Annotated in this window: 101 protein-coding genes, 3 tRNA genes and 4 pseudogenes (2 of these 108 running past the window's edge); 63 read left to right on the top strand and 45 right to left on the bottom strand. The window is 60.2% G+C overall.

Translation table 11 applies throughout. The annotated features are described in order from the left end of the window. From trmD to AB4N92_RS06680, 8 genes are all read left to right on the top strand, one after another. Window positions 1–27 carry the 3' portion of a tRNA (guanosine(37)-N1)-methyltransferase TrmD gene (trmD, locus tag AB4N92_RS06715; RefSeq protein ID WP_016977714.1) on the top strand. It extends 747 nt beyond the left edge of the window, so the window shows 27 of its 774 coding nt (coding positions 748–774); the start codon falls outside the window, past its left edge; the stop codon is at window positions 25–27. Window positions 28–72: 45 nt separating this feature from the next. After that, window positions 73–423: a 50S ribosomal protein L19 gene (gene rplS / locus AB4N92_RS06710; RefSeq protein WP_003175895.1), complete on the top strand. Its 351-nt coding sequence runs from the start codon at window positions 73–75 to the stop codon at window positions 421–423. An 82-nt stretch (window positions 424–505) separates the two neighbouring features. Further along, on the top strand, window positions 506–919 hold the full coding sequence (locus AB4N92_RS06705; RefSeq protein ID WP_010207985.1) for an acyl-CoA thioesterase: 414 nt from the start codon (window positions 506–508) through the stop codon (window positions 917–919). A gap of 143 nt (window positions 920–1062) precedes the next feature. Then, entirely contained in the window at window positions 1063–1959 is an 897-nt protein-coding gene (gene xerD, locus AB4N92_RS06700) for a site-specific tyrosine recombinase XerD (protein ID WP_010207986.1), read from the top strand. Between the two features lie 141 nt (window positions 1960–2100). Continuing rightward, window positions 2101–2832 carry a thioredoxin fold domain-containing protein gene (locus AB4N92_RS06695; RefSeq protein WP_010207987.1) on the top strand — a complete coding sequence of 244 codons (732 nt, stop codon included), beginning with the start codon at window positions 2101–2103 and terminating at the stop codon, window positions 2830–2832. 129 nt (window positions 2833–2961) lie between these two features. Beyond that, window positions 2962–4266 carry a homoserine dehydrogenase gene (locus AB4N92_RS06690; protein WP_010207988.1) on the top strand — a complete coding sequence of 435 codons (1305 nt, stop codon included), beginning with the start codon at window positions 2962–2964 and terminating at the stop codon, window positions 4264–4266. A 67-nt stretch (window positions 4267–4333) separates the two neighbouring features. After that, the gene (thrC, locus tag AB4N92_RS06685; RefSeq protein WP_042571215.1) at window positions 4334–5743 is read left to right on the top strand and encodes a threonine synthase; all 1410 of its coding nucleotides are present in this window, start codon (window positions 4334–4336) and stop codon (window positions 5741–5743) included. A gap of 232 nt (window positions 5744–5975) precedes the next feature. Next, window positions 5976–6260, top strand: coding sequence for a DUF3509 domain-containing protein (locus AB4N92_RS06680; RefSeq protein ID WP_010207990.1), 285 nt, complete (start codon window positions 5976–5978; stop codon window positions 6258–6260). Between the two features lie 170 nt (window positions 6261–6430). Here AB4N92_RS06680 and AB4N92_RS06675 read toward each other — a convergent pair whose 3' ends face one another. Both AB4N92_RS06675 and AB4N92_RS06670 read right to left on the bottom strand, forming a co-directional pair. After that, entirely contained in the window at window positions 6431–7294 is an 864-nt protein-coding gene (locus tag AB4N92_RS06675) for a TIGR02285 family protein (protein ID WP_044287820.1), read from the bottom strand. A 16-nt stretch (window positions 7295–7310) separates the two neighbouring features. Further along, window positions 7311–8510, bottom strand: a complete 1200-nt coding sequence (locus AB4N92_RS06670; protein ID WP_021492258.1) for a CaiB/BaiF CoA transferase family protein — start codon at window positions 8508–8510, stop codon at window positions 7311–7313. 136 nt (window positions 8511–8646) lie between these two features. Here AB4N92_RS06670 and AB4N92_RS06665 point away from each other — a divergent pair, with 136 nt between their 5' ends. Together AB4N92_RS06665 and recJ are read left to right on the top strand one after the other, a co-directional pair. Continuing rightward, window positions 8647–9189, top strand: coding sequence for a YaeQ family protein (locus AB4N92_RS06665; RefSeq protein WP_010207993.1), 543 nt, complete (start codon window positions 8647–8649; stop codon window positions 9187–9189). A 60-nt stretch (window positions 9190–9249) separates the two neighbouring features. Next, window positions 9250–10959 (top strand): single-stranded-DNA-specific exonuclease RecJ, encoded by a 1710-nt coding sequence (gene recJ, locus AB4N92_RS06660; RefSeq protein WP_010207994.1) that lies wholly within the window; start codon window positions 9250–9252, stop codon window positions 10957–10959. A 137-nt stretch (window positions 10960–11096) separates the two neighbouring features. Here recJ and AB4N92_RS06655 read toward each other — a convergent pair whose 3' ends face one another. The 4 genes from AB4N92_RS06655 to AB4N92_RS06640 form a co-directional block, all read right to left on the bottom strand. Beyond that, complete coding sequence (locus AB4N92_RS06655) at window positions 11097–12371, bottom strand: virulence factor family protein (protein WP_010207995.1); 1275 nt, start codon at window positions 12369–12371, stop codon at window positions 11097–11099. After that, entirely contained in the window at window positions 12371–15013 is a 2643-nt protein-coding gene (gene mprF, locus AB4N92_RS06650; RefSeq protein WP_021492257.1) for a bifunctional lysylphosphatidylglycerol flippase/synthetase MprF, read from the bottom strand. Before mprF ends, AB4N92_RS06655 begins: the two co-directional genes overlap by 1 nt. A gap of 278 nt (window positions 15014–15291) precedes the next feature. Continuing rightward, window positions 15292–15368: transfer RNA gene (locus AB4N92_RS06645), tRNA-Met, on the bottom strand. 206 nt (window positions 15369–15574) lie between these two features. After that, a tRNA-Met gene (locus AB4N92_RS06640) sits at window positions 15575–15651 on the bottom strand. Window positions 15652–15930: 279 nt separating this feature from the next. Between AB4N92_RS06640 and dinB the strand changes: the two genes are divergently transcribed. After that, complete coding sequence (dinB, locus tag AB4N92_RS06635) at window positions 15931–16989, top strand: DNA polymerase IV (protein WP_010207998.1); 1059 nt, start codon at window positions 15931–15933, stop codon at window positions 16987–16989. A gap of 130 nt (window positions 16990–17119) precedes the next feature. On the opposite strand, the gene AB4N92_RS06630 is transcribed toward dinB, so the two are convergent. The 4 genes from AB4N92_RS06630 to AB4N92_RS06615 form a co-directional block, all read right to left on the bottom strand. Next, window positions 17120–18073, bottom strand: coding sequence for a hypothetical protein (locus tag AB4N92_RS06630; protein ID WP_236266856.1), 954 nt, complete (start codon window positions 18071–18073; stop codon window positions 17120–17122). A gap of 20 nt (window positions 18074–18093) precedes the next feature. Further along, window positions 18094–19809 (bottom strand): proline--tRNA ligase, encoded by a 1716-nt coding sequence (locus AB4N92_RS06625; protein ID WP_010208000.1) that lies wholly within the window; start codon window positions 19807–19809, stop codon window positions 18094–18096. Between the two features lie 184 nt (window positions 19810–19993). Continuing rightward, complete coding sequence (locus tag AB4N92_RS06620; protein ID WP_010208001.1) at window positions 19994–21526, bottom strand: AmpG family muropeptide MFS transporter; 1533 nt, start codon at window positions 21524–21526, stop codon at window positions 19994–19996. 43 nt (window positions 21527–21569) lie between these two features. Beyond that, on the bottom strand, window positions 21570–21884 hold the full coding sequence (locus AB4N92_RS06615; RefSeq protein WP_042571218.1) for an MGMT family protein: 315 nt from the start codon (window positions 21882–21884) through the stop codon (window positions 21570–21572). 201 nt (window positions 21885–22085) lie between these two features. Between AB4N92_RS06615 and AB4N92_RS06610 the strand changes: the two genes are divergently transcribed. From AB4N92_RS06610 to AB4N92_RS06565, 10 genes and pseudogenes are all read left to right on the top strand, one after another. Continuing rightward, window positions 22086–23093 (top strand): DUF481 domain-containing protein, encoded by a 1008-nt coding sequence (locus tag AB4N92_RS06610; protein WP_010208003.1) that lies wholly within the window; start codon window positions 22086–22088, stop codon window positions 23091–23093. A gap of 106 nt (window positions 23094–23199) precedes the next feature. Next, complete coding sequence (locus AB4N92_RS06605; RefSeq protein WP_010208005.1) at window positions 23200–23931, top strand: HugZ family pyridoxamine 5'-phosphate oxidase; 732 nt, start codon at window positions 23200–23202, stop codon at window positions 23929–23931. 66 nt (window positions 23932–23997) lie between these two features. Then, the gene (locus tag AB4N92_RS06600) at window positions 23998–24474 is read left to right on the top strand and encodes an FxsA family protein (protein WP_016975517.1); all 477 of its coding nucleotides are present in this window, start codon (window positions 23998–24000) and stop codon (window positions 24472–24474) included. 246 nt (window positions 24475–24720) lie between these two features. Continuing rightward, window positions 24721–25017, top strand: a complete 297-nt coding sequence (locus AB4N92_RS06595; RefSeq protein WP_003175874.1) for a co-chaperone GroES — start codon at window positions 24721–24723, stop codon at window positions 25015–25017. 50 nt (window positions 25018–25067) lie between these two features. Beyond that, entirely contained in the window at window positions 25068–26714 is a 1647-nt protein-coding gene (gene groL / locus AB4N92_RS06590; protein WP_010208010.1) for a chaperonin GroEL, read from the top strand. Window positions 26715–27075: 361 nt separating this feature from the next. After that, window positions 27076–27758: pseudogene (colR, locus tag AB4N92_RS06585) on the top strand (two-component system response regulator ColR). Next, complete coding sequence (locus AB4N92_RS06580; RefSeq protein WP_010208012.1) at window positions 27748–29028, top strand: sensor histidine kinase; 1281 nt, start codon at window positions 27748–27750, stop codon at window positions 29026–29028. Before colR ends, AB4N92_RS06580 begins: the two are co-directional and overlap by 11 nt. A gap of 190 nt (window positions 29029–29218) precedes the next feature. Next, a complete protein-coding gene (locus AB4N92_RS06575; RefSeq protein WP_010208014.1) occupies window positions 29219–29899 on the top strand; it encodes a class I SAM-dependent methyltransferase in 681 nt (226 codons plus the stop codon). Between the two features lie 4 nt (window positions 29900–29903). Further along, window positions 29904–30623 (top strand): lipopolysaccharide kinase InaA family protein, encoded by a 720-nt coding sequence (locus tag AB4N92_RS06570; RefSeq protein WP_010208016.1) that lies wholly within the window; start codon window positions 29904–29906, stop codon window positions 30621–30623. Beyond that, the gene (locus AB4N92_RS06565; protein ID WP_010208018.1) at window positions 30620–30847 is read left to right on the top strand and encodes a hypothetical protein; all 228 of its coding nucleotides are present in this window, start codon (window positions 30620–30622) and stop codon (window positions 30845–30847) included. Before AB4N92_RS06570 ends, AB4N92_RS06565 begins: the two co-directional genes overlap by 4 nt. A gap of 61 nt (window positions 30848–30908) precedes the next feature. Here AB4N92_RS06565 and AB4N92_RS06560 read toward each other — a convergent pair whose 3' ends face one another. From AB4N92_RS06560 to AB4N92_RS06540, 5 genes and pseudogenes are all read right to left on the bottom strand, one after another. Then, window positions 30909–33935, bottom strand: a complete 3027-nt coding sequence (locus tag AB4N92_RS06560) for a multidrug efflux RND transporter permease subunit (protein WP_198729646.1) — start codon at window positions 33933–33935, stop codon at window positions 30909–30911. Window positions 33936–33938: 3 nt separating this feature from the next. After that, window positions 33939–35068: pseudogene (locus AB4N92_RS06555) on the bottom strand (efflux RND transporter periplasmic adaptor subunit). Window positions 35069–35284: 216 nt separating this feature from the next. After that, window positions 35285–36382, bottom strand: coding sequence for a DUF1513 domain-containing protein (locus tag AB4N92_RS06550; RefSeq protein ID WP_010208022.1), 1098 nt, complete (start codon window positions 36380–36382; stop codon window positions 35285–35287). A 2-nt stretch (window positions 36383–36384) separates the two neighbouring features. Beyond that, on the bottom strand, window positions 36385–37449 hold the full coding sequence (locus tag AB4N92_RS06545; protein ID WP_010208023.1) for an imelysin family protein: 1065 nt from the start codon (window positions 37447–37449) through the stop codon (window positions 36385–36387). 31 nt (window positions 37450–37480) lie between these two features. Then, window positions 37481–38908, bottom strand: a complete 1428-nt coding sequence (locus AB4N92_RS06540) for a di-heme oxidoreductase family protein (protein ID WP_044287808.1) — start codon at window positions 38906–38908, stop codon at window positions 37481–37483. Window positions 38909–39047: 139 nt separating this feature from the next. Here AB4N92_RS06540 and AB4N92_RS06535 point away from each other — a divergent pair, with 139 nt between their 5' ends. Then, on the top strand, window positions 39048–39611 hold the full coding sequence (locus tag AB4N92_RS06535) for an NAD(P)H nitroreductase (RefSeq protein WP_236266855.1): 564 nt from the start codon (window positions 39048–39050) through the stop codon (window positions 39609–39611). A gap of 134 nt (window positions 39612–39745) precedes the next feature. Here AB4N92_RS06535 and AB4N92_RS06530 read toward each other — a convergent pair whose 3' ends face one another. The 7 genes from AB4N92_RS06530 to gap all read right to left on the bottom strand — a co-directional run bounded on the left by AB4N92_RS06530 (window position 39746) and on the right by gap (window position 48784). Then, window positions 39746–41884, bottom strand: coding sequence for a methyl-accepting chemotaxis protein (locus tag AB4N92_RS06530; RefSeq protein WP_010208027.1), 2139 nt, complete (start codon window positions 41882–41884; stop codon window positions 39746–39748). 139 nt (window positions 41885–42023) lie between these two features. Further along, entirely contained in the window at window positions 42024–42425 is a 402-nt protein-coding gene (locus AB4N92_RS06525) for a YbaN family protein (RefSeq protein ID WP_460129573.1), read from the bottom strand. A gap of 162 nt (window positions 42426–42587) precedes the next feature. Continuing rightward, window positions 42588–43196 carry a biliverdin-producing heme oxygenase gene (locus AB4N92_RS06520; RefSeq protein ID WP_010208029.1) on the bottom strand — a complete coding sequence of 203 codons (609 nt, stop codon included), beginning with the start codon at window positions 43194–43196 and terminating at the stop codon, window positions 42588–42590. A 148-nt stretch (window positions 43197–43344) separates the two neighbouring features. Beyond that, a complete protein-coding gene (locus tag AB4N92_RS06515; protein ID WP_021491211.1) occupies window positions 43345–45909 on the bottom strand; it encodes a TonB-dependent receptor in 2565 nt (854 codons plus the stop codon). Between the two features lie 115 nt (window positions 45910–46024). Next, window positions 46025–46993: a FecR family protein gene (locus AB4N92_RS06510; protein ID WP_021491212.1), complete on the bottom strand. Its 969-nt coding sequence runs from the start codon at window positions 46991–46993 to the stop codon at window positions 46025–46027. 74 nt (window positions 46994–47067) lie between these two features. After that, on the bottom strand, window positions 47068–47586 hold the full coding sequence (locus tag AB4N92_RS06505; protein ID WP_021491213.1) for an RNA polymerase sigma factor: 519 nt from the start codon (window positions 47584–47586) through the stop codon (window positions 47068–47070). 196 nt (window positions 47587–47782) lie between these two features. Then, window positions 47783–48784 (bottom strand): type I glyceraldehyde-3-phosphate dehydrogenase, encoded by a 1002-nt coding sequence (gene gap / locus AB4N92_RS06500; RefSeq protein WP_010208035.1) that lies wholly within the window; start codon window positions 48782–48784, stop codon window positions 47783–47785. Window positions 48785–49005: 221 nt separating this feature from the next. Here gap and edd point away from each other — a divergent pair, with 221 nt between their 5' ends. The 4 genes from edd (at window position 49006) to AB4N92_RS06480 (ending at window position 54115) form a co-directional block, all read left to right on the top strand. After that, window positions 49006–50832 (top strand): phosphogluconate dehydratase, encoded by a 1827-nt coding sequence (gene edd, locus AB4N92_RS06495; protein ID WP_460129567.1) that lies wholly within the window; start codon window positions 49006–49008, stop codon window positions 50830–50832. Then, complete coding sequence (locus tag AB4N92_RS06490; RefSeq protein ID WP_236266854.1) at window positions 50829–51785, top strand: glucokinase; 957 nt, start codon at window positions 50829–50831, stop codon at window positions 51783–51785. The genes edd and AB4N92_RS06490 overlap by 4 nt, the downstream gene beginning before the upstream one ends. Before the next feature lie 136 nt (window positions 51786–51921). Continuing rightward, window positions 51922–52656, top strand: coding sequence for a response regulator (locus AB4N92_RS06485; RefSeq protein WP_010208039.1), 735 nt, complete (start codon window positions 51922–51924; stop codon window positions 52654–52656). A 31-nt stretch (window positions 52657–52687) separates the two neighbouring features. Further along, window positions 52688–54115: an ATP-binding protein gene (locus tag AB4N92_RS06480; RefSeq protein ID WP_010208040.1), complete on the top strand. Its 1428-nt coding sequence runs from the start codon at window positions 52688–52690 to the stop codon at window positions 54113–54115. A gap of 122 nt (window positions 54116–54237) precedes the next feature. Here the strand turns inward: AB4N92_RS06480 and AB4N92_RS06475 are convergent, their stop codons facing one another. Next, on the bottom strand, window positions 54238–55167 hold the full coding sequence (locus AB4N92_RS06475; RefSeq protein WP_010208041.1) for an AraC family transcriptional regulator: 930 nt from the start codon (window positions 55165–55167) through the stop codon (window positions 54238–54240). A gap of 327 nt (window positions 55168–55494) precedes the next feature. On the opposite strand from AB4N92_RS06475, the gene AB4N92_RS06470 reads away from it, so the two are divergent. Together AB4N92_RS06470 and AB4N92_RS06465 are read left to right on the top strand one after the other, a co-directional pair. Then, window positions 55495–55836, top strand: coding sequence for an antibiotic biosynthesis monooxygenase family protein (locus tag AB4N92_RS06470; RefSeq protein WP_010208042.1), 342 nt, complete (start codon window positions 55495–55497; stop codon window positions 55834–55836). A gap of 45 nt (window positions 55837–55881) precedes the next feature. After that, window positions 55882–56127, top strand: a complete 246-nt coding sequence (locus tag AB4N92_RS06465; RefSeq protein ID WP_010208043.1) for a hypothetical protein — start codon at window positions 55882–55884, stop codon at window positions 56125–56127. Between the two features lie 123 nt (window positions 56128–56250). On the opposite strand, the gene AB4N92_RS06460 is transcribed toward AB4N92_RS06465, so the two are convergent. The 5 genes from AB4N92_RS06460 to AB4N92_RS06440 all read right to left on the bottom strand — a co-directional run bounded on the left by AB4N92_RS06460 (window position 56251) and on the right by AB4N92_RS06440 (window position 63278). Then, on the bottom strand, window positions 56251–56883 hold the full coding sequence (locus AB4N92_RS06460; RefSeq protein ID WP_021491216.1) for a flavin reductase family protein: 633 nt from the start codon (window positions 56881–56883) through the stop codon (window positions 56251–56253). A 101-nt stretch (window positions 56884–56984) separates the two neighbouring features. After that, window positions 56985–58304, bottom strand: coding sequence for an MFS transporter (locus tag AB4N92_RS06455; RefSeq protein ID WP_010208048.1), 1320 nt, complete (start codon window positions 58302–58304; stop codon window positions 56985–56987). A gap of 273 nt (window positions 58305–58577) precedes the next feature. Beyond that, the gene (locus AB4N92_RS06450; RefSeq protein ID WP_183702537.1) at window positions 58578–59903 is read right to left on the bottom strand and encodes a sigma-54-dependent transcriptional regulator; all 1326 of its coding nucleotides are present in this window, start codon (window positions 59901–59903) and stop codon (window positions 58578–58580) included. Then, window positions 59897–61663 (bottom strand): ATP-binding protein, encoded by a 1767-nt coding sequence (locus tag AB4N92_RS06445; protein ID WP_010208050.1) that lies wholly within the window; start codon window positions 61661–61663, stop codon window positions 59897–59899. Before AB4N92_RS06445 ends, AB4N92_RS06450 begins: the two co-directional genes overlap by 7 nt. Window positions 61664–61754: 91 nt before the next feature. Next, window positions 61755–63278 carry a fumarate hydratase gene (locus AB4N92_RS06440; RefSeq protein WP_010208051.1) on the bottom strand — a complete coding sequence of 508 codons (1524 nt, stop codon included), beginning with the start codon at window positions 63276–63278 and terminating at the stop codon, window positions 61755–61757. Window positions 63279–63494: 216 nt separating this feature from the next. Between AB4N92_RS06440 and AB4N92_RS06435 the strand changes: the two genes are divergently transcribed. After that, on the top strand, window positions 63495–64427 hold the full coding sequence (locus AB4N92_RS06435; RefSeq protein ID WP_236266853.1) for an iron-sulfur-binding ferredoxin reductase: 933 nt from the start codon (window positions 63495–63497) through the stop codon (window positions 64425–64427). Window positions 64428–64457: 30 nt separating this feature from the next. Next, window positions 64458–65207, top strand: a complete 750-nt coding sequence (locus AB4N92_RS06430; protein WP_010208054.1) for an enoyl-CoA hydratase-related protein — start codon at window positions 64458–64460, stop codon at window positions 65205–65207. A gap of 56 nt (window positions 65208–65263) precedes the next feature. Here the strand turns inward: AB4N92_RS06430 and pyk are convergent, their stop codons facing one another. Further along, the gene (gene pyk / locus AB4N92_RS06425) at window positions 65264–66715 is read right to left on the bottom strand and encodes a pyruvate kinase (protein WP_010208055.1); all 1452 of its coding nucleotides are present in this window, start codon (window positions 66713–66715) and stop codon (window positions 65264–65266) included. Between the two features lie 173 nt (window positions 66716–66888). On the opposite strand from pyk, the gene AB4N92_RS06420 reads away from it, so the two are divergent. Next, on the top strand, window positions 66889–67263 hold the full coding sequence (locus AB4N92_RS06420) for a tol-pal system YbgF family protein (RefSeq protein ID WP_010208056.1): 375 nt from the start codon (window positions 66889–66891) through the stop codon (window positions 67261–67263). Between the two features lie 225 nt (window positions 67264–67488). Continuing rightward, on the top strand, window positions 67489–67848 hold the full coding sequence (locus tag AB4N92_RS06415; RefSeq protein ID WP_010208057.1) for a PilZ domain-containing protein: 360 nt from the start codon (window positions 67489–67491) through the stop codon (window positions 67846–67848). Between the two features lie 23 nt (window positions 67849–67871). On the opposite strand, the gene AB4N92_RS06410 is transcribed toward AB4N92_RS06415, so the two are convergent. From AB4N92_RS06410 to AB4N92_RS06385, 6 genes are read right to left on the bottom strand one after another with little or no spacing between them, the layout of a single operon-like run. Next, window positions 67872–69203 carry a DUF58 domain-containing protein gene (locus tag AB4N92_RS06410; RefSeq protein WP_010208058.1) on the bottom strand — a complete coding sequence of 444 codons (1332 nt, stop codon included), beginning with the start codon at window positions 69201–69203 and terminating at the stop codon, window positions 67872–67874. Between the two features lie 7 nt (window positions 69204–69210). Beyond that, entirely contained in the window at window positions 69211–70206 is a 996-nt protein-coding gene (locus AB4N92_RS06405; RefSeq protein ID WP_042571229.1) for an AAA family ATPase, read from the bottom strand. Continuing rightward, on the bottom strand, window positions 70203–71372 hold the full coding sequence (locus AB4N92_RS06400; protein WP_010208060.1) for a DUF4350 domain-containing protein: 1170 nt from the start codon (window positions 71370–71372) through the stop codon (window positions 70203–70205). The genes AB4N92_RS06405 and AB4N92_RS06400 overlap by 4 nt, the downstream gene beginning before the upstream one ends. Next, entirely contained in the window at window positions 71369–72898 is a 1530-nt protein-coding gene (locus AB4N92_RS06395; protein ID WP_021491221.1) for a DUF4129 domain-containing protein, read from the bottom strand. Before AB4N92_RS06395 ends, AB4N92_RS06400 begins: the two co-directional genes overlap by 4 nt. Continuing rightward, the gene (locus AB4N92_RS06390) at window positions 72885–73865 is read right to left on the bottom strand and encodes a stage II sporulation protein M (protein WP_010208061.1); all 981 of its coding nucleotides are present in this window, start codon (window positions 73863–73865) and stop codon (window positions 72885–72887) included. Before AB4N92_RS06390 ends, AB4N92_RS06395 begins: the two co-directional genes overlap by 14 nt. Then, window positions 73862–74554 (bottom strand): RDD family protein, encoded by a 693-nt coding sequence (locus tag AB4N92_RS06385; RefSeq protein ID WP_010208062.1) that lies wholly within the window; start codon window positions 74552–74554, stop codon window positions 73862–73864. The genes AB4N92_RS06390 and AB4N92_RS06385 overlap by 4 nt, the downstream gene beginning before the upstream one ends. Window positions 74555–74721: 167 nt before the next feature. Between AB4N92_RS06385 and sbcB the strand changes: the two genes are divergently transcribed. After that, complete coding sequence (sbcB, locus tag AB4N92_RS06380; protein WP_047542982.1) at window positions 74722–76149, top strand: exodeoxyribonuclease I; 1428 nt, start codon at window positions 74722–74724, stop codon at window positions 76147–76149. Between the two features lie 89 nt (window positions 76150–76238). On the opposite strand, the gene mvaT is transcribed toward sbcB, so the two are convergent. Beyond that, window positions 76239–76613, bottom strand: a complete 375-nt coding sequence (gene mvaT / locus AB4N92_RS06375; RefSeq protein WP_010208066.1) for a histone-like nucleoid-structuring protein MvaT — start codon at window positions 76611–76613, stop codon at window positions 76239–76241. Window positions 76614–76963: 350 nt separating this feature from the next. Between mvaT and purU the strand changes: the two genes are divergently transcribed. Together purU and AB4N92_RS06365 are read left to right on the top strand one after the other, a co-directional pair. Further along, complete coding sequence (gene purU / locus AB4N92_RS06370) at window positions 76964–77812, top strand: formyltetrahydrofolate deformylase (protein ID WP_010208067.1); 849 nt, start codon at window positions 76964–76966, stop codon at window positions 77810–77812. Between the two features lie 85 nt (window positions 77813–77897). Continuing rightward, a complete protein-coding gene (locus AB4N92_RS06365) occupies window positions 77898–78068 on the top strand; it encodes a hypothetical protein (RefSeq protein WP_010208068.1) in 171 nt (56 codons plus the stop codon). Here the strand turns inward: AB4N92_RS06365 and AB4N92_RS06360 are convergent, their stop codons facing one another. Together AB4N92_RS06360 and AB4N92_RS06355 are read right to left on the bottom strand one after the other, a co-directional pair. Then, a complete protein-coding gene (locus AB4N92_RS06360) occupies window positions 78069–78833 on the bottom strand; it encodes a methyl-accepting chemotaxis protein (protein ID WP_370737428.1) in 765 nt (254 codons plus the stop codon). Between the two features lie 141 nt (window positions 78834–78974). Beyond that, window positions 78975–79814, bottom strand: a pseudogene (locus tag AB4N92_RS06355) (HAMP domain-containing protein); the annotation flags it as partial. 348 nt (window positions 79815–80162) lie between these two features. On the opposite strand from AB4N92_RS06355, the gene AB4N92_RS06350 reads away from it, so the two are divergent. Then, window positions 80163–81641, top strand: a complete 1479-nt coding sequence (locus AB4N92_RS06350) for a helicase HerA-like domain-containing protein (RefSeq protein ID WP_031290541.1) — start codon at window positions 80163–80165, stop codon at window positions 81639–81641. Window positions 81642–81645: 4 nt separating this feature from the next. Here the strand turns inward: AB4N92_RS06350 and AB4N92_RS06345 are convergent, their stop codons facing one another. Continuing rightward, a complete protein-coding gene (locus tag AB4N92_RS06345; RefSeq protein ID WP_044287789.1) occupies window positions 81646–82101 on the bottom strand; it encodes a DUF721 domain-containing protein in 456 nt (151 codons plus the stop codon). Between the two features lie 305 nt (window positions 82102–82406). Here AB4N92_RS06345 and secA point away from each other — a divergent pair, with 305 nt between their 5' ends. The 3 genes from secA (at window position 82407) to AB4N92_RS06330 (ending at window position 87442) form a co-directional block, all read left to right on the top strand. Then, a complete protein-coding gene (gene secA / locus AB4N92_RS06340) occupies window positions 82407–85142 on the top strand; it encodes a preprotein translocase subunit SecA (protein WP_021491226.1) in 2736 nt (911 codons plus the stop codon). 124 nt (window positions 85143–85266) lie between these two features. Then, window positions 85267–86484, top strand: coding sequence for a bifunctional glutamate N-acetyltransferase/amino-acid acetyltransferase ArgJ (gene argJ / locus AB4N92_RS06335; protein ID WP_021491227.1), 1218 nt, complete (start codon window positions 85267–85269; stop codon window positions 86482–86484). A gap of 13 nt (window positions 86485–86497) precedes the next feature. Then, complete coding sequence (locus AB4N92_RS06330) at window positions 86498–87442, top strand: Nudix family hydrolase (protein ID WP_069672751.1); 945 nt, start codon at window positions 86498–86500, stop codon at window positions 87440–87442. Between the two features lie 125 nt (window positions 87443–87567). Here AB4N92_RS06330 and AB4N92_RS06325 read toward each other — a convergent pair whose 3' ends face one another. From AB4N92_RS06325 to AB4N92_RS06315, 3 genes are read right to left on the bottom strand one after another with little or no spacing between them, the layout of a single operon-like run. After that, window positions 87568–88146 carry a cob(I)yrinic acid a,c-diamide adenosyltransferase gene (locus AB4N92_RS06325; RefSeq protein WP_236266851.1) on the bottom strand — a complete coding sequence of 193 codons (579 nt, stop codon included), beginning with the start codon at window positions 88144–88146 and terminating at the stop codon, window positions 87568–87570. A gap of 2 nt (window positions 88147–88148) precedes the next feature. After that, window positions 88149–90185: a sensor histidine kinase gene (locus AB4N92_RS06320; RefSeq protein WP_021491230.1), complete on the bottom strand. Its 2037-nt coding sequence runs from the start codon at window positions 90183–90185 to the stop codon at window positions 88149–88151. 46 nt (window positions 90186–90231) lie between these two features. After that, window positions 90232–91149 carry a putative 2-dehydropantoate 2-reductase gene (locus AB4N92_RS06315; protein WP_021491231.1) on the bottom strand — a complete coding sequence of 306 codons (918 nt, stop codon included), beginning with the start codon at window positions 91147–91149 and terminating at the stop codon, window positions 90232–90234. Between the two features lie 123 nt (window positions 91150–91272). Here AB4N92_RS06315 and AB4N92_RS06310 point away from each other — a divergent pair, with 123 nt between their 5' ends. After that, a complete protein-coding gene (locus AB4N92_RS06310) occupies window positions 91273–91758 on the top strand; it encodes a YajQ family cyclic di-GMP-binding protein (RefSeq protein WP_010208088.1) in 486 nt (161 codons plus the stop codon). 135 nt (window positions 91759–91893) lie between these two features. Continuing rightward, complete coding sequence (locus AB4N92_RS06305; protein WP_010208089.1) at window positions 91894–92736, top strand: mechanosensitive ion channel family protein; 843 nt, start codon at window positions 91894–91896, stop codon at window positions 92734–92736. Window positions 92737–92927: 191 nt separating this feature from the next. Here the strand turns inward: AB4N92_RS06305 and AB4N92_RS06300 are convergent, their stop codons facing one another. Beyond that, a complete protein-coding gene (locus AB4N92_RS06300) occupies window positions 92928–94226 on the bottom strand; it encodes an OprD family porin (protein ID WP_010208091.1) in 1299 nt (432 codons plus the stop codon). An 885-nt stretch (window positions 94227–95111) separates the two neighbouring features. Between AB4N92_RS06300 and AB4N92_RS06295 the strand changes: the two genes are divergently transcribed. Further along, the gene (locus AB4N92_RS06295) at window positions 95112–95537 is read left to right on the top strand and encodes an HIT domain-containing protein (RefSeq protein ID WP_010208092.1); all 426 of its coding nucleotides are present in this window, start codon (window positions 95112–95114) and stop codon (window positions 95535–95537) included. Between the two features lie 3 nt (window positions 95538–95540). Then, window positions 95541–95747, top strand: a complete 207-nt coding sequence (locus tag AB4N92_RS06290) for a SlyX family protein (RefSeq protein WP_010208093.1) — start codon at window positions 95541–95543, stop codon at window positions 95745–95747. 69 nt (window positions 95748–95816) lie between these two features. On the opposite strand, the gene AB4N92_RS06285 is transcribed toward AB4N92_RS06290, so the two are convergent. Then, window positions 95817–96419: a cold-shock protein gene (locus AB4N92_RS06285; protein WP_010208095.1), complete on the bottom strand. Its 603-nt coding sequence runs from the start codon at window positions 96417–96419 to the stop codon at window positions 95817–95819. 415 nt (window positions 96420–96834) lie between these two features. On the opposite strand from AB4N92_RS06285, the gene AB4N92_RS06280 reads away from it, so the two are divergent. The 20 genes and pseudogenes from AB4N92_RS06280 to nadA all read left to right on the top strand — a co-directional run bounded on the left by AB4N92_RS06280 (window position 96835) and on the right by nadA (window position 113776). Next, window positions 96835–97308 carry a Dps family protein gene (locus AB4N92_RS06280; RefSeq protein ID WP_010208097.1) on the top strand — a complete coding sequence of 158 codons (474 nt, stop codon included), beginning with the start codon at window positions 96835–96837 and terminating at the stop codon, window positions 97306–97308. A 180-nt stretch (window positions 97309–97488) separates the two neighbouring features. Then, the gene (locus tag AB4N92_RS06275) at window positions 97489–97821 is read left to right on the top strand and encodes a ribbon-helix-helix domain-containing protein (RefSeq protein WP_010208100.1); all 333 of its coding nucleotides are present in this window, start codon (window positions 97489–97491) and stop codon (window positions 97819–97821) included. Between the two features lie 168 nt (window positions 97822–97989). Further along, the gene (locus AB4N92_RS06270; RefSeq protein ID WP_010208103.1) at window positions 97990–98211 is read left to right on the top strand and encodes an FmdB family zinc ribbon protein; all 222 of its coding nucleotides are present in this window, start codon (window positions 97990–97992) and stop codon (window positions 98209–98211) included. Between the two features lie 107 nt (window positions 98212–98318). After that, window positions 98319–100094, top strand: a complete 1776-nt coding sequence (gene aspS, locus AB4N92_RS06265) for an aspartate--tRNA ligase (RefSeq protein ID WP_021491234.1) — start codon at window positions 98319–98321, stop codon at window positions 100092–100094. A gap of 135 nt (window positions 100095–100229) precedes the next feature. Then, entirely contained in the window at window positions 100230–100976 is a 747-nt protein-coding gene (locus AB4N92_RS06260) for a YebC/PmpR family DNA-binding transcriptional regulator (protein WP_010208107.1), read from the top strand. Window positions 100977–101118: 142 nt separating this feature from the next. Then, window positions 101119–101643, top strand: a complete 525-nt coding sequence (gene ruvC, locus AB4N92_RS06255; protein WP_010208108.1) for a crossover junction endodeoxyribonuclease RuvC — start codon at window positions 101119–101121, stop codon at window positions 101641–101643. 67 nt (window positions 101644–101710) lie between these two features. Continuing rightward, complete coding sequence (gene ruvA, locus AB4N92_RS06250; RefSeq protein WP_003193868.1) at window positions 101711–102322, top strand: Holliday junction branch migration protein RuvA; 612 nt, start codon at window positions 101711–101713, stop codon at window positions 102320–102322. Then, window positions 102323–103381, top strand: coding sequence for a Holliday junction branch migration DNA helicase RuvB (gene ruvB / locus AB4N92_RS06245; protein ID WP_003193867.1), 1059 nt, complete (start codon window positions 102323–102325; stop codon window positions 103379–103381). It begins immediately after the preceding gene. Window positions 103382–103520: 139 nt separating this feature from the next. Then, the gene (ybgC, locus tag AB4N92_RS06240; RefSeq protein WP_010208110.1) at window positions 103521–103976 is read left to right on the top strand and encodes a tol-pal system-associated acyl-CoA thioesterase; all 456 of its coding nucleotides are present in this window, start codon (window positions 103521–103523) and stop codon (window positions 103974–103976) included. Between the two features lies 1 nt (window position 103977). Continuing rightward, window positions 103978–104673, top strand: coding sequence for a protein TolQ (gene tolQ / locus AB4N92_RS06235; protein ID WP_010208111.1), 696 nt, complete (start codon window positions 103978–103980; stop codon window positions 104671–104673). Between the two features lie 23 nt (window positions 104674–104696). Further along, on the top strand, window positions 104697–105149 hold the full coding sequence (gene tolR / locus AB4N92_RS06230) for a protein TolR (RefSeq protein ID WP_161634127.1): 453 nt from the start codon (window positions 104697–104699) through the stop codon (window positions 105147–105149). Then, window positions 105149–106222, top strand: a complete 1074-nt coding sequence (tolA, locus tag AB4N92_RS06225; protein ID WP_010208113.1) for a cell envelope integrity protein TolA — start codon at window positions 105149–105151, stop codon at window positions 106220–106222. Before tolR ends, tolA begins: the two co-directional genes overlap by 1 nt. A 17-nt stretch (window positions 106223–106239) precedes the next feature. Next, on the top strand, window positions 106240–107520 hold the full coding sequence (tolB, locus tag AB4N92_RS06220; protein ID WP_032864323.1) for a Tol-Pal system beta propeller repeat protein TolB: 1281 nt from the start codon (window positions 106240–106242) through the stop codon (window positions 107518–107520). Between the two features lie 55 nt (window positions 107521–107575). Next, the gene (gene pal, locus AB4N92_RS06215; protein WP_003209827.1) at window positions 107576–108076 is read left to right on the top strand and encodes a peptidoglycan-associated lipoprotein Pal; all 501 of its coding nucleotides are present in this window, start codon (window positions 107576–107578) and stop codon (window positions 108074–108076) included. A 6-nt stretch (window positions 108077–108082) separates the two neighbouring features. Continuing rightward, window positions 108083–108915, top strand: a pseudogene (gene ybgF, locus AB4N92_RS06210) (tol-pal system protein YbgF). Between the two features lie 164 nt (window positions 108916–109079). After that, window positions 109080–109727 carry a 7-carboxy-7-deazaguanine synthase QueE gene (gene queE / locus AB4N92_RS06205; RefSeq protein ID WP_010208116.1) on the top strand — a complete coding sequence of 216 codons (648 nt, stop codon included), beginning with the start codon at window positions 109080–109082 and terminating at the stop codon, window positions 109725–109727. Window positions 109728–109743: 16 nt separating this feature from the next. Continuing rightward, window positions 109744–110418, top strand: coding sequence for a 7-cyano-7-deazaguanine synthase QueC (gene queC / locus AB4N92_RS06200; RefSeq protein WP_029529046.1), 675 nt, complete (start codon window positions 109744–109746; stop codon window positions 110416–110418). Between the two features lie 63 nt (window positions 110419–110481). Then, window positions 110482–110557, top strand: a tRNA-Lys gene (locus tag AB4N92_RS06195). Window positions 110558–110907: 350 nt separating this feature from the next. After that, window positions 110908–112482 (top strand): lactate dehydrogenase, encoded by a 1575-nt coding sequence (locus AB4N92_RS06190; protein ID WP_236266849.1) that lies wholly within the window; start codon window positions 110908–110910, stop codon window positions 112480–112482. A gap of 235 nt (window positions 112483–112717) precedes the next feature. Then, window positions 112718–113776 (top strand): quinolinate synthase NadA, encoded by a 1059-nt coding sequence (gene nadA / locus AB4N92_RS06185; protein WP_021491239.1) that lies wholly within the window; start codon window positions 112718–112720, stop codon window positions 113774–113776. A 72-nt stretch (window positions 113777–113848) separates the two neighbouring features. Here nadA and AB4N92_RS06180 read toward each other — a convergent pair whose 3' ends face one another. Further along, a protein-coding gene (locus AB4N92_RS06180) for an RDD family protein (RefSeq protein WP_010208122.1) crosses the window boundary here: on the bottom strand, window positions 113849–113855 show its 3' end. 482 nt of this gene lie beyond the right edge of the window; 7 of the gene's 489 nt are visible here — the last part of the coding sequence; its start codon lies beyond the right edge, outside the window; the stop codon is at window positions 113849–113851.

Raw genomic sequence — 113855 nt, 5'->3', positions numbered from 1 at the left:
TACATCCTCGCGCGGGACGATAGTTAACAACGTATCGATGGTAGGTCCATTGACTTACCTTAGGAGCACAGCATGACTAACAAAATCATCCTTGCACTCGAAGCAGAGCAGATGACCAAAGAGATCCCTACCTTTGCCCCGGGCGACACCATTGTCGTTCAGGTGAAAGTGAAGGAAGGCGACCGTTCGCGTCTGCAAGCGTTCGAAGGCGTGGTAATCGCCAAGCGTAACCGTGGTGTGAACAGTGCTTTCACTGTTCGTAAAATCTCCAACGGTGTTGGCGTAGAGCGTACTTTCCAGACCTACAGCCCGCAAATCGACAGCATGGCCGTCAAGCGTCGCGGTGACGTACGTAAAGCCAAGCTGTACTACCTGCGTGACCTGTCCGGTAAAGCAGCTCGCATCAAGGAAAAACTGGCTTAAGTCCAGCTTCCCGATGCAGAAAAAAGCAGCCTACGGGCTGCTTTTTTGTGCCTGAAATTTGTCTATTTACCGGTATTTATGCATGACCACCCGCTTCGAAGAAATCCAGCGCCGTACCGACCTTTCCGTGACTCACGTGACCAAGGCCGTTTTTCCGCCGACCACCAACCACCACAACACCTTGTTTGGCGGCACCGCCTTGGCGTGGATGGATGAAGTGTCGTTCATTACCGCCACGCGCTTTTGCCGCTTGCCGCTGGTAACGGTGTCTACTGACCGTATCGACTTCAATCACGCGATCCCGGCAGGCTCCATCGTTGAGCTGATTGGCCGTGTGATCAAAGTCGGTAACACCAGCCTCAAGGTCGAGGTGGAAGTATTCGTCGAGAGCATGAGTGCTGATGGTCGCGAAAAGGCGATCCAGGGCGTGTTCAGCTTTGTCGCGATTGATGCCGACAAGCGGCCTGTCCCGGTATTGCCTGGGTTTGTTGACTGATCCTGAACCGCTGTCGAAGGCAAGCCAGCTCCCACATTGAATCAGTGTTGTTCAATCGATCAGGCAAGACACAAAACCCATGTGGGAGCTGGCGTGCCTGCGATAGGATCTACCCGACACTCCAGTCATCAGCTTGAGCCCATATGCCCGCCATTGACCACCCCCTGATCGACCGCTTCCTCGACGCCCTGTGGCTGGAAAAAGGCCTGTCGGACAACACGCGTCAGGCTTACCGCAGCGACCTGGCCCTGTTCAACGGCTGGCTGCAGGAAAAAAACCTTGAGTTGGTCAACGCTGGCCGCGAGCTGATTCTCGACCATCTGGCCTGGCGCCTTGAGCAAAACTACAAGCCCCGTTCCACCGCAAGATTTCTCTCTGGGGTGCGTGGCTTTTATCGCTATCTGTTGCGTGAAAAACTGATAGCAGTCGATCCGACTCTCCAAGTCGACATGCCTCAACTAGGTAGGCCTCTTCCTAAATCTCTGTCAGAAGCCGACGTGGAAGCCTTGTTGGCGGCCCCGGACCTGAGCGAAGCCATCGGCCAGCGCGACCGTGCCATGCTCGAAGTGCTGTACGCCTGCGGCCTACGGGTGACCGAGTTGATCAGCTTGACCCTGGAGCAAGTCAACCTGCGTCAGGGCGTGCTGCGGGTGATGGGCAAGGGCAGCAAGGAGCGGCTGGTGCCCATGGGCGAGGAGGCGATTGTGTGGGTCGAGCGCTACATGCGTGATGCCCGCAGTGAGCTGCTTGGCGGACGCCCCAGCGACGTGTTGTTTCCCAGCCTGCGCGGCGAGCAGATGACCCGGCAGACCTTCTGGCACCGCATCAAGCACCAGGCCAAGGTCGCCGGCATCGGCAAGGCCTTGTCGCCCCACACGTTGCGCCATGCGTTCGCCACGCATTTGCTCAACCACGGGGCGGATTTGCGCGTGGTGCAAATGCTGCTTGGGCACAGCGACTTATCCACAACCCAGATCTACACCCACGTGGCGCGTGCACGCTTGCAGGATATGCACGCCAAGCACCACCCGCGAGGCTGAAAACCGCCAATTTGTCCCGCCACGGGCTGCCCTGCGGCCCAACTGTGGTAGGCTTTGCCGGTTAGCAAAGGGGACGGCCCAGCGCTGTGTTTTTCCAAGCAGTATTCCTTCCCGTCCCTGCATCTGCCTTCAGGAGTTCCCATGCGCTTGACCCAGATTATTGCCGCCGCAGCCATTGCGTTGGTTTCCACCTTTGCGTTCGCCGATGACGCTGCCGAGCAGACCATCCGCAAGAGCCTGGCCAACCTGCAACTCGATACCCCGATCGAAAGCATCAGCGCCAGCCCGATGGCCGGCCTGTATGAAGTCAAGCTCAAGGGCAGCCGCGTGCTGTATGCCAGTGCCGACGGCCAGTACATCGTCCAAGGCTACCTGTTCCAGCTGAAGGACGGCAAGCCGGTCAACCTGACCGAGAAAGCCGAGCGCCTGGGCGTGTCCAAGCTGATCAACGGCATTCCGGTAGCGGAAACCGTGGTTTACCCGGCCATCGGCGAGACCAAGACCCATATCACCGTGTTCACCGACACCACCTGCCCGTACTGCCACAAGCTGCACGCCGAAGTGCCTGCGCTGAACAAGCTGGGCGTGGAAGTCCGCTACGTCGCGTTCCCGCGCCAGGGCCTGGGCTCGCCGGGTGACGAGCAGTTGCAAGCGGTGTGGTGCTCGGCCGACAAGAAAGCGGCCATGGACAAGATGGTCGACGGCAAGGAAATCAAGGCGGCCAAATGTGCCAACCCGGTTTCCAAGCAGTTCGCCCTGGGCCAGTCCATCGGCGTGAACGGTACGCCGGCTATCGTTTTGGCGGACGGCCAAGTGATTCCGGGCTATCAGCCAGCGCCACAAGTTGCCAAACTGGCGCTGAGTGCCAAATAAACCAGCATCGTCGAACCTTTGACGATCATGGCTCGCGGATAAGTCGGCGGGCCATTAATTGAAAGCCGCAGTCGTGCGGCTGTTTTCCACGGCCGACCTAGCGTCGGCCGTTTCATGGGGAGTTCTTCAGTGAAACCGGTCAAAGTAGGCATCTGTGGGTTAGGGACCGTCGGTGGCGGCACCTTCAACGTACTTCAGCGTAACGCTGAGGAAATTTCCCGCCGTGCAGGTCGCGGGATTGAAGTGGCGCAGATTGCCACGCGTTCGCCAAAGCCTCAGTTCGAAACGACCGGTATTGCGATTACCAACGATGTCTTCGCCGTTGCCACCAACCCTGAAATCGATATCGTCATCGAACTGGTCGGCGGTTACACCGTGGCCCGTGAGCTGGTGCTCAAGGCCATCGAGAACGGCAAGCACGTGGTCACCGCCAACAAGGCGCTGATTGCCGTGCACGGCAACGAGATCTTCGCCAAGGCGCGTGAGAAGGGCGTGATTGTTGCGTTCGAAGCCGCCGTGGCCGGTGGCATCCCGGTGATCAAGGCGATCCGTGAAGGCCTGTCCGCCAACCGCATCAACTGGGTGGCCGGCATCATCAACGGCACCGGCAACTTCATCCTCACCGAAATGCGCGAGAAGGGCCGTACCTTCGAAGACGTGCTGGCCGAAGCCCAGGCCCTGGGTTACGCCGAAGCCGACCCGACCTTCGACGTGGAAGGGATCGACGCGGCGCACAAGCTGACCATCCTGGCGTCCATTGCCTTTGGTATCCCGCTGCAGTTCGACAAGGCCTACACCGAAGGCATCACCAAGCTGACCACCGCCGACGTGAACTACGCCGAAGCCCTGGGCTACCGCATCAAGCACCTGGGCGTGGCGCGTAGCACACCGGCGGGTATCGAGCTGCGTGTGCACCCGACCCTGATCCCGGCCGACCGCCTGATCGCCAACGTCAATGGCGTGATGAACGCCGTGATGGTCAACGGTGATGCGGCAGGTTCGACGTTGTTCTACGGCGCCGGCGCCGGCATGGAGCCCACCGCTTCGTCGGTGATCGCCGACCTGGTCGACGTGGTTCGCGCCATGACCAGCGACCCGGAAAACCGCGTGCCGCATCTGGCCTTCCAGCCGGATTCGTTGTCGGCCCACCCGATCCTGCCGATCGAAGCCTGCGAAAGCGCTTACTACCTGCGCATCCAGGCCCAGGATCACCCGGGCGTGTTGGCCCAAGTGGCGAGCATCCTGTCGGAGCGCGGTATCAACATCGAGTCGATCATGCAGAAGGAAGTCGAGGAGCAAAACGGCCAGGTGCCGATGATCCTGCTGACCCACCGCGTGCTCGAGCAACACATCAACGATGCCATCGCCGCCCTGGAAGCCCTGCAAGGCGTGGTCGGCCCGGTGGTGCGGATCCGCGTCGAACACCTGAACTAATGGTTTTGCTGCAAGGGCCCCGCAGGTTCGGCGGCCCTTGTTCAAGAATGCTCTAGAGGAGCCAGTCATGCGTTATATCAGCACCCGCGGCCAGGCACCGGCCCTGAATTTCGAAGACGTTCTGCTGGCAGGCCTTGCCACTGACGGCGGCCTGTACGTGCCGGAAAACCTGCCACGCTTCACCCAGGAAGAAATCGCTTCGTGGGCCGGCCTGCCGTACCACGAACTGGCGTTCCGGGTGATGCGCCCGTTCGTCACCGGTAGCATTCCGGATGCGGACTTTAAAAAGATTCTGGAAGAAACCTATGGCGTGTTTTCCCACAACGCCATCGCACCGCTGCGCCAACTGAATGGCAATGAGTGGGTCCTGGAGCTGTTCCACGGCCCGACCCTGGCGTTCAAGGATTTTGCCCTGCAACTGCTGGGGCGCCTGCTCGACTACGTGCTGGAGAAGCGGGGCGAGCGCGTGGTGATCATCGGCGCCACCTCCGGTGACACCGGCTCGGCGGCCATCGAAGGGTGCAAGCACTGCGAAAACGTCGACATCTTCATCCTGCACCCGCACAAGCGCGTGTCGGAAGTGCAGCGTCGCCAGATGACCACCATCTTTGGTGAAAACATCCACAACATCGCGATCGAAGGCAACTTCGATGACTGCCAGGAAATGGTCAAGAACAGCTTCGCTGACCAGAGCTTCCTGAAGGGGACGCGCCTGGTGGCGGTGAACTCGATCAACTGGGCGCGGATCATGGCCCAGATCGTTTACTACTTCCACGCGTCCCTGCAGTTGGGCGGTCCGGCGCGTTCGGTATCGTTCTCGGTGCCGACCGGCAACTTCGGCGACATCTTCGCCGGTTACCTGGCGCGCAACATGGGCCTGCCGATCAACCAGTTGATCGTTGCTACCAACCGCAACGACATCCTGCACCGCTTCATGAGTGGCAACCAGTACGTCAAGGAAACCCTGCACGCGACCCTGTCGCCGTCCATGGACATCATGGTCTCGTCGAACTTCGAACGCCTGCTGTTCGACATGCACGGTCGCAACGGCGCGGCCATTGCCGGCCTGATGGATAACTTCAAGCGCGGCGGCGGTTTCAGCGTTGACGAAGAGCGCTGGACCGAAACCCGCAAGCTGTTCGACTCCCTGGCCGTGGATGACGCCCAGACCTGCGAAACCATCGCAGAAGTCTACGCCCAGACCGGCGAGCTGCTTGACCCACACACCGCCATCGGCGTGAAGGCTGCCCGTGAGTGCCGTCGCAGCCTGGACATCCCGATGGTGATCCTCGGTACTGCACACCCGGTCAAATTCCCGGAAGCGGTGGAGAAGGCCGGCGTTGGCAAGGCGCTGGAGTTGCCGGTGCACCTGGCTGACCTGTTCGAGCGTGAAGAGCGTTGCACAGTGTTGCCGAACGACTTGAAGGCGGTGCAGGCGTTTGTGAGCCAGCACGGCAACCGTGGTAAGCCTTTGTAAGGCGAATCGCGCAAACAAAAACGCCGCTTGCCCTTCCTTTGGGCCGCGGCGTTTTTTGTTTATGGGCAGCCGTTTTTTCCCTGTCATGTTGCAAGTGCATGCTGGAATCCGTCACCCCCTGACGGCCCCATAAAGACGATAAAGCGAACTTTCCTACGTCACAAACAGTCACTTAGGATAGATGCAGCTCCCGTTGAAACGATTGTTCCCGAACTATTGAGTGGTGATCGAGATGGAAAGTATCAGCCTATTGCTCGAAGAAGCACTGAGCCCCTATCAGGTTACGCTGACCACCTCTGGTGTGCAGGACGAGTGCCTGGTATCCGTGAAGAATCCTGGCGGCGCCATCGTGGTCGAGCGTGAAGTCGACCGCGCCCAATTGATGGACAAACGCATGCTGGTGGATGTCGTGGATTGCCTGCTGCGCGACATCAAAATTGCTGAAGGGCGTCTGGAACCCTCGGTCATTGCAGCCTTGCGCAACGCAGCCCAGACCCGCAGCGCCACTGCCGCATGAAGAATTGTTTAGCTGTGGAAACTTCCTACACTGTGGTCGGTCAGATTTCGTAACAGCAAGAGCAAGCATTGTGCTCCGGTGTTTGTGGCTTGTTGTACTGGTCTTTACTGATCACGTTTAACCCCGAAGTGTCTCCCCACGCTCCGGGGTTTCTTTTTGCCCGGGATTTGTCAAGGCGCGTCCTGGTAGAACAGCGGATGGTCGTGCAAATACTGCGCACGCAGTGCCGGATCCAGCCAGGCGGCGTAGGCGTGCAGTAGCTGAGCCTGCGGTAGTTCACCCACTACCTGGTTGATGCGCTGGATCGCCTGGTGACCCTGGGGCGTGTCCGAGCAACCGATATGGATACGCTGATAGGGCGTGGCACCGGCAATCGGATAGAACGCCAAGGCCTGCGGGTCGATACCCTGGTGCAGGGCGTGATAGCGGATTTCGGTCCAATAGCCCAGCACTGCCTCCAACCGCCCCAGGCGTTGCATTTGCAGCAGGCTGCCCAACGCATCGTTGCCGTAGTGCATCACGCGTTTGTGGGCGTCGGTGTGTTCCAGCACGCCATCGATGAACGCACCGTAGCTGCGCTCGGCGACAACGCCCAGCCGGGTGTGGTCATCCTGCAGGATCGCCGTCAGGTCGACCCGTTCCTGAGCGACCAGCGGCGCCAGCACCTCACGGCGATCCTGGCGCACCACCACGCCGTTGCTGACGATGGAAAACGCCGGGCGCGAATACACCACCCACTTGGCCCGCTCTGCGGTCCACAGCATGGTGGGGTCGCAGGTGAAGGCGGGCGCCTGGAGCATCTGCAAGCCGCGTGCGCGGTTGACGTGCAGCACCTTGTGCCGGTACTCGGGCAGGCGTTCCATCAGCATCGGCAGCAATTCGTCGATGGCGCCCTGGCCTTTTTGCGGGCCGTCGAAGATGGTCAGCGGCGGCAGGTCGCGGATCAGCCAGGTCAAGGTTTCGGCCGCCTGGGATGCCAGCGGCAAACACACCAGCCAAGGGCCGCACAGGCCCAGGAGCCAGCGACGCAGCATTAGCGTGGACACGCCATCAGATCGCGCCTTGTTCACGCAGGCGCGTGATCGCTGCTTCGTCGTAGCCCAACTCATTGAGCAGCACGTTGTTGTGCTCACCCAGTTGCGGCCCGACCCACTCGCAGCTGCCCGGTGTGTCCGACAGCTTGGGCACGATGCCCGGCATCTTGAAATCCTTGCCACCGGGCAGCTTGGCCTTGAGGAACATCTCCCGCGCAAGAAATTGCGGGTCTCCCAGCATGTCCTCGGCGCTGTAGATGCGGCTGGCGGGGACCTCGGCCTGGTTCAGCTGCTCGACCACCTGATCCAGCGACAGCGAGTTGACCCAGCGATCAATCACCCCGTACAGCTCATCGCGACGACCATCACGCCCGTCATTGCTGGCAAGCTCTGGATCATTGGCCAAATCCTCACGACCGATGGCAAGCATGAAGCGCTTGAAGATCGCATCGCCATTGGCGCCGATCTGCACATGCTTGCCGTCGGCGCTGGTGTGGATCGATGACGGTGTGATGCCGGGCATGATGTTGCCGGTGCGTTCGCGAATAAAGCCGAACACGTCAAACTCCGGGATCATGCTTTCCATCATGGCGAATATGGCTTCATACAGCGCCACATCCACCACCTGGCCCTGGCCTCCGTTGACTTCGCGATGACGCAGCGCCATCAGTGCGCCGATCACCGCCCACAACGCGGCAATCGAGTCGCCGATGGAAATCCCGGTACGCACTGGCGGGCGGTCTTCAAAACCAGTGATATAGCGCAGCCCGCCCATGGACTCACCCACCGCACCGAACCCCGGCTGATCTTTCATCGGTCCGGTTTGGCCAAAGCCAGAGAGACGTACCATCACCAGCTTGGGGTTAAGGGCATGCAGGGTCTCCCAGCTCAGGCCGAGCTTTTCCAGTACGCCAGGGCGGAAGTTTTCGATGAGGATGTCGGCGTCCGCCAGTAACTGCTTGAGGATCGCCAGGCCGTCCGGGTGCTTGAGGTTGAGGGTCAGCGACTTTTTGTTGCGCGCCTGCACGAACCACCACAGCGAGGTGCCTTCATACAGCTTGCGCCATTTGCGCAGCGGGTCGCCGCCGTCAGGCGATTCGACCTTGATCACCTCGGCGCCAAATTCCGCACAGATGCGTGAGGCAAACGGGCCGGCGATCAGGGTACCGAGTTCGATGACTTTGAGGCCGGCAAGCGGTTTGGCGTTGAACGACATGAGGATCCTTGTCTGCGCAGGGTGTTGGTGTGATGCCTTTTAACATAGGCGAGTAGACCAGGGCAGCGCAGGATTCGTTGAATCGCCTCGCCATCGGTTAGACTGACCGCCTTTCCCTGTCTCTAGAAGCCCGTTCATGGCCCAGCCGTCCACGACCTACAAATTCGAACTCAACCTCACCGACCTTGATCGCTCGGTGTACGAGAGTGTCAAACAGACCATCGCCCGCCACCCGTCGGAAACCGAAGAGCGCATGACCGTGCGTCTGCTGGCCTACGCCCTCTGGTACAACGAGCAATTGTCGTTTGGCCGTGGCCTGTCAGATGTAGACGAGCCAGCCCTGTGGGAAAAAAGCCTGGATGACCGGGTTCTGCACTGGATCGAAGTCGGCCAGCCTGATGCCGACCGCCTCACCTGGTGCTCGCGTCGCACCGAACGTACCAGCCTGCTGGCCTACGGCAGCTTGCGCGTGTGGGAAGGCAAGGTGGTGCCGGTGGCGAATAACCTGAAAAACGTACACATCGCCGCCGTGCCCCAGGAGGTCTTGGAGACCCTGGCCAAGGACATGCCCCGCGTCATCAAGTGGGACGTAATGATCAGCGAAGGCACCCTGTTCGTTACTGACGATCGTGGCCAGCATGAAGTGCAGTTGCAGTGGTTGGTCGGCGAACGCGGTTGATTGGATCGCCGCCGGTCACCTGTTTTATTTCCGTTTCAGAAGAGAAGTCTCCGTCACCCCATGCGTATCGATCCTCGCCCGTTGCCCGCCGTCCTGCCGTTTCTCGGTGAATTGCCGCCACTGCTGACCCGTCTCTACGCCGCACGCGGAGTGCAGTCCGAAGCCGAGCTGGACAAAAGCCTGGCGCGGTTGATCCCCTACCAGCAGCTCAAGGGCATCGACGCGGCGGTGGACCTGCTGGTGACGGCGTTAGAGCAGCGCCAGCGCATCCTTATCGTCGGCGACTTTGACGCCGATGGCGCCACCGCCAGCACCGTGGGCACCCTGGGCTTGCGTTTGCTCGGTGCGGCCCATGTCGACTACCTGGTGCCCAACCGTTTCGAATACGGCTACGGCCTCACCCCGGAAATCGTCGCCGTGGCGCTGCAGCGCGCGCCGCAGTTGCTGATCACGGTGGACAACGGCATCTCCAGCGTCGAAGGCGTGGCGGCGGCGAAGGCGGCGGGGTTGCAGGTGCTGGTGACGGACCACCACTTGCCCGGCGATGAGTTGCCAGCGGCGGATGCCATCGTCAACCCGAACCAGCCTGGCTGTGAATTCCCGAGCAAAGCCTTGGCCGGCGTGGGCGTGATTTTCTATGTGCTGATGGCGCTGCGTGCGCGCCTGCGCAGCTTGGGCTGGTACGACAACACGCCACAACCCAACATCGGTGAATTGCTCGACCTGGTTGCCCTGGGCAGCGTCGCCGACGTAGTGCCCCTGGACGCCAACAACCGCATCCTGGTGCATCAAGGCCTGGAGCGTATCCGCGCCGGTCGCGCGCGGCCGGGGATCAAGGCGATTTTGGAAGTGGCCAAGCGTGATGCTGCGCGTATCACCTCCACCGACCTGGGTTTTATCCTTGGCCCGCGCTTGAACGCCGCTGGGCGCCTGGATGACATGAGCCTGGGCATCGAATGCCTGCTCACCACCGACTTCGCCGCGGCGCGGGAAATGGCCGCGCAGCTGGACGGCATGAACCAGGACCGCAAGTCGATCGAGCAGGGTATGCAGCGCGAGGCCCTGGCCCAGCTCAAGGACTTGCCGGTGGAGTCCATGCCTTACGGCTTGTGCCTGTTCGATCCGGAATGGCATCAAGGCGTGATCGGGATTCTCGCGTCGCGTATGAAAGAGCGTTACTTCCGCCCGACCATCGCCTTCGCCGACGCCGGTGATGGCTTGCTCAAGGGCTCAGGGCGCTCTGTGCAGGGGTTTCATATCCGCGATGCCCTGGCGGTGGTCGCGAGTCAGCATCCCAACCTGATCACCAAATACGGCGGCCACGCCATGGCGGCGGGGCTGACGTTGCCTGAGGAAAACTTCCCACTCTTTGCCGAAGCTTTTGATGCTGAAGTGCGTCGCCAACTGCGTGAAGAAGACCTGACCGGACGCTTGTTGTCCGACGGCACCCTGGCGGTGGAAGAGTTTCATCTGGAGCTGGCCCGCGCGTTGCGGCATGCCGGACCGTGGGGGCAGCACTTCCCCGAGCCATTGTTTCACGGCGTGTTTCAACTGGTCGAACAGCGCGTGGTGGGGGAGCGGCACCTGAAGGTGGTGCTCAAGAGCGAATGCGGGTCCGTAAAGCTCGATGGCATTGCGTTTGGGGTGGACCGAGAGGTCTGGCCGAATCCGACCGTGCGGTGGGTGGAGTTGGCGTACAAGCTGGATGTGAACGAGTTTCGTGGGAATGAAACCGTGCAACTGATGATTGCCCACATCGAACCGCGCTAGCGTTCAGCGGCACCACCAGACAACTGTGGGAGCGGGCTTGCCCGCGAATACGGCGTGTCAGTCAATGTTCCTGTGACTGATCCACCGCTTTCGCGGGCAAGCCCGCTCCCACATTTTTATCTGCGTACGGTCTTAAACTACTTGGCTTGGTGCTTCACGATGATATCCACCAAGCGCTTGGCCAGCGCCGGATAGTTCTCATCAAAGTGATGCCCACCGGGTAACTTCAACGCTTCACCCACCGCAGTCTTGTCCGTGCAGCCGCTCTCGTCGACTTCTTCCGCCCCGTAGATGCACACCACTTTCTCGGGGGGCAGCTTGGCCATTTCCGGGCCCGTGGCGGCTTCTTTGCCGGCGTTACCCAGCCAACCTTCTACTTCAATTTCGAAGCTGCCCGTGCGCGCGAAGGCCAGCAAGATAATCGCATCGACACGCTGCTGCTCGTTTTCCGGCAGACGGTTGTAGATGGCTGGCAACACATCGGCACCGAACGAATAACCGGTCAGCACGAAGCGCTTGGTGCCCCATTTCTGACGGTAGTGCTGCATCAGTTCGGTGAGGTCCTTGGCGCTTTGTTCCGGCGTCTTGTGCTGCCAGTAGTAGCGCAGGGTATCGATACCCACCACTGGGTAGCCGATCTTGGCCATTTCGCCGGCCACGTCGCGGTCCAGGTCGCGCCAACCGCCATCGCCGGAGAGGAACAGGGTGACGGTATCTTTCGCTTGGCCGGCCGGGACTTCCACCACCGGAATCGCCAGGCCGCCGTTGTCCGAACCTACCAATTGCTTGCGCAGCTCGTTGTTCAGCACTTGCGGGTAGTGAATGTCGTAGTCGCTGATGCTGGTGGTGGCGCGCGGCGTGTCGCGTACGAAACTGGCGCTTTCATCGTCAGGGTTGTCGTTCCAGGCCACCAGCCAATTGCCGTGTGCGGCTGTCTTTGGCAGTGGGTCTTTGCAGCCTTCCTGGACCAGGGCGAAACCAACGGAGATGGCGTTGGCCTTATCGTCGTTCTGGGTGGCCAGCCAGCGCCAAGCGAGAGCGGCGCCAGGGCCGATGCCGCTGACCAGGGTGGCAGGGCCCTTGAGTTGGCTCAGGGCGCCTTGCAGCGCTTGTTCCTGCAGCTTGCAGTCGTCCTTGGGCAGGATCACCTGGACAATCTGCGCCTTGCCGCCTTGGCTCAAGGCAATCAGTTGGCTGTCGGTCAGCATTTCATCAGGCATCACGGCCACCGCGACGCGGGCTTTCGGCGTGCCGTACGGGGTGACGCGGGTCATCACCGAACCGTCGGCCTGGGGCAGTTGCTCCAGGGTCGGCTGCGGGGCAGGACGGTTCCAGTACCAATAGCCGCCACCCAGGACCAGGGCGAGCAGCACTACGAAGGCCAATACATACCGCCAGGAGCGTCGAATCATCAGCGTTTCACCAATCCAGTCAAGCCGCCCGCGATCAGGGCGGCGGTATCGGCCAGTGCCACCAGCGGATCAAGTCCTGCGGGCACAGCCATGTAACGGGGTTCCCAGTCAGGCTGGAACTTGTCTTTGAAGCGGCGCAAACCTTGGAAGTTATACAGTTGCTCGCCACGACGGAACACCATCGAACCCAGTCGCTGGGTCAGTGGGGCGCCGCGTCGTGGTTGCAGGCCCGACAACGGCACCATGCCGAGGCTGAAGCGGGCGTAGCCGTGACTCTTATAGTGTTGAATCAGGCCGACCATCATGAATTCCATGGTCAGCTTGGGCGCGTCCGGGTGAGCGCGCATCAGATCGAGACTGGCCAGGTCGTGGTTGTAGGTCTCGAGCAGGTTGGCGAAGGCCACCGGGCGCCCTTCGAAGCGAATGATCGCGATACGAAAGTGCTTGAGGTAGTCGTCGCTGAAGCGTCCCAGGGAAAAGCCCTTTTCTCGTACGTTCTTGCCGGTCAGCCAAGCGTCGGAGATCACCTTCAGCTCGTCCATTGGCGCGGTGCCCGGTTCGCAGATCTCCAGGGACAGGCCGTCCCGCGAGCCACGGTTCCAGGTGTAACGCAGGTCCTTCATCTCTTTGCCCTTGGCTTCCAGGTCAAAGCGTTTCAGGTCGACGCGGGCTTCTTCGCCCAGCTTGATCGCGGTGAGGCCGATGTCCATATAGTAGGGCAGGTTTTCCGCTCGTACCTGATAGAACACCGGGCGCGCGTGGTGGATGTCACACAGGTCGCGGAACTGCCAGATCATCTCCGCCCGTTGCTGGGTCGGGCCGATCGGGTCGTACAAGGCTACCAGGCTACGGCCGCGACGGGCGTACATGAGGAAAGCTTCATCATTGGGATGGAACAGCAGCGCTTTGTCGCCGGTGAGCGCCAGGCCGCCGTCGGGCTGGGACGAGGCCATCAGGATCTTGCTGGCGCGCTCCAGTTCGTCCGGTGTCGGCAAGTGGATCACCGGCCGCGCGGTACGCAGCAGCCAGGTCAGCGACACGATCACCAGCACCACGGCGGCGCCCAGCAGCGAACGCAGGCCGCGTGGGGCGTTGGCGTCCAGGGTGAACTGCCACCACAGCTGATGGCTGTAAGGCACGTCTTGATAAGCGAACAGCAGCAACCAGATCGATGCCCCCAGCACGCAGACACTGGCCACCAGGTACAGCGGCGAGAAGGGCAGTTCGGTGAGGCGGCTGGCACGATAGAAAGAGCGCCGGAAGATGGCCAGCAGGATCGCGGTCATGGTCATCAGGCTGGCTTCTTCCCAGTCGAAACCCTTGAGCAGCGAGAGCAGGGCGCCCACCAGCAGCAACACCATGGTCAGCATCCAGGCAGCCGACAAGCGTCGGCGCAGACCCTGGGCCAGCAACAGGCACAGCACACCGATCAGGCTGGCGCCAAAGTGCGAAGCATCAATCAGGCGGTGGGGAATCAGGAAGCCGATGTTTTCCAGGCGTGAGTCGATTTCGGGCGTGGCGCCAGAGAACAGCAGGACCACGCCGGACAAAAAAACCAGGACGGCCAGTACTGGCGCTGCCAGCCCCGAGGCGACCCGCAGGCTTTGCTGGGTCTGGAACAGGCGCTGCGCTTCGTTGACCAACAGGAACACGCAGGCGATCAGCAGCGGCAGCACCACGTAAATCATGCGATACAGCAGCAGGGCGGCGGCCAATGGCGCGGCGCCCAATTTGTCGGCGAAGGCGGCCAGCAGGATCGCTTCGAATACCCCCACACCGCCGGGCACATGGCTGAGCACGCCGGCGGCCAGGGCCAGCAGGTACACCAGCAGGAAGGGACCGAACGGCGGCGCTTCCGGCAACAACATATATAGGACGGTCGCTGCGGCGGCCACGTCCAGCGCGGTAATGATCAGTTGCAGGAACGTCAGGCGGCGACCCGGCAGGCGCAAGGTGCGCCGGCCGGCTTTGACCAGCAGGTTATCCGGGTAGGGTTGTTCCGGTAGGCGACGGCGATAAATGCCGATGCACAACGCGGCCGATAACAACAGCACCGCGCCAGCAATACCGCCCAGCACAGCCTGCGGCAAATGCAGGTAAGTCGATGCGGCGGGCAGGTTGCTCAGTGTCGCCAATGCAGCCAGTGGCGGCAGTGCGGTGCCGAGAGCCAGACTGGCGAACACCGTCATGCGGGCGACTTCCGAAGCCCCGATGCCATGGCGTGCATATAAACGGTAACGCACCGAACCGCCGGAGAGCATCGACAGGCCAATCGCATTGCCGATGGCAAACGCCGTAAAGCCGCCCAGGGCGAGGGTCTTGGCGGGCAAGTTCACGCCCGCGTAGCGCGCCCCGGAAAATTCGTAGCCCAATAGAATGACGAAACCGGCGACGGCCGCCGCAAACGCGCCGAGCAAGGCCGGTTTGGGCACTTCCAGGATCGAGTCGTGGAGGGCGTAGAGGTCCAGCTCCAACAGAAGGTGTCGACAGGCGATCAGAGCGATGGCGAACAACAATAGGGTGACCGCCAGCCCGATGGGTTGCCGGTATTTGCTCACCAGATCCAGCCAGCGCAGACGGGTGGGTGTGATCGGTTGTTCTGCTGTGACAGTGTCTTTTGGTTCAGACGAGTTGGCGCGCATCAATCACCTCGTGGATTGTGCGCGACAGGATGGAGGTATCCAGCCAAGTTACCAATCCCTATGGACAAAATAATTACAAATATTAACGCGTATCACCGGGGGCGGCGACAGCGGCCATTGGTCGTAGAGGGTAGCGCTGAACATTCAGCATAGCGTGCGATGAGATGGACTCTACAAACCGCGTGCGGTTTCATGAAAGATGCCATGCCATTGTTTCAGAAGAACTTTTTCACCGGATACAAAAAAGGCCACTCTTTCGAGTAGCCTTTTTTGATGTTTGGTTGCGGGAGCCGGATTTGAACCGACGACCTTCGGGTTATGAGCCCGACGAGCTACCAGACTGCTCCATCCCGCGTCTGTGGGCGGCATTCTACAGCCCAGCGGCGGGGTGTCAACCGTTAATGAGTCGATGGGTCAAATAAGTGTGAAATGAGCGGTGAAGGTCGACTGCGAAGGGTAAGTGCGCGATGGGTAAAGGTTTTTTGTCTTACAATTTTTGTACAGGTACAAAACAGGCGCGCACAAAAAAGGCCACTCTTTCGAGTAGCCTTTTTTGATGTTTGGTTGCGGGAGCCGGATTTGAACCGACGACCTTCGGGTTATGAGCCCGACGAGCTACCAGACTGCTCCATCCCGCGTCTGTGTGTCGGCATTCTACAGAGGAACGCCGATGTGTCAACCTGTGAATTGAAGAAAAGCGCTTGTGGTTCAATCGGTTAGCTCTCCACAGTGGCCCCTCGATACCTCTCGGGCCCAGGCTGGCCGAGGGTTTCAGCTCTATCAGCGGGCCAAACTCGATTGAGAAAATAAATTCATCTGGGAGTTTTCCTACCGCTCAAGCGGAAGATTCAAACTACTGGTGCTATATACAGGTGCGAATGCGATACTGGCTACCCGTAGGTACACACCCCGTTTATATGACACAGCGCAAAATCATCCACGTCGACTGTGATTGCTTCTACGCCGCCATCGAGATGCGCGATGACCCGAGCCTGGCGCAAAAGCCACTGGCGGTGGGCGGTTCGGCGGACCGGCGCGGGGTGATCGCGACCTGCAACTACGAGGCACGTGCCTATGGCGTGCGCTCGGCCATGTCGTCACGCCATGCCTTGAAGCTGTGCCCGGACCTGACCATCGTCAAGCCGCGCATGGAGGCTTATAAGGAAGCGTCGAAGGAAATCCAGACGATCTTTCGCGACTACACCGACCTGATCGAACCGTTGTCGCTGGATGAAGCCTATCTGGACGTGTCCGACAGTTCGCATTTCGGCGGCAGTGCCACGCGCATTGCCCAGGATATTCGCCGCCGTGTTTCCAACCAATTGCACATCACCGTGTCCGCCGGCGTGGCGCCGAACAAATTCCTGGCCAAGATTGCCAGCGATTGGAAGAAGCCCAACGGACTCTTCGTGATCACTCCGGACCAGGTCGAAGACTTCGTCTCGCAATTGCGTGTGAGTAAGTTGCACGGTGTGGGCAAGGTCACGGCTGACAAACTGGCGCGCCTGGGGATCGAAGACTGCCTGCAGTTGCGCGAGTGGAACAAGCTGGCGCTGGTGCGCGAGTTCGGCAGTTTTGGCGAGCGGTTGTGGAGTCTGGCCCGTGGGATCGATGATCGTGTGGTGCAGAACGACAGTCGCCGGCAATCGATAAGTGTGGAGAATACCTACGACGTGGACCTGCCAGATCTTTCAAGCTGTCTGGCCAAGCTACCTGAGCTGATGGAAACCCTGGCTGGACGTATGGCGCGTATCGACAGCAGTTATCGTGCGGGCAAGCCGTTCGTGAAGGTGAAGTTTCATGACTTTACCCAGACGACACTGGAACAGGCGGGGGCGGGGCGGGACTTGGAGAGTTATCAACAGTTGCTGACGCAGGCGTTCAACCGGGGTGGGAAGCCGGTGCGGTTGCTGGGTATTGGCGTGCGGTTGCTGGATTTAAGCAACGGCAACGAGCAACTCGAATTCTCCTGGTAAAAACCGAAAACCAAATGTGGGAGCGGGCTTGCTCGCGAATACGGCGTGTCAGTCAATGTTGTCGTGACTGACCCACCGCATTCGCGGGCAAGCCCGCTCCCACATGTAGATCTACAACGTTCTTGAAGCCCTAGCGAGCGCCTGGATCGGCAACGAGACGCCCCGCATCCTTGGTCAGCGCCTGCAGGAATTCCTGCTGCAACTCGGGATCATTGCGGGTCAGTTCGATCAGGCTTTGTTCCAGTTCGCTGGCTTCTTCTTCCAGGCCCAGTTCAGACAAGCGTTTGACCCGATGTACCCACTGGCTGACTTCGTCGTCTTCCAAGTCGTCGTAGATCAGGCCGTGGGCTTCCAGCAGCTTGTTGCGCAAGGTGCTGCTGACAGCCAGCGTGGAATCCGAATGCACGTCGTCCTGGCCGTCTTCCACGCTGATCTTCAGCGTGGTGATGCGGTTCAGGTCTTGCTCGGCAAACGGGCTGTCCAACAGGTTCAGGCGCAAGACGCCGTTACGGTCGGTGGTCAGCTCATGGACTTGCTTGCCGGCAGTGACTTGCACCGGTCGTTCGCTCCAGGGCAGGCTCGAATACTCCACACGCTTGTCGCGCTGGACTTCATCGATACCCGCCAGGTTCTGTTGCGCACGGCCGTGGGACTGCACGTTCATGAACGGATTGAGGCCGTCCACGCCATAGGTCAGCCAGTCGCGCGTCACGCTGGTCGGCAGGTTGCCAAGGGCGAATACGTTCACCACATTGGCGCCCGCGCCGGCCACCAGGGCTACGGCACCCAAAGGCATCTCATAGAGTTTGCGCCAGGGTTGGTAGGGGGTGTAGCGATCGTAACGACGGGTGACTTCGAACTCGGTGACCTCGAAGGTCTTCTGTTCGTGAATCTGTACCCGGCGTTGCGGCAGCTCCAGCACTTTGGGCTCGCCTACATCGATCTGCAGGCTGTGGTCGAGCAACTTACGCTCGACCCGCTCCTCGTGCTCACTGCGTTGCGACATTTGGTTGGCGCAGCCGCTGACCAGCAGGGCGCCGCACAAGGCGGCGCCCCCCAGGGCTCTGGTGTTTCGCTTGAACATGACTTCTCTTGATCTGGTTTTCAGCGACGAATACGCGCCTGAAGGAAAGACAGCACGTCAGCCACCGGCAACGGTTGGGCTTCGGCTTCGGTCCGGCTCTTGTATTCCAGATTGCCATCGGCCAGGCCGCGGTCACTGACCACGATCCGGTGCGGGATGCCAATCAGTTCCATGTCGGCGAACTTGATGCCCGGGCTGGTTTTCTTGTCCCGGTCATCCAGCAGCACTTCAAAACCAGCAGCCGTCAGTTCGGCGTACAGCTTGTCGGTGGCTTCGCGTACTTGCTCGGTTTCATAGCGCAGCGGTACCAGGGCGACCTGGAACGGCGCCAGGGCGTCACTCCAGATGATGCCTTTGTCGTCGTTGTTCTGCTCGATGGCAGCCGCAACCACGCGCGATACGCCAATGCCGTAGCACCCCATTTCCAGGGTGATCGGCTTGCCGTTCTCGCCCAGCACTTCGCACTTCATCGCCTTGCTGTACTTGTTGCCCAGCTGGAAGATGTGCCCGACTTCGATGCCGCGCTTGATTTCCAGGGTGCCCTTGCCATCCGGGCTTGGGTCACCGGCGACCACGTTACGCAGGTCGGCCACGGTCGGAACGGGCAGGTCACGCTCCCAGTTCACGCCGAAGTAGTGCTTGTCGTCGATGTTGGCACCGATACCGAAGTCGCTCATCAACTCGACCGAACGGTCGATGATGATCGGCAGCGGCAGGTTCAGTGGGCCGAGCGAACCGGCACCGGCGCCAATGGCGTCGCGCAGTTCGGCGTCGGTGGCCATGACCAGCGGGCTGGCCACGCCAGGTTGCTGGGCAGCCTTGATTTCGTTGAGTTCGTGGTCGCCACGGATCACCAGGGCGATCAGCTTGCCTTCTTCCTCGGCGCGCACGATCAGGGTCTTGATGGTCTTTTCAATCGGCAGATTGAATTTTTCCACCAGGGCCGCGATGGTCTTGGTCTCTGGCGTGTCCACCAGGCGCAGTTCTTCAGTCGGCGCAGGGCGGGAGGTTTCCCGCGGCACCGCTTCGGCTTTCTCGATGTTCGCCGCGTAGTCGGAACCGTTGCTGAAGACGATATCGTCTTCGCCGGACTCGGCCAGCACATGGAACTCATGGGAGCCGGCACCGCCGATGGAACCGTTGTCCGCTTCAACCGGGCGGAACTTCAGGCCCAGGCGCGTGAACACGTTGCAGTAGGCAGTGTGCATGCGGTCATAGGTGGCCTGCAGCGACGCCTGGTCGGCGTGGAACGAATACGCATCCTTCATGATGAATTCGCGGCCGCGCATCAAACCGAAGCGTGGGCGGATTTCGTCACGGAATTTGGTCTGGATCTGATACAGGTTCAGCGGCAGCTGCTTGTAGCTGCTCAGCTCGTTGCGCATCAGGTCGGTGATCACTTCTTCGTGGGTCGGGCCGGCGCAGAAATCGCGGCCATGACGGTCCTTGAAGCGCAGCAACTCAGGGCCGTACTCTTCCCAGCGCCCGGATTCCTGCCACAGTTCAGCCGGTTGGGTGCTCGGCATCAACACTTCCAGAGAGCCGGCAGCGTTCATTTCTTCACGAACGATGGCTTCGACTTTGCGCATCACCTTCAAGCCCATGGGCAGCCAGGTGTACAGGCCGGAGGCCAGTTTGCGGATCATGCCGGCACGCAGCATCAGCTGGTGGCTGATCACGACCGCGTCGGAAGGCGTTTCTTTCTGTGTGGCGAGCAAATATTGACTGGTACGCATGGTAGGCCGTTGTCGGTTGCTTGGACTTGAAATGACTCTGGATTGTACGGGCGCCGGCTGCTGGAGTACAGGCATCAGAATGCAGAGGGGTCTGTGGGAGCGGGCTTGCTCGCGAATGCGCAGGATCAGTCCACCTATCCTGCGACTGACACACTGCATTCGCGGGCAAGCCCGCTCCCACAGGTCAGTCTTCTGTCTTGGGGGCCAACTTCGCCCGCCGATTTTCCTGAAACCAATGCAGCGCAATCAGCACCAGCGTCGGCACACCCAGCATGCAGGTGATCAGGAAGAAATTGTGATAGCCGAACTTCTCCACCATCACCCCCGAATAGCCACCGATCAGGCGCGGCAGCAACAGCATGATTGAGCTGAGCAGGGCATATTGGGTCGCGGAGAACTTCAGGTTGGTCAGGCTCGACAGGTAGGCCACGAATGCCGAGGTCGCCAGCCCTGAGCTGAAGTTGTCCAGGGAAATGGTGAAAATCAGCATCTGCAGGTCCGGGCCCATGTCGGCGAGCATCACGAACAGCAGGTTGGTACCGGCCGAGGCCACACCGCCGATGAACAGGATCGGCAGGATGCCGAAGCGCACGATCAGTAAGCCGCCCATGCCGGCGCCGAGCAAGGTCATGATCAGGCCGAAGATCTTGCTGACCCCGGCGATCTGGTCCTTGGTGAAGCCCTGGTCGATGTAAAACACGTTGGCCATCACGCCCATCACCGTGTCCGACATGCGATACGTGGCGATCAGCCCAAGCAGCAGTAGCGCCTGCCAGCGGTAGCGCAGGATGAAGTCGTTGACCGGCGTCAGCACCGGCGCCAGGCCACGGCGCCCCATGGCCGAGAGGCACAAGGAGGTGAGGGTGATATAGAGGATGGCGCGCAGGAACGCGCGGTCTTCCATCAACAAGTCCCACAGGCTCACGCCCTGGAACAGCACACTTTCGAAATCGGTGTTGAACAGTTGGGTGAACATGGCCGGTACCGACACCAGCAACACGATCAGCACAAAGACGGACACCAGTTGGTGCGCGAAGCTGTAGCGCCCGGCTTGCAGTTGAGTGCGCAGTGGCACATTGGGTTCGCGCATGAACAGGGTGGTCAGCAGCGCCGGGACCATTAACACGCCGAACAGCACATAGGTGCCGGTCCAGGCCGAGTGTTTATAGTTGAAACCGGTGGAACCGAAACCCTCGGCAAAAAACAGTGCGCCCGCCGTGGCCAGCAGGGCGGCGATGCGATAACCGGACATGTAGCTGGCGGCCAACGCAGCCTGGCGGCTGTCGTCGGCGATTTCCAGGCGATAGGCGTCGACCGCGATGTCCTGGGTAGCGGACGCAAAGGCGACGATGACAGCGATAGCGATCAGCCAAGACAAATGTTTCTGCGGGTCGCAAAAACCCATGCCGATCAAGCCGAGAATCACCAGCGACTGGGCCAGCACCAGCCAGGAACGGCGGCGCCCGAGCTTGCCGAGCAACGGCAGGCGCCATTGGTCGAGCAGCGGTGACCATACCCACTTAAAGGCATACGCCAAACCGATCAGACTCGCATAGCCGATGGTCTCGCGCGCCACACCGGCTTCACGCAACCACACTGAAAGCGTCGAGAACACCAACATGTAAGGCAGGCCGGCGGCAAAGCCGAGCAACAACAGGACCAACGTCGAGGGGCTGGCATAGGCAGCGAGCGCGGCGCGCCAGGTTTTACGGGGCATGGGCTGGAGTCTGCCTCAGATTTGCGGAAACAAAGCGCGCACTCTAACCGCTGTGCTCTACCGGGCGCCAGCCATGGCGCTGAATATCCACGCGATTGTTGCGGACCGTAACGCCTTCATCGCGTAAACGCGCGCGTTGCTCGTCACCCGAGACACTGCCCACCGGCAGACTTATCCGACCACCGGCACCCAACACGCGGTGCCAGGGCAGCTTGGTGTCTTCCGGAAGCTGGCTCAGGGTGCGGCCGACCCAGCGTGCCGCACGACCGAGACCGGCCAGGTGGGCCAGCTCGCCGTAACTGACCACGCAGCCTGCGGGCACTTGGGCCAGGGTCAGGTACAGCGCGGTACGGCGCATTTCGGCGGGGCTTTGGGGGGATTCGGCAGATTGATTCACTGTGAGGCTGTCCGTTGAAATCGTCGGCATTTTTGTAAGAAACGTCTGTAAGCATGACGATGAGCATTGAACTGAACCCAGATACTTGAGTCAGTCCTTGCTAAGAACTTATCTAACACGATAATGCCCTTTTTTCGCCAAGCCCGAGCCTCGAATCTGCTTATGTTGTCCAGAACCCTGCTGTGCCTCGCTGTTTTCAGCGCCTCCACGCCCTTGCTGGCCGATACTGTCTGGTTGAAGAACGGTGACCGCCTGACCGGCAAGATCAAGGTCTTCGACGGTGGCAAGCTGCTGATCCAAACCGACTACGCAGGCGCCATCCCTGTGGACTGGAAACAGGTCAAGACCCTGGAAAGCGACCAGGAGTTGCTGGTCAAACAGGACGCCTACACCGGCGAGAAAGCCAAGTCCCTGAAAGCGGCGGATGACGGCAAGGTGGTGCTGGCCAACGGCGAAGCGCCCAAGACCGTCGAACTGGCCAGCATCCAGCAAATCATCAAGCCCAAGCCGGTGGTCGAGGATCTGGTGTGGAAGGGTAATGTGGACATGGCGCTGGACTACAAGCGCGCCGACAAAGACACCAACGACTACGACATCGACTTCAAGACCACCGCCCGCCACGGCCAATGGCGCCATACCGGAGAGGGCGAGTACAACCGCGAATTCCAGGACGATGTCACCACCACCGACAATTGGGCTTTGGAATACGACCTCGACCGCTTCCTGACCGAGCATTGGTTCTGGCAGGGTCGCCTGACCTACAAGCGCGACAAGGTTGAAGACCTGTCCCGCCAGCGCACCGTCGGCACGGGCCCGGGCTATCAGTTCTGGGACGATGAGCTGGGTGCCTTCTCCCTGGGCTCGCTGGTCAACCGCACCGACTATGAATACGCCGACGGCGGCAAGGACAACTTCTATTCCCTGGCCATGAAGTGGAACTACAACCGCTACCTGGTGGGCAAGACCGTCGAATTCTTCACCAACGGCGAAGTGGGCAAGCCCATCGGCGGTCCGGCGGAATACTCGCTGGATGCAGAAATGGGCCTGCGCTACAAAGTCACCGAGTGGGCGTCGCTCAACCTCAAGGCCGAGCGCGACATCATCAGTGGCGATTCCGACAGCAGCCTGAGCAAAACCCGCTACACCGCAGGCTTCGGCGTGGCCTGGTAACACGGGCGAACAAAACCTGCTTGGCAACCTTTGCCGATAATGATTACCTTGCGTTGAGATCCATTCCCATATGCCATGGGCGGCTGATTATCCGAGGAGTCATACGTTGAGCGCACAGGTTGCCAAGAACGCCCGAGAGCTGTTGCTCAAGGAATACCGTGGGGCTCTCTCCACACTGTCCAAGGCCATGCCCGGCTTTCCTTTCGGCTCGGTCGTGCCCTATTGCCTGGATGAGCTGGGCCGCCCGCTGATCCTGATCAGCCGCATTGCCCAGCACACCCACAACCTGCAGAAAGATCCCAAGTGCTCGCTGCTGGTGGGTGAGCGCGAAGCGGATGACGTGCAAGCCGTCGGGCGCCTTACCTACCTGGCTGAAGCCGAAAAACTAGAGGAGGGCGCTGCCATTGAGGCGGCGGCCGAGCGTTATTACCGCTACTTCCCCGAGTCAGCCAACTATCACAAGGCCCACGACTTCGATTTCTGGGTGCTCAAGCCCGTACGTCACCGTTACATCGGCGGTTTTGGCGCGATTCACTGGGTCGACCAGTTGACCCTGGCCAACCCGTTTGCGGGCAAAGCCGAACGCAGCATGATCGAACACATGAACAGCGATCACACCAAGGCCATTGCCCATTACGTCGACCTGGCCGGTTTGCCGACCTCCGAGCCTGCACAGTTGGCCGGTATCGACAGCGAAGGCATGCACTTGCGTATAGGCCAATCCTTATATTGGTTGCCGTTTGCGGAGTCTTGCAATACGCCGACACAAGTACGCGAAGCCCTGGTTTCATTGGCTCACGCCGAGGTCTGGCCGAAAAAAGCCACTGCCGACGCTTGAATTCACGAAATGGCGACGTCATCTAAGGTGGACTGGCAAGGCATTCTTGCGTTGAGGAACCATTTGATGCGCCCTTTTTTATTGCTCTTTCTGCTGTTCCCGGTGTTGGAGCTGTTCGTATTCGTTCAAGTCAGCAGTGCGATCGGGTTTTTTCCGGCCCTGTTGCTGATCATTCTAGGCTCCATGCTCGGCGTTCTGGTGCTGCGCGTCGCTGGCCTGGCCACCGCGCTGCGTGCCCGTGAAAGCCTGAACCGTGGCGAACTGCCCGCCCAGACCATGCTGGAAGGCCTGATGATGGCCCTGGCTGGCGGCTTGTTGATCCTGCCGGGTTTCATCAGCGACGTAGTCGGCCTGGTGATGTTGCTGCCGTTCACCCGCAAGTTGCTGGCCGGCAAAATGCGCCAGCGCGCCGAAGAAGCCGCGATTCGCCAGCGTGCGTTCGCCGACGACCTGCAACCCCGTGGCGGCCCGGCCCCGCGCCAGCCGTTGGGGCGTGAAGGTGATGTGATCGAAGGCGAGTTCGAACACCGCGACAGCAAATAACCGTTTCACGGCACGGCACCTTCGGGTGCCGTGTTGCATTTACGGGCCGGCACGCGCAAAAAATTTCATCCCCGGCCCCTTGTAATCAGCTTATGCGCCCTTATGTAACGGTCACCGCAAGGTTTCTGGTGGCGACACCAGACAGACTTCCGCGTCTTGCTTGGCGAGGCGCGACCGGCACTGCCGGAATACAACCCGCCGGTACAGACACCGGCCGATGAAAAACACAATTAGGAGAGATCGACAATGAGCAAGCTTCGTCCTCTGCACGACCGCGTCGTAATCCGTCGCAGCGAAGAAGAAAAGAAAACCGCTGGCGGTATCGTTCTGCCAGGTTCGGCTGCTGAAAAAGCCAACCACGGTGTGATCGTCGCTGCGGGCCCAGGCAAGACCCTGGAAAACGGTGATGTGCGTGCGCTGGCCGTTAAAGTCGGTGACAAGGTTGTATTCGGCCCTTACTCCGGCAGCAACACGGTGAAAGTCGACGGCGAAGACCTGCTGGTTATGGCTGAGAACGAGATTCTCGCTGTTCTGGAAGACTGATTTTCCCGCTCATTTTCCCGTTACTACACAGTATTTAAGGAATATCGATCATGGCTGCTAAAGAAGTTAAATTCGGCGATTCCGCCCGCAAGAAAATGCTCACTGGTGTCAACATCCTGGCTGACGCAGTAAAAGCGACCCTGGGCCCGAAAGGCCGTAACGTGATCATCGAGAAAAGCTTCGGCGCTCCGACCATCACCAAGGACGGCGTTTCCGTAGCAAAAGAAATCGAACTGGAAGACCGTTTCGAAAACATGGGCGCGCAGCTGGTCAAAGACGTTGCCTCCCGTGCCAACGATGACGCAGGCGACGGCACCACCACCGCTACCGTCCTGGCCCAGGCGATCGTCAACGAAGGCTACAAAGCCGTCGCTGCCGGCATGAACCCGATGGATCTGAAGCGCGGCATCGACAAGGCGACCATCGCCATCGTCGCCGAGCTGAAAAACCTGTCCAAGCCATGCGCTGACACCAAGGCTATCGCTCAGGTAGGCACCATCTCCGCCAACTCCGACAGCTCCATCGGCGACATCATCGCTGAAGCCATGGAAAAAGTCGGTAAAGAAGGCGTGATCACCGTTGAAGAAGGCACTGGCCTGGAAAACGAACTGTCGGTTGTAGAAGGCATGCAGTTCGACCGTGGCTACCTGTCCCCGTACTTCGTCAACAAGCCAGAAACCATGGTTGCCGAGCTGGACAACCCGCTGATCCTGCTGGTCGACAAAAAGATCTCCAACATCCGCGAAATGCTGCCAGTGCTGGAAGCCGTTGCCAAAGCCGGCCGCCCACTGCTGATCGTTTCCGAAGACGTTGAAGGCGAAGCCCTGGCCACTCTGGTTGTGAACAACATGCGTGGCATCGTCAAAGTCGCAGCCGTCAAGGCTCCAGGCTTCGGCGACCGTCGCAAGGCCATGCTGCAGGACATCGCCGTCCTGACCGGCGGTACCGTTATCTCCGAAGAGATCGGCCTGAGCCTGGAAAGCGCTACCCTGGAAAACCTGGGCAGTGCCAAGCGCGTGACCATCTCCAAAGAAAACACCATCATCGTTGACGGTGCTGGCGTTGAGCAGGACATCCAGGCTCGCATCACTCAGATCCGTGCCCAGGTTGCCGAAACTTCGTCCGACTACGACCGTGAAAAACTGCAAGAGCGTCTGGCCAAGCTGTCCGGCGGCGTAGCAGTGATCAAGGTTGGCGCTGGTTCCGAAGTAGAAATGAAAGAGAAGAAAGCCCGCGTTGAAGACGCCCTGCACGCTACCCGCGCAGCCGTTGAAGAAGGCGTGGTACCTGGCGGTGGCGTTGCGCTGATCCGTGCACTGGAAGCCCTGACCAACCTGGCCGGCGATAACGCTGACCAGAACGTCGGTATCGCTGTGCTGCGTCGTGCTGTTGAAGCGCCGCTGCGCCAGATCGCTGCCAACTCCGGCGACGAGCCAAGCGTTGTGGTCAACGAAGTCAAGAACGGCAAAGGTAACTACGGTTACAACGCTGCGACTGGCGTGTATGGCGACATGATCGAAATGGGCATCCTGGACCCTACCAAGGTGACTCGTTCCGCGCTGCAAGCCGCAGCCTCCATCGGTGGCCTGATCCTGACCACCGAAGCGGCTATCGCTGACAAGCCTAAGGCTGAAGGCTCGGCTGGCGGCGGTATGCCAGACATGGGCGGCATGGGTGGCATGGGCGGCATGATGTAAGCCAGCCTTACCCCTGTACTGAAAAAGCCCCGCTTGCAGTGATGCAAGCGGGGCTTTTTTATGTGTGCGTGGAAAGCGCCGGTGGCTGAGCACGTTTGCCTGCCTAGGTGGTTATCGCCTGCGCCTCAACCTTTTTGAGGGACGATAGAGCAGCAGACGATACAGGCCCAGGCAGACCTGTTCGCGGCGATTTTCGCCCCGACACTGTAGTCAGCTTGTGAAGCTATAGTGAAAATCTCGTTCAACACTACAATCAGTTGAAAACCTATATCTGCGTGCCTTTCAGCTCTATCCCTGAGCCACACTTGGCCTTAAGCTGCGCGAGCCAACACGGCCGTTACCGCGTACGGAGACACTGCCCATGCGAATTCTATTGGTTGAAGACAACCGCGATATTCTGGCCAACCTGGCTGATTACCTGGGGCTAAAAGGTTATACCGTGGACTGTGCGCAGGACGGTTTGTCGGGGCTGCACCTGGCCGCGACCGAGCATTACGACCTGATTGTGCTCGACATCATGCTGCCCGGCATCGATGGCTACACCCTGTGCAAACGCCTGCGTGAAGATGCGCGCCGCGACACGCCAGTGATCATGCTCACTGCCCGCGACCAGCTGGATGACCGGTTGCAGGGCTTCAAGTCCGGCGCCGATGACTACCTGCTCAAGCCGTTTGCCCTGTCGGAACTGGCCGCGCGTATCGAAGCCGTATTGCGCCGTGCCCAGGGGGCGGGCGCCGCGCCTTGCAGGTAGGCGACTTGAGCTACGACCTCGATACCCTGGAAGTGACCCGCGAAGGGCGCCTGCTCAAGCTCAACCCGGTCGGCCTGAAACTGCTGGCGGTGCTGATGCAGAAGAGCCCGCACGTGCTGCGCCGCGAAATCCTCGAAGAAGCCCTGTGGGGCGATGACTGCCCGGACAGCGACAGCCTGCGCAGCCACGTTCACCAATTGCGCCAAGTGATCGACAAACCGTTCGCCAAGCCGTTGCTGCAAACGGTGCACGGCGTGGGTTATCGCCTGGCTGAGGGTCGTGATGGAGTTTAAGCAAAGCCTTGCCCAACGGATCATCATCGCCTTTGCATTGATGAGTGCGTTGGTGGCGGGGGCCTTCGCCATGGGTATCGTCGCGACGGTGCACCTGGTGGAAGAGAAGCTGATCTCGGCGGGCCTGGGCGGTGACCTGCAACGCTTGTTGTTGATGGACACGGTCGAAGACTGGCGGCACCGGCCCGAGCCGGATCAGCTGTTCTACTTCAGCGGTGGCCCTGGCGACTTCGAGTTGCCTAAGGATTTACGCCACCTTGAACCCGGGTTCCATGAAGTGTTCCGCGAAGCGCTGTCGTACCACGCCATGGTCGAAGTGGTCGACGGCCGGCGCTACGTGTTGCTGCAGGACCAAAGCGATTTCGAAGAGCGCGAGCGCGTGCTGTTTGCCGTGGTGCTGGTGGGCTTCGTACTCAGCCTGGCGCTGGCGGTATTCCTGGGTTGGGTATTGGCGCGCAAAGTGATGGCGCCGGTCGTGCGCCTGGCCCGCCAGGTGCGTCACCGTGACCAACTGCTGGGCCTGGCACCGCCGCTGGCGCCGGACTACGCGGCCGACGAAGTGGGGGAGCTGGCGGTAGCTTTCGATGCCACCCTGGGGCGTCTGCGTCAGGCATTGTCCCGCGAGCAGTTGTTCACGAGTGATGTCAGCCACGAATTGCGCACGCCGTTGATGGTGCTGGCCAGCTCCTGCGAACTGCTGTTGGAAAACCCGGCCATCGATCAGCGTGGGCGTAACCAGGTGCTGCGTATCGCCAGGGCCTGCGAAGAAATGCGCGAACTGGTGCAGACCTTCCTGATGCTGGCCCGTGCCCAGCACGATGAATCGGCCATGTCGCTGCAGGTGAGCCTTGGGCAGGTGGCGGAGGATCTGCTCGGCATCTGGCGCGAGCCCATCGAGCAAAAAGGCCTGGAGCTGATCTACCAACCCGGTCATCCCCTGGATACGCGCTATAACACTACCTTCCTGCACGCCGTCATGGGCAACCTGCTGCGCAACGCCCTGCATTACACCGAGAAAGGGTTTATCCGTCTGACTCTGGAGCCCGCGGGCTTTGTAGTGGAAGACAGCGGGGTCGGCATTCCCGAAGACAAGCGTGAAGCGATGTTCGAGCCGTTTGTACGCGGCAGCGAGAAGCGCGGAGAAGGCCTGGGCCTGGGGTTGTCGCTGGTGCAGCGCATCTGCGAAAACCAGGGCTGGACCGTGAGCCTCAGCACCATGGAGCCCAACGGTTGCCGCTTTCATGTGCAATTGAGTCAGGTCAACGCCTGACTCCACCCCCCCTGCCGTTATCCTGCCAGACATCCCGGTAAATCGGCGAAGATGGCCCCATGCTATTGCTTGTATCTGTAAAGTCTTGAAATGTATGGGATTGGACAGGACAAGTTTTTCACAACGGGTTGACCTGTTGATCACAGTTCGGTGCTTAAGGTTGTAGGCATCAGTCACTGGAGATCCGTTGATGTCTAACCCGATCAAGCTCGAATTTTCCGAAAAGTACGACGACGAGCACGCCCAGAATTATTTGCTCAAACATCAGGACAATCTGGCCCGTCGGCTGTCACACAAACGCGACGAGCAGTTGGCCCGTGGCGCGTTGGCGATGGCTGGCGAGCCGGGGCTGGTGTTGGACCTGCCGTGCGGTGCGGGGCGTTTCTGGCCACTGTTGGCGGAAAAACCCAATCGCGTGATCATCGGCGCGGACAATTCGGCCTCCATGTTGAAGGTCGCAACGGTCGCTCAGCCCGCTGACGTCGTGAAACGGGTACGGCCTTTGCAGACATCTGCCTTTGATATTGATCTGCCAGATAACGCTGTCGACAGTATTTTCTGTATGCGCCTGATGCACCACATTGGTGATCCCGCGCATCGGTTGGCGATACTGCGGGAGTTTCAGCGTGTTACGCGTGACAGCGTGATCCTTTCGCTGTGGGTAGACGGCAATTTCAAGGCCTGGAAGCGCAAGCGCGCCGAAGTGAAACGTCGCAAGAAGGGTGAGCAGGACGGTTACCAAAACCGGTTTGTGTTACCGGCTGCTACTGTTGAAGCAGAATTTGAGGAGGCCGGTTTTCGGGTCCAGGAATCCCTGGACTTCATACCGCTGTACGCCATGTGGCGAGTGTATGTATTGCGCAAGAGGTAACAGGATGGCAGTTGAGTGCGTAGCAGGCAGTCATGTAGCGCCCGAAGAACGATTCGATTATTTCTGGCGTCAGCAGGGTGAGTGGGTCGAGGAGCCCAACCGTCGGCGTGGCGGTGAAAGTGGCGTACAACGCGTGATGAGCACCAATGGCCGCCTGCTCTACAGCAAGCGCCAGACCGGGCATATCTACCGCAGTTGGCTGCACCCGTTTGGCCGTCCCACCGTGTTGCGTGAGCGGGATGCGATCAAGGGCCTGCGCCTGTTGGATGTACGCGTGCCGGAAATGGTCTTTTGTGAGGCGCGCCGCGACCCCGAGCACGGCTGGAAGGCCCTGTTGGTGACCGCAGCCCTCGAAGGCTTCGACGAAATTGAAAACTGGTACGCCGCGGGTGGTCGTGAGCAGTACGGCGAGGTGGTGCACGAGCGTGTGCTCAAGGAACTGGCTGGCACGCTTGCGCGTATGCACAAGGGCCGTTGGCAGCATGGCTGCCTATACATCAAGCATATTTTCGTGCGGGTGACGGGCGCAGGCGATTCGGCCAACGTCGAAGTGGCACTGCTGGATTTCGAAAAATGCCGCCAGCGCTTGACCGCTTATCGGGCCGCTTCCCATGACATGCTGCAACTGCGCCGCCATTCGTCGTGGAACGATACCGACTGGAAGAAACTCAGCTACTTTTACGAGACGGCGTTTGGCAGCGCTATCAAGGGTTTAACCAGATGAAGCTAGAAATAGCACGAGGTTTTTTCCTGGTCGGGGCGTTGGGCGTTGCAGCCTTGGCGCTGGCGGCCTGGGAACAGCCTCGCACACAGGTGCTCAGTGCAACGCAGGGTGGCGCGCAATGCCTGTTGCCGCGCGTCGCCAAGGCGAGCACGGCGGCCAAGCCTGATCATGAGTTGTTGCTGTTCATGTTCGGCATGTCTCAAGGGATGAGGCCACAGAGTTGAAACGATTCAAACCCCCAGAAAAGGGCCTTGCGATGCGAGGCCCTTTTTTTTGGGATGTGTGTCAGGCCTTGTCCGGTTTGGCGAGCAAGGTGTACACGCACGGCAGCACAAACAAGGTAAACAGCGTACCGATCGACATCCCCGTGGCAATCACCATGCCGATATCAAACCGGCTCACCGCACCGGCACCCGTCGCCAAGATCAGCGGCACCATGCCGAACACCATTGCCGCGGTGGTCATCAACACCGGTCGCAGGCGAATTGCCGCGGCTTCCTCCACCGCCTGCCTGGGCGTCAGGCCCTTGTCTTTGCGCAATTGGTTGGAGAACTCGACGATCAGGATCCCGTGTTTGCTGATCAGGCCGATCAGCGTCACCAGGCCAACCTGGGTGTAGATGTTCATGCTCGACCAACCAAGGAACAGCGGAATCAGCGCCCCGCAGATCGACAGCGGCACCGTTACCAGGATCACCAAGGGGTCACGGAAACTCTCGAACTGCGCCGCCAGTACCAGGAAGATGATCGCCAGGGCCAGGCCAAAGGTCGCCCACAGCGCCGTGCCTTCCTGGATGAATTGCCGGGACGCGCCGCTGTAGTCGAACGCGTAACCGGGCGGAGTCTCTTCAATAGCGATCTGGCGCACGGTGTCGATGGCCTCGCCCATGCTGACGATGGGGAAGCCTGAGATCAGCGCCGAGTTGAGTTGCTGGAACTGGTTCAACTGCCGGGGGCGGGCGCGGTCCGTCACGGTGATCAGGGTCGAGAGTGGCAGCACTTCACCCTGGGCGTTCTTCACGTAGTAGTTGTTCAGCCACTCGGGGTTGTCGCGGTAGGTGCGCTCGACCTGGGCGATCACCTTGTAACTGCGCCCGTCCAGGGTGAATCGGTTGATTTCCGCCTCGGCCAGCAAGGTCGCCAGGGTACCGCCGAGGTCCTGCATCGATACGCCCATCTGCGCCGCCTTGGCGCGGTCGATGTCCACCACCACTTCGGGTTTGTCGAACGCCAGGTCGATATCGACAAAGGCGAACTTGCCCGACTCCATCGCGCGCTTCTTCACGCGATTGGCCACTTCGAGCAACGACTCATAATCGTTGGCCGTGTTGATCACAAAGCCGAACGGCAGCCCTTCGCCCGTGCCCGGCAGGGACGGCAGGTTGAAGCCGAACACCTGCAGGCCGGGAATCTGCTCAAGGCGTTTTTGCACCTCGGGCAGGATCTGCATCTGGGTGCGGTCGCGCTCGTTCCACGGCTTGAGCAGGAAGCCGCCGATGCCTGATTGCACGCCGTTGAAACCGTTGATCTGGAACGACGAGTAGTACTCCGGAAACGCCTTGAAGATGTTGATGAACTCGTCGGTGTAGGTGTTGAGGTATTCCAGGTTGGTCGGCTGCGGTGCGCTGGCAATCATGAAGATGATGCCTTGGTCTTCGTCGGGGGCCAGTTGCGACTGGGTGAACTTGAGGAACACCGGAATCAGGCACAGCACGATCAAGGCAAACACGATTACCACCGGCCGCGTGTTCAGGGTGCCGTGCAACATGCGTTGGTAGCGGCGCTTGAGGCCATCGAACATTCGGTCGAGGCGGTGGGCCAGACCCGACGGGTTTTCATCATGGCGCAACAGCAGCGCGCACATCATCGGCGACAGGGTCAGGGCGACAATGCCGGAAATGATCACCGCCCCGGCCAGGGTCAGGGCGAACTCCTTGAACAAGGCGCCGGTAAGTCCTTCGAGAAAGCCGATCGGCGCATACACCGCCGCCAAGGTGATGGTCATCGACACCACCGGGAGGGCGATCTCCCGTGCACCTTCCAATGCCGCATCCAGCGGCGTCTTGCCTTCCTCGATGTGCCGGTGGATGTTTTCCACCACCACGATGGCGTCGTCCACCACCAGGCCGATAGCCAGCACCATCGCCAGCAAGGTCAGCAGGTTGATCGAGTAGCCCATCAACTGCATGAAAAACAGCACGCCGATCATCGACAGCGGAATGGTGATCACCGGGATCACCACCGAACGCAGGGCCCCAAGGAACAGGAACACCACCACGATCACGATCAGCACGGCTTCAAACAGCGTCTTGACCACTTCGTTGATGGACGCCTGGATAAACAGCGTGGCGTCGTAGGCAATTTCCGCCTTGAGGTTGGGTGGCAGCTGGGACTCCAGCTCCGGCAGGATCTTGCGCACTTCCTTGATCACATCCAGCGGGTTCGCGCTGGGCGTGGCCTTGATGCCGATGTACACCGACGGCGTGCCGCCAAACGAGCTGATGGCGTTGTAGTTTTCCGCGCCCATTTCCACCCGGGCCACGTCCCGCAGCAGCACGCGGCTGTCGCCGTCGGTTTTCACGCTGATGGCGCCGAACGCTTCGGCGGACTTGAGGTCGGTGTTGGCGTTGATGCTGGTCACCACGAACTCGCCCTTCACCTCGCCGGCAGCGGAGAGGAAGTTGTAGCGGCGCACGGCGTCGGTGATGTCGCTGGCACTGAGGCCGAAACCGGCCAATTTCACCGGGTCGAGCCAGATGCGCATGGCGAACACCTGGTTGCCGAGGATCTCCGCTTCGGCCATGCCCGGCAGGGTGGCGAGCTTGGGTTGGATGACCCGCGACAAGTAATCGGTGATCTGTGGGTTGCTCAACTGCCCGCTTGAAAAGCTGATGTACATCAGCGCCGAGGCATCGGCAGCCTCTTTGCTCAGCACCGGGTCTTCGGCGTCTTGCGGCAGCTTGTTCTTGACCTCGTTGGCCTTGGCCAGCAGTTCGGTAAACAGGCGGTCGCTGTTGGAGCCGATGCGTGCGTAGATCGAGATCACCGAAAAGTTCTGGCGGCTCACCGAGGTCATGTAGTCGATGCCTTCGGCACTGGCCAGGCTTTGCTGCAAGGGCTGGGTGATGTAGCCCTGAATGGTCTCGGCATTCGCGCCGGGGTAGGCGGTGGTCACCGTGATCAGGGCGTTTTCCATGCTCGGGTATTGGCGCAGCGGCAACGTGCTGTAGGCCTGGAAACCCAGCAGCACGATCAGCAGGCTGACCACCATGGCCAGCACCGGACGGCGGATAAAGACGTCTGTGAACTTCATGGCTCAATGCCCTGCCGGTAGGTTTTTGTCCGGGCTGATGGCAATGGGCGTGCCGTTGTCCAGTTTCAGCTGGCCGGCGCTGACCACCTGTTCACCGGCCTTGAGGCCCTTGCTCACCAGCACCAGGCCGCCGCGTCGCTCACCGGTCTCGACGAAGCGTCGCTCGGCGATCAGCAGCGGCTTGCCATCGGCGTCCTTTTCTACCTCGCCGCCCTCGGTTTTTTCTCGGCCACGGCGTACACCGAATTGCCGTAGAGGGTGTAGGTGATCGCGCCTTCCGGCACCACAATCTGCGGGGCGGGATTGGGCAGTAGCACGTCCAGGCGGGTGAACATACCGGGCAGCAGCTTGCCCTCCGGGTTGGCCAGGGTGGCGCGTACCAGCACGTTGCGCGTGCTGTTCTCGACCTTGGGGTTGATCGCACTGATGCTGCCGGGGAATTGTTCGCCGGGATAAGCCGAGACCTCCACCTGCACCGGCTGCCCGGGGGCGACCTTGGGCACGGCGTGTTCGGGGATATAGAAGTCGACGTAGAGGCTGCTGAGGTCTTGCAAGGTAGCGATCACCGTGCCGCTGGCCAGGTAGTCGCCCACGTCCACCTGGCGAATGCCGATGGTGCCGCCGAACGGCGCGACGATGTGCTTCTTCGCCAGGGAGGCCTTGAGCTGATTGACGGTGGCCTTGTTCTTTTGCAGTTGCGCGGAAAGGCGGTCGAACTCGCCTTTTGAGATGGCTTGGCTGCCCACCAGTTGGCTGCCGCGACCGTAATCCAGCTGCGCCAGGCCTAAGTCGGCCTGGGCAGTTTCCAGCAGCGCGCTTTCCACCGCGCTGTCGAGTTGCACCAAGGGTTGCCCGGTCTTGACCTTCTGTCCGGACTCGAACTGCACGTCCTTGACGGTGCCGGCAATCTCCAGGCTCAGGTTGACTCCTTGCAACGCCTTGAGCGTGCCCACCGAGGATACGCGCAGCTGCCAGGGCTGCTCGGTCGCCGTCGCCACGGCCACACTCACTGCCGGCTTGGGCTTGGAGAAGACCTGGATCTGCTGATAGATAGAAAAGGCTTTATAGCCCGCCAGCAGCAGGACGATTAACAGGACCACACCCAACATGATCAGCATGCGACGACGCAGCATATTCCGATTCCTTGGAGAACCTTGAAGGCAGGTAAGCGTTTTGTAGGCGCGAGCTTGCTCGCAATGAACGTGTACGCACCGCGTTCATCCAGGCTTCACGCATTATCGTTGAGGTTTTTCGCGAGCAAGCTCGCGCTTACAAAGTGTAGTGGGGATTTCAGACGGTATTTTTGACAGGTAACAGGGCCAGGATGGGCCCTGTTAAGCGCGGCGGGGTCAGATCAGATGCAGATGGTTATCCCAGAGCCCTGCCGGTAATTCCAACGGTTTTGCTACCAACTGTTTCTGGCGGCAATCGTAGAACCGGCAGCGGCCTTGGCCCGAGGTCACGACAAAGCCATCCTCGACTGCACCCACACCGGCACAGTCGGGCAGCGGACCATCCAGGCGCAGCTCGCCGCTGTCCATGTCCCAGATAAAGAAGCGATTGCCCCGTGGCGCGGTCAACGCCACCAGGCGTAATTCGCTGTGCACGGCGACGCTGGCGGTGTAGTGCCCCATGGCCTGCAACTGCTCATCGGCCACCGGAAACGCCACGAACGGCTGGCCCGGACGTTTGATTGCCAACAGCTCGGAACGCTCCTGGGACGGTCCCATGAACTGCTGCCCGGTGAGGATGGTGCCATCGCTGGCGATCCCCATATGGCGCACGCTGTTCATCTGCTGGCCCAGGGTTTCCTTGCTGATCAGGCGGCCGTCGCGGTGCATCAGCACCAGGCTTGGCTCCATGGCGTTGAGGTTCATTTCCACGCGACTTTCGGCTTCGGTACGAATGCCGCCGTTGGCCACCACCAGCGTCTCACCGTCGGGCATCCACGACACCTGATGCGGGCCGATGCCATGGGTGGAGATCTCGCCGGTATGCACCAGCCGTTCGCCTTCGAACTTATACACACCGAGCAGGCCACGGCCGGGGTCGCTTGTGTCGTTTTCGGTGGCGTACAGCCAGTCGCCGCTCTGATGGATGACCGCGTGGCCGTAGAAGTGGCGATTGGCTTTCGAGGTGATGGTTTGCAGCAGCGCGCCATTACGCAGGTCAATCAGGTAACTCTCGGTGCCCGGGCGACGGGCGACAAACAGAGCAATCGGCAGCGTCGGGTGGTTGATGATGTCGTGGCAACGCTGGCCGACCTGGGTGGTAAACACCGGCTTGCCGTCCAGGCGATAGCCCACGGCGTAGTGCTTGCCGTCTGCATCATCCCGCGCCGAGAGCAGCAGCGGGCCCTTGTCTTTCCCCTTGAACAGCGTCCAGCCACCCAGCGTGAGAGCACTGAGCAATACGCTGCCAACCGCCAAAGCCTGTCGCCTGAGCATCATCAGTCACCGTCGTTGGCGTTAAAGCCCAGTTGAATGCCCAGCGCCTTGGCCAACTCGCCTTCGTGCAGGCGGTGGACGACGTTGAGGCTGTCGTAGATATCGTTAAGCTGCTGGCGTCCGGCGTCGTCGGCCAGCAGTTCATTGAGGGTGCGCTGGTTGCTGGCAAACAGTTTCAGCGACGCAGCATAGGCGGCGTCGATCTTGTCGGCCAACGGCTTCTGCTCGGACGGCAGCAGGCCACGCAGGCCCTTGTTGTCGACGCCGACCCACACGGTCTGGGCCGCCGCGAGGCTGGCTTCGAGGCTTTGCAGGGACGACTGGCTGCGCCAGGCATCGGCCTGGAAGGGCTGCGGGATGCCTTTGGTCTGGCGACCCATCGGCGTACCGAGTTTCTTTTTCAGGGTGTCCAGCGCGGTCACCTGGACGCGCAGTAGATCGGCGATGGCTTCGTGGGAATCGGCGTAGCGCTGGTTCGGAAACTTGGTCATCTGCGCCAGCATGCCGTCGGTGCTGTTCCAGCTGGCCAGGATCTCTTCGGCCAGCGCCTTCTGACGGTCGCCGATCGCCACCAGCAGCGGGCAGTAACGGGCCTTTTGCGCTTCGTCAGCGATGTCGGTCTTGGCGTCGTAGAGGATGTATTCGTAGGCCGACAGGCCTTGCACCACCACACTGGACTTGGCGAGGGCGGCGCCGTCGATCTGCGGCTGGCTGGCGACCAGTTGCTCGACCTGCCGGCCGACCAGGTTCTTCTTGTCTGGCCAGAACTGTACCTGCCACGAACGGTTGCCTTCCGCCAGCGGGCCGATCAACAGCGGTTGCAGCTCGGCCCAGGCCTTTTGCGCGTGCAGGAAGTCGGCACGGGCGGTGTCCAGGCTCTCTTTGCCCTGGCAATAGGCCAGGGCGCTGACGGCCAGTTGGCGGTCGGCTTCGACCCAGCGGCTGTAGGTCGGCAGGATCACTTGCTTGGCGATGGCCGCCGAGGTCACTGCTTGCGGGTCTTGCGGCGAGCAGGCGCCGAGTGCGAGGGCGGCCAGGCTGGTGAACAACAACTTGGGACGGAACATGTCGAGCTCCCTTCTGTAATTGGGGCGAAGCTTATAAAGAATTCAGGAACGCCAGCAACGCAGCGCGCTGCTCGGCATTAAAGGACAACACCTGCTGCTGCGCCGCTTGTGCTTCACCGCCGTGCCACAGCACGGCTTCCAGCAGGTTGCGGGCGCGGCCGTCATGCAAGAACTGGGTGTGGCCACTCACGGTCTGCGTCAGGCCGATGCCCCACAACGGCGGCGTGCGCCAGTCGCGGCCACCGGCCTTGAATTCGCTGCGGTTGTCGGCCAGGCCGTCGCCCATGTCGTGCAACAGCAGGTCGCTGTAGGGGCGGATCACCTGGTTGGCCAGCTCGGGTTCGGCGGCATTCGCGGCCGTGGTGAAGGCTGGCGTGTGGCAACCCTGGCAGCCCGCTTGATAGAACAGGGTTTTACCGGCCAGCACCTGCGGCGTGTTGACGCCACGGCGTGCCGGCACGGCGAGGTTGCGGGTGTAGAACAGCACCAGGCGCAGGATATTGTCACTGACTTCCGGCTCGCCATCGGGGCCATTGCCGTTGGGGGCCTGTTTGCAGGCGACTTGGGCGTCGGTGCAGTCATCGAACGGTCTCAGGGTGGTGGTAAGGCCCATATCACCAGAGAACGCGTGAACATTTTGTTGATTGAGGTTGGGTTGCCCGGCCTTCCAGCCAAAACGCCCGAGCACGGTTTTTTGCTGGGCATCGTCCCAGACCCAGTTGGCGCGGCCGACGATGGCTGCTTTGTCGGCGGTTTTCGGGTCGGTGTTGCGCAAGATATCAGCGTCGCTGATGGCTTCGAGCAGGCCCAGGCCAATCATCGGCGGGGCGATGCGTGCGGAGAAACGAGTGTCCGGATGCATCGGGCCGTAGCCAAGCTGGGTGATTTGCAGGTCCGGCTTGCGCAACTCGACCACTGTGCCGTCCTTGAATGTCACGTTGACCGGTGCGTAGTCGACGCGCACCTTGCCTTCCGGCGTTACCCCCGGCACGGCCATGTCCTGCAGTTGTCCGCCGTAGACCGGCTCGGGCACCACACCGACCTGTTCGATGAGCTTGGCATACGGCGCTGCATCCGGAATGGACAGGCGCACCAGCATCGACACGGCATTAGGTGCGTCAGGTAACGGCGGATGCCCGCGACCGTCTTTGATATGGCAATTCTGGCAGGCATTGGTGTTGAACAGCGGGCCCAGGCCATCACGCGCGGTGGTGGTGGACGGCGCGATCACCCAGGGGCTGCGAAAGAAGCTATTGCCGACGCTGAAATCCAGCCGACGAGTGGGCGACAGGTTGGCCGATGGCAGCGAAAACGCGTTCTGGTCGCGCTTGTTCACGGTCGCCGCACCGCCCGCCCGTGCTTCACCCGGCTCGGCCTTGGTAAACCTGGGCGCGTCATCGCAGGCGGTCAGGCTCAAGGCCAGCAAGGCTGCGGACAGGCGAAAAAGCGAGCGGAGCATCGAGTTTCCTGAACCAAGGCAGAAAATAAGGTCGCAAAGTCTAACAGGGCGGGGCGCAATGAATAAGAGCAATTATCGTTTGGTCGAATTCGATTCATTCCCGCTAGAATGGCCGCACATTTTTCTCTGGAGGTGGCCAATGCAGGCTCTCGACGCTTTGCTCAACCGTGTTTCCGTGCCGCGTTTGCTGGAACCGGCACCGACCCAGGAGCAGCGCGACGTGCTGTTCGCCGCCGCCATGCGCGCGCCCGACCACGGCCAACTGCGTCCGTGGCGTTTCCTCACTGTCGAAGGGGCCGCCCGCGAACAGATGGGCACGCTGCTGGCCGAAGCTGTCCGCCTGCAAGACGCCGATGCGCCACAAGCTGCCATCGACAAGGCCCAGAACGGCCCATTGCGCGCCCCCTTGGTAGTGGTGGTGATTGCCCGTCTGCAGGAGCACTTCAAGGTGCCGAAATCCGAGCAATTGCTGGCGGCGGCCTGTGCAGCCCACGGCATCCTGCTGGCAGCGTATGCCCAGGGGATTGGTGCCGTGTGGCGCACTGGTGAATTGTCCTACTCGGCCCACGTCGCCAAAGGCCTGGGGCTCACGGCAGACGAGGAAGTGATTGGCTTCCTCTACCTGGGCACACCGCAGAACCCGCCGCGTACCGCAGCTAAAGAAGACCTGACGCAGTTTGTCAGCGCCTGGACCGGTCTCTGAACCACCGCCGATCTGCTCTATGTGGGAGCTGGCTTGCCTGCGATAGCATCGACTCGGTTCTTTAGGGACACCGAGTTGCCTGCATCGCGGGCAAGCCTGGCTCCCACATGGATCTCAGTGGTTGCGGAACCGAGTCAGACCCTGAACTGATCCATCAACTTCATCTGCTGGCTGGCCAACGCATTGAGTTGGCTGCTGATGGCCGCCGACTCGGTGGCCTGGCCGGTGAGGGTTTCGGTCACAGTGCGGATCGCCGAGACGTTGCGGTTGACCTCTTCGGCCACGGCGCTCTGTTGTTCGGCGGCGCTGGCGATCTGCAGGTTCATGTCGCTGATCACGGTGACGGCATCACTGATCTTGCCCAAGGCCTGCGCCGCCTGATGGATCTGCCCGGCATTGCTTTGAGCCTGGCTCTGGCTCGAATGCATGGTCGCCACCACGCCACGGGTGCCGCTCTGGATGCGTTCGATCACCAGGCGGATTTCCTCCACGGAGTCCTGGGTGCGCTTGGCCAGATTGCGCACTTCGTCGGCCACCACCGCAAAGCCACGGCCACTTTCGCCGGCGCGTGCCGCTTCGATTGCCGCGTTCAGCGCCAGCAGGTTGGTTTGCTCAGCAATGCTGCGGATCACTTCCAGCACCGAACCGATCTGTTCGCTGTTGACCGCCAAGGCTTCGACTTCGCCTACGGCCTTGCTGACTTCTTCGGCCAATGAGGTGATATCTCGGGTGCTCTGCTCGATGATCGACATGCCTTCGCGCGCCGACTGATCGGCCCCACGCGCCGCGCTGGCGGCGTTGGACGCGCTGTTGGCGACATCGTGGGCGGTGGCGCTCATTTCATTGGAGGCGGTGGCCACCTGGTCGATTTCGCGGAACTGCACCTGCATGCCTTCGCTGGTCTGGCGCGCGATGGCCGATGACTGATCGGCCGTGCCACGGGCTTCGGTAATGCTTTGCTTGATCTGGGCGATGGTCGGTTGCAGCTTGTCGAGGAAGCGGTTGAACCAGTTGGCCAGTTCGCCCAATTCGTCCTTCTTGGCGTAGGCCAGGCGTTGAGTCAGGTCGCCGTCGCCGCTGGCGATGTCCTTGAGCATGGCGGCCACGTTGTTGATCGGGCGGGTCACGCCGGTGGCGGTCAGCCAGATCAGCAGCAGGCCCAGCAACGCGGCGGCGGCGCCGACCAGCAAAGCCTTGAGCGTACCGGCGGCCTGGGCTTTGTCGAGCACGTCCTGCAGCTTCAAGGTGTCAGCCAGCATCACGTTCCTGGGCAGTGTGACCACGACGCCCCAGGATTTTGCGTCTGCAATCGGCTTGACCGGGTAGACGGCGCGGATGGTGTGGTCCTGCTCGCGGATCATGGGCGAGTCGCTGGCCAGTAGTTGCACGATTTCCTTGCCTTCGGCGCCGACGGTATCCATGAGGGTTTTGCCGACTATCTCCGGCTGACCGCTGGAGGCGGCAATCAGACCGGTGCTCGAAAGAATGTCCAGGTGCGCCGCGCCATTGAACAGTTCTTTTTGCGCCGCGTCCGTCACGGCTTGCAGGGTGTTGAGGGCGATGTCGATACCGACCACGCCGATGACGTTGCCGTCCACCATCAGCGGCAGGGAGATGGTGGTCATCAGCATCTGCTTGCCAGCCACTTCATCGGCGTAGGGGTCTAGCAGGCACACTTTGCGCGTGTCCCGTGGGCAGGTGTACCAAATGTTGTAGGGCGTGCCGCTGAGGTTGGGGGTGGTCTTGGTCAGGTCATCTTCGACCATGATGGTGTTCAGGCCTTCGCCGCCGGCGCGGCTCCAGTAGCTGGAGAAACGGCCTTTCTCGTTGGACACGCGAGCCTTGTCGTCGACGAACTCGCTGTCCTTGCCATCCAGTCCGTTGGGTTCGAACGAGAGCCAGATACCCAGCACTTTGCTGTTGCGCTCGAACGTGGTCTTGAGGCTCTGGTTGAGTTCTTCACGCAAGGCGCCGGGTTCCAGCGCGCGCTTGGCCGCGAGGGCGCGCAGGTCCTTGACCTGATCGGCAAGGGCGGTCACTACCAACAGGTTTTCGCCAAAGGTTTTCTGCAACAGTACGGCCTGTTCGCCGGCTTTGGATTGCAGCAGGCTCTGCACACTGCTGGTGAGCATTCGCGAGCTCGAATCGCTGATCAACTGATCGTTCTGATTGGTTTCGTAGAGGTTGATGCTGATGATCAGCGCGATCACCCCCAAGAGGCAAAGGCCCGACAGCAGCACTATTTTCAAGCGGATGGAGAGGGTGTCGAACATAGGTTCACTCGCGAATGGACGGGCTGGAAGGCACGTAGTGCAGGCCAAGTCCATTCAGCGCTATGTCTGAAACATCGGCGTCACACATCAATTCATGAGAAACAGGCGATGAGCGGTAGGATAAACCCTACACGCAGCGTTATACGGGCGCCGCAAGCCGTTCCGGTCGAGACCAGATCCACAGATTGCCCAGGCTCATCCCGGCAATGGCCAGGTAGATCGGCCAGCCGTGGTCGAGCATCACCAGCATCAGAATCGCGCAGAGCAGCATGCTCGCGGTGGCACTGACTTTGGCCCGGCGGGCGATGATCTTGCCGTTGCGCCAGTTGAACAGGATCGGCCCGAACTGCCGGTGGTTTTCCAGCCAGGCGCTGAGGCGCGGTGAGCTTTTGGTGGCGGCCCAGGCGGCGAGCAGAATGAATTCGGTGGTAGGCAAGCCCGGCACGACAATCGCCACCAGCCCGATGCCCAGGCTGACGTAGGCCAGCAAGCCGAAGAGGATCCGGGCGATTTTCGAGGTGGATTGGGTTTTGCCGGTCATGGGAGCATGCAGAGTCGATAAAAAATCAGCTTGGAATGGGGTTTAAATGTGGGAGCGGGCTTGCTCGCGAATGCGGTGCGTCAGTCCAGTATCAGGTGACTGATACTCCGCATTCGCAAGCAAGCCCGCTCCCACAGTGCTATCGCATTCCAATCGAGGGTATCAGGCCAGTTCAGGGGCGCTAGCGTACGCCTGTTCCAGCAATACGGTGAAGCGTACGAAGGCGTCAATCGCACCTTTTTCCACCGCGGCTTCTTCTTCGGCGCTGAATTCCAGCGCGTCCAGGGTGCGGGTGAAGCGCTTCCAACCCTCGGCACGGCCACCGGCTGGCTCACCCAGGTGACGGGCACCGAAGGTTTCGCTCAGGCCCAGGCCTACGGCGCGCTTGATCAGGAACGCGGCGCCCAGCTTGGAGCCTTCGGAAACGAACAGCCAGCCCAGCGCTTCAGCCTTGCTCGGGTTGTTCACCGCGCCGGCAACCGGGGCTGGCACTTCGGTGTCCAGGTCACCCAGGTCCAGCTTGGCCGCTTCGGCGCGGCAGCGTTCGGGCAGGTCCGGCACGATCTTGATCAGCTCGGCATCGTTGTACAGCGCCACCAGTTCCGACTGGAACAGGTACTGCGCCACCACGAAGCGCGCGAAGTTGGCCTGGGTTTCAAACGGCGCGTGGGCTTTGACCAGGGCGTCGAGCTTGGCGTGCGGCGAGTGGGTAATCTGGTTCAGGCGCTGGGAGCGTAGGCTTGGGCGTTCAGCGGTAGGAGAAGCGGTCATGAAAAAGTCCTTGAGAAGAAGAGCGCCTGGGTGCTCTAAAGAGAGCCGTTATCAACTAGACGAACAAGAAGACGCGGCACAGTAAAAAATCCTCACCTCGTCGGTAAAATTTCGACGAGGTGAGTGGGGCCTCGGTTAAAGGTCGTGATCAGATGTCCCAGATCACGTTGATCGCAACGTTGCGACCCGGCTGGGTCAGGCGGTCGAGGTTGGCCGGGGAGGTCACACCGGCTTCGCCGACGCCGTCGTAGCTGCGCACGTCATCCCAGTTCCAGTACTTCTTGTCGGTGAGGTTGTAGAGGCCGCCGTTGACGGTCACGTCGTTGGTGACCTTGTAGAAGGCGGTCAGGTCGAGGACGCCGAAGCCTGGGGTCTTGAAGGGGGCCGTGGTGCTGCCATCAGGCGCGTGGAAGGTGGTGCTGTCGACGCGATCCTGCTTTTTCACCAGGGTCCAGCTCAGCAGGCCACCGTAGTTGTCCTGGTCGTAGCCCAGGCCGAATACGCCCTTGAGCGGGTTGACACTGTTGAGCGGCTCGCCATTGTCGTCGTTGCGACCGTAGGTGTAGCCAACCGAACCCTGGGTGTACAGGCCTTGGGGGGCGCCGAACGCGTCGAGGTTCAGGCGCCCTTTGGCTTCGATCCCCTTGATGGTGGCGTGCTTGATGTTGTTGGCTTCGAATTGCTGTGCGGTACCGCCGGCGACGGAAGCGTCCTCGTCGATGAAGTTGCGGTATTTGTTGTAGAACACGGCGATATCAAACGAACCGGAGTCGAAGTGGCCGCGAATCCCGGTTTCCACGCCCTTGCTGCTTTCCGGCTTGAGGTCCGGGTTGGGTTCGACGGTGTAGCCCTGCTGCAGGTTTTCAAAGCGGCCGTACAAGGCTTTGGCCGATGGTGTGCGGAAGCCTTCGGCGTATTGGCCGAACCAAGTGTACTGGTCGGTCAGCGCATAGGTCAGACCGAATTTCGGCGTGACGCGGTGCCAGGTTTTTTCCTTGTCACTGTGGGCATAGATCCGTGTCGGGTCGACGGTGTTGAGGAACTCTTCAGTCAACTTGGGTTTGAGTTGGGTGTAGTCGTAGCGAACGGCGGGCAGGAAGGTCCACTTGTCCCAGGTGATTTGGTCCTGCGCGAACAGCGAGTAGGTGTTGATGGTCGGGTCCGGGAAATCACTGGCCTTCTTCACGCTGTCGCTGGCTGTCGGGCTGGGTGCGCCGATGGCTGTGCAACCGCCGCCGACCGCCAGGCAGGTGGCGGCGCCTTCGCGGGAGCCGGTGACTTTCTGTTGTTTGAGGGTGGTGCCGTAGGTGACCTGGTGATCGGTGTCGCCCCAGCTGAAAGCCTTGTCCAGCTGTGCGTCGAACACCCACTGCTTTTCTTCGTACAGGGTTTCGCGGGTGCGCAATACGCGACGGGACGGCTGGTATATTTCGGCGGTGGACTGGTCGGTCTTGGCGATCTGATAGTTGAGGCTGGTCTTGATCTGATCGGCAATCGGCGAGTCCAGGGCGAAGCGGTTTTCGATAGCGAAACGCTCACGGGTGATGGTGTCGTTGCCCGACCGTGCACGGTAGAAGTTGAAGCCGCGTCCGCCGGTGAACGGTCCGCCCACGGCGTTTTTCAAGTTGACGTCGCGATCATCCTTGTACTTCTCGTAGGTCAGGCCCAGTCGATTGTCATCGCCATAGTTCCAGCCTAGCTTGGCCAGCACGTTGGTGGTGCGTGCATCCTCGGGGTTGGCGCCGGTGCGCGCCAGGCCCGTGGCGTTGTTGCCATCGTAGGACTCCATTTCATGGCCGTTGCGCTGGCTCAGGTGCAACAGGCCGTCGACATCCTGCACGCGGCCGGCGACGGTGCCGGAGGTCAGCCAGCTTTCGTCGGCGGAGCTGTAGCCGGTCTTCAGGCGAGCGCCGACGTCCTGGCCGGGCTTGATGATGTCATCCGGGTCGAGGGTGAAGTAGCTCACGGCGCCGCCAATCGCGCTGCTGCCGTACAGGGCCGAGGCCGGGCCGCGCAGGATCTCCACGCGCTTGACGATTTCCGGGTCGACATAGTTGCGGCGGGTCTTGGCGTAGGGACCGTTGAAGAAGTTGTCCGGCACTTCGACGCCATCGACCTGGGTGAGGATGCGGTCGCCGTCGATGCCGCGAATGTTGTAGCCCGAATTGCTTGAGCGGCCACCGGCACCGCCGACCGAGACGTTGGGTTCGTAACGCACCAGTTCACGAATGGTATTCACGTTCTGGCGGTCCAGCGCCTCGCGTTCCTGCACGGTCACGGTGCTCGGTACGCTGCTGATGTTCTGCTCGTTACGCGTGGCGCTGATGGTCACCTGTTGCAGGTTGAGGGCGCCGCCCGGCGCGCGCTTTTCCAGCACGATGTTGTTATTGCCCAGTTTGCGGTAGCTCAGGTTGGTCCCCACCAACAGCCGGTCCAGGGCTTTTTCCGGCGACAACGGGCCGCGTACGCCTGGGGACGACACGCCCTGGCCCAGTTCGGCCGGTAGGCCGACTTGCCAGCCGGTCACGGCGGTAAAGGCGTTGAGTGCCGAGACCAGCGGTTGCTGCTCAATGCTGAAGCTGTAGTTGCCGTGGCTACGCGCAGCAGGTTCGGCGGCGGTGGCGGTCATCACCGGCGCAGCGGCCAGCAGGATGGCCGCGGTCAGCAAGGACAGGGCGGGCGAAGAGGACCGGCGGTTGAAACGAGAGGACATCGAGAGCGCTCCGGAGTACGAATCTTATAGTTGCGAACTGAGACAAATAGGAATCAGTTGCATTGGCTAAGACGAGACGTACCACCCTCAGCTATCGAGTAAAAATAATTCTCATTTAGTTCAAAATCACCAGCGATGGGTATTCCGACAGCTTGGCCGAGGTGATGTGAGCCAGGGAGCGCACCACGTCCAAGGGCTGGTCGAGGCGGTAATTGCCGGTGACGGCGACGCTGGCCAGTTGGTCGTTGGTGTTGACGATCCAGCCTGGGTAATAGCGGCGCAGCTCGGCGAGCACTTCGCTCATCGGGCAGTTTTCGAAGATCAGCCGACCTTGCACCCAGGCCAGGTCCTTGTTGGCATCCAGCTTGGCCGGTTGGCCGAACCCCTTGGGCCCGATGCGGATACTTTCACCGGCACTCAGGCGCACGCGGGCATCGTCGAAGGTGTTGCTCAGGTCGACATCGCCACGCTGCACCTGCACCTGGGCTTCGCCATTGAGGTAACGCACAGCGAAGGCGGTGTCGCGCACGCTGGCGCGTACGGGGCCGGCGTCGATTTCCAAGGGCAAGCCGTGACTGGGCACGATGTCGAAAAACGCCTCGCCCTGATACAGGCGAGCGATGCGCTGGTGGTCCTTGATGCTGCTGGAAAACGCCGAGTTGGTGTTCAGCAATACCTTGGAGCCGTCGTCCAGTTGCAGGCGCTGGCGTTCGCCTACCACGGTGAGGTGGTCGGCCTGCAGGCGTACCGGCAGGTTGCTGAAACTGAACAGGCCGATCAGCAGCACGGCGGCGGTGGCCAGCGGTTTCCAATGTGGCTTGAGCCGGCGCCAGGCGCTCGGCTTGCGCGGCGCGGCCAGTGCGACGGCAGCACTGTGTACCGGCGCGCCGCCCCACGCGGCCTGGGCCTTGGCGAAGGCGTGGACGTGGGCGGGATCGCTGGCCAACCAGGTTTCGAATTCGGCCTGCTGTCCGGCTTGCGGGCACTGCAAGGCGATCAGCCAGTCGAGGGCTTGATCCATAGCCGTGTCTTGCAACACCTCATGAGCCAGCTCATGGGGGCGCAGTTTATTCGGGTCCGTCACGGTGTTCCTCGGGTCTTCGCCACGTTCTATTCAACTTTCCTACAGCTTGGGTCGACGCTTCTGTCGGATGGAGCTTAAGGCCGATCCAATCGTTCGGCCACACCTACGCAGATAGCCATGATCAATTTGAGTTCCTTTTGCACGGTGCTCAAGGACACGCCCAACTGATCGGCGATCTCCTGGTAACTGCAACCATGCAAGCGGCTGAGGATGAAAATCCGCTGTTGGCGGGCGCTCAACTGGCCCAGGCTGACGCTCAGGGCTTCAAGCATTTGCTCGGCCTGGGTGGCATCTTCGGGTGTGCTGATGGGGGCGGCGACGCTTTGCAGGACATCCAGCGGGACGTTTTCCTGCAGTGTGCGGGCCTGGATCCTGCGCGCACGCAGGTGATCCAACGCCAGGTTGCGCGCCGTCTGATAGACGAAAGGTTCAAGGTGATCGATCGGTCGCTCGCTCAGGGCCCGGGTGACGCGCAGGTAGGTTTCCTGCAACAGGTCCTCGGCGGTGCTGTGGTTATTCACCATCCGCTGCAAGGTGCGAAGCAGCATTACCCGTTGGGTGAGAAAGACGTGGTTGAAGCGAGATTGGCTCACAGTGATACCAGACCGATTTGCAGTTAATGATAATGCTTATCATCAACTCAAATGGCAAGGAACACTTTCTGCGGGTTTGCGCAGGCCAAATGTGGGAGCGGGCTTGCTCGCGAATGCAAGCACCTCGGTTCGTCTGAATAACGAGGTGATGCGTTCGCGAGCAAGCCCGCTCCCACACAAGCCCACTCTGTGTGGATTACTCGGCGTTGCAGAGCGCCAGGCAGTTATCCAGCATACGGTTGGAGAAGCCCCACTCGTTGTCATACCAAGCCAAAACTTTCAGCAACTTACCGCTGACCTTGGTGTGATTGGCATCGAAGATCGACGACAGCGGGTTGTGGTTGAAGTCACTGGAAACCAGCGGCAGGGTGTTATAGCCGAGGATCTTCGAGTGCTGGCTGGCTTCCTTGAGGAGTGCGTTGACTTCCTCCGCCGTGGCGTCTTTTTTCAACTGCACGGTGAGGTCCACCAGCGACACGTTGATCACCGGTACACGCACCGCCATGCCGGTCAGCTTGCCCGCCAGTTCCGGCAGCACCAGGCCGACGGCTTCAGCGGCACCGGTCTTGCTCGGGATCATGTTCTGGGTAGCCGAACGCGCGCGGTACGGGTCGGTGTGGTAGACGTCGGTCAGGTTCTGGTCGTTGGTGTAGGCGTGAATCGTGGTCATCAGGCCGCTTTCGATACCCAGTTCGCGATGCAGCACTTGGGCGACCGGCGCCAGGCAGTTGGTGGTGCACGACGCGTTGGAGATGATCTGGTGGGATTGACGCAGAATGTCATGGTTTACACCGTAGACCACGGTAGCGTCCGCCCCTTTGGCCGGTGCAGAGATGATCACCTTGCGCGCGCCGGCGGTAATATGGGCGGCAGCCTTGTCACGGTCGGTGAACAGGCCGGTGCATTCGAACACGACGTCGATCTTGTGCGCGGCCCACGGCAGGTCGGCCGGGTTGCGAATGGCGCTGACGGCAATCCGGTCGCCATTGACGGTCAGGCTTTCCTGATCGTGGGCGACCTCTGCTTCGAAAGTGCCATGTACGGTGTCGTATTTGAGCAGGTGGGCATTGATCGAACTGTCGCCCAGATCGTTGATGGCGACGATCTGCAAATCCTGGCGGTAGCCTTGGGTATACAGTGCGCGCAGGACATTACGGCCGATACGGCCAAAACCATTGATTGCGATACGAAGAGTCATTGGAAAGTGCCTGTCGTCGATTTGTTGTAAGAATTACAAGATTATTCGCATAAAAATAGAAAACAAGCCTTTTTAGTGGCAATATTTTGTTCAATCTACAACGAGTGACCTGAATCAACTGGTCCGATGATCCAAACGACTCCCTGCCATCCCATGAGCTGTGGGCGTTTGATCAGCATAGACACTCAGGTCGCCACATCCGTTAGCCTGGAGTTCTACACATGCATCCCCGCGTTCTTGAGGTCACCGAACGGCTTATCGCCCGCAGCCGCGCCACCCGCGAGGCCTACCTTGCGCTCATTCGCGGTGCAGCCATCGAAGGTCCGATGCGCGGCAAGCTGCAATGCGCCAACTTCGCCCACGGCGTGGCCGGTTGCGGCACTGAAGATAAAAATAGTCTGCGCATGATGAATGCCGCCAACGTGGCAATTGTTTCGTCATATAACGACATGCTCTCGGCACACCAGCCGTACGAACACTTCCCTGAACAGATCAAGAAGGCCCTGCGCGAAGTCGGCTCGGTCGGGCAGTTCGCCGGCGGCACCCCTGCGATGTGCGACGGCGTGACCCAGGGCGAGCCGGGCATGGAACTGAGCCTGCTCAGTCGTGAAGTCATTGCCATGTCCACGGCGGTAGCGCTGTCCCACAACATGTTCGATGCCGCGCTGATGTTGGGCATCTGCGACAAAATCGTCCCCGGCCTGATGATGGGCGCGCTGCGCTATGGCCACCTGCCGATGATCTTCGTGCCGGGCGGCCCGATGCCGTCGGGCATCTCCAACAAGCAGAAAGCCGACGTGCGCCAGCGCTACGCCGAAGGCAAGGCCACGCGCGAAGAGCTGCTGGAATCGGAGATGAAGTCCTACCACAGCCCCGGCACCTGCACCTTCTACGGCACCGCCAACACCAACCAGCTGCTGATGGAAGTGATGGGCCTGCACTTGCCGGGCGCCTCGTTCGTCAACCCCTACACCCCGCTGCGCGATGCGTTGACCCGCGAAGCCGCACACCAGGTCACCCGTCTGACCAAGGCCAACGACAGCTTCATGCCGATCGGCGAGATCGTCGACGAGAAATCCATCGTCAACTCGATCATTGCCCTCAATGCCACCGGCGGGTCCACCAACCACACCCTGCACATGCCCGCCATCGCCATGTCGGCGGGCATCATCCTCACCTGGGACGACATGGCCGACCTCTCCGAGGTGGTGCCGACCCTGTCCCACGTGTATCCAAACGGCAAGGCCGACATCAACCACTTCCAGGCGGCGGGCGGGATGTCGTTCCTGATCCGCGAACTGCTGGAAGCCGGCCTGCTCCACGAAGACGTCAACACCGTGGCCGGCAAGGGCCTGAGCCGCTACACCCAGGAACCCTTCCTGGTCGACGGCGAGCTGATCTGGCGCGAAGGCCCTATCGAAAGCCTCGACGAAACCATCCTGCGCCCCGTGGCCCGCGCGTTCTCGCCGGAAGGCGGCTTGCGCGTGATGGAAGGCAACCTCGGTCGTGGTGTGATGAAAGTGTCTGCCGTAGCACCTGAACATCAGATTGTTGAAGCTCCGGCGGTGGTGTTCCAGGACCAGCAAGATCTGGCCGATGCGTTCAAGGCCGGCCAGCTGGAAAAAGACTTCGTCGCCGTCATGCGTTTCCAGGGCCCGCGCTCCAATGGCATGCCCGAATTGCACAAGATGACGCCGTTCCTCGGTGTGTTGCAGGACCGTGGCTTCAAGGTCGCACTGGTAACAGACGGGCGTATGTCCGGCGCGTCGGGTAAGATCCCCGCCGCGATTCACGTCAACCCCGAAGCCCAGAGCGGCGGGCCACTGGCGCGGGTGCGCGATGGCGATATCATTCGCGTGGATGGCGTGAAGGGCACCCTGGAGCTTAAGGTGGACGCCGAAGAATTTGCAGCGCGCGCGCCTGCCACGGGTCTGTTGGGCAATAACGTGGGGGCCGGTCGCGAGCTGTTTGCATTTATGCGCTTGGCCGCAAGCTCCGCAGAGCAGGGCGCCAGCGCCTTTACCTCTGCCTTGGAGACGCTTAAGTGAAACTTGCGCTGGTCGGTGATATCGGGGGCACCAACGCCCGTTTCGCGTTGTGGCGCGATCAGGAGTTGCATTCGATCCGCGTGCATGCCACGGCGGATCACTCCAGCCCTGAAGACGCGATCAAGGTTTACCTCAAAGAGGAAGGCCTGGAAATCGGTGACATCGGTGCGGTGTGCCTGTCGGTCGCCGGGCCTGTGAGCGGGGATGAATTTAAATTCACCAACAATCACTGGCGCCTGAGCAAGACTGCCTTCTGCAAAACCTTGCAGGTGGATGAACTGTTGCTGGTCAATGATTTTTCGGCCATGGCCCTGGGCATGACCCGGCTCAAGCCCGACGAATTCCGTGTGGTCTGCGAGGGCACGCCGGAGCCGTTGCGCCCGGCGGTCGTGATTGGTCCGGGCACTGGCCTGGGTGTCGGGACGCTGCTGGATCTGGGCGCTGGCCGCTTTGCGGCGTTGCCGGGGGAGGGCGGGCATGTCGACTTGCCCCTGAGCAGCCCGCGTGAAACCCAGCTGTGGCAGCACATTTATACTGAGATCGGCCATGTCAGCGCCGAAACCGCCTTGAGCGGTGGTGGCTTGCCGCGTCTGTACCGTGCCATTTGCGCGGTCGACGGCCACACGCCGGTGCTGGAAACCCCTGAGGCGATCACGGCCGCAGGCCTGGCCGGCGACCTGGTGGCCATGGAAGTATTGGACCAGTTCAGCATCTGGCTGGGCCGGGTAGCAGGCAACAATGTGTTGACCACCGGTGGACGCGGTGGTGTGTACATCGTGGGTGGGGTGATACCGAGGTTTGCCGACTTCTTTATCAACAGTGGTTTTGCCAAGAGCTTCGCTGACAAAGGCTGCATGAGCGACTACTTCAAAGGCATTCCGGTGTGGTTGGTGACCGCCCCGTATTCTGGATTGACCGGGGCTGGCGTGGCTTTGGAGCAGGCGTTTGCGTAGGTCGTGATAGCCTCATCGCAGGCACGCCAGCTCCCACATTTGGAATGCATTCTCCTGTGGGAGCTGGCGTGCCTGCGATGAGGGCCTCAAGAGCAACAAATGACGTAAGCTTGGCCATAACAACAAGGAGGACCCCGTGAGCGTAATCAGTAAATCGATTCTCCTCGTCGACGATGACCAGGAAATCCGCGAATTGCTGCAGACCTACCTCAGTCGCGCCGGTTTTCAGGTGCGTGGCGTGCCGGATGGCACGGGGTTCCGCCAGGCGATGAACGAGGCGCCGTGCGACCTGGTCATCCTTGATGTGATGTTGCCAGACGAAGACGGTTTCAGCCTTTGCCGCTGGATCCGCCAGCACCCGCGCCAAGCGCAGGTGCCGATCATCATGCTCACCGCCAGCTCCGACGAGGCCGACCGCGTGATCGGCCTGGAGCTGGGCGCCGACGATTACATCGGCAAACCCTTCAGCCCCCGCGAGTTGCAGGCGCGGATCAAAGCCCTGTTGCGTCGCTGCCAGTTTGGCCAGGAACGCAGCAGTGGTGGCGAGGTGTTGGTGTTTGATGAATGGCGCCTGGATATGATCAGCCACCGCCTGTTCCATGTGGACGGCGAAGAAGTGATCCTCTCCGGTGCCGACTTTGCCCTGCTCAAATTGTTTCTCGACCACCCGCAGCAGATCCTCGACCGTGACACCATTGGCAACGCCACCCGTGGCCGCGACCTGATGCCGCTGGACCGTATCGTCGACATGGCTGTCAGCCGTCTGCGCCAACGCCTGCGCGATACCGAAAAACCCCCGAGGCTGATCCGCACGGTGCGCGGCAGCGGTTATCAACTGGCAGCCAGCGTGGTTGCCGGCAATGCCCACTGACCATTTGACCGAGCGCCGTCGCCGCTTCCCGGTGCCACGCTCGTTGCTGGGGCGCATGCTGCTGCTGACACTGCTGGCGGTGCTGTTTGCCCAGGCGCTGTCCAGTGTGATCTGGGTCTCGCAATTACGCGCCACTCAGCTCGAAGGCCTGGTCACCAGCGCCCGCAGCCTGGCGCATTCGATGACCGCCAGCGTGAGTTATTTCCGTTCGTTGCCGGTGGCATATCGACCGTTGGTGCTGGACCAATTGCGCAGCATGGGCGGCACCCGTTTCGTCGTGACCCTCAATGATCGCCCGTTGGACATGGCCATCCTGCCGCAGACACCGCGCAAGCAGGCAGTGCTTGAAGCGGTCAACGAAGTGTTGAAACAAACCCTCGGCGCCGATGTGCATATCTCCGTGGAGTTCGTCAGCGCCGAAGACCTGCGTATCTTCAATGCCGGCCTGAAACTCGACGAACTGCCACGCTCCTGGGCCCATTACGCGTTGACCCTGGAACCGGTTAACCCACCGGTACTGGTTACCCAGATCCAGCTCGCGCCCGGCGAATGGCTGTACATCGCCTCGCTGTTGCCCGAGCCCTACACCAGCCTGGAAGAACAGGGCCTGCCGTCCCAGCAGGTGTGGTTTATCGTGCTGACCAGTGGTTTCCTGCTGCTGTTCATCGGCTTGCTGGTGCACTGGCAGAGCCGGCCCCTCAAGCGCCTGGCGCGGGCGGCGCGGGACATGTCCCTGGGGGCCGACGTAGAGCCGGTGGCCGAAGGCGGCGGCAGTGAAGTGGTGGAAGTGGGCCGTGCGTTCAACGCCATGCGTGAGCGCATCAGCCGTTACCTGACCGAGCGCAGCCAGTTGTTCAGCGCGATTTCCCACGACTTGCGCACCCCGATTACTCGCCTGCGTCTGCGCGTGGAATTGCTTGAAGACGAGAACCTGCAAACCAAGTTCGGCCGCGACCTGGATGAGTTGGAGTTGCTGGTGAAAGGCGCGCTGCAATGCGTGAAAGACACCGATATCCACGAAAACATCGAACCGGTCGACCTGAACCACGTGCTCGACTGCCTGGTGGAACCGTACCTGGCGCCGAACGGCAATGGCCGCGTTACCCAGCATGGCCGGGCGTTGACGACTTATCCGGGCAAACCGCTGGCGCTCAAGCGCTGCATCGGCAACTTGATCGACAACGCGTTGAAGTATGGCCAGAACGCCCACCTGTACATCGAGGACGACGGCGCGGAGTTCGTTCTGCACGTGGATGACGAAGGCCCCGGCGTGCCGGAGCAGCGGTTGGAGCAGGTGTTTGAACCGCACTTCCGCCTGGCTGGGCAGCAACAGGGCTACGGCCTGGGCCTGGGAATTGCGCGCAACATTGCGCACAGCCATGGCGGCGAAGTGAGTCTGCAGAATCTGCGCGAGGGTGGCTTGCGCGTGACCTTGCAACTCCCTCGCGGATTAGACTGAATGTATGCGGCCCCAATGTGGGAGCTGGCTTGCCTGCGATAGCGGTGTATCAGCCAACTCATCTGGCACAGACAGACCGCTATCGCAGGCAAGCCAGCTCCCACATGTTGATCTTCATTTGGTCAGATGCTTTGGCGCAGTCGGGCCAAGTCTCTAAGGGGCGGCGCCCCAAACAGCCGGCTGTACTCCCGACTGAACTGCGACGGGCTTTCATACCCCACGCGATACCCCGCTGCCGACGCTTCCAACCCTTCGGCAATCATCAACCGTCGCGCTTCCTGCAAGCGCAACTGCTTCTGATACTGCAACGGGCTCATGGCGGTGATCGCCTTGAAGCGGTGGTGCAGGGTCGAGACGCTGAGGTTCACTGCCTTGGCCAGGTCATCGATGCGCAGCGGTTGCTCGTAGTTGCCGTTCAACCACGTGATCGCCTGGCTGACCCGATGGCTCTGACTGTTGGCCACGGCGATTTCATACAGCCGATAACCCTGCGGCCCCCGCAACAGACGGTAGAGGATTTCCCGGTTGATCAATGGCGCAAGCATGGCGATGTCTTTGGGCGTATCCAGCAACCGCGCCAGGCGCAGCACAGCGTCGAGCAACTGGTTGTCGATGCGGTCGACGTACATGCCGCGGGACGTCGGGCGCGACGGCACGCCCATCGGGCCTGCTTCTGCGATCAAGGCCGTCAGTTGCGCCGGGTCGATATTGATGCGCACCGACAGGTTCGGGTCTTCCGGGGTGGCATCGATGATCCGTCCGGCCACCGGCATCGCCACCGAGAACACCAGGTAGTTGAGCGGGTCGTAGGCAAAGATCTCGTCGGCCAGGCGCACTTCCTTGCTGCCGCTGGCCAGGATGCACAGGGCAGGCTCCACCAGCACCGGCATGAAGTCGCGCGGCGTGTTGTGGCGGTTCAGGAACAAGGTTGTGATGGCTGTACCGTAGGAGCCGTCCTCCCAGGTGTGCCGATGCACGATGCTGGCCAGCTCGGCGCGCTGCTTTTCCATCTCGGCATCGAGGGGGATGGCTGTATGTTCGGGCGACGACATGGAGCGTCCTCTACTGGCTACTTCGATGGGCTCAGCTTAGCGGCGGCTTTCTAAAAAGTGTTACGTCGATTCTGCACAATCCTTGCCTGATCCTGCGACGCATCGTGAATCAGGCAATCGTAGGGGCTGTCATCTCCCTGAAACAAGGCGGTTGCCCTTGGAATAATTGCCGGGGCCAAACGTCCTATCTGCGCTTCTCGCAGGATTGTGCAATAAGCCAGCAGGAATCGACTAACCGCGCCCGCACCCGCGCCATTATCTTTGATCCTGTGGCAACACGCCCTCACAGTGCTTGCCGAGCATCACTTCTCAACGGGAGAGTCGAACATGTCCACCCCCATTCCCGCGAGCCATATGGCCTTTATCCGCGCCCGCACCGGGTGCAGCACCGAACTCGGTGCACGCTTGAGCAGTTTGATCGAACCGGGTCGTCAGGCTCAGGGTTGCCTGCAATTCTCGTTGCAGCATTCCCAAGTCGATCCCGATGTCTGGTTGATCTCCGGTTTCTGGAGCAGCGAGCAGGCGATGAGCGCCTACTTCAACTCTCCGGCCCTGATGATCTTCACCGAACTGTTGAACGACATGGTCGTGCGCAGCATGGACTTCCAAACCTTTACCGATGCATCCGCTGCACACGCCTACGGCGAGTACCTGCAACTCGCCGGCTGATCAGGTTTAGAATGGCCAACTTTTCCATTGGCCAGGACCTGCAACATGGCACGTAAACAATTTGCCCACCACGAAGCCGTTTCCGCCGTAGTACCGGGGGAGGGTGGCTACAGCGCCGCCGTCGCCGTCAAGGCACTGGATGGCATGGGCGCACCGCAGTTTCACAAGATCCTTGATGGACAGACGTTCAAGACGGCTTCTGATGCGGATGATGCCGCCACTGTGCAGCTTGAGCGGTTGATCGGAGTGGATGAAGAAGGTCAACTGGCCTGGGCCAGCGCCGCCAACTGAGCAACGCCGACAATCCAATGTGGGAGGGGCTTGCCCCCGATAGCCGTGCGTCAGTCAACAAAGATGTTGAATGTGCCATTGCTATCGGGGGCAAGCCCCCTCCCACTTTTTATTGTATTTCAGTCAGGGTTTGGTGGTGCCTGGCCGGTACATCTTGAACAGCGCCTCCGGCCCCAACTGGAAGTAATCCGCCGGGCCACCACCGCGCAAGATCGGCTCGGCGGCGGCGGTGTCGTAGACCCCGTCCTTGAGCAGCCACTTGGCAATGTGCACCGCGACCACCTCGCCTAGCACCAGCCAGCTCGGCACCAACGCCTTGTCCGCACGTTGCAGCTGGATGATTTGCGTCACCTTGCATTCGAACGACACCGGGCTCTCGCCCACCCGTGGCACGCCAACAATCTTCGACGCCACCGGCGTCAGGCCGGACAACTCGAACTCGTTGACTTCGGGGGAAACGGCGGCGCAACTCTGGTTCATCTGCTCGGCCAGCGGGCGGGTCGCCAGGTTCCAGACAAACTCGCCGGTTTGTTCGATGTTGTTCAGGCTGTCTTTGCGCCCGACACTGGAAAACCCAATGATCGGCGGAATGTAGTTGAACGCATTGAAGAAGCTGTAGGGCGCCAGGTTCAGGCGACCTTCACGGTCGTGTGACGAAATCCAGCCGATCGGCCGTGGACCAACGATGGCATTGAACGGGTCATGGGGCAGGCCGTGGCCGTTGGCGGGTTCGTAGAAATGGATAGCGTCGGACATGGCCTGTTCCCTACTCGGTTCTGGGGCATGCATCATACCCAATGTGGGAGCAAGTCGAATCGTCGCATCGCCGCTCCCACATGTTTTACCGAGACAGGCCTTTAGTCCGTGGTAATGCGCGAGTGTTTACGGGTGTCCTTCATGGTCACGTAGACCGCCAGCGACACCGCGATGCACGCGGTCACGTACCAGTAGTAGCCGGTCTCCATGCCGATGCTCTTGAACCACAGCGCGATGTATTCAGCGGTGCCGCCGAAGATCGATACGGTCAGGGCGTACGGCAGGCCCACGCCGAGGGCGCGGATTTCGGTGGGGAACAGCTCGGCCTTCACTACCGCGTTGATCGAGGTGTAGCCACTGACGATGATCAGCGCCGCCATGATCAGGAAGAACGCGCCCCACCAGCTTTGGATGGTGTGCAGGGTGGTGAGGATCGGCACGGTGAACAGGGTGCCGAGGATGCCGAAGGCAATCAGGATTGGCCGACGGCCGACTTTATCCGACAGCCCGCCGACGATGGGTTGCAGGCACATGAACAGGAACAGCGTCGCCGCCGAGATGGTGGTGGAGTCGGAAATGCTCATGCCGACCGTGTTCACCAGGTATTTCTGCATGTAGGTGGTGTAGGTGTAGAAAGCCAGCGTGCCGCCCATGGTCAGGCCGACTACGGTCAGCAGTTCCTTGGGGTGACGCATCAAGGTGCGCATCGCGCTTTCCTTGGCTTTTTCTTTCTTGGTGAACGACTCGGTTTCTTCCATGCCGCGACGCAGGTACAGCGCGACGACTGCGCACAGCGCGCCGATGGCGAACGGGATACGCCAGCCCCACGCATACAGTTGCTCGGTGGTCAGCACTTGTTGCAGCACGATCAGTACGGCCAGGGCGATGAGCTGGCCCGAGATCAGGGTCACATACTGGAAGCTGGAGTAGAAACCACGACGTTCCTTGGTCGCCATCTCGCTGAGATAAGTGGCGGAGGTGCCGTATTCGCCGCCGACCGACAGTCCCTGCAGCAAACGGGCGAACACCAGCAGGATCGGTGCACCGATACCGATTATTTCATAGCCTGGGCTCAGGGCAATCAGCAGCGAGCCGAAGCACATCAGGTAGACCGAGGCCATCAGGGCTTTTTTACGCCCGACTTTGTCGGCGTACAGGCCCATCAACCAGCCACCGATCGGGCGCATCAGGAAACCCACAGCGAAGATCGCGGCGGTGTTGAGCAGTTGGGCGGTGGTGTCGCCTTTCGGGAAAAAGGCTTTGGCGAAGTACAGCGAGAAGGCGGCGTAGACGTACCAGTCGTACCACTCGACCATGTTGCCGACCGATCCGCTGAAGATCGATTTGATCCGGCTGGAAGTGGTGCGTGCTTTTGCCGGCGCAGCCGCCGACCCCAGAGGCAGGGAGTTGGAGTTATCCATTGAAGGATCCTTCATCTAATTGTTTTTGTGGAGCGTGCTTGAGCACTGCCTGGTTTGGGCTATAGCAGGAGCTGTGCCAGGTAGATGAAGGCCCGGAATAGAAGGGTCAGAGGATTTTTTTGAGCGGAAAGTCGCTGATGATTTTCAGGTAATAAGCGGAAATCCGCTTATGGCCACCGGCCTCTTCGCAGGCAAGCCAGCGCCCACATTGGAAATGTATTCACAGTTCAAAATGTGGGCGCTGGCTTGCCTGCGATGGCGGTCTGAAGGTCGCTAGAGAAACATCTCCCGCACCAACCCATGGCGCTGCATCTTTTCATTCAAGGTTCGCCGAGGCAGTTGCAGCTCGGCCAGCACCGCCTTGATATCGCCCTTGTGCCGCGTCAGTGCAGCTTTCAGGCAATGCGCTTCAAACGCCTCCTGCTGCGCCGCCAACGATTGCCCGGCCTCGACGCCTTCCGGCTCCGGTTCGCCAAGGCCCAATACCTGGCGTTCGGCGACGTTGGCCAATTCGCGCACGTTACCTGGCCAGTCATGGCTGAGCAGACGCCCCAGTTGCGCACCGCTCAGCGGCTCGACGCTACGGCCCAGGCGCTCGGCGGCGCTCTGTGCAAAGTGGTCGAACAGCAGCGGAATATCTTCGCGGCGTTCACGCAAAGGCGGCAGGCGCAATTGCGCGACGTTCAAACGATAAGCCAGGTCTTCGCGAAAGCGTCCGGCGCGGGCCTCTTCCAACAGGTCTGGTTTGGTGGCGGCGATGATGCGCAGGTCCACGTGGATACTTTGGTTGGAGCCCAGGCGTTCCAGTTTCTGTTCCTGCAACACGCGCAGCAGTTTCACTTGTTGGGCCAGGGGCATGCTTTCGATTTCGTCGAGGAACAGCGTACCGCCGTGGGCATATTCCAGTTTGCCGATGCGCTTGCCCTGGGCGCCGGTAAAGGCGCCGCTTTCGTGGCCGAACAGCTCGGCCTCGAACAACTGCTCGGGGATCGCCGCGCAGTTGAGGGCCACAAAGGGTTTTTTCGCCCGTGGGCCGAAGTCATGCAGGCAACGGGCAACCAGTTCCTTGCCACTGCCGGTCTCGCCACGGATCAGCACATTGACCGGCAGGCTTGCCAAATCCAGCACCTGGCGGCGTAGGGTCTGCAAACCTCGAGACACGCCTAAAAGGGTCGACTCCAACTGTGCGCGATGATCGGCCTGTTGATGCAGGCGACGGTTTTCCAGAATCAATCCACGCTTGTCCAAGGCGCGGCGCAGGCTGTTGAGCAGGGCGTCGGGGCTGAAGGGTTTTTCCAGGAAGTCGTAGGCGCCGTCGCGCATGGCTTCAACGGCCATTGGCACATCGCCGTGGCCCGTCAGCAATATCACCGGCAAATCCCCATCACGGCGCTGCACTTCAGCCAACAGTTCCAGGCCGCTGAGACCTGGCATGCGCACGTCGCTCAGGATCACTCCGGGAAAATCCTTGGGCAATTGCGTCAGGCATTCTTCGGCGCGGCTGAATAGCTGTACCTCAAAGCCCGACAGGCTCAACCACTGCTCGACGGCCGTGCGGATGCTGGCTTCGTCGTCGACCACAATCACCGCGTTCAACATAGGTCGGGCGTCTCCAGCGCGATAGGCAGGGTCAGGGTGAAAACCGCGCCGTCGCCACGGTTGCTGGCGATCAGGCGGCCACCCAATTCGTGCACGATAGCGTAGGACACCGCCAGCCCCAAGCCGAGGCCATCACCCACAGGTTTGGTGGTGAAGAACGGGTCGAACACGCTGTTCAGGTGTTCTTCGGCAATCCCGCCGCCGCTGTCGCTGACGGTGAGTTGCCACAACTGCTCATCGGCATGCAGGCGGATTTCCAGGCGTTTGCGTGGCTTGTCGACCATGGCGTCAAGGGCGTTGCGCAGCAGGTTGATCAATACCTGTTCCAGGCGGATCGCATCGCCACGCACCCAGGCGGGGCGGGTCAGGTCCAGCACCACGCCGATGGATTCGTCGCGCAGGCGCGCATCGAGCAAGTGCAGGGATTGGTCGACCACGGTGGCCAAGTCCAGGCGTTCACGCAGGCCACTGGGGCTTTTGCGCGCGAAGGTCTTGAGATGGCCGGTGAGCGCGGCCATGCGCGTGAGCATGTCGTCCAGTGGGGTGAGCGCCTGGTAGGCGTCGTCGACACGGCCATGGTCCAGCAGCAGGCGCAAGGTGGCCAATTGCATGCGTTGGGCGGTCAGCGGCTGATTGATTTCATGGGCGAGGGCGGCGGACATCTGCCCCAATGCCGCCAGTTTGGCCGACTGCACCAGGCCATCCTGAGCGGTGCGCAGCGCCTGGGTGCGTTCTTCCACCAGTTGCTCAAGTTCCTCGCGGCTGCGCTGGCGCAAGCGGGCCAGGCGCCAGCGTTGGGTCAGGAACAGCACCAGGAACACCAGCGCCAGCCAGGAGCCGGCGGCGGCCAACCCGGCGTTGCGCTGATCTTCAAACGCGAATTGCGGCTTGCGCAGCAAGTGCAGGGTCCAGCCTTCGGCCTTCAGCGGCAGCGATTCCCAAATGTAATTGGCACTGCCATCCGGACCGTTGACGCGCATCAGATGGCTGTTTTCGTCGAAGCGTTGCAGGGTGCTGGTTTCCAGCGCCTGCAGGTGTTTCTTGTCGTATTGGCGAGTGGCCTTGAGTTCGGCAAGGTCGCTGGCCGTTAACGGCCGCAGGTTGCGATAGCGCCAGCCGGGCTGGTTGGCGATGAACACGATGCCACGGGCGTCGCTGACCAGCAGCAGGTCATTGCCTTGGGCCCATTCGCGTTCAAGTTCGGGGAACTCCAGCTTGACCACCATGGCGCCGAGGAACTGTTCGTGTTCATCGACCACCGCGCTGGAGAGGAAGTAACCGGGAATGCCAGTGGTCACGCCCACCGCGTAAAAACGCCCGGTGCCTTGGCTCAGGGTTTGGCTGAAATAGGGGCGGAACGCGTAGTTGTGTCCCACATAACTGCTGGGCAGGTTCCAGTTACTGGCGGCCACGGCCAGGCCAGTGCGGTCCATCAATTCCAGGGTGGACGACTGCGCCGCGCCGTTGATGCGTTCCAGTTTGCGGTTGAGCAGGTCCTGGGTGGCGGTATCCAGCGGGCCCTTCAAGGCATTGATCATCTCCGAGTCCAGCGCCAGCACGGCGGGCAGGGCTCGGTAGCGTTCAATCAGGGTGTGCAACGAATTGGCATACAGCGCAAGTTGCTGATTGGCACGAGCGGCATCGTCTACCAGGGCTTGGCGTTCGGCATGGCGTGTCGCCAAGGCCGCGGCCAGCAGCGCACCGGCGATGATCAGCAGGGAGTAGAAAGTCAGGCGCAGGGGGCGAGGGATTACGATCATACGGTGATGGGCAGGCACGGTAAGGGAGTGCACCATACCATGAGGGGCAAGCAGTTGTGGTGAGGGGGCTGGCCCCTCACCACAGAAGCACTTACTGCACTTCTACCGCCAGGCTTTCACTGATCTTTTTCTGCCAGATGGCAGGACCGGTGATGTGCACGGATTCGCCCTTGCTGTCGACAGCAACGGTCACCGGCATGTCTTTCACGTCGAACTCGTAGATCGCTTCCATACCCAGTTCGGCGAACGCGACAACGCGCGACTTCTTGATGGCTTGCGCCACCAGGTAAGCGGCGCCGCCCACGGCCATCAGGTACACGGCCTTGTGGTCCTTGATCGCTTCGATGGCGGTCGGGCCGCGCTCGGATTTGCCGATCATGCCCAACAGGCCCGTTTGTTCGAGGATCTGACGGGTGAACTTGTCCATCCGCGTCGCGGTGGTCGGGCCCGCCGGGCCAACCACTTCTTCGCGCACCGGATCAACCGGACCGACGTAGTAGATGAAGCGACCCTTGAGGTCCACCGGCAGGGTTTCGCCCTTGTTCAGCATCTCGACCATGCGCTTGTGCGCGGCGTCGCGGCCGGTGAGCATCTTGCCGTTGAGCAACACGGTTTCTCCCGGCTTCCAGCTCTGCACTTCTTCCGGGGTCAGGGTGTCGAGGTTGACGCGGCGGGCCGACGGGCCGGCTTCCCAGACGATTTCCGGGTAGGCGTCCAGCGGTGGCGCTTCCAGCGACGCTGGGCCCGAACCGTCGAGCACGAAATGGGCGTGACGGGTGGCGGCGCAGTTGGGGATCATGCACACCGGCAGCGACGCGGCGTGGGTCGGGTAGTCCATGATCTTCACGTCGAGCACGGTGGTCAGGCCACCCAGGCCCTGGGCGCCGATGCCCAGTTGGTTGACCTTCTCGAACAGCTCCAGGCGCATCTCTTCGATACGGTTTTGCGGGCCGCGTTTTTTCAGCTCGTGGATGTCGATGGATTCCATCAACACTTCCTTGGCCATCACCGCGGCTTTCTCGGCGGTGCCGCCGATGCCGATGCCGAGCATGCCCGGTGGGCACCAGCCGGCGCCCATGGTCGGAACGGTCTTCAGCACCCAGTCGACGATCGAGTCGGACGGGTTGAGCATGGCCATTTTCGATTTGTTCTCGGAACCGCCGCCCTTGGCCGCCACGTCCACTTCCACGGTGTTGCCCGGGACGATGGAGTAGTGGATGACCGCAGGGGTGTTGTCCTTGGTGTTCTTACGCGCACCGGCCGGGTCGGCCAGGATAGAGGCACGCAGGACGTTTTCCGGCAGGTTGTAGGCGCGACGCACGCCTTCGTTGATCATGTCGTCCAGGCCCATGGTGGCGCCATCCCAACGTACGTCCATGCCCACGCGCACGAACACGGTGACGATACCGGTGTCCTGGCAGATCGGGCGATGGCCGGTGGCGCACATGCGCGAGTTGATCAGGATCTGGGCAATGGAGTCACGGGCCGCTGGCGATTCTTCGCGCAGGTAGGCTTCGTGCATGGCCTGGATGAAATCAACGGGGTGGTAGTAGGAAATGAATTGCAGGGCGTCGGCAACGCTCTGAATCAGGTCGTCTTGCTTGATCACGGTCATGAGTCGCGCTCCTCTATAAGGGAACATTCAATAAGGTGGCTTCAGTGGGGTGCATCGGTCGGCTGAAACCACCTTTCCAAGGCACGCCACTGGTGCAGGCGCGACGCTAAAAAGGCGCGGCAGTATAACCCGGCTCGGTGGCCGATACACCCGACTATGGTCAAACTGTCGCAGGCATGATTCCCTGTGCGCGCTCCCTTGTGATTGAGTCCTTATATGCCTGAACTCTACGTCGGCGAACGCCATTGGTCGGTCTCTTCCGGCAGCAACTTGCTGGATGCCTTGAACCAGGCCGGTGCGGCCGTGCCTTACAGTTGCCGCGCCGGCAGTTGCCATGCGTGCCTGGTGCGATGCGAGGGGGAGGTCGAGGACAAGCAACCCGAGGCTTTGAGCCCGGCGCAACGCCAGGACGGCTGGCGCTTGGCATGTCAGTGCCAGGTTCGCGGGGATTTGCGCGTCGAAAACTTTGATCCGACACGTGACGGGTTGCCGGCCCAGGTGGTGGGTGTGGATTGGTTGAGCCCGAGCGTGCTGCGCCTGCGCCTGCAACCCGAGCGTGGCCTGCGCTACCGGGCCGGGCAGCATCTGGTGCTATGGGCAGGTCAGGTGGCGCGGCCCTACTCCTTGGCGAGCTTGCCCCAGGAGGATGCGTTCCTGGAGTTTCATCTCGATTGCCGTCTGCCCGGCGAATTCAGTGATCTTGCCCGTCAATTGCAGGTGGGCGACCGTCTGCGCCTGGGCGAGCTGCGCGGCGGCGCGCTGCAGTACGACTCCGACTGGCAACGTCGACCGCTGTGGCTGCTGGCGTCCGGCACGGGCCTGGGGCCGCTCTGGGGGGTGTTGCGTGAGGCTTTGCGCCAGGATCATCAGGGCGACATCCGCGTGATTCACCTGGCCCATGATGCTGACGGGCATTACTTGGCCGAACCCCTGGCGCAGCTGGCTGCACAGCATCCCAATGTGACGGTGGAGCTGTGGACAGGGGCGCAGGCGACCCAGGCATTGGCGCAACTGCGGCTTGTTTCGCGGCAAACTCTGGCTTTACTCTGCGGGCACCCGGCCAGTGTCGAGGCGTTTTCCAAGCGTCTGTTCCTGGCGGGATTGCCGCGTAATCAACTGCTGGCCGATGTGTTCCTGCCCCGTGGTTGAGCGCTGAACTCTACAGCCGCGAGATCTGCCATGACTGACGCCATCCTGCAGCACCGTGAACGCGGGCTGCTGATCCTGCAGCTCAATCGTCCCGAGAAGAAAAATGCGCTGACTCGGGCCATGTATACCCAATTGGCCGAGGCGCTCGAGCAGGCCGATGCGGATGTGGATATCCGCTGCGTGCTGATCCAGGGCAGCAGTGACTGCTTTACCGCCGGCAACGACATTGGCGATTTTCTCGAACAACCGCCCAGCACGCTCGACAGCCCACCGTTTTATTTCATGAAAAGCCTGCTCAACTGTCGCAAACCGGTGATTGCCGCCGTGGCCGGCGTTGCGGTGGGTATTGGTACAACGCTGTTGCTGCACTGCGATCTGGTGTACATCAGTCGGGATGCGCGGCTGCGCATGCCGTTCGTCAACCTGGGGCTGTGTCCGGAGTTTGGTTCGAGCCTGATCCTGCCGAGGCTGTTGGGGCACGCCAAGGCGGCTGAGTTATTGCTGCTGGGCGAGGGCTTCAGCGGCGAACAGGCGGCGGCGTGGGGGATTGCTACCGAGGCGTTGGGCAGCGGCGAGGCGGCACTGGCCATGGCGCGGGAAATGGCCGAGCGCTTTGAGACCCTGGCGCCGGGCGCGGTGCAAGTGACTAAGCAACTTATGAAGAGTGTGGACCGCGAGCAATTGCGCCAAGTGATCGAGGAAGAGGGCGCTTTATTTACCCAGCGGTTGAGGTCGCCGGAGGCGATTGCGGCGTTGTCGGGGTTTATCAACCGGTCCTGAGAAAGCAAAAAGCCCCGCCATTTAAAGGGCGGGGCTTTGATTTTTCAGCCTGTCACTCAGACCTGCGGGTCGCCCACGTGCAGGATCTTCATGCCATTGGTGCCACCGGTGGTGTGGTAGCTGTCGCCCTTGGTCAGGATGACCCAGTCGCCTTTCTCTACGACGCCACGTTTGACCAGCTCGTCGATAGCTTTCTGGCTGACTTCGTTCGGTGCCAGCGAAGCCGGATCGAACGGAACGGTGTACACGCCACGGAACAGCGCGGTGCGCGCCTGGGCTTCACGGTGCGGGGTGAACGCGTAGATCGGCACCGAGGAACGGATGCGCGACATGATCAACGGCGTGTAGCCACTCTCGGTCAGCGCGATGATCGCCTTCACACCGGGGAAGTGGTTCGCAGTGTACATGGCCGCCAGGGCGATGCTCTGGTCGCAGCTTTCGAACTCTTTGCCGATGCGGTGACTGGAGGTCTTGCTGGTCGGGTGCTTTTCAGCGCCGAGGCAGATACGCGCCATGGCTTGCACGGCTTCCAGCGGGTACGGGCCGGCGGCACTTTCAGCCGAGAGCATCACGGCATCGGTGTAGTCGAGCACGGCGTTGGCCACGTCGGACACTTCGGCACGAGTCGGCATCGGGTTCTGGATCATCGACTCCATCATCTGGGTCGCCACGATCACCGCTTTGTTGTGACGGCGTGCGTGCAGGATGATCTTCTTCTGGATACCGATCAGCTCGGCGTCACCGATTTCCACGCCCAGGTCGCCACGGGCAACCATCACGGCGTCGGAAGCCTTGATCAGGCCGTCGAGGGTTTCGTCATCGGCCACGGCTTCGGCGCGTTCGATCTTCGCCACCAGCCAGGCGGTACCGCCGGCTTCGTCGCGCAGTTTACGGGCATATTCCATGTCGGCGGCGTCGCGTGGGAAGGACACGGCGAGGTAGTCCACTTCCATTTCGGCGGCGAGCTTGATGTCGGCCTTGTCTTTTTCCGTCAGGGCCGGTGCGGTCAAGCCACCACCACGACGGTTGATGCCTTTGTGGTCGGACAGCGGACCACCGATCAGTACGACGCAATGCAGTTCAGTCGGGGTCGCGGTTTCGACGCGCATCACCACGCGACCGTCATCCAGCAACAGTTCGTCACCGACGCCGCAGTCCTTGACCAGGTCCGGGTAGTCGATACCCACGACTTGCTGGTTGCCTTCGGTCAACGGGTGGCTGGTGGAGAAGGTGAATTGGTCACCGATCTTCAGCTCGATCCGCTTGTTGGCGAACTTGGCGATACGGATCTTCGGGCCTTGCAGGTCACCCAGCAGTGCGACGAAGCGGCCGTGCTTGGCGGCCAGGTCACGCACCAACTTGGCGCGAGCCTTGTGCTCGTCCGGGGTGCCGTGGGAGAAGTTCAGACGGGCAACGTCCAAACCAGCCAGAATCAGCTGTTCGAGGACTTCCGGCGAGTTGCTGGCCGGGCCAAGGGTGGCGACGATTTTGGTACGACGGACGGACATGCACAGACTCCTGAGTTCAAGCGCTGAGGAAGGCTACTATGCTCTTTCGTTGTAGTCATTGTTCGTTTGCACTACTTATCGATGATTGACTTGTTTTCGTTGCGGCTGAATACGAACATCCTTGAAGATTTTCGACGAGGGGTCGATACACTGCACAAGACAGGAGAACCCTCATGCGAATTTTGCTCATTGCTGCCCTGGCCGTCAGTGTTGTCGGCTGCACTCGTTGGTCGATGGACCACCATCTGAACAATGCCTACCGCGCCTACAAGGTCGGTGACTGCGAGCGCGTTACCCTGGAGTTGTCCCAGGTCGACCGTGAAAGTCGCAGCCGACGTTATGTGCAGCCGGAAGTCTCGATGTTGCGCGGGCAGTGCCTGGAACGGCAGAAACTCTTCGTCGACGCGGTACAGACCTATCAATTCATCATCAATCAGTATCCGTCGAGCGAGTACGCCTACCGCGCCCGCGCGAGGCTCGACACCCTGCAACAACTGGGGCATTACCCAGGTGCAAGCATCGCGCAACCGCGCCCGGCTTCATTGTGATGGTATTCGTCATTTAATAACTGGCCTATCGCCAGTCATGGGCTATCCTTTGAGTGTTCGTTTGTACAACTTTCTGTGCAAACGCATGCGGGGCCCGGATTTGGTGGTTGTCCAGCAGCAAGCGATTGCCTGTTGTCGCACCGAGTTTCAGGGAGAGCGGGTGATCTTGCCCGTTCCGAATCACTGGCACGGCCGCACTCATGGCCATTGGATGGCGATCTCACCATGTTTACTGACCGGCGGATCGAGCGGCATCAGTTACCTTATTTTCTGCAAGTGTTTAATCGTCTTACCGACAAGCCCATCGGGTTTTTGGGCAATGTCTCGGAAGATGGGCTGATGTTAATCAGCCAACTGCCCATGATGGTCGACGTGGACTTTGAGCTGCGTTTGAAGATTCCGGCGGCTGACGGCACCTTCCATCCCATTGATCTCACGGCGAGCTGCCTATGGAGTCATGAGGATATCAACCCGCAACAGTATGACTCCGGGTTCAGGGTGCTCCAGGCACCCGAGGAATATGGGCAGTTGATCAACGTCTTGTTGCATTACTTCAGCTTTGATCCCTTGCAGGCTTCAGCTTAGGTAATGCGCGTTGGCAGGCATTTTCAGAGCACCCCGGCTTTCTTCCATCCCAGGTAGCGGGTGATCAACGCCGGTCCGAGCTCAGACGGCAAGCTGTCCAATAGGGACAGGCCTTGGGCGCTGAGGCGGTCATGCAGTTCGTTGCGGGCATTCAGGTAGTCGATGGTGCCGCTGTAGGCCAAAGCTTCGGGCAAGGTTTGTACGGGGGCTTGGCGCAGTCGGTCGAGGGCTTCCTCGCGCAGGCTGACCACGAGCACCCTGTGTTGACGACTGATACGCTTGACGGCAGCCAGCAGTGTTTCATCATCCTCATCTCGCAGGTTGGTTACCACGATCACCAATGCGCGCCGTTTCTGCCGGGCCAGCAGTTGGCTAGCCGCAGCCTGATAATCGGCAGTCCGTCGGGTGGTATCGAGGTCATATACCGCGTTGAGCAACAGGTTCAGCTGGCTACTGCCTTTGACGGGCGCCAGATAGCGTGGAAGGTCAGCGGCAAAGGTGCACAGCCCAACCGCATCACCCTGGCGCAAAGCGACATAGCTGAGCAACAGGCAGGCATTCAGGGCATGGTCAAAGTGGGACAGCTCATCGTCCTGGCTGCGCATGCGGCGGCCGCAATCGAGCATGAACACGATCTGCTGGTCACGCTCATCCTGATATTCACGAGCGATGGGTGTGCGTTGTCGGGCGGTGGCCTTCCAGTCGATCTGTCGCAGGCTGTCTCCCTCGCGAAACTCTCGCAACTGATGAAATTCCAGTCCCAAGCCGCGCCGCTGGTGTTGGCGCACACCCAGTTGGTTCAGCCAATTGTCCACCCCCAGAAGTTGGGCGCCGTATAGGCGGGCGAAATCCGGGTAGACGCGGGTGGTATCGCTCACCTCGATCAGTCGTCGTGCTGACCATAGGCCCATGGGGCTGGGCAGGTGAAGTTCGCAGCGGCTGAAACTGAAATGCCCACGCCGCATGGGGCGAAGGCGATAACCCAGTTCACTGCGTTCACCGGGCCGCAGCGCTATGGATTGGGGCATGTGTTCTACGGACAACCCGTCAGGGACATGATCGAATACCTGTACGCTCAGCGGCTGTCGGAAATCATGTTCGATAGCCAGGCGTATGTCTCCCCAGCGGCCCAGTGCCAGGCTCCCAGGCATCTGCCGTTGCACGCGGGGGGAAGGGCGGCTACGCAGGCGCATCGCATCCAGCAAGGCGAGCAGTAACAGTGCCAGTAGCAGCCCCCACGCGATTGAGTGCAAGGTGTCGGGCACCTTGAACTGCAACGCTGACGCAGTACCCAGCAGGATGCCCACACCCAGCAATACGCCAAGCCAGTTCAACAACAGACGGGTCGGTTTCATGGGTAACTCATTGCCGAGGTGCCGGGATCTGATCGAGCAATTGCTTGAGCACCTGGTCGACCTCCAGCCCATCGATATCCAACTCTGGCGCGATACGTACCCGATGGCGCAGTACTGCCAGGGCGCAACCCTTGATGTCGTCCGGGGTGACGAACTCACCCCCGCGCAACAAGGCGCGGGCACGCGCCCCGCGTACCAGGTCAATGGACGCCCGTGGGCCGGCGCCGATGGCTAATCCCGGCCAACTGCGCGTAGCGCGTGCCAGGCGTACGGCATAGTCGAGCACGTGTTCGTCGAGTGCCAGTTCACTGGCGATCTGTTGAAGCTGCAGCACACCTTCGGCTGGCAGCACCGTGTGTAAGGGATGTACATCCAGCATGTCGGCCCGAGACGAGCGCGTGACCTCACGCACCATGTCCACTTCCTGCTGCGCATCGGGGTAATCCATACGCACCTTGAGCATGAAGCGATCCAACTCCGCTTCCGGCAGGGGGTAAGTACCTTCCTGTTCGATAGGGTTCTGGGTTGCCAGCACCATGAACGGTTGGCCGATGGGCAGCGCCTCGCCTTCGAGGGTGACTTGCCGTTCCTGCATGGCTTCGAGCAACGCGGCCTGGGTCTTGGCCGGAGCACGGTTGATTTCGTCGGCCAGCAACAAGTGGGTGAATACAGGCCCCTTGCGCAGCTTGAACTGTTCGGTGTGCCGATCGTATACGGCGTGGCCGGTGACATCGCTGGGCATCAGGTCCGGGGTGAACTGGATGCGCGCGAAGTCGCCCTCGAAGCAGCGTGCCAGCGCACGCACCAGCAAGGTCTTGCCCAGCCCCGGCACACCTTCGAGCAACACATGCCCACCGGCGATCAGGGCGGTCAGGACATCGTCGATCACCGCGTCCTGGCCAATCACCGCTTTGCGCAATTCCGTGCGCAGGGCTTGGGCCTGTTCGCTGGCACGTTGCAAGGTATCGCGGTTCAAGGCAGTGGCGCTTGGAAGTTCACTCATAGGGCATTCCTGAGGGTTTGCAGGCATGCCACCTGCCGGCTGAAATCGGCGCTGGAAAGCCGTTTTGCCGGGAGTGGGCCAAGGGCCTGGCTGATGACGTGAGAGGGTTGGCGCGTCAGATGCTCGAGCACCCGCCACTGTTCTGCGTTGTCGAGGTGCTCAAAGCCGGGGTGACGATGCCGGACCGCGCGCAGGATATCGCGCTGCAAGGCATGCAGCAGCGTGCCCTGGCCACTGCGGCGGAGCAGGAAATCGGCGCTGGCCTTCAGGTGTTCCTGCAATTGGCGGCGAGCGTTGGAGGCTGGAGGTCGGGTTGGGCCTTGACGCATGCCTGCCCGCCACAATGCCAGGGCGATCAGCGAAATGAGTGCGACCAGGGCCTGGGGGAAGTACCGCATCAGCAAGCTGAGCAGGTCGTCGAAGTCACTGTTGAACAACAAGGTTACGGCCGTGCCCTGGTTCAGGTACCACAGCAGCCAGGCATTGTCGTGCTTGCCGATGTTCGGCGTTTTCCACAGGTCGCTGTCGGTGATCACCGTGACGTGGCCTTTCCCGAGGTCGAGTTGCATCAGGTGGCTCGACCTTGAGCTGTTGGCAGAAAATTGGGCGAGGTGCTTCGGGTCGGTAAGATTGAAGTCTGTGTCGAAACTGAAGTAAGCCGATGGGTTTTCATTGTCGACGTAGAGTTTGGTGAGGTCGGGCGCCTTCTTTTCCAGAGACTTTTTGCTGGAAGGCGCAGGCTCCTCAGGCTCGTCGCTCAATGCCTGGTGGATCTGCAAGCGATCGAGCAGCAGGTCGCCACTTCTGCCGGTCTCTTCATCCCATAACGCCTCGGCCACCAGCAACAGATGGCCGCCGGATTGGGTCCAGTCCAGCAGTTGCTCTACCTGGCGTGGTGACATGTTGCTGCGTTCGCCGAGCAGCAGCAGGCTGTTGCCCTTGCCCGGCAAGGTCGTCAGCCGCTCCAGGCTATTGGCCTGCTCCACGGCCAGGCCTTGTTCGCGTAGAAAGTGTTCCGCCGCCAAGTACGGGTTGGCCAGGGCTTCTGGAGACGGACCACGATCCACTACCTCGTCGTAGGGAATTGCCTTGCTCCATGCATAGTAACCAGCGGCTCCAAGCAGGCACGCCAGCAATAATCCCACCCACAGTAAAGGCCGGTTCATGGGTTGCTCCCCACGTTGAACAGGGTGCGCCAATCACTGCACAGTTGTTGCTGTGCTGAAGGGGGAGGCAGGCAATGGCCGTAGGCGAGGTTCTGCCAGTGGTGGGTCAATTCGTTGCTGAACGCCAGCAGTCGTGGTTGTTGCAACTGGTTGACCCGTTCCAGGATCTGCCCTTCGGTGTCAGCACTTTTCAGCGGCACATTGAAGTCATGCAACAGCCGGCTGAGCAGACCGCGATACAACAGGCCAAGGGCTTCCCTTGGCTGGGTGGGCCACAGGCGCTCGGCGGCGCTGGCAATATCGTCGGGCAAAGTCTCGGAACCCAGTTCAAGGCCGAACAATTGCGTGGGTGCCGGTTTGACGTTTTGGGGCTTGCGTGGCCCGCGTCGGCTGACAAAGGTGCGCAACCACTCACGATAACGCCACACCAGCATGATCAATGCACCGACCATAAGTCCCCACAACAGCACCTCCAGCCCTTGTGCGATGTGTTTGAAGGTATTGCTGTTGAGGTTGTCCAGCAACGCCTTCAGCCAGTCCGGAAGCTTACCGTCACGGTGAGTCTTGTTTTTAACCGACGGCTTGTCTTCGCCAAAGCGATAGCGCGTGACGGTTTCCGGATTTTTGAAGGGCGGCTTTTCCAGCAGCGACTTGATGGATTGGCTCGCGCCCTGGGTGGTGAGTGGTTTTTTGGGGGGGGATGACGCTGCCATGACGGGCGGGCTGAAGGGGAGCAGCGTCAGCCCGATCATCAGCACTAGCAACGGCGCCACGTTGCTCAGGCGCTGACGAAGACGGCGAAAGACCAACTCCAGGTCCCAGGCCTCTAATACAGTGCGGCGATTCAGGTAGAGGCTGAAACCGCAGGCCACATAGATAGGTTCCCAAAACACCAGGATCAAGGCGTAGAAGACGTTGCTCAAGTGCTCCAGCCACAAGCCTTCCGAACTTGTCGCCAGTATCAGGCGCTGCCAATCCCAATCCAACTCGATGTTCTGGGGAATAAATAGATAGAAAAGAGTCATGCAGCCGAACCACAAACCGATCTCCAGATGCACCCCGATGGTGGTCAACCAGCGTGCGGCGCCAGCACTGCGTTGCTGCAGCACACCCAGGCGTTTTTGACGGGTGGGGCCATCCAGGCCTTCGAGTTGGCTCACCGGCATCACAAAGCTGCGGCTCAGGCTGAGTCGCCGCCAGGTCAGGCTGGCCAACAGTTGGCCTTTTAGCAGCCGTGGCCACTGGCGAACGGCCTGCTTGATGCTGGGCGTTTCGCCAAATAACGCCTTGGACAGGATATACAGTGGCAAGCGATCAAAGGCTGGTTTGAGCCACCAGAACACGAGTATCGCGGTGGTCGGGTACTTCCACAGCAGTGCCGTGAGCACGGCGAACACTGGCAGAGTCACCAACGCCCAACTGCCCATCAAGAGCAGGCAATGCTCACGGGCCATCAACACGCCGAGATCCATCGCTTCCCAGGCAGTACGCGGGCGGATTACCACGCTGGCATCACTCAGGCGCATGGCGATTCCTTCCGGCAAGGCCCAGGTAAGCAGTTACCAGCATCCACAGCGCCGCGCCAACCAGGTATTTGACCCAGGGCGCTATCAGGGTGGTGGATGACCAATACGCCTCGATGAAGGCCGCGATCAACAGGAATATCATCACACCACACAACATCTGCACGCTCTTGCGTGCCGCCAGCCGCAATGATTCGCCTCGGGTCAACTGCCCGGGAGCGATCAGCGCCCAGCCCAGTTGCAAGCCGGCGGCGCCAGCGAGGGCGATTGCGGTCAGTTCGAACGCGCCATGCCCGATGACGAATGACCAGAAGGTCTGGCCGTAGCCGATTTCGGTCAGGTGGCCGGAGACCGCACCGATGACCAGGCCGTTGAATATCAGAAAGAACACGCTGCCCAGGCCGAACAGCAAACCGGCGGCAAACGTCTGGAACGCGATACCGATGTTGTGCATCACGTAGTAGCCGAACATCATCCAGTTTTCGCTCGATGCACGCTCGGCGGTGCGGCCCAGGCGGCTGGCATCCGGGTCATACATGCCTTGCATCTCGGCAACCTGCTGGGGACTGACGATGCTGTAGATCAGGTCGGGAAACAGGTACACCAACAACGCGATACCCACCAGGCTGCCAAAGAACAGCAGGCTGGCGATCAGTACGAAACGCCACTGTTCCCGTACCAACCGAGGGAAATCGGCAAGTACGAACCCCAGCACATTTGCCGTCAGTTGGCTGCGATGACGGTAGAGCTGTTGATGACCGCGCAGGGCCAGTTGTTGCAACGGGTCTACCAAATAGCTGCTGTAGCCGCGTTCCTGGGCCAGGGCCAGGTGCTGGCACAGACGTCGATACTGCTGGGGGAAGTCGGCCAACTCACTGGCCGTCGCCTTGCCTTGCTCCAACTGTTGCAGGTGGTTGGCGAAGGCTTGCCATTGAAGCTGGTGACGGCTTTCGAAAAGACTCTGCTTCATGTCGGCCCCAACAGGCCACGGGCCACGCCGTTGAGTTGTTCCACGGCGCGAGCCGGGGATACTTGCAAGGGGGTGGCGAGTATCGAGGCCAACTCGTGAACGCGTTCGGCGGACAGCTCACCTTGGCGCTCTGCGAAGCCGAGGATGGCCCGTTGCTCGTTCAGGTTCAGGGCGAAGGGCAGGCGCAAGGCCGCAGCTTGAGGAATACGGGGGCGCACCAGCGGCTGTTCCCGGTAGATCACCAGAGTGCCGGCGGCCAGGTCGCCCAGGCGCTTGAAATGAGGATGGTGCAGGCAGCTGATTGCGCCGAGGAAGTAACCGAATGGCAGCATGTCGACAAACCGCAGTAAATTGCGGATCAGTGACGCGGACCAGCCAATCGGCGTGCCGTCATCGTGTATCACCCGCAGCCCCATGACCTGTTTGCCAGGCGAGCACCCCTGGTTGAGTACCTCGAACAGCACCATGTACCACCAACTGATCAGGAACAGCAGCAGTGAGCCCAGGCCGATGCCAACGTTGCCAAGCAAGGCCAATGGCACCAGCAGAATGCCCATGACCACCGCGCGCAACCCCAGGTCGAAGGCAAAGGCCAGCACGCGCGGTACCAGGCCGGCGGGGCGCAGCGGCAGGTCAATGCCCTCCGGGGTCTCGATCTGGTAGCGGGTGTCCAACGGGGCTGACGGCATCGCGATCCTTGGCAGTGCAGAGTGGCTGGAAGACACGGATGCTAGCAGTGTCGGCGGTGGAAGCAACCATTCAAGGTTTTACTGGATGTTTGTACAGTTGATTTGGTGCTGGCCGTGGACGCCGTCCAGCGCCTAGACTTTGTCGCTCTTCAGTACAGGAATAGCCCGTGACCTCCATTTTCTGGTACGACTATGAAACCACCGGCATTAATCCGCGCAGCGATCGCCCGCTCCAGGTAGCTGGAATTCGGACGGACTTAGAGCTCAATGAGATCGGCGAGCCGGTCAATCTTTATTGTCAGCCCAGCGACGATATCCTGCCCCATCCCGTTGCGTGCGCGATTACCGGTATCACTCCCGCAATCCTCGCGGAAAAAGGCCTGGCCGAGGCCGACTTCATGACCCGGGTGCATGCTCAACTGGCTGCTCCGGGTACGTGTGGCGCAGGTTACAACACCTTGCGATTTGACGATGAGATGACGCGCTACAGCCTGTATCGCAATTTTTTCGACCCTTACGCGCGTGAGTGGCAGGGTGGTAACAGTCGTTGGGATCTGATCGACGTGATTCGCACCGCCTACGCGCTGCGCCCGGAAGGCATTGAGTGGCCGCAACAGGATGGGCGCGTCACGCTCAAGTTGGAGCGCCTGACCGAAGCCAACGGTATCGACCATGGCCAGGCACACGATGCGTTGTCCGATGTGCGTGCCACGATTGCCCTGGCGCGACGGGTACGTGAGAAACAGCCCAAGCTGTACGAATGGCTGTTTCAGCTACGCAGCAAGCAGCGGGTGATGGACCAGGTGCGTTTACTGCAACCCATGGTGCATATCTCTGGGCGTTTTTCCGCCGAGCGTCATTACCTGGGGGTCGTGCTACCGCTGGCGTGGCACCCCCGCAATCGCAATGCGCTGATCGTCTGCGATCTCGGGCTCGATCCCCAAGGGTTGCTGGACCTGGATGCAGATACCTTGCGCCAGCGCCTCTACACCCGTCGTGAAGATCTTGCCGAGGGCGAGTTGCCGGTCCCGCTCAAGCTGGTGTACATCAATCGTTGCCCTGTGGTTGCTCCCTTGAACGTGCTTCGGACCGAAGATCGTGAGCGTCTGCACTTGGACATGAATATTTATCAGGAGCGCGCCCTGCGGCTAACTGACGCACAGGAAGTTTGGCGCGACAAGTTGGCGGCCATTTATGCCGAAGAAGGTTTCGCGTCGAGTTCAGACCCGGAGCAACAGCTTTACGATGGCTTTATCGGCGATCGTGATCGACGTTTATGTGAACAAGTCCGGACGGCCGAGCCAGCGCAATTAGCTCGCCAGCAATGGCCTTTTGATGATCATCGCTTGCCTGAATTATTGTTTCGTTATCGCGCGCGCAACTTCCCCGATACCTTGAACAGTGAGGAGCAACAACGCTGGCAGCTTTTCTGTCAGCAACGTTTGTCGGACCCGGAGTGGGGCGCGCCGAATACCCTTGCGGCATTTAAGCAGGCTAAACAAGAATTTGCAGTTAGTGCGACACCTTTTCAGACCGAGGTGCTTGAGCGGTGGCAGGAATATGCAGACTCGCTGGCCCATAAGGTAAATCTGTAGTCGGTCTTCACTCAACAGACAGGCAATAAAAAACGCCAGCAGGCTGGCGTTTTTAATGTGTCGCGTATCAGGCGCAAGCCCGGCGAGGCTTAGCCCAGCAGGGTAGCCCAGCCTTCAACCACGTCACCGCCCCACTTGGCTTTCCACTCTTTCAGGGTTTTGTGGTTGCCACCTTTGGTTTCAATCACTTCGCCGTTGTGTGGGTTTTTGTACTGTTTGACTTTGCGGGCACGCTTGGTGCCGGTAGTTTTCACAGCGCCACGCGGTGCTTTAATTTTCGACTCTGGATCCAGCAGCGCGATGATGTCACGCAGGGATTTGGAGTATTCACCCATCAGGGCGCGCAGTTTGCCTTCGAATTCCAGCTCGGTTTGCAGTTTGTCGTCTTGAGACAGATTCTTCAAACGGGCTTGCAGCTCTTTGATAGCTTCTTCGGTGGCACGGTATTCGTTGATCAGAGACATGTGGACTACCTTATGTAGAGCGCTGATTGACAGGGCGAGTGGCCCAATAATAGTCAGGCAGTTTGCCCAAGTAAACATTTAAGCTCGTATTTATGTGAATTACTTTGAATGTTTGTAGCCTTGCTATGCATTTGAGTTAATTACTAGGGCGTAGGCCTTAAAGTAATCTCCTTGAAATACGCGGAACAGCCGTAGGGTCACGTACTAGACTCATATAAAGGTGGTAAAACCATAGGCTATTAAGGGGCAAAGCGTCGGCAGGCGATCAGAATAAGCGTCAACGAATACTGCAGTTTTCCTGCGCAATCGCTAGAATGGCGGCCTTTGCGAAGTTCTGGAGTTTCCCCCTAATGCGCACTTTTCGGCTGGTGATTGCTTGCCCGGACCGGGTCGGCATCGTTGCCAAAGTCAGTAACTTTCTGGCCTCCCACAACGGTTGGATCACCGAGGCGAGTCATCACTCGGACAATCTCAGCGGTTGGTTCTTCATGCGTCACGAGATTCGTGCCGATTCGCTGCCCTTTGGTCTTGATGCCTTCCGCGACGCGTTTGCGCCGATCGCCGAAGAGTTTTCGATGACCTGGCATATCACCGACACCGAGCAGAAAAAGCGCGTGGTGTTGATGGCCAGCCGTGAATCCCACTGCCTGGCCGATTTGCTGCATCGCTGGCACAGCGATGAATTGGACTGCGAGATCGCCTGCGTGATTTCCAACCATGATGACCTGCGCAGCATGGTCGAGTGGCATGGCATTCCGTATTACCACGTGCCGGTCAACCCGCAGGACAAGGAGCCGGCGTTTGCCGAGGTCTCGCGCCTGGTCAAGCAGCACGAAGCCGACGTGGTCGTGCTGGCGCGCTACATGCAGATCCTGCCGCCGGAACTGTGCCGCGAATATGCCGGCAAGGTGATCAATATTCACCACAGCTTCCTGCCTTCGTTCGTCGGTGCCAAGCCGTACCACCAGGCGTCCCTGCGTGGCGTGAAGTTGATCGGTGCGACTTGCCACTACGTCACCGAGGAACTGGACGCCGGCCCGATCATCGAGCAGGACGTGGTGCGTGTCAGCCACAGCGACAGCATTGAAGACATGGTGCGTTTCGGCCGTGACGTCGAGAAGATGGTGCTGGCCCGTGGCCTGCGTTACCACCTGGAAGATCGCGTGCTGGTGCATGGCAACAAGACCGTAGTGTTCTGATCGATCTGTTGTGATTGAAGAATGAAGGGCCTAGGCGTTAAATCGTTCCAGGCCCTTTTTTGTGTACGCTGCCGAGGATTGAGTAATGAGTGATCCGCTGGACAAAGCCACGTCAAAAGCCCCCGCCACATTGGGGGAGGGGTGTTTGAGTCGATATGACCCGGATGACCTGAGCAGTGAGGACGGCACCGAATTTCCCGGTGCCGCCGAGTTGTGGAAGCAGGAACAAAACACGTCCGACCCCAAGGACGATTAGTCAGATCCGGAAACTGCCCACCAATTGCTTCAATCGAGCGGCTTGTTGCTCAAGGTCGGCACACGCTCGCAGCGTGGATTGCAGGTTTTCCACACCTTCCTGATTGAGGGTGTTGATCTCGGTAATATCCATGTTGATCGACTCCACCACCGAGGTCTGTTCTTCAGTGGCGGTGGCGACTGACTGGTTCATGCCATCAATTTCGCCGATGCGCTGGGTCACACTGTTCAGGCGTTCGCCAGCCAGGTTGGCGATGTCGACACTTTCAAGGCTATGGCGCTGGCTTTCACCCATGGTGCTGACCGATTCCCGGGCGCCGACTTGCAGTTCTTCGATCATCTTCTGCACCTGTTGCGCAGACTCCTGAGTGCGATGCGCCAGGTTGCGCACCTCGTCCGCGACGACCGCAAACCCACGCCCGGCTTCCCCGGCACGGGCCGCTTCGATGGCAGCGTTCAATGCCAATAGGTTGGTTTGCTGGGAAATGCTGGTGATCACTTCGAGGATCTGCCCGATATTCACCGTCTTGCTATTGAGCGCTTCGATGTTGCTGCTGGAAGCGCTGATCATCGACGACAACTGATTCATCGCCTTGATGTTGCGCTCCACCACCTGTTGGCCATCCTCAGCCAAATGCCGTGCATCGCTGGCTTGGTGGGAGGCTTGCGCCGCATTGCGTGCAATTTCCTGGGCGGCAGCGCCCAACTGATTGATGGCAGCGGCGACGCTGTTGGTGCGGTTGGCTTGCTCATCGGAGTTGACCATCGATGAGTTGGAGGCGCTGACGACCCGAAGTGCCACCTCATTGACGTGCTCGGTGGCCGAGGACACTTCGCGAATCGACGTATGAATGCGTTCCACGAAGCGGTTGAAGGCGTTACCCAGCATGCCGAACTCATCGTGATTCTGGATGGTAAGGCGTCGAGTCAGATCTCCCTCGCCATCGGCGATGTCCTGCATGGCGCGCGTCATCAGATGCAGCGGTTGCAACAGGATACGGATCAGCATGCCGAGCAGGGCGATGATAATCACCACGGCGATGAATGTGGCGATGACTGCCGAGGTGCGAAATTCGCTGAGCATTGCGAAGGATTTGTCTTTATCGACTGAAATACCGAGGTACCAGTTCACCGAGGGCAGGCCCTTGATCGGTATAAAGGTCACGATATTGTCTTTGCCGTTGGCCTCGACTTCGCTGAAGTCCGCACTGATCTTCGGCGTATTTTTCGGATATACGTCGGCCAAGGTCTTCATCACCAGGTTTTTGTCCGGGTGTACCAGTACTTTGCCGTCGGCGCTGACCAGAAACGCGTAGCCCATGCCGCCGAAGTTCAGCGCGCCGATGTTGTCCACCAGGGTTTGCAGGCTCAGGTCGCCACCGACTACACCGATGCTCTGGGTGCCTTGAGTGCTGGGCGTGGCAACGGAAATGATCAGCTTGCCAGTGGCCGCATCGATATAAGGCTCGGTCAGGGTTGAGCCGTTACTGCTCTGGGCGCCCTTGTACCACGGGCGGACGCGTGGGTCGAAACCGTCCGGCATCTTGGTGTCGGGGCGGATGGTGAAGGCGCCCTTGCTGTCACCGACGTAGGTCGCCATGAATGAGGACGTCAGGGTTTTCTGTTCCAGCAGGCTGGCAACCGCGGACGGCTCGGGGTTGATGGCGATGTTTTGCGCGGCGTTTTCCACCAGGGCTATACGCCCGCCAAGCCAGGTTTGAATGTTGCTGGCGGTGACATCGCCCATTTCCTGCAGGTAATTGTTGAGATCGTCGCGAATTGCGTTGCGTTGCAGGTAGTCGTTGTAGAGGGTAAACAGCGCAAATGCGGCTATGACGATAAGGGAGGCTGCAAGCAGGATTTTGTGGCTGAAGCGCAGATTTTTATTCATGGCTTGTAGGGTCCGCTAAGGTCTTAATATCCGAAGCGCGTCCTCGTGGGAGGCGCAAAATGGCAGTGTCAAAAAAGGTGTGATACTTCTTGTGATGGTTCCGGTGGTCCCTGTGGGAACTATCTGTCCTATTTTTAGACTTTGTGGGTCTCACACTGATCTGTATCGACCTGGCGACACTAAAGATTAACCATGGGTGACGAAATGCCTGACTCCACGCAACTCCTAATCGGCGCCGGCCTCGACGGTCAGCCTATCGCCCAGGCCATGCGCCTGGCCAACCGTCACGGGTTGATCGCCGGTGCTACCGGCACGGGCAAAACCGTCACGCTGCAACGCCTGGCCGAAGCCTTCAGTGATGCCGGCGTGGCGGTGTTTGCCGCGGATATCAAGGGTGACCTGTGCGGCCTGGGCGCCGCGGCGAACCCGCAGGGCAAGGTCGCCGAGCGCATCGCCGGCATGCCGTTCCTCAATTACGCGGCCAAGGCTTATCCGGTCACGCTGTGGGATATCCACGGGCTGTCCGGTCATCCATTGCGTACCACTATCAGCGAAATGGGTCCCTTGCTGCTCGGTAGCCTGTTGGAACTCACCGACAGCCAGCAGTCGGCGCTTTACGCCGCGTTCAAGGTTGCGGACCGCGAAGGCCTGTTGTTGCTGGACCTCAAGGATCTCAAGGCGCTGCTTAACCACCTGCGCTATCACCCCGAACTCCTGGGCGAAGACGCGGCGCTGATGACCACCGGTTCCAGCCAGGCACTGTTGCGACGTCTGGCGGTGCTGGAGCAGCAGGGCGCCGAAGCCTTGTTTGGCGAGCCGGCCCTGCAGTTGGAAGATATCCTGCAACCCACCAGCGACGGTCGTGGGCGCATCCACCTGCTGGATGCCAGCCGGTTGGTGCACGAGGCGCCAAAGGTGTACGCGACCTTCCTGCTGTGGCTGTTGGCGGAGTTGTTCGAGCAACTGCCCGAGCGCGGAGACGCCGACAAACCGCTGCTCGCACTGTTTTTCGATGAGGCGCATTTACTGTTCGCCGACACGCCGAAGGCGTTGCAGGAACGTCTGGAGCAGGTGGTGCGGTTGATCCGCTCCAAAGGGGTGGGCGTGTATTTCGTCACCCAATCCCCGGGCGACTTGCCGGACAGTGTGCTGGCCCAGCTCGGCCTGCGCATTCAGCACGGCCTGCGTGCGTTTACTACCAAGGAACAGAAGTCCTTGCGCGCCGTCGCCGACGGTTTTCGGCCGAACCCGGCCTTTGATGCGCTTTCGGTATTGACCGAGCTGGGCACGGGTGAGGCTTTGGTGGGGACACTGCAGGAAAAGGGTACGCCGGAAGTCGTCCAGCGCGTCCTGGTCGCACCGCCGCAGTCACGGATCGGGCCGCTCAGCGAAGCCGAGCGTGCTGCAATGGTCGCCAGTTCGCCGTTGCTAGGCCGGTATGACAAGCCGATTGATCGGGAATCGGCTTATGAAGTGTTGATGGCACGCAAAGAGCTTGGGCCAAACGAGGAGGCCAAGCCGGCTGCCGAGGAACCCAGCTTCACCGATAAGGCCGGGGCGTTTCTCGGCACAACCGCAGGCAAGGCGCTGAAGTCCGCGATGCAGCAAGCTGCCAATCAGATGGGGCGGCAACTGGTGCGTGGCTTGTTGGGGTCGTTGTTGGGCGGCAGCAAGCGCAAGTAGCGATTCAGGGCTTGGGCTTGGCGTGGGCCGCCAGCCGCTCAAGCGCCGCGCGCAAGCCTGGGTTGCTGATCCCTTCTGCCGTTGCCTGGATGGTTTCGGCGGCATTGGGCGACAGATCATGAATATGCTCCACCACGCCAGGTTGGGTGGTGGGGGGTTGCACCTTGAACTGGATGCGCGTCAGGCCAGCGAATTCCTCAAAGGCCATCAATTGACGCTGCAGGCGTTTTTGCTGATAGCGCAAACGGGTCGCCCAGTGGCCATCTGTGACAATAAGCAGCAGGTTGCCTTCACGCCAGGACGCCACGCGGCAATGTTCGCGTGCGGCCGGTTGCAGCTGGGTTTCGAGCAGGCGTTGCAGACGGCCCAAGCGTTGGGCATGGCCAAAGATGGCTTTCAGCGGCTTGGCATCGCGAAGCAACACGGCGGGAGCACGGGCTGATAAGGGGCGAAATGCCATTATTGGACACCTTAAGTAACAGAGCCGCCATCTTAGCAGAACCCGCCTGTGTGCCCCCAGGCAATGCATCTCCGAGGTTTTATTCATGAAATCAATTGGTAACTTATGCGCTCCATGGGTTGAAGTTCCAGCAAAAGCCCTTATTTTAAACAAGCCCTCTCACAGCACCATGCCAGCCTCGGGGAACAACGCCACTTTCCTCACCCACGAATCCGGGTAGAATGCGCGTTCGCATGCGGCCGTGAGGGCTGCTCGGGCCACTCACGGTGCGCCCTCCATCCCTATGTGTGGAAGAACCTGCCGATATGTTTGCGCCTTTGTTAAAGAAACTTTTTGGAAGCAAGAATGAGCGCGAAGTCAAACGCATGCTCAAGACGGTGCAGCTGGTCAATGCCTTCGAAGAGCAGATGGTTGCCCTTTCGGACGAGCAATTGCGCGCCAAGACCCAAGAGTTCAAGGCCCGCATAGCCAAAGGTGAAACCCTCGACAAGCTGCTTCCCGAAGCCTTTGCGGTCGCCCGTGAAGCCGGTAAGCGTGTCATGGGCATGCGCCACTTCGACGTCCAGTTGATCGGCGGCATGACCTTGCATGAAGGCATGATTGCCGAAATGCGTACCGGTGAAGGCAAGACCCTGGTAGCAACCCTGGGCGTTTACCTCAACGCGCTGTCCGGCAAGGGCGTGCACGTTGTGACGGTGAACGACTACCTGGCGCGCCGGGACGCCAACTGGATGCGCCCGCTGTATGAATTCCTCGGCCTGACCGTCGGCGTGGTAACGCCGTTCCAGCCGCCGGAAGAGAAGCGTGCCGCCTACGCTGCCGACATCACCTACGGCACCAACAACGAATTCGGTTTCGACTACCTGCGCGACAACATGGCGTTCAGCATGGAAGAAAAATTCCAGCGCGAACTCAATTTTGCCGTCATCGACGAAGTCGACTCCATCCTCATCGACGAAGCCCGTACCCCTCTGATCATCTCCGGCCAGGCCGAAGACAGCTCGCGCCTGTACACCGAAATCAACAAGTTGATTCCGCGTCTGGAGCAGCACATCGAGGAAGTGGAAGGCGTGGTGACCAAAGAAGGTCACTTCAGCATCGACGAGAAGACCCGCCAGGTCGAACTCAACGAAGCCGGTCACCAGTTCGTCGAAGAGATGCTGACCCAGATCGGAGAGCTGGCCGAGGGTGAAAGCCTGTACTCGGCACATAACCTGGGCCTGTTGACCCACGTGTATGCCGGCCTGCGCGCCCACAAGCTGTTCCATCGCAACGTCGAATACATCGTGCAGGACGGCCAGGTCGTGCTGGTTGACGAACATACCGGCCGCACCATGCCGGGTCGCCGTCTGTCCGAAGGCCTGCACCAGGCCATCGAAGCCAAGGAAAACCTCAACATCCAGGCTGAAAGCCAGACGTTGGCGTCCACCACGTTCCAGAACTACTTCCGTCTGTACAACAAGCTGTCCGGCATGACCGGTACCGCAGACACCGAAGCGTTCGAATTCCACCAGATCTACAACCTGGCCGTGATGGTCATTCCGCCGAACAAGCCGTTGGCGCGTAAAGACTTCAACGACCTGGTGTTCCTGACTGCCGAAGAGAAATACGCGGCAATCATCAACGACATCAAGGACGGCATGGCCCAGGGTCGCCCGATCCTGGTGGGTACCGCCACCATCGAGACTTCCGAGCACGTATCGAACCTGCTCAATAAGGAAGGCATCGAGCACAAGGTCCTGAACGCCAAGTTCCACGAAAAAGAAGCCGAGATCATCGCCCAGGCCGGTCGCCCAGGCGCACTGACCATCGCGACCAACATGGCCGGTCGCGGTACCGACATCCTGTTGGGCGGTAACTGGGAAGTGGAAGTTGCGGCGCTCGAAAACCCGAGTCCCGAGCAGATCGCCCAGATCAAGGCCGACTGGCAGAAACGCCACCAGGCTGTTCTGGAGTCGGGTGGCTTGCAGGTGATCGCGTCCGAGCGTCATGAATCGCGCCGTATCGACAACCAGCTGCGTGGTCGTGCCGGTCGCCAAGGTGACGCCGGTTCCAGCCGTTTCTACCTGTCCTTGGAAGACAGTCTGATGCGCATCTTCGCCTCGGACCGCGTGAAGAACTTCATGAAGGCCCTGGGTATGCAGTCCGGCGAAGCGATTGAGCACCGCATGGTGACCAATGCCATCGAGAAGGCCCAGCGCAAGGTCGAAGGTCGCAACTTCGATATTCGTAAGCAACTGCTTGAGTTCGATGACGTCAACAACGAACAACGTAAAGTGATTTATCACATGCGTAACACGTTGCTGGCCGCCGACAATATTGGCGAGACCATCGCTGACTTCCGTCAGGACGTGCTCAACGCCACCGTCAGCGCCCACATCCCGCCACAGTCCCTGCCGGAGCAGTGGGATGTTGCCGGTCTGGAAGCCGCGTTGAAGAGCGATTTCGGTGTCGACCTGCCGGTTCAGCAGTGGCTGGATGAAGACGATCACCTGTACGAAGAAACCCTGCGCGAAAAACTGATGGCCGAGCTGTTGGCCGCGTACAACGAGAAAGAAGAGCAGGCGAGTGCCGAAGCACTGCGCACCTTCGAGAAACAAATCGTACTGCGCGTGCTGGACGATCTGTGGAAAGACCACCTGTCGACCATGGACCACCTGCGTCACGGCATCCACCTGCGTGGTTACGCCCAGAAGAACCCGAAGCAGGAGTACAAGCGCGAGTCGTTCACGCTGTTCTCCGAACTGCTGGATTCGATCAAGCGCGATTCGATTCGTGTGCTCTCCCACGTTCAGGTGCGTCGTGAAGACCCGATCGAGGAAGAAGCGCGCCTGCGTCAGGAAGCCGAGGCGCTGGCTGCGCGCATGCAGTTCCAGCATGACGAAGCACCGGGCCTGGAAGCGCCTGAGGTATTGGGCGAAGAGGTCGACGTGGCCCTGGCTCAAACCCCGGTTCGCAATGACCAGAAGCTGGGCCGCAACGAGCTGTGCTACTGCGGTTCGGGCAAGAAGTTCAAACACTGCCACGGCCAGATCGAATAAGCTTTCTGCCTGACGCTGCTACATCCTGCGCCGCGACCGGCCTCTGCCGTCGCGGCGTTTTGCCATTAATTTTGCCGTTGCTCACGACGGTACAGACATCATCTGATTTTTAAGGAGCGCATTCATGGCTGTTGGTCTTGGTCCTTTGCCCACATTGCACCCGGTTGCCGGTTTTGAACTCGGTATCGCTTCGGCCGGCATCAAGCGCCCGGGGCGCAAGGATGTGGTGGTGATGCGCTGTGCCGAAGGCTCGACCGTCGCCGGTGTGTTCACCCTCAACGCGTTCTGCGCCGCGCCGGTGATCCTGGCCAAGCAACGCGTTGCCGGCACGATCCGTTACCTGCTGACCAACACCGGCAACGCCAACGCCGGCACCGGCGAGCCAGGCCTGGTGGCAGCTGCGCGCACCTGCGCCAAGCTGGCCCAGTTGACCGGCGTGGACGCCAGCCAAGTGCTGCCTTACTCCACTGGTGTGATCGGTGAACCGCTGCCTGTCGAGAAAATCGAAGGTGCATTGCAAGCCGCGCTGGACGACCTGTCTGTGGATAACTGGGCCGCCGCCGCGACCGGCATCATGACCACCGACACCCTGCCGAAGGGCGCGAGCCGCCAGTTCGTGCACGACGGCGTGACCGTCACCGTGACCGGCATCAGCAAGGGCGCGGGCATGATCCGCCCGAACATGGCCACCATGCTCGGCTACATCGCCACCGACGCCAAGGTCTCCCGCGAGGTGTTGCACAGGCTGATCCTCGATGGCGCCAACAAGTCATTCAACCGCATCACCATCGATGGCGACACCTCGACCAACGACTGCTGCATGCTGATCGCCACCGGCCAGGCCAACCTGCCGGAAATCACCGAGGCCAGCGGCCCGTTGTTCGCGGCGTTGAAGCAGGCTGTGTTCGAAGTGTGCATGGAAGTGGCACAGGCCATCGTGCGTGACGGCGAGGGTGCGACCAAGTTCGTCACCGTTGAAGTGAATGGCGGCGGCAATCACCAGGAATGCCTGGATGTAGGCTACACCGTCGCGCATTCGCCGCTGATCAAGACGGCGCTGTTCGCCTCTGACCCGAACTGGGGCCGTATCCTGGCGGCTGTGGGCCGTGCCGGCGTGCCGGACCTGGACGTGAGCAAGATCGACGTGTTCCTCGGCGACGTGTGCATCGCCAGCCGTGGCGCCCGTGCCGAAACCTACACCGAGGCCCAGGGCTCGGCGGTGATGCAGCAGGAAGAAATCACCATCCGCATCGAACTGGGTCGCGGCGAGTGCAGCGAAACCATCTGGACCACCGACCTGTCCCACGAGTACGTGAAGATCAACGCGGAATACCGGACCTAAGAGGATAAGCGCGGTGAAACGAGTGCATGTAGCAGCAGCGGTGATCCGCGGTGTCGACGGCAAAATCCTGCTGGCGCGCCGCGCCGATACCCAGCACCAGGGCGGCCTCTGGGAATTCCCCGGCGGCAAGGTGGAAGCCGATGAATCGGTCGCCAACGCGCTGTCCCGCGAATTGCAGGAAGAGCTGGGCATTCAGGTCACTACCGCGCGGCCGCTGATCAAGGTGCAGCACGACTACCCGGACAAGCAGGTGTTGCTGGATGTCTGGGAAGTCTCGGCCTTTACCGGCGAGCCTCATGGTGTTGAAGGGCAGCCGCTGGAGTGGGTGGCCCCCCGAGACCTGCTCAACTATGCGTTTCCGGCCGCCAATGCGCCGATCGTTGCGGCGGCGCGCTTGCCTGCCGAGTACCTGATCACCCCAGGCGAACTGGAAACCCCGACGTTACTGCGGGGTATCCAGAAAGCCATTGCGGGCGGTATCAAACTGGTGCAACTGCGTGCGCCCAACGGCTACGACCCAAAATACCGCGACCTTGCGGTGGATGCGGTGGGCTTGTGCGCGGGTAAGGCTCAACTGATGCTCAAGGGGCCGTTTGAATGGTTGGGCGATTTTCCTGCAGCCGGCTGGCACATGACGGCGGCGCAACTGCGTAAATACGCCAGCAAGGGTCGCCCGCTGCCGAAGGATCGCTGGCTGGCGGCGTCGTGCCACAACGCAGAAGAGCTGGCATTGGCGGAAATGATGGACGTGGATTTTGTCACGCTGTCGCCGGTGCAGCCGACCCAGACGCATCCTGATGCGCAGCCGTTGGGTTGGGAGCAGGCGGTGGCGTTGATCCGAGGGTTCAGCAAGCCGGTGTTTCTGTTGGGTGGGGTTGGGCCTGCCGAGCGGGAAAAAGCTTGGGAGGCTGGGGCTCAGGGTGTGGCTGGGATTAGGGCGTTTTGGCCGGAAGTTTGATGCTGTTTTGACAGGCCTCTTCGCGAGCAGGCCCGCTCCCACATTTGACGGAGTTCCACCTTTGGAATGCAGTCAAATATGGGAGCGGGCTTGCTCGCGAAGGCGTCAGGCCAGACGCCTCATCATTAATGTGGCTTGGCCGCCGCCTGCCACAACACCTCGGCCACACCCTGGCGCTTGGCGATGACCCTGGCCGCCACGAACAGCAAATCCGACAACCGATTGATGTACGCCAACCCCACGCCTTCCAACGGCTCAACCGCATTCAACTGCTGACACCGCCGCTCCGCACTGCGCGCGAGGCTGCGGCATACATGGGCCTGGGCGATCAACGCCGAGCCACCCGGCAGGATGAAGTTCTCCAGCGGTCCCACGTCCTCATTCCAGCGGTCAATCGCTGCTTCCAGTCGGTCGACCTCCGCAGCGTTCAAGGCTTTATACACCGGCATTGCCAATTCACCCCCCAGGTCGAACAAACGATGCTGGCATGGCGTAAGCACCTCGATCACATCCTTAAGTTCCGGATGTTTGCCACTCTGTTCCTCCAGGCTGGCCAGCAATAAACCCAGCTGGCTGTTCAGCGTATCAACTTCACCAATCGCTTCCACCCGTGGGTGGTCCTTGGGCACACGGCGGCCATCGCCCAGGCCGGTTTCGCCCTTGTCGCCGGTGCGTGTATAGATCTTCGACAGGCGAATGCCCATGGTCATTGCTCCAGTTGGGTGAGTTCGTGAGGTGGCAGTTGGCTGCCAGCCAATGGCAGACGTAGCGTGAAGCACGTACCTTGGCCGAGGGTTGAATGCACTTCCATCTGGCCCTTATGGTTGTTGGTGATGATGAAATACGACACCGATAGCCCAAGCCCGGTGCCCTGGCCGATTTCCTTGGTGGTGAAGAACGGCTCGAAGGTGCGCTTGCGCACGTTTTCGCTCATGCCGATGCCGTTGTCTTCCACCTGGATTTCCGCCCAGGGCGGGTTGAGGCGCGTGCGTAGGATGATGCGCCCCGGTTCGCTGTCGTCTTCCCGCAGATGGATGGCCTGGGCCGCGTTTTTAAGCAGGTTGAGCAGCACCTGTTCCAACTCGTTGGCAGTGCCGGGCACCGGGCCGAGTTGAGGGTCGAACTGGCGAATGATCGCCTGGCCCTTGAAGTCGAAGCCGATGGCCAGGTCGAAATCGTTGCCGGCGATTTCCACAGCCTGGTCGATCAGCGCCGGTAGGTCGCAGGGCGCCATTTGTCGATTGCTGCGACGGCTGAAACTGAGCATGTGGGTGACGATCTTCGCCGCCCGCGCCCCAGCCTGCTGGATGCCATCAAGCAATTGCGGCACTTCGCGGCTTTGCAGGTAGCGGTTGACCGTTTCCAGCTCGATGCCCGCCTGCTGCGCATGCTCCAGGTTCTTGGGCAGGTCGGGGGACAGGCGGCGGCGGATGTTCTGCACGTTGTGCAGGATTGCTCCCAGCGGGTTGTTGATCTCATGGGCCATGCCGGCAGCCAGGCCACCCACGGAGAGCATTTTCTCCGACTGCACCATCATTTCTTCCAGAGACAGACGCTGAGTGATGTCATCGATACGGATCACCACGCCGCGCCCGGCCCCACCCATCAGCGGGTAGAAGGTCAGGGCGTAATGCTTGGCTTCGTCGTCCTTGAACCAGGTGACGCGTTCGATGCGTTCCACGGTGTGTTGTTCTACCGCTGCACGAATCTGCGGCAGGTACGGCTTGAGCGGTTGGAACGCCAGGTAGATCGGCTGGTTCAAGGCTTCGTCCAGGCGTGTGCCGGAGAGCGCGCTGGCCTCCTGGTTCCATTGGGTGACGTAAAGCTGTTCATCCAGGGCGATCAGCGCCGAGGGCATCGAGTCGATGATGCTGTTCAGGTAATTCTGGAAACCGGTGAGTTTCTTCTCGATCTTGCTGCGAACCTGCACTTCCAGTTCCAGCTTGCGGTTGGTGTGGCGCGTTTCTTCCGCCAAGCCTTGCGCCTGGTCATACGCCGCCTGGGAGTCGTCGCGCGCGCGTTTGAGCTGCTGCTCACGGGCTTCAATGCGCGACAGCATGGTGTTGAAGGCTTCGGCCAGGCTGCCGATCTCATCGTGATTGCCACGGCCGGCGCGCAGGGCGTAGTTCTCTTCGCGGGTGACCTGACGCGAGAGTTCTTCCAGCTCGTGGATTGGCCGGGTGATCAGGCGTTTGATCTGACGGGCGATGACCAGCCACAGCAGCACGCTGAAAATCAGGATGCCCAGGCTGGCCGTCAACGTGCCGGTATAAAACGCCACCGGCAGCTCGCTACTGGCGACCAGCAGTAGATGCCCGGACGGCTGGCCGGCCCGGGGCAGGGTGATGATCTGGTTATTGCGAAACTCGGTCACACGCCAGGCTTCGATATGCCGATAGTTGTCCGGCAGGTGCAGGCGGTCGCCGTGTTGCATCTGAGCCAGGCGGTTGCCGTCGCCGTCGTACAGGGCCGCGGCGCGCAACGGCGAATAACTGGTCAGCTCGTTGAGCAGCGCGTCAGCCTTGGCAGGCGATTCGAGGGCTTCGGCGGCGAGCGCCGGGTTGGACACCAGGCGACCAATGGCCTGCAAGGCCTGGGGCGCCATGCTTTCCTGGGAGATCCAGTAGGCGGCGCTGATAAAGGTCAGGTTGGCCACCAGCAATACCGTGGTCAACAGCACCAGCAAGGCGGCCAGCAGTTTCTGCCCGACCGGTAGGTTTTCAAGACGCTGGCGCAGCGGCATCAGGGTTTTCCCAGGAGATAGACAGGCGGGCAGGGTAGCGCGTGGCTCAGTCGCGGGGCAATCCGCGTGCAAGCAACTGCTCGACCAGGCGCACTTGCAACTGTTGAAGGTGCGGCAGGTTCAGTTGGTGACGGGCGGCCGCCTGGCAAGCATAGCCCAATAGGTAGCTGATTTCGGTGCGACGGCCGGCGGCCACGTCCTGGTACATGGAGGAGTAATTCGCGGCGGTGGCCTGGATCACCCGTTCCACTTCGTGTTGCAGATCCAGCGCGGCAGCGGGTTGGCCACAGCATTCCAGCAGTTCGACGAGTTCAGCGCACAAGGTGGCGACTTCGCATTGATGGGCCTGCAGTTCTCCATTGCGGCACTGATACAGCACGGTCAGCGGATTGATGGCGCAATTGAGCCCCAGCTTGCGCCATAGCCGGGTGAGGATATCGGTGCTCCAGTCGTGGGGGATACCGGCGGCGTGCAAGTCGTCCAGCCACACGGGCGGGGTAGGGTGGCTCGCGTCGCCCAGCCAGGTGTATCCATGGCCGGCAAACACCACGCGCCAGTCGCCATCGCGAAAGGCGCCTTCGGTACTGGAGGCAAAGATGCAACGCGCCTGGGGCAACTGCGCGGCGACAGCATCCTGGCTGCCCAGGCCGTTTTGCAGCAGGATCAGTTCGGCGTCGGGCGCCAGTCGATGGTGCAGCTGGGCGACTGCGCTTTGGGCGTCATAGGCTTTGCATGCCACCAGCAGGCGATGAATCGGCCCAGGGCTGTCGGGTGTTTCGCCTATCACTGGGTAGCTGTGTTCTACGCCATGTTCCACCAAGGTCAGCCCCTGGGCTGCCTGATAGCTGGCCAGGCGCGCCTCATCACGCAGGATCAACCTGACGGGCACGCCCGCGCGCGCCAGACGTGTGGCCCAGAGTGTACCCAGGCTGCCGGCGCCGAGAATATGCCAGGTGGTCGACATCAGTTTTTGCTCCGTAGGGTCGCCCGCAGCGAACGGGACGAAAGAACCGCTATAATGCCTCGGCATTTTAGCTTGGGCGCGCTCCATCTCTACTGAGCCCGCCCCTTATATTGGAGAAATGACATGCCTTCGTTCGACGTGGTATCCGAACTGGACAAACACGAAGTCACCAACGCCGTCGAGAACGCCGTCAAGGAGCTGGACCGTCGCTATGACTTGAAAGGCAAGGGCAGCTTCGAATTCAAGGAAAAAGAGCTGACCGTCAACCTGACCGCTGAAGCCGATTTCCAGCTGGAAGCGATGATCGAGATCCTCAAGCTGTCCCTGGTCAAGCGCAAGATCGACGCGCAATGCCTTGAAATCAAGGACGCCTACGCCTCCGGCAAGCTGATGAAGCAAGAAGCCATCCTCAAGGAAGGCATCGACAAGGAGCTGGCAAAGAAGATCGTTGCTCACATCAAGGACGCCAAGCTGAAAGTCCAGGCTGCCATCCAGGGTGAGCAGGTTCGCGTGACCGGCAAGAAGCGTGACGACCTGCAAGAGGCCATCGCGGCCCTGCGCGCCAAGACCTTCGACATGCCGCTGCAGTTCAATAACTTCCGCGACTGATGGCACATTGGGGAACCTGTGGGCGTTTTTGACGTCCCACGCCCCAGAACCAGCGCCGACTATTGAGCCCTACGGGGCTCAATTGCATTTATGGCCATTCAATACGCCGAGCATCCGGTAAACAGGAGAATGTAGATGGATTTGAACGCTGAAGTGGATCACCTGATCAAGACCTCAGAATCGTGGTTGCCGATGATCATGGAATACGGCAGCCGGTTTTTGCTGGCAGTGGTCACCCTGGCCATCGGTTGGTGGCTGATCAACGTATTGACCCACCGAGTGGGACGTTTGCTGGCCCTGCGTAACGCCGACCTGGCGCTGCAACACTTCATTACCAGCCTGGCGAACATTGCGCTCAAGGTCATGCTGGTGGTCAACGTGGCCTCCATGATCGGCGTAGCCACCACCTCGTTCGTGGCCGCGATCGGTGCCGCCACCCTGGCCATCGGCCTGGCACTGCAAGGCAGCCTGGCGAACTTCGCCGGCGGTGTGCTGATTCTGTTGTTCCGCCCGTTCCGTATTGGTGACTGGATCGAAGCCCAGGGCACATCCGGCACCGTCGACAGCATCCAGATCTTCCACACCGTGCTGCGCACCGGTGACAACAAGACCGTGATCATCCCTAACGGCAGCCTGTCCAACGGGCTCATCACCAACACCAATCGTCAGCCGACCCGCAAGGTGGTGTTTGATGTGGGTGTCGACTATGAAGCCGACCTGCAGAAAGCCCGTGAAGTGCTGTTGGAGCTGGCCAAAGACCCACGTGTGTTGGCAGACCCGGCCGCAGTGGCGGTGGTTTCGACCTTGGGTGACAGTTCGATCACTGTTTCCCTGCGTTGCTGGACAAAGACCGCGGATTATTGGGATGTAGTGTTCATGCTGAACGAACTGGCACGTGACCGTTTGAAAGCGGCGGGGATTGATATTCCGTTTCCGCAGCGGGTTATTCGTGTGATGCAGGAAACAGTTGCCAAGTAATGTGAAGTATTGGTCGTGAACTTGGCCGTTAGGTCAGGTTCAGGACGCAAGCGTTAATCTCGTTAGTTAGCTTGCTAGTTATTTCCTGCTGAAACATTACAGCCATTAAAAAACCGCTCCGTTGTTAAACAAGGGAGCGGCTTTTTGTTTAAGGCCGTAGCCTTAAGTCATCGCTGTAATAAAACTGTCAATTACAGGATGTTCAGCGGGTAGTTCGCGATCAGACGCAGTTCGTCGATGGACGAAGAACCGTAGTACACGCCATCAGACGAACGATAGGTCGCTTGACGTATACGCAGGCTCAGGTCTTTAGCCGGGCCGCTCTGGATCACGTACTTGGCTTCGATGTCGCGTTCCCACTCTTTACCGTTCGAGGTGGTGGCGGTGTTGGCGCCGCTACCGGTCACGTAACGAGTCATGAAGCTCAGACCAGGAATGCCGAAGGTAGCCATGTTGATGTCATAACGCGCCTGGTAAGACTTCTCGCCTTCGGCGTTGAAGTCGGAACGGGCGATGGAGTTGGCCAGGAACACTGTGCCGCCGCCGTCTACGCCGTAGCCGTAGTCGCCGTCACCGGTAACTTTCTGGGCTGCCAGGGTGAAGGTGTGAGCACCGATGGTGTAGGCACCCTGCAAGCTGAACGCACGGTTGTCGAGCTTGGTGCGTTCTGCGAACGGCAGACCGTTGTCTTTGTAAGCACGTTGCAGGCCTTCGCCGTCGCTCTTGGTGTCGTAGATGTTGAAGTCCAAGGCAAACGACTGGTCGTCACTCAGCGCGTGGGTCCAGTTCAGGTTGCTGTAGTACTTACGGAAATAATCTTCAGTTTTTGCGTAGTACAGGCTACCGGTGAACTCGGGGGTGAAGGAGTAGACACCGCCGACGAAGTCGGTTTTGGTCAGGCCCAGGCTGTCATGGTAGGTCTGGTTCTGCGCGACGCTGGAAGTGAAGTGACCGCCTTCGAGCTTCAGGCCCTTGATCTCGTTGCTGGTGATCGAGATACCCTGCGGCAGCTCTGGCAGCAAACGGCTGTCGTCGGAGGCGAATACTGGGGCTGTGGTGTATTGGTCACCCACTTTCAGCACAGTATCGGAGATACGGAATTTAACCGCGCCGCCGCCTTTGGAGTAGTCATCTTGCGAACGACCGTCGGAACCGGTTGGGAACAGACCGGTACCGGCACGACCCTTGCCACTGTCGAGCTTGACGCCCAGCAGGCCGATCACGTCAACACCGACACCGATGGTGCCTTGGGTGAAGCCCGATTGGTAGAGGGCGTTGAAGCCCAGGCCGGTTTCTTCGGCACGGCTCTGGGAGCCTGGGCCCGACGGGTTGTTACGGAAGTCGCGGCTGAAGTACAGAGCGCGAGTATTAATGCTGAAAGTGCTGTCTTCAACAAAGCCTTTGGAATCGCTTTGGGCGGACGCCATTGCGAACTGCGTAGTGCCTGCTGAAACAGCCAGGGCGATCATGCTCCACTTCATCACGCGCATCGTGATTTGCTCCTTTGGTTTTAGGAAGAGTACTGCCGTCCCACCTATATTTTTGTCTGGGCGGCTCTTTCTTTTTGTGTCGGCGCAAAGTTATATCACGCTGACAATATTGGCGATACTTGCCCAACTTTCCTTTCAGCTTCTTTACGAGCTTGTCGTAGATTGCTAGATCCATGTCGCAAATTCACAGCCTCACTGTAACGAGGCTGACAACTTCAATACTGTTTCCAAGCCGTTAAAAGAACGCAAAAAACGTTACTTTCCAGGATTTATTCCAGGGTTTGGAATCTTCCTTGGTGCGCATTGAACCGCTGCTGTTTTCATCGCGAAACACCTGCTTCCGTTCCGGTGCCGTTGCCGACGATAGGCGGATGAATGCAGCAAGCGTGCCCAAACCGTAAATCGAATGTCATTTTTTCGTGAAAAACGTTACCGCTTCGTGAAATCCGCATAAACACGGGGTTTTTACGCCGAATGGTTTGGCCTTGACGCGCGTGCTCTGCCTTGCTCAAGGGGAGCCTAAATTCCGTATCTGCGATAAACGTTACCCGTTCACCCCAATCAGTGGGTAGTCGGCGGATCTCTTTGAGGCGTGGTTGGGTCATTTTGGTGCATGCCCTCTGATGCCTCAGTTGTTGGATGATGGCTCAATGCCTTGTTTTGTGAAGCCTCTGCATCGGGGGCTCTCGTCGCAAAGCGTTGTTCAACGGTGGGTCAATCGCCGCGGGATTGGTGATTGAGCGTAGTCGAAAAATCCGTTTGGCTCGAAATGGTGCGCTTTTTTCTCCACGCCTTGCCTGGGGGCGCATTGGTCGGCGTGAAGCGATAGCGATTCGCGGGTATGCTGGGGACCTTGAACCTGACCTGCCGAACGGAGTGCCTGCAGTGTTCGCTTTAGATCAACGCCTTCAACAAGACACACTGGTCATCGGGGATTTCCCCCTGTGCCGCCTGCTGCTGTCCAATGACTCGAACTACCCCTGGTTCATTCTGGTGCCGCGAATCAACGGTATCAGTGAAGTGTTTCAACTGGATGTCGCGGACCAGCAGCGCTTGTGGCAAGAAACCACTACCTTGGCCCAGATGCTGAATGAAGGCTTTTGCGCCGACAAAATGAACATCGGTGCCCTGGGCAATGTAGTCAGCCAGTTGCACGTGCACGTGATCGTGCGCAAACGTGATGATGCCGCCTGGCCGGCGCCGGTATGGGGCAAACATCCGGCGCTGCCGTATACCGATGAGCAAGTGGCAACTGTCCGTGCTCGCCTGCGCGCGCTGTTGCCCGCCGACTTCGTCTTTACCCAGGGTTGAATCATGGATCTGCAAGACCGCGTCAACGATCTGGAAAGCCGCCTGGCTTTCCAGGACGACACCATCGAGACCCTCAATGACATCCTTGTCACCCAGCAGCGGGCCGTCGAGCGCCTGCAACTGCAGATGACCGCGCTGCTCAAGCGCCAGGAAGAAATGGGCGGTCAGTTCGAAACGTCCGAAGAAGAAGCGCCGCCGCCTCACTATTAATAGGCATGCATAAAAAAACCGCGACCCAGCTGAGCTGGATCGCGGTTTTTTTTGCTGCGAAGGCGGGTATCAGCGACGCGGCAGTGCAGCGATCACGTCTTCAGCCTGCAGGCCTTTGTCGCGATTCATGACGGAGAACTCCACGCGCTGGCCTTCCACCAGGACACGATGGCCTTCGCCGCGAATAGCCCGGAAGTGGACGAAGATATCGTCGCCCGAATCGCGGGAAATAAAGCCGAAGCCTTTGGACGTGTTGAACCACTTGACGGTACCGGTATCCCGATTGGTCATGTCGTAGGTTTGCGACGAGGCCGCAGGGGACGAACGGTAGAAGCTGATGGCCAGGTGAAGAACAATGGCGACCACAGCAATCACCAGGCTGAGCAGGATGGCCGGGTGGCCACCGACTTCAGGCATAGGTGCCAGGAGGGTGAGGGTTTGTACGACAACAGTCAGCACCAGCAGCGCGCTGACCAGGTTTTGCAGTTGATGACGCGTGCCTTTGTTCCAGTAAGGGATCACCGGTGCCAGCGTCAGGTTAAGAAGGCCGAACAAGGCCAGGTACAGAGCGTCGTTTTGTTCCAGATACGGCAGGCTTTCAGGCTGCAGGCTCGGGATAAAGGACAGCAGCAAAGCTGCAACGCCCGTTAGCAGGTGGACGATTTTCAACATTTTGATTAACTCACGTTAAGACGGATCACAAGGAAGAGCTGACTGGCACGGTTCGCTTCTGAACAATGGGAGGCGTTGGGCACGTGCGCGGGGTATCAGCCTATGTCGCTGCCGCAGAAAGTAACGGCGACGACACGCAGCCTATTTAACAGCAAAGGCTGTGCCTACTCAAATCAAGCATTTCGGGCTGTTGCAAGGACGACGGCATTTCTGCGTCAAACGCTTGTCCTAGACACGTGGGGGCTTTTCAAACGGCCTGTTCGGACATTTCCCGCGTGGACCGAAGGCTTGGATTGTGTCGTGTTGGCAGGCCAAGGCGGGGCGAATTGCCGCGCCGGGCTGCGGATCCACGGCACACTTGCTAGAGTGGTCCTGCACCTGATCAATGAATGCTTGTCAATTGAAGGGGATAAACATGGCAATCGATATCGGTATCAGTGAAGAAGATCGTAAATCCATCGTCGATGGGCTTTCGCGACTGCTTTCCGATACCTATGTACTGTACCTGAAGACCCATAACTTCCATTGGAACGTCACGGGGCCGATGTTCCGCACGCTGCACTTGATGTTCGAAGAGCAGTACAACGAGCTGGCGTTGGCTGTGGACTCCATTGCCGAGCGTATCCGTGCGTTGGGTTTCCCGGCACCAGGTGCCTACTCCATCTATGCCCGTCTTTCTTCCATCAAGGAAGAAGAAGGCGTGCCGAGTGCTGAAGACATGATCAAGCAACTGGTAGAAGGCCAGGAGGCGGTCACTCGGACTGCGCGCGGCATCTTCCCGCTGCTCGACAAGGTCAGCGATGAGCCGACGGCCGACCTGTTGACCCAGCGCATGCAGGTTCACGAGAAAACGGCGTGGATGCTGCGTTCCCTCCTCGAAAGTCAGTAAACCACTGCCCTGGGCGGCGCCTTCCCGGCGCCGCTCGCTTGTTTCCACGCATTTCCTGGCGTTGTCCTACGCCTATCAACGTCGCGTCTTCTGGCTGCTGCACTCTGCCTGCTGTTTGATAAGGCCATTGCCCAATGGGACAACCCATGGGCGGCTGTTTGGCAATGGAGTGTCAGGTGTATGTCACGCGGAGTGGGTAATGGAGTCATGGAAAACGGTGGTTTTCATAAGGTAAAGGTCGACCCCTTTGTAAAAGGGTTCGACATGGGATTGGCCAAGCCATTGTCCCGGTCGGTGAGGCTCAATGGGTTTTCCACGTGCCTGCGGCTGGAGCAGATCTATTGGAATATCCTCACGGAAATCGCCAGGATCAACGCCTGCTCAGTCAGTGCGTTGCTGTCTTATGTGGATCGGGAAGTGCACTTGCGTCATGGCGGCGTGAAGAACTTCAGTGGGTTGGTCAGGGTGGTGTGTGTGGTTCACGCCCTGAAAGAGCGTGTTGAAGCGTCGTAATCACCCGGCTTCGGGGTCGGCCCTTCTTCAAGGTGGGGGTGGCCCCTGGGCAGAAAGCCGGCTGCGCTGCCTCGATTTACCAGATATAATCCCGCGCTTTGCTGCGCGTGCCGGGGTTATCTCGTAGCAGGCGTGGCGCAGTAACGTTCTGATCGCCGAGACATCGCCATGCCCATGTACGACTATCAATGTGCTTCCTGTGGTCATCAGTTGGAAGCCATTCAGAAGATCAGCGCCGCGCCGCTGGTCGATTGCCCGGCCTGCCAAGCGCCGGAGCTCAAGAAAATGTTGTCCATGCCAGGCTTCCGCCTGAGCGGCAGCGGCTGGTACGAGACCGATTTCAAGACCGGCTCGAAGAAGAACCTGGCGGGCGGCGACAAAGCAGACTGAGTTGAACTCTACGCGCAGGCTCCTGCATTATCCGTCCCCTGCTTTAATGTACGGTGACGAGGCAAGCCTCCACCGAATTTCGAATTACGAGAAGTGAAACCACTACCATGATGCGCAGCCACTATTGCGGCCAACTGAACGAGACCCTGGAAGGTCAGGAAATCACCCTTTGCGGATGGGTTCACCGTCGCCGCGACCACGGCGGGGTGATCTTCCTCGACATCCGTGATCGTGATGGTCTGGCCCAGGTGGTGTTCGACCCGGATCGTGCCGAAAGCTTCGCCGCTGCCGACCGCGTGCGCAGCGAATACGTCGTGAAGATCACCGGCAAGGTACGTCTGCGTCCGGCCGGTGCCGTGAACAAGAACATGGCGTCCGGCGGCATCGAAGTGCTGGGCTATGAATTGGAAGTGCTGAACGAATCGGAAACCCCGCCGTTCCCACTCAACGAATACTCCGACGTGGGCGAAGAAACCCGCCTGCGCTACCGCTTCCTGGACCTGCGTCGTCCGGAAATGGCCGAGAAGCTGCGCCTGCGCTCGCGCATGACCACCAGCATCCGCCGCTTCCTCGACGAAAACGGCTTCCTGGACGTTGAAACGCCGATCCTGACCCGGGCCACCCCGGAAGGCGCGCGTGACTACCTGGTGCCGAGCCGTACTCATGCCGGTTCGTTCTTCGCCCTGCCGCAATCGCCGCAGCTGTTCAAGCAACTGCTGATGGTGGCCGGCTTCGACCGTTACTACCAGATTGCCAAATGCTTCCGTGACGAAGACCTGCGCGCCGACCGCCAGCCGGAATTCACCCAGATCGACATCGAGACCAGCTTCCTCGATGAAAAAGAGATCATGGGCCTGACCGAGCAGATGATCCGCAACCTGTTCAAGGAAGTGCTGGACCTGGAATTCGGCGACTTCCCGCACATGACCTTCGAAGAAGCCATGCGCCGCTACGGTTCCGACAAGCCCGACCTGCGTAACCCGCTGGAACTGGTGGACGTGGCCGACCAACTCAAAGAAGTCGACTTCAAGGTATTCAGCGGCCCGGCCAACGATCCGAAATGCCGCATCGCCGCCCTGCGCGTGCCTGGCGGCGCGAGCATGCCGCGCAAGCAGATCGACGACTACACCAAGTTCGTCGGTATCTACGGTGCCAAAGGCCTGGCGTACATCAAGGTCAACGAGCGCGCCAACGGTGTTGATGGCCTGCAATCACCGATCGTTAAAAACATTCCACTCGACAACCTGAACGCGATCCTCGACCGCGTCGGTGCAGTCGACGGCGACATCGTGTTCTTCGGCGCCGACAAGGCCAAGATCGTCAGCGAGGCCCTGGGCGCGCTGCGGATCAAGCTGGGTCACGACCTGAACCTGCTGACCTGTGAGTGGGCCCCGATGTGGGTCGTTGACTTCCCGATGTTCGAAGAGAACGACGACGGCAGCTTCAGCGCCTTGCACCACCCGTTCACCGCGCCGAAGTGCTCCCCGGCTGAGCTGGAAGCCAACCCGGCTGGCGCTCTGTCCCGCGCCTACGACATGGTGCTCAACGGCACCGAGTTGGGTGGCGGTTCGATCCGTATCCACCGCAAGGAGATGCAACAAGCGGTATTCCGCCTGTTGGGCATCAACGAAGCGGAACAGGAAGAGAAGTTCGGCTTCCTGCTCGACGCCCTGAAATACGGCGCGCCGCCGCACGGTGGCCTGGCGTTCGGCCTGGACCGTCTGGTGATGCTGATGACCGGCGCCCAGTCGATCCGTGAAGTGATCGCCTTCCCGAAAACCCAGAGCGCTGCGGACGTCATGACCCAGGCTCCAGGTGTGGTGGATGCCAAGGCACTGCGCGAGCTGCACATCCGCCTGCGCGAGACGCCGAAGGCTGAGTAAGGCTGCTGCGTGAAAGCGCACTGAGGTTTACGCAGTCTAAAAAGGCGCATCTTCGGATGCGCCTTTGCGTTAAAGGACTACCTCCCGCCCAGGGCGGGGTTGATCAAGGTTTCTACAGAATTTCGGAGTTGTGTTATGGCTGGCCATTCCAAGTGGGCGAACATCAAGCACCGCAAAGAGCGTCAGGATGCCAAGAAAGGCAAGATCTTCACCAAGTGGATCCGCGAGCTGACCGTCGCCGCCCGGCAGGGCGGGGGTGATCCAGGCTCCAACCCGCGTCTGCGTCTGGCGCTGGACAAGGCCCTTGGCGCCAACATGAGCCGCGACATCATCGATCGCGCCGTGGCCCGTGGCGCCGGTGCTGCCGATACCGACGACATGGTCGAGCTGAGCTACGAAGGCTACGGCCCGGGCGGCGTGGCGGTGATGGTCGAGTGCATGACCGACAACCGCAACCGCACCGCGGCAGCCGTGCGCCATGCGTTCAGCAAGTGCGGTGGCAACCTCGGCACCGACGGTTCGGTGGCTTACCTGTTCGAGCGCAAAGGGCAGATCACCTTCGCCCCAGGCACCGATGAAGACGCGCTGATGGAAGCCGCCATGGAGGCGGATGCCGACGACGTAGTGACTAACGAAGATGGCTCCATTGACGTGTTCACTTCGTTTGCTGGTTTCTATGCCGTGCGCAACGCGCTGGAAGCGGCGGGTTTCAAAGGCACCGACGCGGAAATCGTGATGCTGCCGACCACCAGTGCCGAACTGGACCTGGACGGTGCGCAGAAAGTGCTGAAGATGCTGGATATGCTTGAAGACCTGGATGATGTGCAAAACGTGTATTCCAACGCCGACATCCCGGAAGAAGTGGCCGAACAGCTCACCTAAGAACGATGAAAATCCAGTGTGGGAGCGGGCTTGCTCGCGAAAGCGGACTTTCAGTCGATGCATCAGGTGACTGACACACCGTATTCGCGAGCAAGCCCGCTCCCACATTGGATCTATGTGTATCCACAGAACTGCAGGCGTTATGACTTTAATCCTAGGTATCGACCCCGGTTCGCGCATTACCGGTTTTGGCGTGGTGCAACAGACCCCGCGCGGCTGTGTCTACGTCGCCTCGGGCTGCATCCGCACCGGCGCGGGTGAATTGGCCGACCGCTTGCAGATCGTCTATCGCGGCGTACGCGAAGTCATCCAGACCTATGGCCCGGTTACCATGGGCATCGAAAAGGTGTTCATGGCCAAGAATGCCGACTCGGCATTGAAGCTTGGCCAGGCCCGTGGTGCTGCGATCGTGGCGGGTGCCGAGGAGGGCATGGAGATCGCCGAATACACCGCGACCCAGGTCAAACAGGCGGTTGTCGGTACCGGCGCAGCCAATAAAGAGCAGGTGCAGATGATGGTCATGCACATGCTCAAGCTCACCTCAAAACCGCAGATCGACGCCTCCGACGCCCTGGCCATCGCCATTTGCCATGCCCACACCCGCTCCAGTCTGCTGCCCCATGGCCTGGGTACGGCACGCAGTCGTGGCGGGCGCCTGCGTCTCTGATAGCATCAGCGCAATCGTAATTTCCGGTCAGGCCTTGATCTGACCCCAAGCTTTAAGGATCTGAACCGTGATTGGACGCTTGCGCGGCACCCTGGCTGAGAAACAGCCGCCGCACCTGATTCTGGATGTGAATGGGCTGGGGTATGAGCTGGAAGTGCCCATGACCACCCTGTATCGCCTACCGTCGGTCGGTGAGCCGATTACCCTGCACACCCACTTGGTGGTGCGCGAAGACGCACAACTACTCTATGGTTTCATCGGCAAGCGCGACCGCGACTTCTTCCGTGAACTGATCCGCCTCAACGGGGTGGGCCCGAAACTGGCCCTGGCCTTGATGTCGAGCCTGGAAGTGGATGAACTGGTGCGCGCCGTTTCGGCCCAGGACACCTCCGCGCTGACCAAGGTGCCGGGCGTCGGCAAGAAGACCGCTGAGCGCCTGCTGGTGGAGCTCAAGGACCGCTTCAAGGCTTGGGAAGTGGTGCCGAGCATGTTTGCCCTGGTGCCAAACCAGCCGGATATGCCGGCGGCGCAGGTCGCCAGCGCCGAAAGCGATGCCGTCAACGCGCTGATTTCCTTGGGCTACAAGCCGCAGGAAGCCAGCAAGGCGGTGTCGGCCATCAAGGACAAGAACCTGAGTGCCGAAGACATGATCCGCCGCGCCCTGAAGGGAATGATTTAAGTGATTGAAGCTGATCGTCTGATTGCAGCCACTGGCCCGCGCGACCGTGAAGAGGTCCAGGACCGCGCTATCCGCCCCCTGAGCCTGGCCGAATACATCGGCCAGCCCACCGTGCGCGAGCAGATGGAGTTGTTCATCCAGGCTGCGCGCGGGCGCAGTGAGTCCCTGGACCACACGCTGATCTTCGGTCCGCCGGGCTTGGGCAAAACGACACTGGCCAATATCATCGCCCAGGAAATGGGCGTGTCGATCAAGTCCACCTCCGGCCCGGTGCTGGAGCGTCCGGGTGATCTGGCGGCGTTGCTGACCAACCTTGAACCCCACGATGTGCTGTTTATTGACGAGATCCACCGACTCTCGCCGATCGTCGAGGAAGTGTTGTACCCGGCAATGGAGGACTTCCAGCTCGACATCATGATCGGTGAAGGGCCTGCGGCCCGGTCTATCAAGCTCGACCTGCCACCGTTCACGCTGGTGGGCGCCACCACCCGCGCGGGCATGTTGACCAACCCGCTGCGAGACCGTTTCGGCATTGTTCAACGTCTAGAGTTCTATAGCACTGCGGACCTTGCGACCATCGTCAGCCGTTCGGCCAGTATTCTCGGTTTGCCGCTGGACCCTGAGGGCGCGTTTGAAATCGCCCGCCGGGCCCGCGGTACGCCACGTATTGCCAACCGTTTGCTGCGTCGCGTGCGCGACTTTGCCGAGGTGCGGGCCAAGGGACATATCACCAAGGCCGTGGCCGACCTGGCCTTGAACCTTTTGGATGTGGATGAGCATGGCTTCGATCACCAGGATCGGCGTCTACTCTTGACCATGATCGAGAAGTTCGACGGAGGGCCGGTGGGGGTCGATAGCCTGGCGGCGGCCATCAGTGAGGAGCGCCATACCATCGAGGATGTGCTGGAACCGTATCTGATCCAGCAGGGTTACATCATGCGTACCCCGAGGGGGCGAGTCGTCACGCGCCACGCCTATCTGCACTTCGGGTTAAACATTCCGTCACGATTGGGCGAAATGCCTGTAGTAGACGAATTCCTCGATGCAGTGGACGATTAAAAGCTTCACGCCAGACGATTTATCCTAGGTTTGTGCTGTCCTAGTGGCTGGTGTCGTCATTCAGTCAGTAGAAAAGTTTCAGACAACGAAAAAACAGTTGCCCAGCCGGATTGGCAACCTGAGGAGTAAGCACTAGAGTATGCGCGCGCAAAACGGGGATCAGTCGTTCGCACATCGCTGTCGCGTTTATTACGAGGACACCGATGCCGGCGGCATCGTGTATTACGTCAACTACCTCAAGTTCATGGAGCGGGCTCGAACCGAGCGGCTACGGGAGCTGGGCTTTGCCCAATCCCAGCTGGCAGGGGAGGACCTGTTATTCGTCGTGCATTCCAGCGAGGCGCGGTATCACGCGCCGGCGCGGCTGGACGACGAGTTGTTGGTCAGCGCTGAAGTAATCGAATTGAACCGTGTCAGCCTGCGTTTCAAGCAGCAGGTCAGGCGGGCAACGGATGCAACGCTGCTCTGTGAGGGGCAGTTCCTGGTGGCCTGTGTGCGCACCAATAGTTTGAAACCCCGGGCCATTCCCGAAGCTTTACGTTCGGCCTTTGCCGACGTAAGCGGCGCGGGTAAACAATCAAAGCAGGAGATTTAGCGTGGAACCTACCGTCGTCGACCATTCCTCCATGTGGAGCCTGGTCAGCAATGCCAGTGTCGTGGTTCAACTGGTCATGCTGACCCTGGTAGCCGCATCGGTTACCTCTTGGGTCATGATTTTTCAGCGCAGCAACCTGCTGCGTGCTGGTCGACGTGCCCTGGAGAGCTTTGAAGAGCGCTTCTGGTCGGGTATCGACCTGTCCAAGCTGTACCGTCAGGCGGGCAGCAACCCGGACCCGGATTCGGGCGTCGAGCAGATCTTCCGCGCCGGCTTCAAGGAATTCTCCCGTCTGCGCCAGCAGCCAGGCGTTGACCCGGAAGCCGTGATGGAAGGCGTGGCCCGTGCCATGCGCGTCGCCATTTCCCGTGAAGAAGAGAAGCTTGAGCAAAGCTTGCCGTTCCTCGCCACCGTGGGTTCAGTCAGCCCGTACATCGGCCTGTTCGGTACCGTATGGGGCATCATGAACTCCTTCCGCGGCCTCGCCCAGGCCCAGCAAGCGACGCTGGCCACCGTGGCCCCGGGTATCGCCGAAGCCCTGATCGCCACCGCGATCGGCCTGTTCGCTGCGATCCCGGCCGTCATCGCCTACAACCGTTTTGCTGCTCGCGGCGAGAACCTGATTGGCCGTTACTACACCTTCGCCGATGAATTCCAGGCGATCCTGCACCGTAAAGTGCACACCAGCGAAGAATAAGCAGGTATCTCACGATGGCTTTAATCACTCGAGCTCGAACCAAGCGCAAGCCGGTCGCCGAGATGAACGTAGTGCCTTACATCGACGTGATGCTGGTGCTGCTGGTTATCTTCATGGTGACCGCGCCGATGCTCAATCAGGGTGTGAAGGTTGACCTGCCCAAGGTTTCCAGCGAAGCCTTGCCACAGGACAACAACACCCAGGTGCTGACCATTTCGATCAAGTCCGACAAGACCTATTACTGGAACCTTGGCAGCGAAGTCGACACGCAGAAGCAACAGGACAAGGCCTTGACCTTGCCGGCGATGACCGACGCGGTGACCAAGATCATTCGCTCCGGCAATGAAGGCGGCAAGCACACCCAGGTCTTCATCCGCGGTGACAAGGCGGTCGACTACGGCTCCGTCATGGGCGCCATGGGCGGGCTGCAAAAGGCCGGCGTGGGCAACGTTGGCTTGATTACCGAGGCGCCCTGATGCAGCAACAGCGAGAGCCGTCCGCCTCGGAAAGCTACTTCTGGCCTAGCGTCTGGGCAATTGCCCTGCACGTCCTGGTGTTTGGCATGCTGTTCGTCAGCTTTGCCATGACCCCGGACCTGCCGCCAGCCAAGCCGATCGTGCAGGCGACCCTGTATCAGCTGAAATCGAAAAGTCAGGCCACCACCCAGACCAATCAGAAGATTGCGGGTGAGGCCCAGAAGTCGGCCGCGCGCCAGACTGAAGTCGAACAGATGGAACAGAAGAAGGTCGAGCAGGAAGCGGTGAAGGCTGCTGCGGAACAAAAGAAAGAAGAGGCGGCTCAAAAGGCCGAGGAATCGAAAAAGGCTGATGAAGCTAAGAAAGCGGACGAGGCGAAAAAGGCCGATGAAGCCAAGAAAGCCGAGAAAGCTGCCGAAGCCAAAAAGGCCGAAGAGAAACAATTGGCTGATATAGCCAAGAAGAAGTCTGAAGAAGAAGCCAAAAAAGCGGCTGAAGAAGAGGCCAAGAAAAAGGCCGCTGAAGACGCCAAGAAGAAAATAGTCGAAGACGCGAAGAAGAAAGCCGCCGAAGACGCCAAGAAAAAAGCTGAAGCAGACGAGGCGAAGAAAAAAGTCGCCGACGACGCGAAGAAGAAAGCTGCCGCCGATGCCAGCAAGAAAAAGGCCCAGGAAGCAGCGCGCAAATCCGCCGAAGAGAAAAAGGCCCAGGCCTTGGCAGACTTGCTCTCCGACACGCCGCAGCGTCAGCAAGCCTTGGCCGATGAACGTGGCGATGAAGTCGCGGGCAGTTTCGACGACCTGATTCGGGCGCGCGCAGCAGAGGGTTGGACACGTCCACCTTCGGCACGCAAAGGCATGACAGTAGTGCTGCAGATCGGCATGTTGCCGGACGGTACGGTGACTTCGGTCAGCGTGTCCAAGTCCAGTGGTGACGGTTCGTTCGACAGTTCGGCGGTTGCCGCGGTCAAGAACATTGGCCGGTTGACCGAGATGCAGGGAATGAAACCAAGCGACTTCGCTCCCTATCGTTCATTCAAGATGACATTCACACCTGAGGATCTAGCCTTGTGAGAAACCTTCTTCGAGGAATGCTTGTCGTTATTTGCTGTATGGCAGGGATAGCGGCGGCGGATGAAAAGAACATTCTGGTTACCAGCGGTAGCGATCGGGCCACCCCGATCGCGGTAGTACCGTTCGGCTGGCAGGGCGGCAGCGTGCTGCCGGACGACATGGCCCAGATCGTCAGCGACGACCTGCGCAACTCCGGCTACTACGCACCGATTCCAAAAGGCAACATGATCAGCCAGCCGAACCAGGCCAGCGAAGTCGTGTTCCGTGACTGGAAAGCGGTGGGCGCACAGTACCTGATGGTCGGCAACATCACGCCGGCCGGTGGTCGTCTGCAAATCACCTACACCTTGTTCAACGTGGCGACCGAGCAGCAAGTGCTGACCGGTAGCGTGTCGGGTACTGCCGAGCAGATCCGCGACATGGCCCACTACATTTCGGACCAGTCGTTTGAGAAGCTCACCGGTATCAAGGGTGCTTTCTCGACGCGTCTGCTGTACGTAACGGCTGAACGTTTCTCCGTAGACAACACTCGTTACACTTTGCAGCGTTCGGACTACGACGGTGCACGGGCTGTGACCTTGCTGCAATCCCGTGAGCCCATCCTGTCGCCGCGCTTCGCGCCGGACGGCAAGCGTATTGCCTATGTGTCCTTCGAACAGAAGCGTCCGCGTATCTTCGTCCAGCACATCGATACTGGCCGTCGTGAGCAGATCACCAACTTCGAAGGCCTCAACGGTGCACCGGCCTGGTCGCCGGATGGCTCGCGCCTGGCATTCGTGCTGTCCAAGGATGGCAACCCGGACATCTACGTGATGAACATGGCTTCGCGCCAGATCTCCCGCGTAACCAGTGGCCCTGGCATCAACACCGAGCCGTTCTGGGGCAAGGATGGTTCGACCATCTACTTCACCTCTGATCGGGGCGGCAAGCCTCAGGTCTACAAGGCGAATGTGAATGGTGGTGGTGCAGAGCGCGTTACTTTCATCGGTAACTACAACGCCAACCCTAAACTGTCGGCAGATGAAAAGACGTTGGTGATGATTCACCGTCAGGATGGTTTCACTAATTTCCGGGTTGCGGCCCAGGATTTGCAGCGTGGCACCGTAAAAATCCTCACAGATACCAACCTTGATGAGTCAGCCACTGTTGCGCCCAACGGCACCATGGTAATCTACGCCACCCGCCAGCAGGGCCGGGGAGTCTTGATGCTCGTGTCCATTAATGGACGCGTAAGGCTCCCACTTCCTACCGCACAAGGCGAAGTCAGAGAACCATCCTGGTCCCCTTACCTGAACTGACGCGGCGCTACAAAAAGATTTGCTTAACACACTGGGGTTCATTAGGAGTTTCACGATGGAAATGCTGAAGTTTGGTAAGTTTGCTGCTCTGGCTCTGGCTCTGTCCGTAGCCGTTGGTTGCTCGTCTAAAGGCGGCGACAATGCCGGTGAAGGCGCAGCTGTTGATCCAAACGCTGGTTACGGCGCTAACACTGGTGCGGTTGACGGCTCCCTGAGCGAAGAAGCTGCTCTGCGCGCTATCACCACTTTCTACTTCGAATACGACAGTTCGGACCTGAAGCCAGAAGCCATGCGCGCTCTGGACGTTCACGCGAAGGACCTGAAAGCTAACGGCGCTCGCGTTGTTCTGGAAGGTAACACTGACGAACGTGGTACTCGTGAGTACAACATGGCACTGGGCGAGCGTCGTGCGAAAGCCGTTCAGCGCTACCTGGTACTGCAAGGTGTTGCTCCAGGCCAACTGGAACTGGTTTCCTACGGTAAAGAGCGTCCAGTTGCTACTGGCCACGACGAGCAGTCCTGGGCTCAAAACCGTCGCGTCGAACTGCGTAAGTAATTCGTCATGCGAACGTGCCGTCGTGCTCTAACTGTATTGGCTCTCAGCCTCGCGCCGCTTGCGGTGTGGGCTGCGGTTCCTGTGGAAGATAGCAACTCTGGCTATAACAATAGCGGGAGCAGTTATCCGCCAGCGGGTTATGGCACGAACGGCGCCTATGCGGGGGAGCGGCTACGTCCGCTCCCTCGGCACAGGGCGAACTGTTCAACCAGCTGCAACGCATGCAGGATCAAATCGCGCAGCAACAAGGCGCCATTGAAGTACTGCAGAACCAAGTGAACCAGCTGAAGCAAGAAGGCCTGGAGCGTTACCAGGATCTTGATCGACGCATTGGAGCCGGCGTTCAACCTGCCGCAACTCCTGATAATTCTTCTGCCGGTGGCGCGCCAAGCGCTGCTGCCGGTGGTGCAGCAGCAGGGGCGGCTGCCAGCCAAGCCCCTGCCGCGAGCAGCGAACCGGGTGATCCGGCGAAAGAAAAGCTGTATTACGATGCAGCCTTCGACCTGATCAAAGCCAAGGATTTCGATAAGGCCAGCCAGGCATTTACCGCTTTCCTGCGCAAATACCCAAACAGCCAGTACGCGGGCAACGCCCAATACTGGTTGGGCGAAGTGAACCTGGCCAAGGGTGATCTGCAGGGCGCGGGCCAGGCATTTGCCAAGGTCAGCCAGCTGTATCCCAAGCACGCCAAGGTGCCGGACTCGCTGTACAAACTCGCTGACGTAGAACGCCGCCTGGGTCATACCGAGAAGGTCAAAGGCATTCTGCAGCAGGTTGTGGCCCAGTATCCGGGGACTTCCGCTGCCCAGTTGGCCCAACGGGATTTGCAGCGCTTGTAAGCGATGCAGCCCGTTGAGAAGAAACCCGCGCCTGGCGCGGGTTTTTTCGTTAGAATCCACGCCCTTTTATGAAACACGCTTTTCGGGGTCTACGCGTTGGCGGGGTCCCTTAAAGTGCCTGACGGAGGCGGACAGCCTGTTTAGCTGTTACGCCCGTGGCGACTATGCAAGACACATTACGTATTACCGAAGTCTTTTACTCGTTGCAGGGTGAAACGCGAACGGCCGGCCTGCCCACAGTCTTTGTGCGCCTGACCGGTTGCCCCCTACGTTGCCAATACTGCGACAGCGCCTACGCCTTCAGTGGTGGCACGGTGCGTACTCTCGATGACATCCTGGAGCAGGTTGCCGGCTACAAGCCGCGTTACGTCTGCGTGACCGGCGGCGAACCGCTGGCCCAGCCCAATGCCATCCCGTTGCTCAAGCAGCTGTGTGATGCCGGCTACGAGGTTTCCCTGGAGACCAGTGGCGCCCTGGACATCTCTGCCGTTGACCCCCGCGTAAGCCGCGTGGTCGACCTCAAGACCCCCGACTCCAAGGAAGCGCATCGTAACCGCTACGAGAACATCGAGCTGCTCACGGCCAACGACCAGGTCAAGTTCGTCATCTGTTCCCGCGACGACTACGACTGGGCGAACTCCAAGCTGATTCAATACGGGCTGGACCGCCGCGCAGGCGAAGTACTGTTCTCGCCAAGTCACCATGACTTGAACGCACGTGACCTCGCCGATTGGGTGGTTGCGGACAATCTACCGGTGCGCCTGCAATTGCAGTTGCATAAATACCTTTGGAACGACGAGCCAGGACGCTGACATGACTGAACAAACACTGGATCAAAAACGCGCGGTAATCCTGCTGTCCGGCGGCCTCGACTCCGCCACCGTGGTGGCTATGGCCCAGGCGCAAGGCTACAGCTGCTACACCATGAGCTTCGACTACGGCCAGCGTCACCGCGCCGAGCTGAACGCCGCTGCCCGTGTCGCCCGTGAGATGGGCGTGGTCGAGCATAAAGTGATTGGCCTTAACCTCAACGGCATCGGCGGCTCCGCGCTGACCGACAGCAGCATCGATGTACCGGAAACGCCCGGCGAAGGCATTCCGGTGACTTACGTGCCGGCCCGTAACACGGTGTTCCTGTCCCTGGCCCTGGGCTGGGCGGAAGTGCTCAATGCTCGCGACATCTTTATCGGCGTCAACGCGGTGGACTACTCCGGTTACCCAGACTGCCGCCCCGAGTTCGTCGAGTCGTTCGAACGCATGGCCAACCTGGCGACCAAGGCCGGTGTAGAAGGGCAGGGCTTCCGCATCCTGGCGCCGCTGCAAAACCTGAGCAAGGCCGATATCGTGAAGGCTGGTGTAGGACTTGGCGTCGATTATTCGCTGACTGTTTCCTGCTATCAGGCAGACGATGACGGCCGTGCTTGTGGGAAATGCGACAGCTGCCGACTGCGTGCAGAAGGCTTCCAAGCCGCCGGAATTACTGACCCAACGCGTTATTTCTGATTTATTTCAAATAAGGTGTTGAATAATCCTTAGAAATCAGTATTATACGCGCCACCACACAGCGGGTCGTTAGCTCAGTTGGTAGAGCAGTTGGCTTTTAACCAATTGGTCGTAGGTTCGAATCCCACACGACCCACCATTTTTGGCGGTTTAGAAAATCCGGAAGGCCCACGCAAGTGAGGATTTCCGGGTTTTTTTTTGCCTGTTTGAATACAGAGAAAGCCCCAGGCATACCTAGTGCCTGGGGCTTTTTTGTAGCCGATCCATAGCCAGGCGCCACGATGGCGTGTCCGATCTCACCGCTCAACGTGGTGGACTGGGCTCGATCACCGAGCAACAGCACTCGCATGACACCTGGTCCCCCCGCCATCGGCGCGGGGTATCGGCTCACCACGCAACTTCTGGCATGGCTCTTTGTTGTCAGCGTGCTGTCAATCGATCGAAGTCTTGGTTAAATTGAACATTATCCAGTTCAAGACAGGGATCGTCATGACTACGCTTTCGCCTATCAGCACCGCCAACACGCTTATCGCCCGGCCGACGGAAACGCCGGCGGCAACCCTGACGCACAACGTTGAAGTCAGCCTGAAGAGGCCATCTTCAGTCGTCAGCCTGGGCAACGTCGTCTCCGATACGCTGTCCGACACCTATTCCCGTCGCGGGCAGTTGCCGGGTCAAGAGACCGTGCGCGCCTGGGAAAGCGACAGCCAGGACACGCTCAGCAAGTCCCTCAACGCCAACTTCAATTCGCAGTCGACGGCCAACCGTTTCAGTGGCCTGGGCGCCGGTCTGGTTGCGCAGTTCGCCAAGGGCGGTGGAGGGATTTCCCAGTCGGTGATGTTCGCGAGTGCCGACCGCGCGGCGAACGCGGGTGAAATCAAGGTTGATCAGAGCCTGCTGCACTCCAAGGCCGACAACCTGATCAGCCTCAGCATCAAGACCGCCAGCGGCAAGACCGTGACCTTCAGCCTCTCTAGCCAGACCGACGGCCTGGGGGTGAAGGCGACAGTGGAGGGGGGCACCTTGAGCGATGAGGAGCTCACGGCTGTTGGCAAGCTGGGCAGCGCTTTCCAGGCCGCCGTGGATGGGTTGACCGCAACGCCGCCGAAGCTCGACCTGAGTCAGCTGACGCAGTTTGATTCCACGTTGCTGGCCTCTGTCGACCTCAGCGCCAAGCTCAAATCCCTGGACGGTCAGGACCTGAGCCTGGCCTTTCACGCCGACAGTCAAAGCCGCACCACCCGCATGAGTGGTCCGCTCGGTGAGTTGAACCTGGCGGTCGACCTGAAAAACACCGCTATCCTCGGCAACGCCAAGCAGCAGGCCAAGGCCCTGCAAAGCTACCTCACCCAGTTCGATCGGGCACAGGCGCGCGGCAGCGCCAAGCCGGAGTTGATGGCGATGTTCAAGGACGCCTTCAGCGCCATGAACAGTCATTATCCACAGGGCGTTTCTTTGCCAGAGGCGCTGACGCGCAACCCGACCGACCAGGGGTTGCTCACTGGCCTGGCTGACTTCAAGGCGTCGATCAAGCAGGCGTCTGATTCGCCCAACCCGATGCGCCCCTCCGAGGTCGACAGCTTTGCCTATGAGGTGTCGCAAAAGACCCGTGTTGGTGGAAGTACCGCGCTGGACCGCAGTGTCAGCCAGGACCAGCAGTCGAGCCTCTCCGCGAGCTTCCACAAGAGCCTCAAGGGCGGTAAGGCGCCTGCTTTGGACGGCACCGCCGAGTCACAGAACTATCTCTACGTGCAGGTGCAGGACAAGGCCAGCAGTTCTGCCAATCTGTCGTACAAGGATGGCCTGCTGACCCATGCCTCGGTATCGCAAGAGGCCAGCCAGAACACCCGTACGCAAAAGTATGTGATGGGCAAGCTGGTGGACGAGACCTACGTGCCGACGCAGGCTGCGGTCAAGCGCGACTACCTGGTGCTGCTTGAATACGCGGCCAACGCCAGCAAGAAGTCCAAGGACGCGTTGGAAGAGTCCACGTTGAAGGATGCGTTGGCGAACATGCATGATTCGGTGATGCTTCAGCAAGAGCCGTCCGCATTGGTGCGCTGATACCGGGAGCGAAAAAGGGAGACCCCAGCCCCGGGGTCTCCCTTTTTTGCCCGGCAAACAGGCGGGCGAATACCAGATTAGGCTTTTGAAACCCTTGGATATTCTGTAGCCTTGCGCAGCTTCACCTTAACCCGTGCTTGATGAACACCATCACTTCGTCCGGCGGCGCCCGAAGGGCTCCAGAGCCGGTGGTACACTCGACTTTCGCGCAACTGCGCCTGCAGGTCTTGCGAACATGACGCAAATTTCCGAACGCCTTCTGGTTCAAGCCCATCTCGACGCCAAGCAGCCCAAGGCCCTCAGCGCCGAGGAAGAGGCGAGCCTGCGTACCGCCATCGCCGCCGAGCTCAAGGCTCAAGACGCGGTGCTGGTTGCCCACTTCTACTGTGATCCGGTGATTCAGGCCCTGGCCGAAGAAACCGGCGGCTGCGTTTCCGACTCCCTGGAAATGGCCCGTTTCGGCGCCGCTCACCCGGCCAAGACCGTCCTGGTCGCTGGCGTGCGTTTCATGGGCGAGACCGCCAAGATCCTCACCCCCGAAAAACGCATCCTCATGCCCACCCTGGAAGCCACGTGTTCCCTGGACCTGGGTTGCCCGGTGGAGGAGTTTTCGGCGTTCTGCGACCAGCATCCCGAGCGCACCGTGGTGGTGTATGCCAACACCTCGGCGGCGGTCAAAGCCCGGGCGGATTGGGTGGTGACGTCGAGTTGCGCGCTGGAAATCGTCGAAAGCCTGATGGACAACGGCGAGACGATTATCTGGGGCCCTGACAAGCACCTGGGGACCTACATCCAGCGTCAGACCGGTGCCGATATGCTGCTGTGGGACGGTGCCTGCATTGTCCACGAAGAGTTCAAGTCCAAGCAGCTTGAAGACATGAAGGCGCTGTACCCGGATGCCGCGATCCTTGTGCACCCCGAGTCGCCGACATCGGTGATCGAATTGGCAGACGCTGTAGGTTCGACCAGCCAATTGATTGCCGCCGCTCAGCGCCTGCCGAACAAGACTTTCATCGTCGCCACCGACCGCGGCATTTTCTACAAGATGCAGCAGCTGTGCCCGGACAAGGTCTTTGTCGAAGCGCCTACCGCTGGCAATGGCGCGGCGTGCCGCAGTTGCGCGCATTGCCCATGGATGGCGATGAACACGCTGGAACGCACGCTGCAGTGCCTGCGCGAGGGTAGTAATGAGATCTTCGTCGAGCCGTCGGTAATCCCGCATGCAGTGCGCCCGCTCAAACGAATGCTCGATTTCACCCAGGCCGCACGTCTCAAGCTCGCCGGCAACGCCTGACCCCGTTGTGAACACTGTCAAACTGTGGGAGTTGGCAAGCCAGCGCCCACAGTTGATCTGTGTCGTCGGCAATTACTTT

Source organism: Pseudomonas sp. S3_A09 (genome assembly GCF_054668065.1).
Note: the sequence above shows the minus strand (reverse complement) of the source record. Positions and strands in the feature narration are given on the sequence as shown.

What these genes read in the sequence shown, in the direction of transcription:
- AB4N92_RS06350 (WP_031290541.1), top strand. Translation starts at nt 80,163, where the DNA reads ATGCCTGACTCCACGCAACTCCTAATCGGCGCCGGCCTCGACGGTCAG.
- ruvC (WP_010208108.1), top strand. Translation starts at nt 101,119, where the DNA reads ATGACTTTAATCCTAGGTATCGACCCCGGTTCGCGCATTACCGGTTTT.
- dinB (WP_010207998.1), top strand. Translation starts at nt 15,931, where the DNA reads ATGACACAGCGCAAAATCATCCACGTCGACTGTGATTGCTTCTACGCC.
- AB4N92_RS06595 (WP_003175874.1), top strand. Translation starts at nt 24,721, where the DNA reads ATGAGCAAGCTTCGTCCTCTGCACGACCGCGTCGTAATCCGTCGCAGC.
- AB4N92_RS06270 (WP_010208103.1), top strand. Translation starts at nt 97,990, where the DNA reads ATGCCCATGTACGACTATCAATGTGCTTCCTGTGGTCATCAGTTGGAA.
- groL (WP_010208010.1), top strand. Translation starts at nt 25,068, where the DNA reads ATGGCTGCTAAAGAAGTTAAATTCGGCGATTCCGCCCGCAAGAAAATG.
- AB4N92_RS06320 (WP_021491230.1), bottom strand. Translation starts at nt 90,185, where the DNA reads ATGCCGCTGCGCCAGCGTCTTGAAAACCTACCGGTCGGGCAGAAACTG.
- AB4N92_RS06665 (WP_010207993.1), top strand. Translation starts at nt 8,647, where the DNA reads ATGGCCCAGCCGTCCACGACCTACAAATTCGAACTCAACCTCACCGAC.
- argJ (WP_021491227.1), top strand. Translation starts at nt 85,267, where the DNA reads ATGGCTGTTGGTCTTGGTCCTTTGCCCACATTGCACCCGGTTGCCGGT.
- AB4N92_RS06385 (WP_010208062.1), bottom strand. Translation starts at nt 74,554, where the DNA reads ATGCCGTCAGCCCCGTTGGACACCCGCTACCAGATCGAGACCCCGGAG.
- AB4N92_RS06570 (WP_010208016.1), top strand. Translation starts at nt 29,904, where the DNA reads ATGGCAGTTGAGTGCGTAGCAGGCAGTCATGTAGCGCCCGAAGAACGA.
- AB4N92_RS06415 (WP_010208057.1), top strand. Translation starts at nt 67,489, where the DNA reads ATGTTTACTGACCGGCGGATCGAGCGGCATCAGTTACCTTATTTTCTG.
- AB4N92_RS06365 (WP_010208068.1), top strand. Translation starts at nt 77,898, where the DNA reads ATGAGTGATCCGCTGGACAAAGCCACGTCAAAAGCCCCCGCCACATTG.
- AB4N92_RS06630 (WP_236266856.1), bottom strand. Translation starts at nt 18,073, where the DNA reads ATGTTCAAGCGAAACACCAGAGCCCTGGGGGGCGCCGCCTTGTGCGGC.
- edd (WP_460129567.1), top strand. Translation starts at nt 49,006, where the DNA reads ATGCATCCCCGCGTTCTTGAGGTCACCGAACGGCTTATCGCCCGCAGC.
- AB4N92_RS06410 (WP_010208058.1), bottom strand. Translation starts at nt 69,203, where the DNA reads ATGAAACCGACCCGTCTGTTGTTGAACTGGCTTGGCGTATTGCTGGGT.
- AB4N92_RS06430 (WP_010208054.1), top strand. Translation starts at nt 64,458, where the DNA reads ATGACTGACGCCATCCTGCAGCACCGTGAACGCGGGCTGCTGATCCTG.
- AB4N92_RS06580 (WP_010208012.1), top strand. Translation starts at nt 27,748, where the DNA reads ATGGAGTTTAAGCAAAGCCTTGCCCAACGGATCATCATCGCCTTTGCA.
- tolB (WP_032864323.1), top strand. Translation starts at nt 106,240, where the DNA reads ATGCTTGTCGTTATTTGCTGTATGGCAGGGATAGCGGCGGCGGATGAA.
- AB4N92_RS06190 (WP_236266849.1), top strand. Translation starts at nt 110,908, where the DNA reads ATGACTACGCTTTCGCCTATCAGCACCGCCAACACGCTTATCGCCCGG.
- mprF (WP_021492257.1), bottom strand. Translation starts at nt 15,013, where the DNA reads ATGCGCGCCAACTCGTCTGAACCAAAAGACACTGTCACAGCAGAACAA.
- AB4N92_RS06435 (WP_236266853.1), top strand. Translation starts at nt 63,495, where the DNA reads ATGCCTGAACTCTACGTCGGCGAACGCCATTGGTCGGTCTCTTCCGGC.
- AB4N92_RS06600 (WP_016975517.1), top strand. Translation starts at nt 23,998, where the DNA reads ATGCGCCCTTTTTTATTGCTCTTTCTGCTGTTCCCGGTGTTGGAGCTG.
- AB4N92_RS06455 (WP_010208048.1), bottom strand. Translation starts at nt 58,304, where the DNA reads ATGGATAACTCCAACTCCCTGCCTCTGGGGTCGGCGGCTGCGCCGGCA.
- purU (WP_010208067.1), top strand. Translation starts at nt 76,964, where the DNA reads ATGCGCACTTTTCGGCTGGTGATTGCTTGCCCGGACCGGGTCGGCATC.
- AB4N92_RS06565 (WP_010208018.1), top strand. Translation starts at nt 30,620, where the DNA reads ATGAAGCTAGAAATAGCACGAGGTTTTTTCCTGGTCGGGGCGTTGGGC.
- AB4N92_RS06390 (WP_010208061.1), bottom strand. Translation starts at nt 73,865, where the DNA reads ATGAAGCAGAGTCTTTTCGAAAGCCGTCACCAGCTTCAATGGCAAGCC.
- queE (WP_010208116.1), top strand. Translation starts at nt 109,080, where the DNA reads ATGCAAGACACATTACGTATTACCGAAGTCTTTTACTCGTTGCAGGGT.
- AB4N92_RS06345 (WP_044287789.1), bottom strand. Translation starts at nt 82,101, where the DNA reads ATGGCATTTCGCCCCTTATCAGCCCGTGCTCCCGCCGTGTTGCTTCGC.
- AB4N92_RS06325 (WP_236266851.1), bottom strand. Translation starts at nt 88,146, where the DNA reads ATGGGCATTCGCCTGTCGAAGATCTATACACGCACCGGCGACAAGGGC.
- AB4N92_RS06310 (WP_010208088.1), top strand. Translation starts at nt 91,273, where the DNA reads ATGCCTTCGTTCGACGTGGTATCCGAACTGGACAAACACGAAGTCACC.
- AB4N92_RS06615 (WP_042571218.1), bottom strand. Translation starts at nt 21,884, where the DNA reads ATGCGCCGTACCGCGCTGTACCTGACCCTGGCCCAAGTGCCCGCAGGC.
- gap (WP_010208035.1), bottom strand. Translation starts at nt 48,784, where the DNA reads ATGACTCTTCGTATCGCAATCAATGGTTTTGGCCGTATCGGCCGTAAT.
- secA (WP_021491226.1), top strand. Translation starts at nt 82,407, where the DNA reads ATGTTTGCGCCTTTGTTAAAGAAACTTTTTGGAAGCAAGAATGAGCGC.
- AB4N92_RS06300 (WP_010208091.1), bottom strand. Translation starts at nt 94,226, where the DNA reads ATGCGCGTGATGAAGTGGAGCATGATCGCCCTGGCTGTTTCAGCAGGC.
- AB4N92_RS06535 (WP_236266855.1), top strand. Translation starts at nt 39,048, where the DNA reads ATGCAGGCTCTCGACGCTTTGCTCAACCGTGTTTCCGTGCCGCGTTTG.
- AB4N92_RS06465 (WP_010208043.1), top strand. Translation starts at nt 55,882, where the DNA reads ATGGCACGTAAACAATTTGCCCACCACGAAGCCGTTTCCGCCGTAGTA.
- AB4N92_RS06610 (WP_010208003.1), top strand. Translation starts at nt 22,086, where the DNA reads ATGTTGTCCAGAACCCTGCTGTGCCTCGCTGTTTTCAGCGCCTCCACG.
- AB4N92_RS06655 (WP_010207995.1), bottom strand. Translation starts at nt 12,371, where the DNA reads ATGATTCGACGCTCCTGGCGGTATGTATTGGCCTTCGTAGTGCTGCTC.
- pal (WP_003209827.1), top strand. Translation starts at nt 107,576, where the DNA reads ATGGAAATGCTGAAGTTTGGTAAGTTTGCTGCTCTGGCTCTGGCTCTG.
- AB4N92_RS06515 (WP_021491211.1), bottom strand. Translation starts at nt 45,909, where the DNA reads ATGTCCTCTCGTTTCAACCGCCGGTCCTCTTCGCCCGCCCTGTCCTTG.
- AB4N92_RS06540 (WP_044287808.1), bottom strand. Translation starts at nt 38,908, where the DNA reads ATGCTCCGCTCGCTTTTTCGCCTGTCCGCAGCCTTGCTGGCCTTGAGC.
- AB4N92_RS06360 (WP_370737428.1), bottom strand. Translation starts at nt 78,833, where the DNA reads ATGGTCAACTCCGATGAGCAAGCCAACCGCACCAACAGCGTCGCCGCT.
- AB4N92_RS06460 (WP_021491216.1), bottom strand. Translation starts at nt 56,883, where the DNA reads ATGTCCGACGCTATCCATTTCTACGAACCCGCCAACGGCCACGGCCTG.
- AB4N92_RS06400 (WP_010208060.1), bottom strand. Translation starts at nt 71,372, where the DNA reads ATGAACCGGCCTTTACTGTGGGTGGGATTATTGCTGGCGTGCCTGCTT.
- AB4N92_RS06545 (WP_010208023.1), bottom strand. Translation starts at nt 37,449, where the DNA reads ATGTTCCGTCCCAAGTTGTTGTTCACCAGCCTGGCCGCCCTCGCACTC.
- AB4N92_RS06670 (WP_021492258.1), bottom strand. Translation starts at nt 8,510, where the DNA reads ATGTCGTTCAACGCCAAACCGCTTGCCGGCCTCAAAGTCATCGAACTC.
- AB4N92_RS06285 (WP_010208095.1), bottom strand. Translation starts at nt 96,419, where the DNA reads ATGTTGAAAATCGTCCACCTGCTAACGGGCGTTGCAGCTTTGCTGCTG.
- AB4N92_RS06560 (WP_198729646.1), bottom strand. Translation starts at nt 33,935, where the DNA reads ATGAAGTTCACAGACGTCTTTATCCGCCGTCCGGTGCTGGCCATGGTG.
- AB4N92_RS06550 (WP_010208022.1), bottom strand. Translation starts at nt 36,382, where the DNA reads ATGCTCAGGCGACAGGCTTTGGCGGTTGGCAGCGTATTGCTCAGTGCT.
- recJ (WP_010207994.1), top strand. Translation starts at nt 9,250, where the DNA reads ATGCGTATCGATCCTCGCCCGTTGCCCGCCGTCCTGCCGTTTCTCGGT.
- AB4N92_RS06475 (WP_010208041.1), bottom strand. Translation starts at nt 55,167, where the DNA reads ATGTCGTCGCCCGAACATACAGCCATCCCCCTCGATGCCGAGATGGAA.
- AB4N92_RS06675 (WP_044287820.1), bottom strand. Translation starts at nt 7,294, where the DNA reads ATGCTGCGTCGCTGGCTCCTGGGCCTGTGCGGCCCTTGGCTGGTGTGT.
- AB4N92_RS06275 (WP_010208100.1), top strand. Translation starts at nt 97,489, where the DNA reads ATGTCACGCGGAGTGGGTAATGGAGTCATGGAAAACGGTGGTTTTCAT.
- AB4N92_RS06525 (WP_460129573.1), bottom strand. Translation starts at nt 42,425, where the DNA reads ATGACCGGCAAAACCCAATCCACCTCGAAAATCGCCCGGATCCTCTTC.
- AB4N92_RS06440 (WP_010208051.1), bottom strand. Translation starts at nt 63,278, where the DNA reads ATGACCGTGATCAAGCAAGACGACCTGATTCAGAGCGTTGCCGACGCC.
- tolA (WP_010208113.1), top strand. Translation starts at nt 105,149, where the DNA reads ATGCAGCAACAGCGAGAGCCGTCCGCCTCGGAAAGCTACTTCTGGCCT.
- AB4N92_RS06305 (WP_010208089.1), top strand. Translation starts at nt 91,894, where the DNA reads ATGGATTTGAACGCTGAAGTGGATCACCTGATCAAGACCTCAGAATCG.
- nadA (WP_021491239.1), top strand. Translation starts at nt 112,718, where the DNA reads ATGACGCAAATTTCCGAACGCCTTCTGGTTCAAGCCCATCTCGACGCC.
- AB4N92_RS06680 (WP_010207990.1), top strand. Translation starts at nt 5,976, where the DNA reads ATGGAAAGTATCAGCCTATTGCTCGAAGAAGCACTGAGCCCCTATCAG.
- AB4N92_RS06530 (WP_010208027.1), bottom strand. Translation starts at nt 41,884, where the DNA reads ATGTTCGACACCCTCTCCATCCGCTTGAAAATAGTGCTGCTGTCGGGC.
- AB4N92_RS06695 (WP_010207987.1), top strand. Translation starts at nt 2,101, where the DNA reads ATGCGCTTGACCCAGATTATTGCCGCCGCAGCCATTGCGTTGGTTTCC.
- aspS (WP_021491234.1), top strand. Translation starts at nt 98,319, where the DNA reads ATGATGCGCAGCCACTATTGCGGCCAACTGAACGAGACCCTGGAAGGT.
- AB4N92_RS06620 (WP_010208001.1), bottom strand. Translation starts at nt 21,526, where the DNA reads ATGCCCCGTAAAACCTGGCGCGCCGCGCTCGCTGCCTATGCCAGCCCC.
- AB4N92_RS06520 (WP_010208029.1), bottom strand. Translation starts at nt 43,196, where the DNA reads ATGACCGCTTCTCCTACCGCTGAACGCCCAAGCCTACGCTCCCAGCGC.
- AB4N92_RS06260 (WP_010208107.1), top strand. Translation starts at nt 100,230, where the DNA reads ATGGCTGGCCATTCCAAGTGGGCGAACATCAAGCACCGCAAAGAGCGT.
- AB4N92_RS06290 (WP_010208093.1), top strand. Translation starts at nt 95,541, where the DNA reads ATGGATCTGCAAGACCGCGTCAACGATCTGGAAAGCCGCCTGGCTTTC.
- thrC (WP_042571215.1), top strand. Translation starts at nt 4,334, where the DNA reads ATGCGTTATATCAGCACCCGCGGCCAGGCACCGGCCCTGAATTTCGAA.
- xerD (WP_010207986.1), top strand. Translation starts at nt 1,063, where the DNA reads ATGCCCGCCATTGACCACCCCCTGATCGACCGCTTCCTCGACGCCCTG.
- AB4N92_RS06405 (WP_042571229.1), bottom strand. Translation starts at nt 70,206, where the DNA reads ATGAGTGAACTTCCAAGCGCCACTGCCTTGAACCGCGATACCTTGCAA.
- AB4N92_RS06420 (WP_010208056.1), top strand. Translation starts at nt 66,889, where the DNA reads ATGCGAATTTTGCTCATTGCTGCCCTGGCCGTCAGTGTTGTCGGCTGC.
- AB4N92_RS06705 (WP_010207985.1), top strand. Translation starts at nt 506, where the DNA reads ATGACCACCCGCTTCGAAGAAATCCAGCGCCGTACCGACCTTTCCGTG.
- AB4N92_RS06315 (WP_021491231.1), bottom strand. Translation starts at nt 91,149, where the DNA reads ATGTCGACCACCTGGCATATTCTCGGCGCCGGCAGCCTGGGTACACTC.
- AB4N92_RS06470 (WP_010208042.1), top strand. Translation starts at nt 55,495, where the DNA reads ATGTCCACCCCCATTCCCGCGAGCCATATGGCCTTTATCCGCGCCCGC.
- AB4N92_RS06445 (WP_010208050.1), bottom strand. Translation starts at nt 61,663, where the DNA reads ATGATCGTAATCCCTCGCCCCCTGCGCCTGACTTTCTACTCCCTGCTG.
- AB4N92_RS06575 (WP_010208014.1), top strand. Translation starts at nt 29,219, where the DNA reads ATGTCTAACCCGATCAAGCTCGAATTTTCCGAAAAGTACGACGACGAG.
- rplS (WP_003175895.1), top strand. Translation starts at nt 73, where the DNA reads ATGACTAACAAAATCATCCTTGCACTCGAAGCAGAGCAGATGACCAAA.
- AB4N92_RS06280 (WP_010208097.1), top strand. Translation starts at nt 96,835, where the DNA reads ATGGCAATCGATATCGGTATCAGTGAAGAAGATCGTAAATCCATCGTC.
- AB4N92_RS06395 (WP_021491221.1), bottom strand. Translation starts at nt 72,898, where the DNA reads ATGCGCCTGAGTGATGCCAGCGTGGTAATCCGCCCGCGTACTGCCTGG.
- mvaT (WP_010208066.1), bottom strand. Translation starts at nt 76,613, where the DNA reads ATGTCTCTGATCAACGAATACCGTGCCACCGAAGAAGCTATCAAAGAG.
- ybgC (WP_010208110.1), top strand. Translation starts at nt 103,521, where the DNA reads ATGCGCGCGCAAAACGGGGATCAGTCGTTCGCACATCGCTGTCGCGTT.
- pyk (WP_010208055.1), bottom strand. Translation starts at nt 66,715, where the DNA reads ATGTCCGTCCGTCGTACCAAAATCGTCGCCACCCTTGGCCCGGCCAGC.
- AB4N92_RS06450 (WP_183702537.1), bottom strand. Translation starts at nt 59,903, where the DNA reads ATGTTGAACGCGGTGATTGTGGTCGACGACGAAGCCAGCATCCGCACG.
- AB4N92_RS06625 (WP_010208000.1), bottom strand. Translation starts at nt 19,809, where the DNA reads ATGCGTACCAGTCAATATTTGCTCGCCACACAGAAAGAAACGCCTTCC.